78 protein-coding genes, 11 tRNA genes and 3 other RNA genes are annotated in these 96,130 nt (G+C 66.1%); 68 read left to right on the forward strand and 24 right to left on the reverse strand.

Annotation, left to right across the window (positions count from 1 at the left end; all coding sequences use genetic code 11):
- The first annotated feature begins 229 nt into the window (after positions 1 to 229).
- From LL964_RS15510 to LL964_RS15520, 3 genes are all read left to right on the forward strand, one after another.
- Positions 230 to 1,477: a zinc-dependent metalloprotease gene (locus tag LL964_RS15510; RefSeq protein WP_104584576.1), complete on the forward strand. Its 1,248-nt coding sequence runs from the start codon at positions 230 to 232 to the stop codon at positions 1,475 to 1,477.
- Between the two features lie 61 nt (positions 1,478 to 1,538).
- Positions 1,539 to 1,614: non-coding RNA, sX9 sRNA (locus tag LL964_RS15515), on the forward strand.
- Between the two features lie 135 nt (positions 1,615 to 1,749).
- The gene (locus LL964_RS15520) at positions 1,750 to 2,184 is read left to right on the forward strand and encodes a hypothetical protein (protein ID WP_104584573.1); all 435 of its coding nucleotides are present in this window, start codon (positions 1,750 to 1,752) and stop codon (positions 2,182 to 2,184) included.
- A 121-nt stretch (positions 2,185 to 2,305) separates the two neighbouring features.
- On the opposite strand, the gene lpxH is transcribed toward LL964_RS15520, so the two are convergent.
- The 8 genes from lpxH to LL964_RS15560 form a co-directional block, all read right to left on the reverse strand.
- The gene (lpxH, locus tag LL964_RS15525) at positions 2,306 to 3,049 is read right to left on the reverse strand and encodes a UDP-2,3-diacylglucosamine diphosphatase (RefSeq protein ID WP_104584570.1); all 744 of its coding nucleotides are present in this window, start codon (positions 3,047 to 3,049) and stop codon (positions 2,306 to 2,308) included.
- Between the two features lie 204 nt (positions 3,050 to 3,253).
- Positions 3,254 to 3,796, reverse strand: a complete 543-nt coding sequence (locus tag LL964_RS15530) for a phosphatase PAP2 family protein (protein WP_104584567.1) — start codon at positions 3,794 to 3,796, stop codon at positions 3,254 to 3,256.
- Positions 3,777 to 4,913, reverse strand: a complete 1,137-nt coding sequence (locus LL964_RS15535) for a glycosyltransferase family 4 protein (RefSeq protein WP_104584565.1) — start codon at positions 4,911 to 4,913, stop codon at positions 3,777 to 3,779. Before LL964_RS15535 ends, LL964_RS15530 begins: the two co-directional genes overlap by 20 nt.
- Positions 4,914 to 5,151: 238 nt before the next feature.
- Positions 5,152 to 6,672 (reverse strand): exopolyphosphatase, encoded by a 1,521-nt coding sequence (gene ppx, locus LL964_RS15540; RefSeq protein WP_208621374.1) that lies wholly within the window; start codon positions 6,670 to 6,672, stop codon positions 5,152 to 5,154.
- Between the two features lie 63 nt (positions 6,673 to 6,735).
- On the reverse strand, positions 6,736 to 8,838 hold the full coding sequence (ppk1, locus tag LL964_RS15545) for a polyphosphate kinase 1 (protein ID WP_104584562.1): 2,103 nt from the start codon (positions 8,836 to 8,838) through the stop codon (positions 6,736 to 6,738).
- A 120-nt stretch (positions 8,839 to 8,958) separates the two neighbouring features.
- The gene (phoR, locus tag LL964_RS15550) at positions 8,959 to 10,287 is read right to left on the reverse strand and encodes a phosphate regulon sensor histidine kinase PhoR (RefSeq protein ID WP_167395169.1); all 1,329 of its coding nucleotides are present in this window, start codon (positions 10,285 to 10,287) and stop codon (positions 8,959 to 8,961) included.
- A gap of 75 nt (positions 10,288 to 10,362) precedes the next feature.
- On the reverse strand, positions 10,363 to 11,052 hold the full coding sequence (gene phoB, locus LL964_RS15555) for a phosphate regulon transcriptional regulator PhoB (RefSeq protein ID WP_002806631.1): 690 nt from the start codon (positions 11,050 to 11,052) through the stop codon (positions 10,363 to 10,365).
- A 183-nt stretch (positions 11,053 to 11,235) separates the two neighbouring features.
- The gene (locus LL964_RS15560) at positions 11,236 to 12,882 is read right to left on the reverse strand and encodes a M48 family metalloprotease (protein WP_104584559.1); all 1,647 of its coding nucleotides are present in this window, start codon (positions 12,880 to 12,882) and stop codon (positions 11,236 to 11,238) included.
- A gap of 231 nt (positions 12,883 to 13,113) precedes the next feature.
- Here LL964_RS15560 and grxC point away from each other — a divergent pair, with 231 nt between their 5' ends.
- The 3 genes from grxC (at position 13,114) to LL964_RS15575 (ending at position 15,198) form a co-directional block, all read left to right on the forward strand.
- Positions 13,114 to 13,422, forward strand: coding sequence for a glutaredoxin 3 (gene grxC, locus LL964_RS15565; RefSeq protein ID WP_104584557.1), 309 nt, complete (start codon positions 13,114 to 13,116; stop codon positions 13,420 to 13,422).
- On the forward strand, positions 13,419 to 13,814 hold the full coding sequence (locus LL964_RS15570; RefSeq protein ID WP_104584555.1) for a carboxymuconolactone decarboxylase family protein: 396 nt from the start codon (positions 13,419 to 13,421) through the stop codon (positions 13,812 to 13,814). Before grxC ends, LL964_RS15570 begins: the two co-directional genes overlap by 4 nt.
- A gap of 376 nt (positions 13,815 to 14,190) precedes the next feature.
- Positions 14,191 to 15,198 (forward strand): isocitrate dehydrogenase, encoded by a 1,008-nt coding sequence (locus LL964_RS15575; protein ID WP_104584554.1) that lies wholly within the window; start codon positions 14,191 to 14,193, stop codon positions 15,196 to 15,198.
- Positions 15,199 to 15,320: 122 nt separating this feature from the next.
- Here LL964_RS15575 and LL964_RS15580 read toward each other — a convergent pair whose 3' ends face one another.
- A complete protein-coding gene (locus tag LL964_RS15580; RefSeq protein ID WP_104584553.1) occupies positions 15,321 to 16,082 on the reverse strand; it encodes a Bax inhibitor-1/YccA family protein in 762 nt (253 codons plus the stop codon).
- A gap of 165 nt (positions 16,083 to 16,247) precedes the next feature.
- On the opposite strand from LL964_RS15580, the gene LL964_RS15585 reads away from it, so the two are divergent.
- The 14 genes from LL964_RS15585 (at position 16,248) to LL964_RS15650 (ending at position 26,428) form a co-directional block, all read left to right on the forward strand.
- A tRNA-Pro gene (locus LL964_RS15585) sits at positions 16,248 to 16,324 on the forward strand.
- Between the two features lie 43 nt (positions 16,325 to 16,367).
- A tRNA-Arg gene (locus tag LL964_RS15590) sits at positions 16,368 to 16,444 on the forward strand.
- A 32-nt stretch (positions 16,445 to 16,476) separates the two neighbouring features.
- A tRNA-His gene (locus tag LL964_RS15595) sits at positions 16,477 to 16,553 on the forward strand.
- A 92-nt stretch (positions 16,554 to 16,645) separates the two neighbouring features.
- Positions 16,646 to 16,721: transfer RNA gene (locus LL964_RS15600), tRNA-Lys, on the forward strand.
- 267 nt (positions 16,722 to 16,988) lie between these two features.
- Positions 16,989 to 17,073 (forward strand) — tRNA-Leu (locus tag LL964_RS15605).
- Between the two features lie 205 nt (positions 17,074 to 17,278).
- Complete coding sequence (gene tig, locus LL964_RS15610) at positions 17,279 to 18,571, forward strand: trigger factor (RefSeq protein WP_104585541.1); 1,293 nt, start codon at positions 17,279 to 17,281, stop codon at positions 18,569 to 18,571.
- A 93-nt stretch (positions 18,572 to 18,664) separates the two neighbouring features.
- Entirely contained in the window at positions 18,665 to 19,291 is a 627-nt protein-coding gene (gene clpP / locus LL964_RS15615; RefSeq protein ID WP_104584551.1) for an ATP-dependent Clp endopeptidase proteolytic subunit ClpP, read from the forward strand.
- A 125-nt stretch (positions 19,292 to 19,416) separates the two neighbouring features.
- The gene (gene clpX / locus LL964_RS15620; protein WP_104584550.1) at positions 19,417 to 20,703 is read left to right on the forward strand and encodes an ATP-dependent Clp protease ATP-binding subunit ClpX; all 1,287 of its coding nucleotides are present in this window, start codon (positions 19,417 to 19,419) and stop codon (positions 20,701 to 20,703) included.
- Between the two features lie 146 nt (positions 20,704 to 20,849).
- A complete protein-coding gene (lon, locus tag LL964_RS15625) occupies positions 20,850 to 23,321 on the forward strand; it encodes an endopeptidase La (protein WP_104584548.1) in 2,472 nt (823 codons plus the stop codon).
- 214 nt (positions 23,322 to 23,535) lie between these two features.
- Positions 23,536 to 23,808, forward strand: coding sequence for an HU family DNA-binding protein (locus tag LL964_RS15630; protein WP_002806049.1), 273 nt, complete (start codon positions 23,536 to 23,538; stop codon positions 23,806 to 23,808).
- An 11-nt stretch (positions 23,809 to 23,819) separates the two neighbouring features.
- Positions 23,820 to 23,894 (forward strand) — tRNA-Val (locus LL964_RS15635).
- 28 nt (positions 23,895 to 23,922) lie between these two features.
- Positions 23,923 to 23,999, forward strand: a tRNA-Asp gene (locus tag LL964_RS15640).
- Between the two features lie 92 nt (positions 24,000 to 24,091).
- A tRNA-Asp gene (locus LL964_RS15645) sits at positions 24,092 to 24,168 on the forward strand.
- A 289-nt stretch (positions 24,169 to 24,457) separates the two neighbouring features.
- Positions 24,458 to 26,428, forward strand: a complete 1,971-nt coding sequence (locus tag LL964_RS15650) for a peptidyl-prolyl cis-trans isomerase (protein ID WP_104584546.1) — start codon at positions 24,458 to 24,460, stop codon at positions 26,426 to 26,428.
- A gap of 461 nt (positions 26,429 to 26,889) precedes the next feature.
- On the opposite strand, the gene LL964_RS15655 is transcribed toward LL964_RS15650, so the two are convergent.
- On the reverse strand, positions 26,890 to 28,047 hold the full coding sequence (locus LL964_RS15655) for a lytic transglycosylase domain-containing protein (RefSeq protein WP_104584545.1): 1,158 nt from the start codon (positions 28,045 to 28,047) through the stop codon (positions 26,890 to 26,892).
- On the reverse strand, positions 28,044 to 28,811 hold the full coding sequence (gene gloB / locus LL964_RS15660; protein WP_104584543.1) for a hydroxyacylglutathione hydrolase: 768 nt from the start codon (positions 28,809 to 28,811) through the stop codon (positions 28,044 to 28,046). Before gloB ends, LL964_RS15655 begins: the two co-directional genes overlap by 4 nt.
- 12 nt (positions 28,812 to 28,823) lie before the next feature.
- Between gloB and LL964_RS15665 the strand changes: the two genes are divergently transcribed.
- The 4 genes from LL964_RS15665 to dnaQ all read left to right on the forward strand — a co-directional run bounded on the left by LL964_RS15665 (position 28,824) and on the right by dnaQ (position 30,850).
- A complete protein-coding gene (locus LL964_RS15665; RefSeq protein WP_104584542.1) occupies positions 28,824 to 29,480 on the forward strand; it encodes a hypothetical protein in 657 nt (218 codons plus the stop codon).
- 31 nt (positions 29,481 to 29,511) lie between these two features.
- The gene (rnhA, locus tag LL964_RS15670) at positions 29,512 to 29,964 is read left to right on the forward strand and encodes a ribonuclease HI (RefSeq protein ID WP_104584540.1); all 453 of its coding nucleotides are present in this window, start codon (positions 29,512 to 29,514) and stop codon (positions 29,962 to 29,964) included.
- A 59-nt stretch (positions 29,965 to 30,023) separates the two neighbouring features.
- Positions 30,024 to 30,099: non-coding RNA, sX9 sRNA (locus tag LL964_RS15675), on the forward strand.
- 16 nt (positions 30,100 to 30,115) lie between these two features.
- A complete protein-coding gene (gene dnaQ / locus LL964_RS15680) occupies positions 30,116 to 30,850 on the forward strand; it encodes a DNA polymerase III subunit epsilon (RefSeq protein WP_104584538.1) in 735 nt (244 codons plus the stop codon).
- Between the two features lie 136 nt (positions 30,851 to 30,986).
- Here the strand turns inward: dnaQ and LL964_RS15685 are convergent, their stop codons facing one another.
- Positions 30,987 to 31,691, reverse strand: a complete 705-nt coding sequence (locus tag LL964_RS15685; RefSeq protein ID WP_104584537.1) for a PP2C family protein-serine/threonine phosphatase — start codon at positions 31,689 to 31,691, stop codon at positions 30,987 to 30,989.
- 196 nt (positions 31,692 to 31,887) lie between these two features.
- On the opposite strand from LL964_RS15685, the gene LL964_RS15690 reads away from it, so the two are divergent.
- A tRNA-Ser gene (locus LL964_RS15690) sits at positions 31,888 to 31,978 on the forward strand.
- A gap of 418 nt (positions 31,979 to 32,396) precedes the next feature.
- Positions 32,397 to 32,801, forward strand: coding sequence for a DUF6165 family protein (locus LL964_RS15695; protein ID WP_104584535.1), 405 nt, complete (start codon positions 32,397 to 32,399; stop codon positions 32,799 to 32,801).
- A gap of 134 nt (positions 32,802 to 32,935) precedes the next feature.
- On the opposite strand, the gene LL964_RS15700 is transcribed toward LL964_RS15695, so the two are convergent.
- Complete coding sequence (locus tag LL964_RS15700) at positions 32,936 to 33,985, reverse strand: glycosyltransferase family 9 protein (protein WP_104584533.1); 1,050 nt, start codon at positions 33,983 to 33,985, stop codon at positions 32,936 to 32,938.
- Between the two features lie 20 nt (positions 33,986 to 34,005).
- Here LL964_RS15700 and LL964_RS15705 point away from each other — a divergent pair, with 20 nt between their 5' ends.
- From LL964_RS15705 to LL964_RS15730, 6 genes are all read left to right on the forward strand, one after another.
- Positions 34,006 to 34,755 carry a 3-deoxy-D-manno-octulosonic acid kinase gene (locus tag LL964_RS15705; protein WP_104584532.1) on the forward strand — a complete coding sequence of 250 codons (750 nt, stop codon included), beginning with the start codon at positions 34,006 to 34,008 and terminating at the stop codon, positions 34,753 to 34,755.
- Positions 34,755 to 35,504 (forward strand): MBL fold metallo-hydrolase, encoded by a 750-nt coding sequence (locus LL964_RS15710; RefSeq protein ID WP_104584530.1) that lies wholly within the window; start codon positions 34,755 to 34,757, stop codon positions 35,502 to 35,504. The genes LL964_RS15705 and LL964_RS15710 overlap by 1 nt, the downstream gene beginning before the upstream one ends.
- A complete protein-coding gene (moaA, locus tag LL964_RS15715; RefSeq protein WP_104584529.1) occupies positions 35,504 to 36,535 on the forward strand; it encodes a GTP 3',8-cyclase MoaA in 1,032 nt (343 codons plus the stop codon). The genes LL964_RS15710 and moaA overlap by 1 nt, the downstream gene beginning before the upstream one ends.
- 358 nt (positions 36,536 to 36,893) lie before the next feature.
- Positions 36,894 to 37,391: a cyclic pyranopterin monophosphate synthase MoaC gene (moaC, locus tag LL964_RS15720; protein ID WP_104584528.1), complete on the forward strand. Its 498-nt coding sequence runs from the start codon at positions 36,894 to 36,896 to the stop codon at positions 37,389 to 37,391.
- A complete protein-coding gene (locus LL964_RS15725) occupies positions 37,388 to 37,633 on the forward strand; it encodes a MoaD/ThiS family protein (protein WP_104584526.1) in 246 nt (81 codons plus the stop codon). Before moaC ends, LL964_RS15725 begins: the two co-directional genes overlap by 4 nt.
- Before the next feature lie 2 nt (positions 37,634 to 37,635).
- The gene (locus LL964_RS15730; protein WP_104584524.1) at positions 37,636 to 38,073 is read left to right on the forward strand and encodes a molybdenum cofactor biosynthesis protein MoaE; all 438 of its coding nucleotides are present in this window, start codon (positions 37,636 to 37,638) and stop codon (positions 38,071 to 38,073) included.
- Positions 38,074 to 38,275: 202 nt separating this feature from the next.
- On the opposite strand, the gene ffs is transcribed toward LL964_RS15730, so the two are convergent.
- Both ffs and LL964_RS15740 read right to left on the reverse strand, forming a co-directional pair.
- An RNA gene (gene ffs / locus LL964_RS15735) (signal recognition particle sRNA small type) lies at positions 38,276 to 38,372 on the reverse strand.
- A 231-nt stretch (positions 38,373 to 38,603) separates the two neighbouring features.
- A tRNA-Ser gene (locus LL964_RS15740) sits at positions 38,604 to 38,696 on the reverse strand.
- Positions 38,697 to 38,986: 290 nt separating this feature from the next.
- Here LL964_RS15740 and dnaX point away from each other — a divergent pair.
- The 4 genes from dnaX to LL964_RS15760 all read left to right on the forward strand — a co-directional run bounded on the left by dnaX (position 38,987) and on the right by LL964_RS15760 (position 42,461).
- A complete protein-coding gene (dnaX, locus tag LL964_RS15745) occupies positions 38,987 to 40,987 on the forward strand; it encodes a DNA polymerase III subunit gamma/tau (RefSeq protein WP_104584522.1) in 2,001 nt (666 codons plus the stop codon).
- A 6-nt stretch (positions 40,988 to 40,993) separates the two neighbouring features.
- Positions 40,994 to 41,314, forward strand: coding sequence for a YbaB/EbfC family nucleoid-associated protein (locus LL964_RS15750; protein ID WP_022974646.1), 321 nt, complete (start codon positions 40,994 to 40,996; stop codon positions 41,312 to 41,314).
- Positions 41,315 to 41,413: 99 nt separating this feature from the next.
- The gene (gene recR / locus LL964_RS15755) at positions 41,414 to 42,007 is read left to right on the forward strand and encodes a recombination mediator RecR (protein WP_104584520.1); all 594 of its coding nucleotides are present in this window, start codon (positions 41,414 to 41,416) and stop codon (positions 42,005 to 42,007) included.
- 103 nt (positions 42,008 to 42,110) lie between these two features.
- Positions 42,111 to 42,461 carry a histidine triad nucleotide-binding protein gene (locus tag LL964_RS15760; RefSeq protein WP_104584518.1) on the forward strand — a complete coding sequence of 117 codons (351 nt, stop codon included), beginning with the start codon at positions 42,111 to 42,113 and terminating at the stop codon, positions 42,459 to 42,461.
- A gap of 232 nt (positions 42,462 to 42,693) precedes the next feature.
- Here the strand turns inward: LL964_RS15760 and LL964_RS15765 are convergent, their stop codons facing one another.
- Genes LL964_RS15765 through LL964_RS15780 form a run of 4 tightly spaced genes read right to left on the reverse strand, consistent with a single transcriptional unit; the run spans position 42,694 to position 47,084 of the window.
- The gene (locus tag LL964_RS15765; RefSeq protein WP_104584516.1) at positions 42,694 to 43,227 is read right to left on the reverse strand and encodes a Slp family lipoprotein; all 534 of its coding nucleotides are present in this window, start codon (positions 43,225 to 43,227) and stop codon (positions 42,694 to 42,696) included.
- Positions 43,224 to 45,176 carry a transglutaminase TgpA family protein gene (locus tag LL964_RS15770; RefSeq protein WP_104584514.1) on the reverse strand — a complete coding sequence of 651 codons (1,953 nt, stop codon included), beginning with the start codon at positions 45,174 to 45,176 and terminating at the stop codon, positions 43,224 to 43,226. The genes LL964_RS15765 and LL964_RS15770 overlap by 4 nt, the downstream gene beginning before the upstream one ends.
- Complete coding sequence (locus tag LL964_RS15775) at positions 45,169 to 46,125, reverse strand: DUF58 domain-containing protein (RefSeq protein WP_104584512.1); 957 nt, start codon at positions 46,123 to 46,125, stop codon at positions 45,169 to 45,171. Before LL964_RS15775 ends, LL964_RS15770 begins: the two co-directional genes overlap by 8 nt.
- A gap of 5 nt (positions 46,126 to 46,130) precedes the next feature.
- Positions 46,131 to 47,084: an AAA family ATPase gene (locus LL964_RS15780; RefSeq protein WP_104584510.1), complete on the reverse strand. Its 954-nt coding sequence runs from the start codon at positions 47,082 to 47,084 to the stop codon at positions 46,131 to 46,133.
- A gap of 36 nt (positions 47,085 to 47,120) precedes the next feature.
- On the opposite strand from LL964_RS15780, the gene LL964_RS15785 reads away from it, so the two are divergent.
- The 3 genes from LL964_RS15785 to LL964_RS15795 all read left to right on the forward strand — a co-directional run bounded on the left by LL964_RS15785 (position 47,121) and on the right by LL964_RS15795 (position 51,830).
- On the forward strand, positions 47,121 to 48,962 hold the full coding sequence (locus tag LL964_RS15785) for a glycosyltransferase family 39 protein (protein ID WP_146092294.1): 1,842 nt from the start codon (positions 47,121 to 47,123) through the stop codon (positions 48,960 to 48,962).
- A gap of 7 nt (positions 48,963 to 48,969) precedes the next feature.
- Complete coding sequence (locus tag LL964_RS15790; RefSeq protein ID WP_425478125.1) at positions 48,970 to 49,953, forward strand: glycosyltransferase family 2 protein; 984 nt, start codon at positions 48,970 to 48,972, stop codon at positions 49,951 to 49,953.
- Between the two features lie 152 nt (positions 49,954 to 50,105).
- Complete coding sequence (locus tag LL964_RS15795; RefSeq protein ID WP_228329467.1) at positions 50,106 to 51,830, forward strand: hypothetical protein; 1,725 nt, start codon at positions 50,106 to 50,108, stop codon at positions 51,828 to 51,830.
- Here LL964_RS15795 and LL964_RS15800 read toward each other — a convergent pair.
- The gene (locus LL964_RS15800) at positions 51,818 to 52,393 is read right to left on the reverse strand and encodes a Maf family protein (protein WP_104584506.1); all 576 of its coding nucleotides are present in this window, start codon (positions 52,391 to 52,393) and stop codon (positions 51,818 to 51,820) included. The two genes, LL964_RS15795 and LL964_RS15800, sit on opposite strands and share 13 nt — an antisense overlap.
- Positions 52,394 to 52,500: 107 nt before the next feature.
- Here LL964_RS15800 and LL964_RS15805 point away from each other — a divergent pair, with 107 nt between their 5' ends.
- The 14 genes from LL964_RS15805 (at position 52,501) to LL964_RS15870 (ending at position 63,943) form a co-directional block, all read left to right on the forward strand.
- Entirely contained in the window at positions 52,501 to 53,010 is a 510-nt protein-coding gene (locus tag LL964_RS15805) for a YceD family protein (protein ID WP_104584504.1), read from the forward strand.
- A gap of 97 nt (positions 53,011 to 53,107) precedes the next feature.
- Positions 53,108 to 53,299: a 50S ribosomal protein L32 gene (gene rpmF / locus LL964_RS15810; RefSeq protein WP_104584502.1), complete on the forward strand. Its 192-nt coding sequence runs from the start codon at positions 53,108 to 53,110 to the stop codon at positions 53,297 to 53,299.
- A 90-nt stretch (positions 53,300 to 53,389) separates the two neighbouring features.
- Positions 53,390 to 54,367, forward strand: a complete 978-nt coding sequence (locus LL964_RS15815; RefSeq protein ID WP_104584500.1) for a beta-ketoacyl-ACP synthase III — start codon at positions 53,390 to 53,392, stop codon at positions 54,365 to 54,367.
- A gap of 548 nt (positions 54,368 to 54,915) precedes the next feature.
- On the forward strand, positions 54,916 to 55,860 hold the full coding sequence (gene fabD / locus LL964_RS15820; RefSeq protein ID WP_104584498.1) for an ACP S-malonyltransferase: 945 nt from the start codon (positions 54,916 to 54,918) through the stop codon (positions 55,858 to 55,860).
- A gap of 81 nt (positions 55,861 to 55,941) precedes the next feature.
- Positions 55,942 to 56,685, forward strand: coding sequence for a 3-oxoacyl-ACP reductase FabG (fabG, locus tag LL964_RS15825; protein ID WP_104584496.1), 744 nt, complete (start codon positions 55,942 to 55,944; stop codon positions 56,683 to 56,685).
- Positions 56,686 to 56,889: 204 nt separating this feature from the next.
- Positions 56,890 to 57,129 (forward strand): acyl carrier protein, encoded by a 240-nt coding sequence (gene acpP, locus LL964_RS15830; RefSeq protein ID WP_002814322.1) that lies wholly within the window; start codon positions 56,890 to 56,892, stop codon positions 57,127 to 57,129.
- Between the two features lie 141 nt (positions 57,130 to 57,270).
- Positions 57,271 to 58,506, forward strand: coding sequence for a beta-ketoacyl-ACP synthase II (fabF, locus tag LL964_RS15835; protein ID WP_104584494.1), 1,236 nt, complete (start codon positions 57,271 to 57,273; stop codon positions 58,504 to 58,506).
- Positions 58,507 to 58,666: 160 nt separating this feature from the next.
- The gene (locus LL964_RS15840) at positions 58,667 to 60,022 is read left to right on the forward strand and encodes an aminodeoxychorismate synthase component I (protein WP_104584492.1); all 1,356 of its coding nucleotides are present in this window, start codon (positions 58,667 to 58,669) and stop codon (positions 60,020 to 60,022) included.
- 60 nt (positions 60,023 to 60,082) lie between these two features.
- Positions 60,083 to 61,156, forward strand: a complete 1,074-nt coding sequence (mltG, locus tag LL964_RS15845; RefSeq protein WP_104584490.1) for an endolytic transglycosylase MltG — start codon at positions 60,083 to 60,085, stop codon at positions 61,154 to 61,156.
- Complete coding sequence (locus LL964_RS15850; protein WP_104584488.1) at positions 61,153 to 62,112, forward strand: DNA polymerase III subunit delta'; 960 nt, start codon at positions 61,153 to 61,155, stop codon at positions 62,110 to 62,112. Before mltG ends, LL964_RS15850 begins: the two co-directional genes overlap by 4 nt.
- Positions 62,109 to 62,462 carry a PilZ domain-containing protein gene (locus LL964_RS15855; RefSeq protein WP_104584486.1) on the forward strand — a complete coding sequence of 118 codons (354 nt, stop codon included), beginning with the start codon at positions 62,109 to 62,111 and terminating at the stop codon, positions 62,460 to 62,462. Before LL964_RS15850 ends, LL964_RS15855 begins: the two co-directional genes overlap by 4 nt.
- Positions 62,463 to 62,629: 167 nt before the next feature.
- Positions 62,630 to 62,704, forward strand: a tRNA-Val gene (locus LL964_RS15860).
- 244 nt (positions 62,705 to 62,948) lie between these two features.
- A complete protein-coding gene (locus LL964_RS15865; protein ID WP_104584484.1) occupies positions 62,949 to 63,521 on the forward strand; it encodes a Panacea domain-containing protein in 573 nt (190 codons plus the stop codon).
- A 20-nt stretch (positions 63,522 to 63,541) separates the two neighbouring features.
- On the forward strand, positions 63,542 to 63,943 hold the full coding sequence (locus tag LL964_RS15870) for a hypothetical protein (RefSeq protein WP_146092292.1): 402 nt from the start codon (positions 63,542 to 63,544) through the stop codon (positions 63,941 to 63,943).
- Positions 63,944 to 64,608: 665 nt separating this feature from the next.
- On the opposite strand, the gene LL964_RS15875 is transcribed toward LL964_RS15870, so the two are convergent.
- Positions 64,609 to 65,016, reverse strand: coding sequence for a hypothetical protein (locus LL964_RS15875; protein ID WP_146092291.1), 408 nt, complete (start codon positions 65,014 to 65,016; stop codon positions 64,609 to 64,611).
- 56 nt (positions 65,017 to 65,072) lie between these two features.
- Here LL964_RS15875 and LL964_RS15880 point away from each other — a divergent pair, with 56 nt between their 5' ends.
- The 3 genes from LL964_RS15880 to LL964_RS15890 all read left to right on the forward strand — a co-directional run bounded on the left by LL964_RS15880 (position 65,073) and on the right by LL964_RS15890 (position 66,972).
- Positions 65,073 to 65,642, forward strand: coding sequence for a lipoprotein (locus LL964_RS15880; protein ID WP_104584478.1), 570 nt, complete (start codon positions 65,073 to 65,075; stop codon positions 65,640 to 65,642).
- On the forward strand, positions 65,642 to 66,088 hold the full coding sequence (locus LL964_RS15885; protein ID WP_104584476.1) for a hypothetical protein: 447 nt from the start codon (positions 65,642 to 65,644) through the stop codon (positions 66,086 to 66,088). Before LL964_RS15880 ends, LL964_RS15885 begins: the two co-directional genes overlap by 1 nt.
- Before the next feature lie 557 nt (positions 66,089 to 66,645).
- Positions 66,646 to 66,972 carry a hypothetical protein gene (locus LL964_RS15890; RefSeq protein WP_104584474.1) on the forward strand — a complete coding sequence of 109 codons (327 nt, stop codon included), beginning with the start codon at positions 66,646 to 66,648 and terminating at the stop codon, positions 66,970 to 66,972.
- A 227-nt stretch (positions 66,973 to 67,199) separates the two neighbouring features.
- Here the strand turns inward: LL964_RS15890 and prpR are convergent, their stop codons facing one another.
- On the reverse strand, positions 67,200 to 68,792 hold the full coding sequence (gene prpR / locus LL964_RS15895; protein ID WP_104584472.1) for a propionate catabolism operon regulatory protein PrpR: 1,593 nt from the start codon (positions 68,790 to 68,792) through the stop codon (positions 67,200 to 67,202).
- A gap of 145 nt (positions 68,793 to 68,937) precedes the next feature.
- Here prpR and prpB point away from each other — a divergent pair, with 145 nt between their 5' ends.
- The 10 genes from prpB to pbpC all read left to right on the forward strand — a co-directional run bounded on the left by prpB (position 68,938) and on the right by pbpC (position 92,006).
- Positions 68,938 to 69,834 (forward strand): methylisocitrate lyase, encoded by an 897-nt coding sequence (gene prpB / locus LL964_RS15900; RefSeq protein ID WP_104584470.1) that lies wholly within the window; start codon positions 68,938 to 68,940, stop codon positions 69,832 to 69,834.
- Between the two features lie 75 nt (positions 69,835 to 69,909).
- On the forward strand, positions 69,910 to 71,064 hold the full coding sequence (gene prpC, locus LL964_RS15905; protein WP_104584468.1) for a bifunctional 2-methylcitrate synthase/citrate synthase: 1,155 nt from the start codon (positions 69,910 to 69,912) through the stop codon (positions 71,062 to 71,064).
- A gap of 174 nt (positions 71,065 to 71,238) precedes the next feature.
- Positions 71,239 to 73,890: a Fe/S-dependent 2-methylisocitrate dehydratase AcnD gene (acnD, locus tag LL964_RS15910; RefSeq protein WP_104584466.1), complete on the forward strand. Its 2,652-nt coding sequence runs from the start codon at positions 71,239 to 71,241 to the stop codon at positions 73,888 to 73,890.
- Positions 73,891 to 73,950: 60 nt separating this feature from the next.
- Positions 73,951 to 75,150 (forward strand): 2-methylaconitate cis-trans isomerase PrpF, encoded by a 1,200-nt coding sequence (gene prpF / locus LL964_RS15915; protein WP_104584464.1) that lies wholly within the window; start codon positions 73,951 to 73,953, stop codon positions 75,148 to 75,150.
- A gap of 398 nt (positions 75,151 to 75,548) precedes the next feature.
- Positions 75,549 to 77,765 (forward strand): TonB-dependent receptor, encoded by a 2,217-nt coding sequence (locus LL964_RS15920; RefSeq protein WP_104584462.1) that lies wholly within the window; start codon positions 75,549 to 75,551, stop codon positions 77,763 to 77,765.
- Positions 77,766 to 77,841: 76 nt separating this feature from the next.
- On the forward strand, positions 77,842 to 78,834 hold the full coding sequence (locus LL964_RS15925; RefSeq protein ID WP_104584460.1) for a nucleoside hydrolase: 993 nt from the start codon (positions 77,842 to 77,844) through the stop codon (positions 78,832 to 78,834).
- A gap of 414 nt (positions 78,835 to 79,248) precedes the next feature.
- A complete protein-coding gene (locus tag LL964_RS15930; RefSeq protein ID WP_167395168.1) occupies positions 79,249 to 84,165 on the forward strand; it encodes an alpha-2-macroglobulin family protein in 4,917 nt (1,638 codons plus the stop codon).
- A gap of 631 nt (positions 84,166 to 84,796) precedes the next feature.
- Positions 84,797 to 87,763: a TonB-dependent receptor gene (locus LL964_RS15935; protein ID WP_104584456.1), complete on the forward strand. Its 2,967-nt coding sequence runs from the start codon at positions 84,797 to 84,799 to the stop codon at positions 87,761 to 87,763.
- Between the two features lie 152 nt (positions 87,764 to 87,915).
- Positions 87,916 to 88,866 (forward strand): glycerophosphodiester phosphodiesterase family protein, encoded by a 951-nt coding sequence (locus LL964_RS15940; protein WP_146092290.1) that lies wholly within the window; start codon positions 87,916 to 87,918, stop codon positions 88,864 to 88,866.
- Positions 88,867 to 89,594: 728 nt separating this feature from the next.
- Positions 89,595 to 92,006: a penicillin-binding protein 1C gene (gene pbpC / locus LL964_RS15945; protein WP_104585533.1), complete on the forward strand. Its 2,412-nt coding sequence runs from the start codon at positions 89,595 to 89,597 to the stop codon at positions 92,004 to 92,006.
- Positions 92,007 to 92,242: 236 nt separating this feature from the next.
- Here pbpC and LL964_RS15950 read toward each other — a convergent pair whose 3' ends face one another.
- Entirely contained in the window at positions 92,243 to 92,800 is a 558-nt protein-coding gene (locus LL964_RS15950; protein ID WP_104584454.1) for a ferritin-like domain-containing protein, read from the reverse strand.
- 42 nt (positions 92,801 to 92,842) lie between these two features.
- Positions 92,843 to 93,325 carry a peroxiredoxin gene (locus LL964_RS15955; protein WP_104584452.1) on the reverse strand — a complete coding sequence of 161 codons (483 nt, stop codon included), beginning with the start codon at positions 93,323 to 93,325 and terminating at the stop codon, positions 92,843 to 92,845.
- A 162-nt stretch (positions 93,326 to 93,487) separates the two neighbouring features.
- Here LL964_RS15955 and LL964_RS15960 point away from each other — a divergent pair, with 162 nt between their 5' ends.
- Complete coding sequence (locus LL964_RS15960) at positions 93,488 to 93,961, forward strand: Hsp20/alpha crystallin family protein (protein WP_104584450.1); 474 nt, start codon at positions 93,488 to 93,490, stop codon at positions 93,959 to 93,961.
- Between the two features lie 496 nt (positions 93,962 to 94,457).
- Positions 94,458 to 95,354 carry a DnaJ C-terminal domain-containing protein gene (locus LL964_RS15965; protein WP_104584448.1) on the forward strand — a complete coding sequence of 299 codons (897 nt, stop codon included), beginning with the start codon at positions 94,458 to 94,460 and terminating at the stop codon, positions 95,352 to 95,354.
- Positions 95,355 to 96,130 lie beyond the last annotated feature (776 nt).

Consider the following 96,130-nt stretch of genomic DNA (forward strand, 5'->3'; position numbering starts at 1 on the left):
CCAGACGTGGACGCAGTGCCGGCGTTCCAGCGGCCCGGGCCGGAGTGTGCGCTGGTTCCTGCCTTGTCGCCGCCGAAATCGCATCCAGCGCCCGCAAACCATCACAGAAATGTAATTTTCCTTTGTAACTACTTGCAATCGGTGTATTCACCGGCGCCCTAATGACGATCCGGGGACAGGGGCCCGGTGTTTCACATCCGTAACTTCCATGTCTTAGGAGAGAAAGACGATGAAGTCGAAGTCGATGTGCACCACGGTTGGTCTGATCGCGATGTGTCTGGCCGGTTCGGCTGCCGCTGCCGGCAAGCCGCTGTATCAAACCGGCCCGGCGCTCAGCCGCAGCGCCGCCACCACCACCGAGCCCTCGCTGCAACGCCTGCTGAGCGCACCGTCCACCACCACCGCGCAAGTGGTGCAGCTCGATGCCGCGGCGGTGACCGCCGGCGAAAAGCTGCTGGAACTGCAGCTCGATGGCCAGACCGTGACCGCCACCCAGGCCAAGGTGGACGCATTGGAGGGCGGGGACAGCGTGTGGTACGGCAATCTCGGCCCACGTGCCGGCACCCGTGCGCGCACCCTGTCCGGCGTGGACCCGTTGAACTCGGCCATCCTGGTGCGCAGCGGCGACACCGTGACCGGCACCATTCGCCATGCCGGCAAGCTGTATCGCCTGCGTCCGTTGGCCGATGGCCGCCATGTGCTGGTGCAGGTCGACGAGCGGCGCATGCCGCAGGAGCATCCGGCCGAATACAGCCTGTTGCCCAGGTTCGACATGCCCGGCGACGGACGCGTCACCACCGCGGCCGCCTCATCCGGCAGCCCGGCCACCATCCGCGTCCTGGTCGTGGCCACCAACAAGGCGGTGACCGCCTACGGCGGCAACATGCAGTCGCTGGTGCAACTGGCGGTGGCCGAAGCCAATCAGAGCTACATCAACAGCAATGTCGGCATCACCCTGCAGTTGGCACGTTACGAAACCGCCAACTACACCGAGACCGGCAACTTCAGCACCGACCTGCAGCGCTTCCGCGTGACCAACGATGGCTACATGGACAGCATCCACACCAGCCGCAATACCTACGCCGCCGATGTGGGCGTGATCGTGCTGGACAACAGCAGCTACTGCGGCCTGGCATCGGGCATCGGCTCGACCGCGGCAAGCGCGTTCGCCTCGGTGTACTGGGATTGCGCCACCGGCTATTACAGCTTCGCGCATGAAATCGGCCATCTGCAGAGCTCACGCCACGATGCCGCCAGCGACCCGAGCACCTCGCCGTATCCGTACGGCCACGGCTATCGCTATGGCAACAGCTGGCGCACCATCATGGCCTACAACTGCTCGAGTAATTGCCCGCGCTTGAATTACTGGTCCAATCCCAACATCAGCTACAACGGCGTCCCGATGGGCAACGCCAGCACCGCCGATAATCAACGCGTGCTGGTCAACACCAAGGCCACGATCGCCGGCTTCCGCTGAGAGCGGCTAACAAAACGACTGCGTCCCCGCCAGGCGGGCGCGGCCGGTGCTCGGAATCGGCATGTACCGCTCTTACACTCCGGTTCCTCCGCGCCGTCCACACCCACCTGACGACCGCTCGCTACGTTCTGTTTGCTGCTCTAGGTGTCTGCTTGAACCGTTCCGGCCCGGCACCGGCAGGTGTCGGGCCACGCTATCCGCAGCGGCAGCGATCGCGCAGACTAGGCCTGCCGCCGGCAGATGCCGGCCCCGTCCTGTCCAGCGGAGCGTCCATGTCCCTGTTGCTGCGTCATGCGTTGGTCTGTCTGGCGGTATTGGTCATGGTCGGCTGCAGGCAGCAGCCGGCCGAGCCTGCCGTCACGCCCCCCAAGCCTGCCGTCACCGCGCCTGCCGTCACCGCGCCTGCGGCGGGCACTGCCGACGATGCCAGGGCACGTGCGCTGCACGCACTCGAGGCGCGCCTGCAGAGCGACCAGGCGTATCCAGACAATTGCATCAGCATCGTTTCCGAACCAGGCGATGCGCCGGTGTCACAAACCTTCGAATTCGCGGTCCGCGAACGGCATGGCAACGGTTGCCCGGGCGATCCGCAGACCAGCCCGGTGCGCGACCGCTTTCGCGTAGACGCCAACGGCGAGGTGCTGTGGTACGACGTGGTCAACGCGGATTTCGTCGATTACGCAAAGCGCTCGCAAGGCCAGCAGTAGCCGGTGCGGCGAGCCCGCGCGGCTTCGCGCAGGGCGCAGGAGTGGCCTGCGTGCTGCCCGGTGCCGGCTGGCCCCGGCAACCGTGTCGTCGGCGACGCGCCGTGCAGGCGCGCCGGTCGCTTCACAACGCCAGCTGCTCCAGCGATACGCCATCGGCATCCACCCGCAGCACCGAGCCTTGCGTGTACCAGTCGCCCAGCACGATGCGGGTACAGATGCGATCGGCGGCGTGCACGGTGTGGATGGCAGGGCGGTGGGTGTGCCCATGGATCATGCGATCCACGCCATAACGCACGAAGGTGGTGTCCACTTCCGTCGGCGAGACGTCGGTGACGGTTTCCAGCTGCGCCTGGTCGCCCTGCTTGAGTTCGGCGTAACGGGCCTGGCTGGCGGCGCGCGCCTGTTGCGCGAACGCGACCCGCGCAGCCAGCGGCTGGGACAGGAACTGCGCCTGGAACACCGGATCACGCGTTTGCGCGCGGAATGCCTGATAGGCGGTGTCGTCGGTGCAGAGCAGGTCGCCATGCATCAGCAGGGTGGTGTGTCCGTACAGATCGACCACCGTGGGGTCGGGCAGGATACGGAAGCCTGCGCGCTGCGCGTAGTGCTCGCCGAGCAGGAAATCGCGATTGCCCGGCATGAAGAACACCGGCACGCCGGCGTCGGCGACGCCGTGCAATGCCGTGGCGACCGCATCGGCGGCCGTGGACGGGGTGTCGTCACCGATCCAGGCTTCGAACAGATCGCCTAGGATGTACAGCGCATCGCTGCCGGGAACCTGCGTGCGCAGAAAATCCATGAACAGCTCGGTGATCTCCGGTCGGGCCGGATCCAGATGCAGGTCGGAAATGAACAGGGTCGTCATCGCCCCATTGTACGGCGGGAGCGCGGGACGGGACTCGGTGGTTCGGGATTGGGGATTGGGGATTCTGGTTTCGAACCAGCGCTGGAGCGGCACGCTTGGTGTGAGAACGGTTCTTGCGTCTGCGTCGGTGTTCGCGATCGGATGCTCGGGGGCGCACCCTCATCCGCCTTCGCGAAGCACTTTCTTCCGGCAAACCGCCATCGCTTATCCCAACACCGCCGGCAGTCCCCACAGCGACAGGCTGGCCAACAGGGTGCCGATCGCCGTGGCGGCGAGGACATCGCTGGGGTAGTGCAGGCCCAGCACGACGCGCGACAGCGCCACGCCAGCGGAGAACGGCACCAGCAGCGGGGCCAGCCCGGGATAATAGGCCAGCGCCACGATGCTGAAGGACACCGCGTGCAAGGTGTGGCCGGAGGGGAAGCTGAACTCGTCCAGCGGCGCCACCCAGGCACGGATGCGCACATCGGCCGCGTACGGGCGCGGGCGTCGGGTCCAGCGCTTGAGCCCCTTGTAGAGCGTCAATGCCAGCACGCCGGTCGCGGCCATATGCGCGGATGCGCGCACGCCGTCCATGCCGTCGAACAGCACCAGCAATCCCATCAATGCGTACCAGAACACCCCGTCGCCCAGGCGACTGACGGTGGCGAACGCGCGCCGCACCGGGTGCCGGCGGCACCAGTGGTTGGCACGCCGGCACCAGCGCGCTTCGTGGCCGCGCAAGACCTCAAGCCGCGTCGACGACATAGCGCCCCCGTGCAGCGGTGATGCCCAGCAACAAGGCTTCGAGGTCTGACACCACATTGTCCGGGTGCAGCTTCTTCATCGCCTGAGCGGCGGCCGTACCCAGGCGCTGGCGCAGCGCATCGTCCTGGGTGAGCGCGACGGCGGCCTGGACGAAGGCCGTATCGGTGTCCACCGCCGCACCGGTCTGGCCGTTGCGCAGGTACTCGCGCGCGGCGCCGTAATCGAAAGCCACCGTCGCCACGCCGCTGGCCATGGCTTCCAGGGTCACATTGCCGAAGGTTTCGCTGCGGCTGGGAAACAGGAACAGATCGCCGCTGGCGAAGTGGCGCGCCAGGGCGTCGCCGCGCTGAACCCCGCAGAAGATGAAGTCCGGATTTTCATATGCGATCTTTTCGCGCGCCGGGCCATCGCCCACCCAGACGAAGCGCGCTTTCGGGCGAACCTGCTGCAGCTTGCGGAATGCATGCACGGCCAACGGCAGGTTCTTTTCGTTGGCGATTCGCCCGACATGGATCGCGGCGAAGCCCTCGCCTTCGATGCCCCATTGCGCGCGCAATGCCGGGTCGCGATGGGCCGGATCGAACTGCTGGCCATCGACTGCACGTGCCAGCAGCTGCACGCGGTGGAAACCGTCCTCGCGCAGTGTCTGCAGCAGTTCGCGCGTCGGCACCAGGGTCACGTCGGCCTGGTTGTGGAAGCGCCGCATCCAGCGCAGCGCAGTGCCTTGCAGCCAGGCGGCGCCGTAATCGGGCAGGTATTCGTCGAAGCGGGTATGGAAGCCGCTGGCCACCGGAATGCCCAGCCGTCGCGCCGCGCGCATCGCCGACCAGCCCAGCGGGCCTTCGGTGGCGATATAGAGCGCATCCGGCTGCGTGGCTTGCCAATGCCGGATCAGCCGCTGGGTGGCCGGTAGCCCGAACTTCAGCCCGGGATAGCGCGGCACCGCCGCGCCCCGGACCAGCAAGGTGTGTGGGGGATCGGCGTCTGTGTGCTGGCGTGGGCGCACCAGGTCCACCTGGTGCCCGCGTGCGCGCAGCCCGGTTTCCAGACCATGCACGGTCAGCGCAACGCCGTTCACTTCGGGGGGATAGGTTTCGGTGACGATCGCGTAGCGCATGCCCGTTCTCCCGTTTTCGCAAGTGTCCGGAAGGGCGATGGCAGGGATGTTGCGCCGACAAGACGCGGCGGTGACAAGCGCGACGGGATTGGGAATTCGGGATTGGGGATTGGGGATTCGCAAGAGCGGTCTGCTGATAGCAGACGCGTTGCGAGTGCGTAAACCATGTCGGCCACTGCTACTGGCCAATCCCAAATCCCAAATCCCGAATCCCAAATCCCGCCTGAGGCCGCAGGCCTCAGGTCACAAACGGTTTGAACGTGATGCCCAGCCCGGCCATGCCTTCGACTTCGCCGATCAGGTCGGCGCGCAGCAGGGGGCGCGAATCGATCCAGCTCTGCGACAGGATCAACGACAGCCGCGCGTCCTCGGCAGTGAGTTCGAGGGTCGGGATCGGGTCTGCCTCGTGTGCGCGATGCAACAGTACCGCCAGCCGCAGCAGCGCGGCCTTGCGGCGGGTCGGCAGCAGCAGGCGATCGGGCAGGGCATCGAAGGCGGTCTTGGGCACGTTGCGCCGATGCGTGCGCACCAGCGCCGCCAGTACCTGCTGCTCCTGCCGCGAGAAACCGGCGATGTCCGAATGCTCCAGGATGTAGCTGCCGTGGACATGGTATTGGCTGTGGGCGATCATCAGCCCGAGCTCGTGCAGACGCGCGGCCTGGCGCAACACCTGTGCATCGTCGCCATCCAGTTGCCAGGCGTCGCAGACCTGGTCGAACAGGCGGCACGCGGTGGCCTCCACGCGCTGCGCCTGCGCCTCGTCGATGCCGTAGCGTTGCACCAGCGAGGTCACCGAGCTGTCGCGCGGGTCGTTCTGGCCGCCGCGGCCAAGCATGTCGTAGAGGATGCCTTCGCGCATTGCGGCCTTGCTGACCATCAGCTTCTCCAGCCCCAGTGCCTGGAAAGCCGCCTCCAGCACCAGGATTCCGCCGGCGATGATCGGCCGGCGCTCGGCGGCCAAGCCGGGCAGCTGGATGTCTTCGATGCGCTTGGCCTTGAGCAACTCTTCGCGCAACGCCGGCAACGCCTGCGCAGTGATCGCGCCCTTGGTGAGCTTCATCGCGGCGCAGATTTCGCCGATGGCCTTGTGGGTACCGGACGAGCCGATCGCTTCGTGCCAGCCCAGCGCCTTGTACTGGCCAGCGAACTGCTGGAATTCGGCGCCGATCTCGGTCAGCGCGTCCTTCCATTTCTTCTTGGACAGTTTTCCGCCCGGGAAGAACCGCCGGGTACTGGCGATGCAACCGGCCTGCAGGCTCTCGCGCTCCAGGGTCTGGAACCCCTGGCCGATGATGAACTCGGTGGAGCCGCCACCGATGTCGATCACCAGCCGGCGCTGATCGTTCTTGGGCGGTTGGGCATGGGTGACGCCGAGATAGATCAGGCGCGCCTCCTCGCGGCCGCTGACCACTTCGATCGCATGTCCCAGTGCGGTTTCCGCCGGCATCAGGAAGGTCTGCGGCGAACGCAGCTGACGCACCGTATTGGTCGCCAGCGCACGCACACGCAGCGAAGGCACGTCGCGGATGCGCTGCCCGAAACGCGCCAGGCATTCCAGTGCACGTTGCCGCGCCTCGTTGGACAGGCCGCCCTTGCCATCCAGGCCATCGGCCATGCGCACGGTTTCGCGCAGGCGATCGACCACGCGCAACTGTCCCATCAGATAGCGCGCGATGACCATGTGGAAACTGTTGGAGCCTAGATCGATGGCGGCAAGAAAATCGCCATCACGCAGGGGCGGAGTCGTGGGGGAGGGCATTGGCATGGCCGCATGGTAGCCGATGGGCCGGTGGCCACGTGAGAGGCCACGGCCGTGGCGTTCTCAGATCCGATCGAGCAGGATCATCTGCGCCGAATGGGCCGGTTCTCCCGGTGCAGGCGTACGCTTGTGATACACGCCTTCGGCGTCCAGCTCCCAGGCGCTGACATTGTCGTCCAGGTAGTTCTGCAATACTTCCCGATACACACGCCGGGCCAGGTCCGGCTCAAGGATCGGGAAGCAGGTCTCCACCCGGCGCAACAGGTTGCGCTCCAGCCAGTCGGCGCTGGCGCAATACAGCTCGGCGGCACCGTCGTTGCCGAACCAGTACACGCGGCTGTGCTCCAGAAAGCGGCCCACGATCGAGCGCACCCGAATATTGTCGGACACCCCCGGTACGCCCGGGCGCAGCGTGCAGGCACCGCGGATGATCAAATCGATCTGTACGCCGGCCTGCGATGCGGCATACAGGGCACGCACCACCTGCGGTTCGTTGAGGGCATTCATCTTGGCGATGATGCGGCCGGGGCGACCGTTGCGGGCCAGCCGGGTTTCGCGTTCGATGCGTTTGAGTACACCCGCATGCAGGGTGAAGGGCGATTGCAGCAGTTGATCGAGCTTCATGCGTGGGGCCAGCCCGGACAACTGCTGGAACAGCATGTGCACGTCGTTGCCGATCTCCGCATCGGCGGTGATCAGGCTGATGTCGGTATACAGACGCGCGGTGCCGCTGTGGTAGTTGCCGGTGCCCAGGTGCACGTAGCGTTTGAGCTTGCGTCCCTCGCGGCGCACGATCAGCAGCATCTTGGCGTGGGTCTTGTAGCCGACCACGCCGTACACCACCTGCACGCCGGCTTCCTGCAACTTGTCGGCCAGGCCGAGGTTAGCTTCCTCGTCGAAGCGTGCACGCAGCTCCACCACGACGGTGACGTCCTTGCCGTTGCGCGCGGCCAGCACCAGCGCATCGACGATCAATGAGTCCTTGCCGGTGCGGTACAGCGTCTGCTTGATCGCCAGCACGTTCGGGTCGACTGCGGCCTGGCGGATCACGTCCAGCACCGCGGTGAACGCATCGAAGGGGTGGTGCAGCAGCACGTCGCCCTTGCCGACGATCTCGAAGATGCCCTCGCTGTCGCGCAAGGTGCGCGGGTTGAACGAGGGGTACTTCAGTTCGGGGCGCTGCACCATGTCGTAGACCTGGGTGACACGGCTCAGATTGACCGGGCCCACGATGCGATACACCGCGTTCTCGTTCAGGCCGAAGTTTTGCAGCAGGGTGCGCATGATCGGGGCCGGGCAGTCATGCGCGATCTCCAGGCGCACCGCCGGCCGGTAGCCGCGCGTGACCAGCTCGTCGCGCAAGGCGAGGGCAAGGTTCTCCACCTCTTCCTCGTCCACCACCAGCTCCGAGTTGCGGGTGACGCGAAACTGATACGAGCCCTTGACCTGCATGCCGGGGAATAGCTCGTCCACGAACTCGGACAGCACCGAGGACAGGAACACGAAGCTCTGCGCGCCGTCCGGCGACAGGCTGGCCGGCAGCTGGATGATGCGCGGCAGCGAGCGCGGTGCGCGCACGATGGCCAGGTGGCCGGCGCGTCCGAAGGCATCCTGGCCCTCCAGCACCACCACGATGTTCAAGGTCTTGTTGAGGATCTTCGGGAACGGGTGCGCCGGATCCAGCCCCAGCGGCGACAGCACCGGCATGATCTCGTTGCGGAAGTAGGCGCGCAGCCAGCGCTTCTGCCGCGCGGTCCAGGCGGTGCGGCTGAGCACGGCCACCCCGGCCTCTTCCATCGCCGGGCGCAGCACCTCGTTCCAGGCGTGGTACTGCTGTTCCACCAGCTTGGCCGCGCGGTCGTGCACGGCATTGAGGATGGCGGTGGGGCTCAGGCCGTCGGGCGCGGGCGGCAGGCCGAATTCCTGCGCATGCCGCACGGTGGCTGCGCGGATCTCGAAGAACTCGTCCAGGTTGGTGCAGGAAATGCACAGGAAGCGCAGCCGCTCCAGCAGCGGTACCTGCTCGTCCAGCGCCTGCGCCAGCACCCGGAAATTGAAATCCAGCTGCGACAGCTCCCGGTTGATGTACAGCGACGGGTCGCGCAATGGATCGGTGACGATGTCGTCGCCGGGTGGAGCGTCGTGCAGTTCTTTGGCGTGGCCCATGGGTCGGTCGTCAGGACGAAATGGTGAGCGTGATCGCGGCGGGCATGCGGCGGCGCAGGCACCGCCGCACGGGAGGCGCCGGTGCATCGCGCCGCGTCGGCGGCCTGCGCTCCCTACATATCACGCCGAGCGTGACAGCGGCAGGGATGGCTCGCGCTGCACGATGCGTGCAGCCACGAAATGGCACGAAAATTCGCTGCCGCGTCCCACCTCGCTTTCGATCTCCAGCCGCGCCTGATGCAGACCGAGGATGTGCTTGACGATCGACAATCCCAGCCCGGTGCCGCCGCTTTCGCGCGAGCGGCTGCTGGAGACCCGGTAGAAGCGTTCGGTGATGCGCGGCAGATGCGAGGCGGGAATGCCGTAGCCTGTGTCGCGCACCGCCAGGGCCGCACCGTCGCCTTCGCGCAGGAAGCGGATCGTGACCGTGCCGCCGCCGGGCGTATAGCGCACCGCGTTGGTCACCAGGTTGGAGAAGGCGCTGTGCAATTCCTTGTTGGAGCCGAGCAAGTCCACGCCGGCCTCGTCGATCACCTCGATCGTGTGCCGGCCCTGGCTGTGCGCCTCGGCCTCCCGGCGCAGGGTGGACAGCATCGGCGTCATCGCCACGTGCTCTTCGCCGAGCTCCTCCTGCGACTCCAGGCGCGACAGGGTCAGCAGGTCTTCCACCAGTTGCGCCATGCGCTGCGACTGTTTGCGCATCTCTGCCAGCATCGGCCCCGAATCGGGGAAATCCTCGGGATCGAGCATGTCCAGGTAGCCATGCACCACCGTCAACGGCGTGCGCAGCTCGTGCGAGACATTGGCCACGAAGTCGCGGCGCACCTGCTCCAGGCGCAGCAGCTTGCTGACATCGCGCGCCACCAGCAGCCAATACTCATCCGAATACGGGATCAGCCGCAGGTTCAGGCGCAGGTCCGGGTCCACCGGCGAGGCCGCATCCAGCATCGGCTCGGCATTGCGCCCGGCTGCCAGCCAGTGGGCCAACGGCAACGGCTGCAGGCGCTCCACCACGGAGACGCCCATGTCGCCAGGATGATGCAGGCCGAGCAGGCCGCCGGCCGCCTTGTTGAACCACTGCACGCGCTGATTGTTGCGGTCCACCACCACCACCGCATCCGGCAACGCCTGCGCAGCGGCCCGGTAGGTACGCAGCATCTCGATCAGGCGGCGCTTGCGCCCGCGCATTTCGGCCTGGCTGCGATACAACAAACGGTCCAGTTCGTTCCAGGCACCGACACCCGCGGCAGGCTCGGCGCGCTGGCGTGCGGTGAGCCGGCGCAGCACCTGGCGAAGCCGCCAGTAATGCCAGCCCAGCACGGCCAGCGCGGTGAGCGTCAGCGCCATCCATACATGCTCGATCAGCACGCCCACCACGACGGCAGCGCCGAGCAACAGCGCAAGGGTGCCGAGCGTCTTGAGCCAGGCGGAACGGATATGTTGGGGCATGGCAGGCGTGATCATGCAGCGTCAGGTGGACAGGCTGCCCGGCCATGCAGCGGCCGGGCGGCTGGACGGCAACGCTCAGGTCGCCGAAGAAAAACGATAGCCCGAGCCACGCACGGTCTGCACCATGTTTTCCAGGCCGAACGGTTCCAGCGTCTTGCGCAGGCGACGGATATGCACGTCGATGGTGCGCTCTTCCACATACACGCTGCCGCCCCAGACATGATCCAGCAGCTGGGTGCGCGTATACACGCGCTCGGGGTGGGTCATGAAGAAATGCAGCAGGCGGTATTCGGTCGGGCCGATCGGCACCGGCGCATCGCCGGCGAACACCCGGTGCGCGGCGCCGTCGATGCGCAGGCGGCCGACCGCCACGCTGCCGTCCTCGTCGTCCTCGCGGGTGCGCCGCATCACCGCGCGGATGCGTGCCAGCAGTTCGCGCGCCGAGAACGGCTTGACCACGTAATCGTCGACTCCGGCTTCCAGCCCGCCGACGCGGTCGTTTTCCTCGCCGCGTGCGGTGAGCATGATGATCGGAATCTCGCGCGTCAGTTGTTCCTTGCGCCAGCGCCGCGCCAGGTCCAGGCCGCTGGTGCCGGGCAGCATCCAGTCCAGCAGGATCAGGTCGGGCACGCGGTCGGCGATGGCGGTCTGCGCTTCGCGGGCGTCGCCGGCGTGGATGGGCTCGAACTCGCCCTTGCGCAGCGCGAACGCCACCATGTCGCGGATCGCGGGTTCGTCATCGACGATCAGAATGCGTTTCTGCACGCGGGGCTTACCGTCTGGCTTGGGTGGTCGCCAGTAGACTACGGTTTTGTGACTCTCATGTGACATGGCCGGCGGGGCCCGTCGACGGCGCGCGGCTTCAGCAGGCGGACTGAACTGGGGGTGGCGCAAGATCCATCGCTTCGCCCGGCACGCCGTCGTCCGATTCCCGACTCCCGCCAACCGTCACTGCCTCGACAGATCCGGATCGCGGATGCCCTGGCGGCGCAGCTCCAGCACGGTCGGTGTGATCGCGGCGATGCGCGCATCCACGCGCGCCCGTGTCACATAGTCCAGCTCCTTCTTCTTGAGTGCTTCGAGCTGGATCAGGGCCTGTTCCGGGCGGCCATTCAGATAGGCCGACTCGGCGTAGGCCTCGCTGGCGCGCAGATGGTCCCCGGCCAGCTCGCAGGCGCGTGCGTAGGTCTGCTGCAGCAAAGGATCATCGCTACTGCGGTGCAGCAACGGTTCGAGCACCTGGCGCGCGCGCTGGCCAGCGTCCTTGTTCGCCTGCGCGTTGAGCGCCCCCGCATAGGTCAGTGCCACCGCGCGGTTGTTCGGCAAGCGCTTGAGCAGGGCGTCGAAACGCGCATTGGCGACATCGCGCTGGCCGACACGGGCCTGCGCTTCGCTCAGGCCCAGCGCCAGCCACAGATTGTCCGGATGGGTGTCCAGCAGGTCGGTGAGTTCGGCCACCGGCTCGCTCGGGCGCCCGCCGCTGTTGCGCAGGCGGGCCAGTGCCAGTCCATAGCGCTGCGCATCGGTCAGGCCCTGCTTGGCACTGCGGCGCAGGTTCTCGTATTCGCGGATCGCCGCATCCGGCGTGCTTGCGCTGAGCACGCGCAGGCGCTCCTTGGCCCAGTCGAACCCCTGCTGATCGCCGCCACGGCCGAGCGCGTCCACCGGCAATCGCAGCGCGTACGGCAGCAGTGCATTGCCGTTGCGACTCAGTGGCTCCGACAGCGAGGGATCGGCCGGATCCACCCGCTCCTGCCGCGTCCCACCCGGCACCGAGGTGGTCAGCACCACGGTGTTTTTCTTCATCTGCTCGGCGCGCGCCTTGGCCTCGCTGATGCGGGTGGTGGTGACCGGGTGGGTCTGCAGGAAGTCCGGCGCGCTGTAGCCGCCCTCGTTGGCGCGCATCGCCACCGACATGCGTTCGAAGAATCCGGCCATCGCATCCACGTCGTAGCCGCTGCGCTCCAGCGTGCGGATGCCCAGCCGATCGGCCTCGGATTCGTTGGAGCGCGTAAAGTCGATCTGGCGCTGCTGCATCAGCCCCATCGCGCTGGTGATCGTGGCCATCGTGGCATCGCCGCGGGAGTTTCCGCCCGCCTGCTGCGCAGCCACCACCGCTGCCAGCATGCCCAGCAGGATCGGGATCTGGTCGCGTTGTGCGCGTTCGACCCCGCGCAGCACGTGTTGCTGGGTCACGTGGGCGATTTCGTGCGACAGCACCGCGGCCACTTCGTCTTCGCGTTCGGCGGTGAGGACCAGGCCCGCATTGACCGCGATGTAGCCGCCCAGCGTGGCGAACGCATTGATCTGGCGGTCGCGCAGCATGAAGAAGGTGAACGGCTGTTGCGGTTGATCGCTGTTGGCGCCCAGGCGGGTGCCCATGCTCTGCAGCCAGTCGCCGATCAGCGGGTCGTCCAGCACATAGTCGTAGTTGCGCAACTCGGCCAGCATCATCCTGCCGTACTCGGCCTGGCGCGCCGGCGTCAGCAGTTCGCCGGCCGACGAGCCGATGTCGGGCAGGCGGTTTTCCTGCGCAGGTGCCACACCCATGGCGATGGCCAGGGTGAGGGCGGTGGCGAGTGGAAGCAGGCGCAAGTGAAACTCCCAGGTGATGCACCGAGCATGCGGTCGGCACGGCGTAATGGCGTGAATCGGCGGTTAAGGGCGGCGCCCGGCGGCGAAGGTGTCCCCGACGGCAACGCCGGCTTCCGGCCGGCACCCACCGTGCTCGTCGATCGTCCCGTTCCACAGTGTTGCGGTGACGACCTGGAAATTCCAGTCGCCCGTTACCATGTGTCAGACCTCAGACCAACCACGGAGTTTCCCGTGAGCCAAGAACACACCGGGCAGGACGCGGCCGCCGGCCCGCAGATCACCTTGTATTCCACCGCCATCTGCCCGTACTGCGTGGCAGCCAAGAACTTCCTCAAGAGCAAGGGCCAGACCTGGACCGAGGTGCGGATCGACCTGGACCCGGCCGAGCGCGAGAAGATGGTCGCCCTGGCGCGGCGCACCAGCGTGCCGCAGATCTTCGTCGGCGACGTGCATGTAGGTGGCTACGACGACATGATGGCCATGCATCGCGCCGGCAAGCTCGAGCCGCTGCTGGCGGGCAGTACGGGCGGGCAGGCATGAGCGGTTCCGACGACGGCAGCGCCGACCGCCTGCGCGAGTTCACCGAGTTCCGCCAACGCATGAATCAGCGCATCCTGGCCGAGCCCAATCAGGTGGTGCGCCGCTTCTTCGCGCTGGATACCCAGACCTACCAGGCCGGGGCGCTGGACGTGAAGACCAAGGAGCTGCTCGGCCTGGTGGCCTCGATGGTGTTGCGCTGCGACGATTGCATCAGCTACCACGTGGCCCAGTGCAAGGACGCGGGTGTGACCCGGGCCGAATTCTTCGAGACCTTCTCGGTCGGCTTGGTGGTCGGCGGCTCCATCGTGATCCCGCATCTGCGCCGCGCCGTGGATTTCCTCGACCAGCTCGAAGGTGGCGCGCCGGCACCGGCACAACACGCGCACGACTGAGTGCGTCGCTGAGGTGCGGGATTTGGGATTTGGGATTCGTAAAAGCGGGCACGCCGCGTGCTGCCCGCCGAGTCGAGGCGGCGTGTTGCGCCCGGGCGCTTGTGGCCCTTGCAGCGGCTACCAAAACATGGCGAGCAGTGGTTGGGCGGGGGGACGACGGGAGGGAGCCATAGGGCTGTGGGGCGAGGGCATGCCGATGTCGAGCACCGGCTGCGGCGCTCTGGCCACCGCGCCGTCGTTCGATGGTTGCCGTTAGACCAAGGTCGGTTTGGGCGCCTTCACCGGCATCGGGCATAATTGCCGGTGAAACCTCCTTGCGCCGCTGAGCCGGGCTTCCGGCTGGCGCTCCCCCTTTCAAGTTCGGAAACCCAACGTTATGACGCAGACAATCACGGTCATCCGCGGCGACGGCATCGGCCCGGAGATCATGGATGCCACGCTGTTCGTGCTCGACGCGCTGCAGGCTGGCCTGACCTACGAATACGCCGACGCTGGCCTGGTCGCCCTGGAAAAGCATGGCGATCTGCTGCCCGAGGCCACCCTGGCTTCGATCACGAAGAACAAGGTGGCGCTGAAGAGCCCGCTGACCACGCCGGTCGGCGAGGGTTTCAGTTCGATCAACGTGGCCATGCGTCGCAAGTTCGACCTGTACGCCAATGTGCGTCCGGCCAAGTCGTTCCCGAACACCAAGTCGCGCTTTGCCGACGGCGTGGACCTGATCACCGTTCGCGAGAACACTGAAGGCGCCTACCTGAGCGAAGGTCAGACCGTGTCCGAGGATGGCGAGACCGCATTCTCCGGCACCCGGATCACCCGCAAGGGCTCCGAGCGCATCGTGCGCTATGCCTTCGACCTGGCGCGCGCCACCGGCCGCAAGAAGGTCACCGCGGTGCACAAGGCCAACATCATCAAGTCGACCTCCGGGCTGTTCCTGAAGGTCGCCCGCGATGTCGCCGCGCAGTACCCGGACATCGAGTTCCAGGAAATGATCGTCGACAACACCTGCATGCAGCTGGTGATGCGTCCGGAGCAGTTCGACATCATCGTGACCACCAACCTGTTCGGCGACATCATTTCCGACCTGTGCGCCGGTCTGGTCGGCGGCCTGGGTCTGGCCCCGGGCGCCAACATCGGTGTGGATGCGGCGATCTTCGAAGCCGTGCACGGCTCGGCACCGGACATCGCGGGGCAGGGCAAGGCCAACCCGTGCGCGCTGCTGCTGGGCGCGGCGCAAATGCTGGACCATATCGGCCAGCCGCAGAACGCCGAGCGCCTGCGCGAGGCCATCGTGGCCACCCTGGAAGCCAAGGACTCGCTGACCCCTGACCTGGGCGGCACCGGCAACACCATGGGCTTTGCCAAGGCCATCGCCAGCCGCCTCTGAGCCCGCTGGTTGATCGCACAAAAAGAAAGGGCGCCCAGGCGCCCTTTCTTTTGCTCGAAATCCGGGTGATCCAGGGAGCCGCTCTTGCGATTCCCCAATCCCGATTCCCGAATCCCTGCTTCTCAGTTACGCGACTGCAGCTTCGACAGCAGACGCAGAAACTCGATGTACAGCCATACCAGCGTCACCATCAGGCCGAACGCGCCGTACCACTCCATGTGCTTGGGCGCGCCGTGCTCGACACCGCTCTCGATAAAATCGAAATCCAGCACCAGATTCAACGCCGCCACCACCACCACGAACAGGCTGAAGCCGATGCCGATCAGGCCCGAGTCGTGGATGAAGGGGATGCGTACGCCGAACATGCCCAGCACGATGGTCGCCAGATAGACCAGCGCGATACCGCCGGTGGCCGCCACCACGCCCAGCTTGAAGTTTTCGGTGGCCTTGATCATGCCGCTGCGATACGCGAACAGCAGTGCGAACAGGGTGCCGAAGGTCAGCAACACGGCCTGGAACACGATGCCGTTGAAGCGCGCCTCGTAGACCGCCGAGATGGAGCCCAGGAACAGGCCTTCCACCAACGCGTACAGCGGCGCGCTGACCGGCGCCCAGGTCGGCTTGAAGCTGGTCGCCAGCCCCACCACCAGACCGCCGATCGCGCCGACGATCATGTACAGCCGAGCCGCCGGCAACGGATTGCCATCGGCACCGATCGACTGCGACCAGGCGAAGGCCGCGGTGACGACGGCCATCAGCAGCAACAGCCCGGTCTTGTTGACGGTGCCATTGAGCGTCATCGCCTGGCCGTCCCGGGTGACGACCGAGCCGGAGCCGAGGTCGAGGAAGGTGGATTCCCGAAGGGCGGGATTGCCGCTACGCATATGTGTTCTCCATGAAAGTGGATGCGCTCCGAGCCGGAGTGCGGAGGAAGAGGTTGCAGCGCTCAGGATACCGGATGAGCGAATTTACGCAGGGTGATTGACAGCGGCGCTGTTCGTTCCCAAAATAGCCGACCTTTCCAGCCCTTCGGGATTGGAAGGTCCCGCCGGGGTATAGCGCAGTCTGGTAGCGCGCCTGCTTTGGGAGCAGGATGTCGGGGGTTCGAATCCCTCTACCCCGACCATTCCGAAGCTCCTGACGGCGTGGGAATGCGAAGTTCGGTCCGGGCGCCCGTAGCTCAACCGGATAGAGCACCGGCCTTCTAAGCCGGCGGTTACAGGTTCGAGTCCTGTCGGGCGCGCCATCGGCGGTACGGTAGGAAGCAGGTTTTCAGTGGTGGCTGTAGCTCAGCTGGTTAGAGTACTGGATTGTGATTCCAGATGTCGGGGGTTCGAGTCCCCTCAGCCACCCCACTGATGACAGGCAGATGCAGGAAAGTTTGACCCGACGCATCGCGGGTGTTGCAACGAGGCAAAAACGCACATACAATGTGCGACCAGTTTCAGGGCCGTTAGCTCAGTTGGTAGAGCAGTTGACTCTTAATCAATAGGTCCAAGGTTCGAATCCTTGACGGCCCACCAGACAGGCAGCCACTCAGCGCAAGTTGAGTGGCTGTTTTTCTTCGTGTCCAATGCGGATGTCTGGGAATCCGCTGATTGCTTGCCAGGGACGTTCGTCCGAGGCGTGCCGCGCTGCTCTGCTGGCAGGCTGCACGCAGACCGCGCGCCCGGTGACTCGACTGCGATGGTGGGTGGTCACGTAGGCTGCTTGGCGCTTTCTCCCTGGCGCGACGCCCGGCTTTTTCTTTGCGCCCATCCCTGCAACAATGTCCGGGTGGACGCAGCATTGCGAAAGTGGCGGAATTGGTAGACGCACCAGATTTAGGTTCTGACGCCGCAAGGCGTGGGGGTTCGAGTCCCCCCTTTCGCACCAATGCAGCGCGGCCGTGTGTGGTCCGGCTGCTGTCGTCACCATAAGTCCGCGTCGATCCGGCCCGCTGGGCGCCCTAGCGCACGCCCCCCGCTGGCAGCGGCCGCCGTTATCGGCGAAACTACAAGGCTCGGCGGCCTTTCGCCATCCGTCAACCCGCATTTCCATCTCGTGCCGACGCCGTGCGCTGTCGGTGGCAGGAGTCAACATGCAAGCATCGATCGAATCCACCGGCAATCTGGAACGCCGCCTGACCTTCACCCTGCCGCAGGAGCGCCTGGAGACGCACGTCGGTGGCCGCCTGCGCGAACTGGCGCGGACCACCCGCATCAAGGGGTTCCGCCCCGGCAAGGTGCCGCCCAAGGTCATCGAGCAGCGCTTCGGTCAGCAGGTGCGCGCCGAGGCGATGGAAGGCCTGCTGCGTGAAACCTTCGATTCGGCGGTGCGCGAGCACTCGCTGCGCCTGGCGGGCAACCCGCGGATCGACCAGGGCGAGAGCGACTTCGATTTCGTCGCCACCTTCGAGGTCGTGCCGGAGTTCGGCGATATCGACGTGAGCAAGCTGTCGGTGGTGCGCCATACCGCCGAGGTGACCGACGCCGACATCGACCAGATGATCGAGAACCTGCGCCTGCAGCGCCGGACCTGGAAGCCGGTCGAGCGCGGCGCGCAGGTCGGCGACCTGGTGGCGCTGGAGACCTGGTCGCAGGCCGGCGATGAGCGCCTGCCGGCCGAAGGCGTGGAGACCGGCAGCAGCGTGCTGGGCTCGGGCGTGATGTTCGACCAGATCGAAAAGGGCCTGGAAGGCCTGTCCAAGGGCGAAGAAAAGACCTTGAGCGTCGATTTCCCGGCCGAGTGGCGGGTGCCGCAGCTGGCCGGCAAGACCGTGCAGGTGCACGTCAAGGCGGTCGAGGTCTCCGAGCCGGTGCTGCCGGCGGTGGACAAGGAATTCATCAAGAGCTTCGGCGTGAAGAGTGGCGATGCCGAGCAGTTCCGTGCCGACATCCGCACCAACCTGGAGCGCGAGCTCAAGGGCGCGTTGATGAACCGCCTGCGTCGCGAGGTGGGTGAGCAGCTGATCGCTGCCTACGCGCATGTCGAGATGCCGCCGCGCCTGGTCGAGAACGAGGCCCGTTCCATGCTGGCCCAGCAGGTCGAGCAGGTGCGCCGCAGTGGCCGCGATCCGGGGCAGGTGCCGGACGATGCGTATCAGGGTTTCATGGACGCCGCCGCCAAGCGCGTGCTGGTCGGCCTGCTGGTGGGCGAAGTGGCGCGCCGCAACGAGCTGCGCCTGGAATCCAAGCGCGTCAGCGAAACGCTGCGTCTGATCGCCTCGACCTACGAAGAGCCGGAACAGGTCATTGAGATGTACCGCAACGATCCCCAACTGATGGGTGGGCTGCAGAGTCGGGTGATGGAAGAGCAGGTGATCGACTGGATCGCCGAGCGCGCCCAGCACACCGAGCAGCCGCTGTCGTTCCAGGACGCCATCCGGGTCTGAGGCGGTAGCAACAGAACCGCGCCCCTGCCGTCGTCGGGGCGCGGATGTCGAACACGGGTGTCGGCACGGGCCGATGCCACAACAGGAAGACCGATGAGCATTGTGACCAAAGCCCTGAACCTGGTGCCCGTGGTGGTCGAGCAGACCAGCCGTGGCGAGCGTGCGTACGACATCTACTCGCGTCTGCTGAAGGAGCGTCTGATCTTCCTGGTCGGTCCGATCGACGATCATATGGCCAACGTGATCGTTGCCCAGTTGCTGTTCCTCGAAGCCGACAACCCGGAAAAGGACATCAGCATCTACATCAATTCGCCCGGTGGCGTGGTCACTGCCGGCATGGCGATCTACGACACCATGCAGTACATCAAGCCGGACGTCAGCACCATCTGCGTCGGCCAGGCCGCCTCGATGGGCGCGCTGCTGCTGGCCTCCGGCGCTGCCGGCAAGCGCTACGCGCTGCCGAATTCGCGCGTGATGATCCATCAGCCGCTGGGTGGCTTCCAGGGGCAGGCGACCGATATCGACATCCACGCGCGCGAGATCCTGACCCTGCGTTCGCGTCTGAACGAGATCCTGGCCAAGCACACCGGCCAGTCACTGGAGACCATCGCGCGCGACACCGAGCGCGACAACTTCAAGAGTGCCGTCGATGCCCAGGCCTATGGACTGGTGGATCAGGTGCTGGAGCGCCGGCCGGAAGAGTCGATCCAGCCGTCTTGATCGTCAGGTCATTGAAATTGCAGGAAAAATCGGCAGGGTCGGGTAGGGCGAATGTCCTTCCGGCCCTGTGCTATTCTCGAAATCGAACCCCCGTGCATCGGGTGGGGTAACTGGGTAACAGAAGCATGAGCGAAGACCGCCAAGGTCGTTCCGGCGACAGCAACAAGATTCTCTACTGCTCGTTCTGCGGTAAGAGTCAGCATGAGGTCCGCAAGCTGATTGCCGGCCCCAGCGTGTTCATTTGCGATGAGTGCGTGGAGCTGTGCAACGACATCATCCGCGAGGAACTGGAGGAGAAGGCGCAATCGGCCCGCTCCAGCCTGCCTAAGCCGCGCGAGATCCTCGAGGTGCTGGATCAGTACGTGATCGGCCAATTGCGCGCCAAGCGCACGCTGGCGGTGGCCGTGTACAACCACTACAAGCGCATCGAGAGCCGCAGCAAGAACGACGATGTCGAGCTGGCGAAGTCGAACATCCTGCTGGTCGGTCCGACCGGTTCGGGCAAGACGCTGCTGGCCGAAACGTTGGCCCGCCTGCTCAACGTGCCGTTCACGATCGCCGATGCGACCACGCTGACCGAAGCCGGCTATGTCGGCGAGGATGTCGAGAACATCATCCAGAAGCTGCTGCAGAAGTGCGACTACGACGTCGAAAAGGCGCAGCAGGGCATCGTCTACATCGACGAAATCGACAAGATCTCGCGCAAGAGCGAGAACCCGTCGATCACGCGCGATGTATCTGGCGAAGGCGTGCAGCAGGCACTGCTGAAGCTGATCGAGGGCACGGTGGCATCGGTGCCGCCGCAGGGTGGCCGTAAGCATCCGCAGCAGGAATTCCTGCAGGTCGATACCAAGAACATCCTGTTCATCTGTGGCGGCGCATTCGCCGGCCTGGACAAGGTGATCCAGCAGCGTTCCAACGACGCTGGCGGGATCGGCTTCGGTGCCAAGGTCAAGAGTAGCGAGCGCAAGCAGGAAGTGGGCAAGATCCTGGCCGAGGTCGAGCCGGAAGATCTGATCAAGTTCGGCCTGATCCCCGAGTTCGTCGGCCGCCTGCCGGTGGTCGCCACACTGGAGGAGCTGGACGAGCCGGCACTGATCAAGATCCTGACCGAGCCCAAGAACGCCATCACCAAGCAGTTCCGGAAGCTGTTCGACATGGAGGGCGTGGAACTGGAGTTCCGCCCCGACGCGCTGTCGGCGATCGCCAGGAAGGCGCTCAAGCGCAAGACCGGTGCACGCGGCCTGCGCACCATCGTCGAATCGGTGCTGCTGGACACCATGTACGAGCTGCCGTCGCAGGAAAATGTGAGCAAGGTGGTGGTGGACGAATCGGTGATCGAGCACAAGTCCGAGCCGTACCTGATCTACCAGGCACAACCGGCCCCGGCCAAGGCCGCGTCCGGGGACTGAGCCTTCGCCAGCCGGCCGGCCAGGTCTTGCCTCGCTGACGGCTAAAGGGGTTTCAAGCGCTACTTGCAACGTCCAGCCGATGGCCCCATAACCGGGCCATCGGCTTTTTTTACGCCTTAGACACCTCGATTCCTGCGGAGCGCCCCATGGCCAAGTCCCAACCAGAAGTTCTCGATCTGCCGGTGTTGCCGTTGCGCGACGTCGTGGTTTTTCCGCACATGGTGATCCCCTTGTTCGTTGGCCGCGACAAATCGATGCGCGCGCTGGAAAAGGCCATGGAGGCGGACAAGCGCATCCTGCTGGTCGCGCAGAAGTCGGCCGAGACCGATGACCCCGCGGCCGGCGACCTGTATGCCGTCGGCACGCTGGCGCAGGTGCTGCAGTTGCTGAAACTCCCGGATGGCACGATCAAGGTGCTGGTCGAAGGCCTGTCGCGCGTCACTGTCGACAAGGTGGTCGAGCTGGACGGCGCGCTGCAGGGTCAGGGCATCGAGGTGGAAGCCAGCGATGCGCGCGAGCCGCGCGAGCTGGAAGCGATCGCGCGTTCGTTGATGTCGCTGTTCGAGCAGTACGTCAAGACCAATCGCAAGCTGCCGCCCGAGCTGCTGCAGACCCTGGCCGGCATCGACGAGCCCGGCCGCCTGGCCGATACCATTGCCGCGCATATCGGCGTGCGTCTGGCCGACAAGCAACGCCTGCTCGAGATCACCGAAATCGGCGAGCGCCTGGAGCTGCTGGTTGGCCTGGTGGATGGCGAGATCGATGTGCAGCAGCTGGAAAAGCGCATCCGCGGCCGGGTGAAGTCGCAGATGGAGAAAAGCCAGCGCGAGTACTACCTCAACGAGCAGATGAAGGCGATCCAGAAGGAGCTGGGCGACCTGGACGATGCACCGGGCGAACTGGAGGAACTGGCGCGCAAGATCGCCGAGGCCGGCATGCCCAAGCCGGTGGAGACCAAGGCCAAGGCCGAACTCAACAAGCTCAAGCAGATGTCGCCGATGTCCGCCGAGGCGGCGGTGGTGCGCAATTACCTGGACTGGTTGTTGGGCGTGCCGTGGAAGAAGCGCACCAAGGTCCGCAAGGACCTGAAGGTCGCAGAAGACACGCTGGATGCCGATCACTACGGTCTGGACAAGGTCAAGGAGCGCATCCTCGAGTACCTGGCGGTGCAGTCGCGGGTGAAGCAGATGAAGGGGCCGATCCTGTGCCTGGTCGGGCCGCCGGGCGTGGGCAAGACCTCGCTCGGCCAGTCGATCGCCAAGGCGACCAACCGCAAGTTCGTGCGCATGAGCCTGGGCGGCATTCGCGACGAGGCCGAGATCCGTGGCCACCGCCGCACCTACGTCGGTTCCATGCCCGGGCGGCTGGTGCAGAACCTCAACAAGGTGGGCAGCAAGAACCCGTTGTTCCTGCTGGACGAGATCGACAAGATGTCGATGGACTTCCGCGGCGATCCGTCGTCGGCGTTGCTGGAGGTGCTCGATCCCGAGCAGAACAACTCCTTCAACGACCATTATCTGGAAGTGGACCTGGACCTGTCGGAGGTGATGTTCGTCGCCACCTCCAACTCGCTCAACATTCCAGGTCCGCTGCTGGATCGCATGGAAGTGATCCGTATCCCCGGCTACACCGAGGACGAGAAGCTCAACATCGCCATGCGCTACCTGGTGCCCAAGCAGATCAAGGCCAATGGCCTGAAGCCTGAAGAGATCGAGATCGGCACCGATGCGATCCAGGACGTCGTGCGCTATTACACGCGCGAGTCGGGCGTGCGCAACCTCGAACGCGAAATCGCCAAGATCTGCCGCAAGGTGGTCAAGGAAATCGCGCTTGCAGGGCCGCAGCCGGCAGCGAAGAAGGCAGTCGCCAAGAAGGGCAAGCCGAAGGCATTGGTGGCGGTCGGCTCGAAGAACCTCGACAAGTACCTGGGTGTGCGCCGCTTCGACTTCGGCCGCGCCGAGGAGGAAAACGAGATCGGCCTGGTGACCGGCCTGGCCTGGACCGAGGTCGGCGGCGAGCTGCTGCAGATCGAGTCCACGCTGGTGCCGGGCAAGGGCAACCTGATCCTGACCGGTCAGCTCGGCAACGTGATGAAGGAATCGGCGTCGGCGGCGCTGTCGGTGGTGCGTTCGCGCGCCGAGCGACTGGGCATCGATGTGGATTTCCTGCAGAAACACGATGTCCACGTGCACGTGCCCGATGGCGCGACACCGAAGGACGGCCCGAGTGCGGGCATTGCGATGGTGACGTCGCTGGTGTCGATCCTGACCAAGGTGCCCATCCGCGCCGATGTGGCGATGACTGGCGAGATCACCCTGCGTGGTCGCGTTTCGGCCATCGGTGGGTTGAAGGAGAAGTTGCTGGCTGCCCTGCGCGGCGGCATCCGTACCGTGCTGATCCCGGACGAGAACCGCAAGGATCTGGCGGATATTCCGGCCAACGTCACGCGCGATCTTGAGATCGTGCCGGTGAAGTGGATCGACGAGGTGTTGGATCTCGCCCTGGAGCGTCCACTGGCGCCGAAGAAGGCGAGCAAGGAAAAGGCACGCAAGAACGCCTCGCGGGTCGCCGTTCGCGGCAAGTCGCGTACCACGCCGGGGGCGCGCGTCAAGCACTAACGTGCGCTGTCTGGAAGGTCTCGAAACAAGCCAAAACCCGCGTCGTTATTGGGTTTTGGCTTGCGTGCTGTTGGGGGCGCTGGTATAAATGCACGACTCGTGGGCGCGGCAAAATGTGATGCGTCACGCGATACCACTTGTGTCGGGTTCTTCGCTAACGGCAAGAGCGCCGATTGTCGATTCCGCGGCATCTGCCGCAAAGGGAGTTTCAAGAATGAATAAAACCGAATTGATCGATGGCGTTGCCGCTGCCGCTGACATCTCCAAGGCTGAAGCTGGCCGCGCTGTCGATGCGGTTGTGAGCGAAATCACCAAGGCGCTGAAGAAGGGCGACGCCGTCACCCTCGTTGGCTTCGGCACCTTCCAGGTCCGCGAGCGCGCCGAGCGTACGGGCCGCAATCCGAAGACGGGCGACAGCATCAAGATCGCCGCTTCGAAGAATCCTGCATTCAAGGCTGGTAAAGCCCTGAAGGATGCAGTAAACTAATCGACTCGCTAGGGTGCTTAGCTCAGCGGTAGAGCGTCTCCCTTACACGGAGAGGGTCGGGGGTTCGAAACCCTCAGCACCCACCACTAAGCACCAGGCAACAGTTTCAAGCGCGGAGCGGTAGTTCAGCTGGTTAGAATGCTGGCCTGTCACGCCGGAGGTCGCGGGTTCGAGTCCCGTCCGCTCCGCCAGTTACGCCGAAGCCCCTGAGCGATTGGGGGCTTCGTTTTCTCCACGACATTCGTGCTGCGGATGCGGTGGAGTCGAGGTCCAAGTTTAAAGCGGAGCGGTAGTTCAGCTGGTTAGAATGCTGGCCTGTCACGCCGGAGGTCGCGGGTTCGAGTCCCGTCCGCTCCGCCAGTTACACCGAAGCCCCCGGCCTTGCGCCGGGGGCTTTTTTTTGGGGGCATTTCGGCCATGGGACGCGGGTGTACGGTGGCGTGGAGTGGTGGCGAGGCCGTCGGTGATTGCGCTGCTGCGGTCGATTCACCGATGCATACGGTGCTTCGGAGGGCTCTGGGATGTCTGTGCCCGCCGGGTATCGGATCTGTTTGTGCATGTTCCTGGCCAGTGGCGACCGGAGCCGGGCTGGGTGCGTGGCGTCAAGCGCGTTACACTGCGCGGCTCGCCCACAGGCCGTGATTTGCCAATGCTGCAGAAACTTCGCGACAAGACGTCAGGCTGGATCGCTACCGCCATCCTGGGGTTGCTGATGATTCCGTTCCTGTTCGTCATCGACAACAGCTACCTCGGCGGCATTGGCGCCAATAACGTGGCCAAGGTGCAGGCACCGCCAAGCTGGTGGAAGTCGGCGCCTTCGTGGTGGCCGGTGTCGCTGCTGTGGCAGCACCACGAGATCAGTACCCAGGACTTCCGTACGCGTTTCGAGCAGGCGCGCCTGCAGGAACGTCAGCGTCAGGGCGAGGATTTCGATCCACGCCGGTTCGAGTCCCGCGAAAACAAGCTGCAGGTGCTCGATCAATTGGTGGACGAGCAAGTCGTGCGGCTGGGTGCAGAAGATGCCGGGATCGTCATCGGCGATGCGGCAGTGCGCGACTACATCGGCAGCATTCCGGCGTTCCAGGTCGATGGCAAGTTCAGCCCGGATCAGTACCGCGCCGCGCTCGCGCAGGGGAATCCGCCGCGCACGCCGGCGCAGTTCGATGCGCTGGTGCGCGACAGCCTGCAGCAGTCGGTGATTCCCCAGGCCGTGGCCGAATCGGGCTTTGCGACCAAGGGCGAGTTCGAGCGCCTGCTCAAGCTGATGGGCGAAACGCGCGACGTTGAATTGGCGGTGCTGCCGGCGCCGGCTGCCGACACGGCTCCGGTCAGCGACGCGCAGGTCAAGCAGTGGTACGACACGCATACGCAGGATTTCCGTCAGCCTGAGACGGTGGCCATCGAGTACGTGGAGCTCAATGCCGCCACGATGCCGCCGGCCACTGCCGCCGACGAGGCGACGTTGCGCAAGCGTTACGACGAAGAGAAGGCGCGCTTTGTCGAGCCGGATCAGCGCTTGGCCTCGCATATTCTGATTACGGCTGGCAACGACGCTGCCGGGCAGAAAGCGGCAGAGGCGAAGGCTGCCAAGCTTGCCGCCGAGGCCAAGCAACCAGGAGCCGACTTCGCCGCATTGGCCAAGGCCAATTCGCAGGACCCCGGTTCCAAGGACGCCGGCGGCGACCTGGGCTGGGTCGAGAAGGGCACGATGGTCAAGCCGTTCGAAGACGCGCTGTTCTCGATGAGGGCCGGCGATGTGGTCGGGCCGATCAAGAGCGAGTTCGGCTATCACGTGATCCAGCTGCGTGAGGTCAAGGGCGGGCAGGGCAAGTCCTTCGAGCAGGTGCGCGACCAGCTCGCTGCCGAGCAGCTCAAGGCCGATGCCGACAAGGCGTTTGCCGATGTCAGCGGCAAGCTGGTGGATGAGATCTACAAGAACCCGACGGCACTGGAGCCGGCCGCCAAGCAGGTGGGTCTGCCGGTGCAGACGCTGGGTCCGTTCTCGCGCGCCAACGCCAGCGGGATCGCGGCCAATCCGGCGGTGCTGCGTTCGGCCTTCTCCGAGACGCTGGTACAGGACGGCACGGTCAGCGATCCGATCACCATTGCGCCCAACCACAGTGTGGTACTGCGCGTGACCAACCATGTCGCCGAACAGGCGCTGCCGCTGGACAAGGTGCGCGACAAGGTCGTCGCTGCCATCCATGCCGATCGCACCGAGAAGGCGGCGGCTGCAGCGGCCGACGCGTTGCTGGCACGCGTGCAGAAGGGCGAAACGTTGCAGGCGTTGGCCGAGAGCGAGAAGCTGCAGCTGCAGCCGATTCCGGGCCTGCCGCGCACCGCGCCGATTCCGACCCCGGCTGCCAACCGCGTCATTTTCAGTGCGCCACGTCCGGCCGAGGGCAAGCCGTCGGTCGGCAAGGTGGAGCTGGACGGTGGCCGCTTTGCGGTCTTCGTGATCAGCAAGGCCACGCCGGGCGATCTGAAGCAGATGCCGGCCGAGCAGCAGACGATGCTGCGTGAGCAGTTGAGCCAGATCGACGGCAACAACGCCGCGCAGGCCTATGTCAAAGCGATGCGCAAGCAGTACAAGATCCAGATCGAAGAAGCGCAGCTGTAAGGTTCGTCGTTTCACTGATGCGAGAAGAGCCCGGGCAACCGGGCTCTTTTTTTTGCCCAGGGCGCGGCGGTGGAAGACGCGGCCTGCAAGCGCACATGTTGCGCCAGAGGTTTGCCTCGCTTGCCGGCATCGCCTGTGCCCGCCCGCCGGTGCGCCGCAGGGAGTGGTGCAGCCATTCCGACGTTGGTCCACGAGGCGGAGTCAACGCATCTGGCCGCCCGCGAACTGGCAGGCCCGGGCGCCGCTAACGCTTCCTGGCGAGGCGTTGTACTCCGGGCTCTCACGCAGGCCGCAATGGCACCGAACGGCTCGATGTTTGGACGAGGGGGACTAGGGTTCCGCTGCCGATCGACGCGTGGCGTATCGGGCATGCAGGGCGCGGAGGTGCCGGATTCCCAGGCTGGTCAGTGACGCCCGTGCCGACTATGCCGCCCGGCTTCCAGTGCCGGGCGGCGGTTGGCTCAAGGCGTGTCGTTGAACGACAGCACCATGCCCGGCTTCAGCACTGCACGCTTGTCCAGGCCATTGCTGGCGAGCAAGGTGGCGACCGTGATGCCATAGCGGCGTGCGATGGCCCAGGCGGACTCGCCGTTGCGCACCGTATGCGTGCGTGCACGGGACTCGCGTGTCCTGGTGCTCGTCGTATCGGCCGTCGCCGTCACCACATCACTGCCTGGTCCTTTGGCTGGAGCGGTGGAGGCGAGAACGGGGGCGGCGGTGTCGGCCTGCGCGGACGCGGCGACCGGCGCCAGCACCTGCACTGCCTTGGGGGCTGCGCGTGCGCCTGCCAGTGCTGGATTCAGGCGGGCGAGCAGCTTCGGTTCGATGTCGCGTTGCCCGGCCCAGGCGTTTAGGCTGGTGCCGGCAGGGAGTGCGTGTTCGGTCAGCACCGGTACCTGGCGGTCCAGCGAGGTCAGCAGGCTGTCCTGCCGCTGGGCGTGATCAAGGACGCAAGCCAGCGCGTGCAGCTTTTCGACGTATTCGTAGGTGACCTTGGACATGCCGGGCAGCTCGGACGGGCGCGCGTTCTGTGCATTCATCCCGGCGCTGCGCATGGCCTGCAGCACGCGATACTCGCCTGCGTTGTAGGCCATGAGGGCCAGGCGCCAGTCGCCGCCGAACATGCCATACAAGGTCTTGAGGTAGCGCACGGCGGCAGTGGTGGAATCCACCGCCGACAGACGGCCGTCGTACTGCGCTCCGACCGGAACGTGGTGGTTGCGCGCAGTGCTGGCGATGAACTGCCACAGGCCTGCCGGTCCGCTGCCATTGCGGGCGCCGGGGCGGTAGCCGCTCTCGACGAACGGGATCAACGCGAATTCGGTCGGCATGTCGGCGGCGCGCAGCTCATCGACCACATAGCCGAACAGTGGAAGCACGTCCTGGGCATCGTCGGCAAGCCGGGCAGGGGCGCGGGAGAAGTGCTGCTCCCAACGGACGTCGCTCTGCTTGCTGTCGCAGCCCGGGTCGGCGCGACCATCGAGGAAGGCGGCGAAGATCTCCCGCCCGTTGCGCAGCCCGGAAGGGGCGACGGCGTTATCGCCAGGCGTGGACGCTGCTGCAACCGCCGGTGCGATGACCGCGCAGGCGGCCAGCGCTGCCAGAATCAAGCGCCTCATGCGCGAAAGTCGTCTTTCCAGCGCCTAAGTTCGGCGAAAACATCGACATCAGAAGTAAGTGTGACGGCGGCGTGCGATGCTGCTGCGGCGCGCACCTGCGCAGTGTCGGTGCGCAGGAAAGGGTTGGTGGCCAGTTCACTCTCGAGCGAGATCGGCAGGGTAGGACGGGCTGCGTGACGCATGGCCTGGGCTTCCTGTTGACGGCGCTGCAAGGCAGCGTTGGTGGGATCGACATGCAGCGCAAAAGCCGCATTGGCCAGCGTGTATTCGTGGCCGCAGCACACCAGCATCTGGCCTGGCAGGCGGGCCAGTCGCTGCAACGAGTCGAACATCTGCGGTGCGGTACCTTCGAACATGCGCCCACAGCCTAGGCTGAACAGGGTATCACCACTGAACAGGTGCTGGTCGCTCACGAAGGCGATGTGGGTGCGCGTGTGCCCCGGGACCTCCAGGACCTGGAAGTCGGTGCCAAGCAGGCGTACGCGCTCGCCCTGGCCCACTGCGCGAACGTCACCGGCGATGCGCGGGTCGGCCGGACCAACTATCTCCAGTTGCGGCCAGCGTTCCGTCAGCGCCACCACGCCGCCAACATGGTCGGCGTGGTGATGGGTCAGCAGTACCGCACTGGGCGTCCACCCATCGCGCGCCGCAGCCGCGATCACCGGCTCGGCCTGCCCGGGATCGACCACGATGGCCCGGCCATCGGCAGCGATCAGCGCCCAGATGTAGTTGTCGTCGAATGCGGGCAGGGCGGTCAGTCGCATAGAATTGGGACCATGCCCGCCGCGCCGTTCTCCCGTCAAGCTGGTGTCTCAACCTGGTTTGATACAGGTGCGGGGCGCAATTTGCTGCAGCTGGAGCGCCGTGTCGCCGTTTCCGTCATGCAATCGCGCCCCTCGCAGCCCTGGTTGTGGATCACTCCTACTCAGGACCTGCCTGCGCGAGAGGCGGTGCAGGGCCGCGGCCTGCGCCTGTTCCGCAGCGCCGGGCGTTTTGCCGGCGATGCCCGCTGCGGCCTGCCGTTTCCATTGCCGACCGAGAGTCTGCAGGCCATCGTGGTGCAGCATGCGGTGGTCGGCGGTGCGGCGGATTTCCTGGCCGAATGCGAGCGTTTGTTGATGCCGGGCGGCAGGCTATGGTTATTCACGCTCAATCCGTTGAGCCCTTACCGGTTTCATTGGGCGCGCCGTGGGCCGGTGGCGTTGCGGCCGGATCGCTGGCGGTCGCTGGCGCAGCGCGCCGGTCTGCAATGCGTGGAAACGGAGCGCTACCTCGGGCCGATCTGGCGCGCGGGGCGCGGCGCGTCCGATCCCGGGCGTGCCCCATGGCGCGCGGTATATCTGCTCGAAGTGGAAAAGCGTGCCTCCGCCCCGATCGCGCCGACCCCGATTGCGCTGCCTTCGCGCTGGCCGCAGCCGGTGGCCACGATCTGAACTCTTTGCAACGTTGCGATTCTGAAAGCTGATGAAATCAATTGAAGTGCATACCGACGGCTCCTGTCTCGGCAATCCCGGTCCAGGTGGCTGGGCGGCGCTGTTGCGTTACAACGGCCGCGAGAAAGAACTGGCGGGCGGCGAAGCGGTGTCCACCAACAACCGCATGGAACTGATGGCCGCGATCATGGCGCTGGAGGCGCTGACCGAGCCTTGCCAGATCGTGCTGCACACCGATTCGCAATACGTCCGGCAGGGCATCACCGAATGGATGTCCGGCTGGGTGCGGCGCGGCTGGAAAACCGCTGGCGGCGATCCGGTCAAGAATCGCGAGTTGTGGGAGCGGTTGCATGCGGCCACGCAGCGTCACAGCATCGATTGGCGCTGGGTGAAGGGCCACAACGGCGACCCGGACAACGAACGCGTGGACGTGCTCGCCCGCAACCAGGCCCTCGCCCAACGCGCTGGTAGCGCAACTGCCTAAGAGGCTAACAAAACGACTGCGCCGCCGTCAGGCGGGCGCGGCCGGTGCTCGGAATCGGCATGTACCACACGTACACTCCGGTTCCTCCGCGCCGTCCACACCCACCTGACGACCGCTCGCTACGTTCTGTTAGCCGCTCTAAAGAGGATTCATGCGTCAGATCATTCTCGATACAGAAACCACCGGCCTGGAATGGCGCAAGGGCAACCGCGTCGTCGAAATCGGTGCGGTGGAGCTGCTGGAGCGCCGCCCCAGTGGCAATAATTTTCATCGCTATCTGAAGCCCGATTGCGACTTCGAAGCCGGTGCGCAGGAAGTGACCGGGCTGACCCTCGAGTTTCTGGCCGACAAGCCGGTGTTCGCCGACGTGGTGGAGGAATTTCTCGCCTACATCGACGGCGCGGAACTGATCATTCACAACGCCGCGTTCGACCTGGGATTCCTGGACAACGAACTGGCGCTGCTGGGCGATGGCTACGGTCGTGTCGTCGACCGCGCTACGGTGATCGACACCTTGATGATGGCGCGAGAGCGGTATCCAGGGCAGCGCAATTCACTGGATGCGCTGTGCAAGCGGCTGGGCGTGGACAACTCGCATCGCCAGTTGCACGGCGCCTTGCTCGATGCCCAGATCCTGGCCGACGTGTATATCGCGCTCACCTCCGGACAGGAGGAGATCGGCTTTGCCAGTGCCGATGCCGGCCAGCATGCAGACGATGGCGGCAGCATGATCGCCTTCGATCCCGCCTTGCTGCTGCCGCGCCCACGCGTGGCAGTGACCGCTTCGGAATCGCAGGCGCACGAAGCGCGCCTGGCGCAGCTGCGCAAGAAGGCCGGGCGTGCCCTGTGGGATTCGCCGGTCGAAGAGGTCGCGGTTGCCGGCTAGGCGAGCGGCCTGGGTCGGGTGATCCCGTCGGGTGCGCCCGGCCGGTATTCGTTACGCAGGCCGTGCTGGGAGCCGCGGGCTGCGGGCGTTGCGGCACGATGGCTGCGCGACGCGCGCTCGGTAGCGACGTACCAGGTCAGTAGCTGCGTACCAGGATGGCAGTGATGTTGTCCGAGCCGCCGCCATCCAGTGCCGCGGCAACCAGGCACTCGACGCACTCCTGCGCACTGCAGTCGGCCTGCGACAGCGTTGCCGCGATCGTGGCATCGTCCACCTCCTCGGTCAGTCCGTCGCTGCACAGCAGCAGCTGCATGCCGGATTTGAGCTCGCCCTGCATGGTGGCGACATTGAGGTGCGCCGGGTCGGTCACGCCCAGTGCCTGCGTCACCACGTTGCGATGCGGGTGCGCACGCGCCTGCTCGCTGGTCAGCGTGCCCTGGGCAATGAGTTCCTGCACATAGCTATGGTCCTGGCTCAGTTGGGCCAGCCGTCCGTCGCGCCACAGGTAGGCACGGCTGTCGCCGACCCAGGCGACTTCGAAGCGCTGGCCCAGGACGCGTGCAGCCACCACGGTGGTGCCCATCGGCAGGGTGTCGTTGCAGCGGCGTGAGGTCTTGATGATTTCCTCGTCGGCAATACGGATGGCCTGTGCCAACGCAGTGCCGGCGCGTACTTCGCGCACGATGGTCTCGCGTGCGAGTGCGCTGGCGACCTCGCCGCAGGCGTGCCCACCCATGCCATCGGCCACCAGCCACAGCCCCAGTTCGCTGTCGCCGTAGTAGGTGTCCTCATTGAGGTCACGGCGCAGGCCGACATGGGTGAGGTGTCCGAATTCGAGCATGGGGCCGGGTCGCCAGGGAGAGGATGCGCCACCATCATCGCGGCCCGACCGGTCAGCGGCAACACGCGGCCGGCGAAGCGCGTGGTGCCGGTTCACGCCCGCCCGGGAATGGCGCCACCCGACCCCGGCCGGGGCCGCTTGTCGCCAGAGCCGTGTGCCCGTATGATGCACGGCCCCAGGACACTGGGGACCATCTGGAGAGGTGGCAGAGCGGTTGAATGTACCTGACTCGAAATCAGGCAGGCGTTTATAGCGCCTCGGGGGTTCGAATCCCCCCCTCTCCGCCAGATTGAGGCGAATAGGTGTGCCAGTGCCGCGTGAGTTTCGCCGGCGTCATTGGGGGGTGAGAAGCCCCGGGTTCGACAGACAGCGCAGCTGTCTGCACGGCGAAGCCGCCCGCAGGGCGAAGGCACGAAGTGCCGAGTGAATCCCCCCCTCTCCGCCAGATTGAGGCGAATAGGTGTGCCAGTGCCGCGTGAGTTTCGCCGGCGACATTGGGGGGTGAGAAGCCCCGGGTTCGACAGACAGCGCAGCTGTCTGCACGGCGAAGCCGCCCGTAGGGCGAAGGCACGAAGTGCCGAGTGAATCCCCCCCCCCTCTCCGCCAGATTCGCATCAGCCCCCGCAAGGGGGCTTTTGTTTATGTGTGGCAATCGCCGCGTACGGCGACGACTACAATCCGCTCGATTCCCGTTGGAGGTGTGTCATGTCCGAGATCCTGGTGCCCGTGTCCTTTGGTGAGCTGCTCGACAAGATCGCGATCCTGCAGATCAAGTCCGAGCGCATGAGCGATGCGGCCAAGCTGACCAATGTGCGCAACGAGTTGTCCGCGCTGGAAAACAGTTGGATGGCGCATCCGGCCGCCGGCCACGACATCGTGCGGCTGCGCGCCGAGCTGAAGGCCGTCAACGAGCGGCTATGGGTCATCGAAGACGATATCCGGCTCAAGGAGCAGGCGCAGACCTTCGACGACACCTTCGTGCAGCTGGCGCGCAGCGTGTACATCGAAAACGACGAGCGCGCGCGGATCAAGAAGCAGATCAACCTGGCGCTGGGCTCTTCGTACGTGGAAGAGAAGTCCTACCAGGACTATCGCGCCAAGGGCGCCTGAGGCATCGCCAGCTCGATCGCGCTGCCGCTGGCGCGCGATCGGTGGCGCGGGGGTGTGGTGTCATGCCTGGCGCCACCAGGGCCGCAGCGCGCACGCATGGGGGATGGGTGCGGCAGAACAGCGGCCTTCAGCGGTCAGCGTGGATGATCGGCGCGATACCGCTCGAAGGCGGCAATGGCATCTTCCACGCTGATCAGCTGCATCACGTCGTCGAATTCGATCTTGGTCCCCCAATCGAGCTGGTCGGCCGGCTTGTGCAGATATTTGCGGGCCGCAGCGTCGTAGCGGTCCACGCAATAACGCACGTCCGAGTACGGGCCGCTGCGGCGCGGATTGCTGGCCGCGTGCAAGCCCAGCACCTTGGTGCCCATCGCATTGGCGATATGCATCGGCCCCGAATCCGGCGTCACCACCAGATCCGCGCGGGCGAGCAGGGCGGGCAGTTGCTTGAGCGTGTCCTTGCCGACCAGATCCAGTACCGGGATACGCGCGCTGGCGACGATGGCATCGGCAGTGCTGCGCTCCAGATCGCTGCGGCCACCGCACAGCACGATCCGCCATCCCTGCGCGGCGGCGTGATCGGCCAGCGCGGCGTGGCGATCGGGATACCAGTTGCGGCGCGCGTGGCTGGAGCACGGCGAGATCATCAGTACCGGGCGGCCATCGTCGTCCCATTGCGCCCGCGCCCAGGCGTGCGCCTCATCCGGTACCGGCAGATCCCAGCGCACCATGCTCTGGCGCAGTCCCAGCGGCTCGGCGAAGCTGCCGATGGCGTCGAGCACATGGATGCCGGGGCGATCGGCGATGCGTTCGTTGACGAACAGTCCGTGCAGATCCCTGGAGCGGCTGCGGTCGTAGCCGATGCGCCGCTGCGCCGGCACGAACGCCGACAGGACATTCGCGCGCAAGGCCACCTGCATGTGCAGCAGGGCATCGAAACGTCCCAGCGGCGCCAGCTGTCGCCGCAGTGCACGCATGCCGGCCACGCCGCTGCGCTTGTCGTAGGCATGGAAGTGCACGCCGGGCAGGCCGTCTAGCAGCTTCAGGCCGGCCTTGTCGATGATCCAGTGCAGCGCCGCCTGCGGAAACCCCGCCTGCAGCGTGCGCACCAGTGGCACCACGTGGGTGACGTCGCCCAGGGCCGACAGGCGCAGCAGACACAGCGATGCAGGCGTTACAGCCATGGTGTTGTTAGACTCGATGGATGGGTTCTTTCGACGCCACCGAAGCGCTGACGCCGTATCGCGAGGGCCGCGGCTACGGCGCCATTCTGTTCGACCGCGAACGGCTGCGGCAAGCCGATGCGGGATTGTTCTCGCCGCAGCGCTGGGGCGACAGGGCGCGGCCGGTCGATGAGGGGGGGCGCGGCGGGGCATGGTTCGTGGACGCGCCGTTCGGTCGCAGTGTGTTGCGGCAGTACCTGCGTGGTGGCATGGCTGCGCGGGTGAGCCGGGATCGCTATCTGTGGAAGGGCGCCGGGCGCACGCGCAGTTTTGCCGAGTTCCGGTTGATGCGCGAACTGATCAAGCGCAAGTTGCCGGTGCCGCGGCCCTTGGCCGCCTGTTATCTGCGCGAGGGGCTGGGTTATCGCGCCGCGTTGTTGATGGAGCGACTGGAAAACGTGCGTTCGCTGGCTGATCACGCGCAGGTGGCCGGGCGCGGTGCGCCGTGGGAGGCCGCCGGCCAGCTGATTGCGCGCTTCCACCGTGCCGGGCTGGATCATGCCGATCTCAATGCGCACAACATCCTGTTCGATGCCGGCGGACACGGCTGGTTGATCGATTTCGACCGCGGCGTGCTGCGCATCCCGGCCACCCGCTGGCGCGAGCGCAACCTCGAGCGACTGCATCGTTCGCTGCTGAAGCTGCGCGGCAAGCGCAGCCGTGAAGAAGTGGACAAGGATTACCAGCGTCTGCACCGTGCCTACGAACTGGCCTGGGGCCGGGGCTACTGATGGACTGGGCCTTGCGGGTGCAGGGAGTCGGCAATGCGTCGGCGGTGGCGCTCGGTTCTCCGATGGCTACGCTCGAGCGTGCCGGCGAACCGTGGCTGACCATCGATTGCGGTAGCGAGGGGCTGACCGCCTATCAGGCGCACTATGGCCGGCTGCCGCAGGCGATCTTCATCACGCATGTGCATCTGGATCATGTCGGCGGGCTGGAGCGGGTGTTCGTGGACAGCTATTTCTCCGACCGGCGCGGGCGCACCCGCCTGTACGTGCCGGCGCCGGTGGTGCCACTGCTGCAGCGGCGGATCGCCGACTATCCGAACGTGCTGGCCGAAGGCGGAGCCAATTTCTGGGATGCCTTCCAGTTGGTGCCGGTGGGCGATGCGTTCTGGCACGACGGTGTGCGGCTGCAGGTGTTCCCGGTGCGTCATCATTGGCCGGAAACCGCCTATGGGCTACGCCTGCAGGGCGCGCTGGTCTGGACCGGCGATACCCGGCCGATCCCCGAGATGCTGAAGCGTTATGCGGGCGACAACGAGCTGATCGCGCATGACTGCGGCGTTCACGGCAACCCGTCGCATACTGGCGTGGACGATTTGGAGCGGGAGTACCCGCAGGACCTGTTGGACCGCATGCTGCTGTACCACTACGCCAGCGAGGCCGACGGTGACGTGCTGCGCGCGCGTGGCCATCGGGTGGCCGTGCCCGGGCAGTGCCTGATGCTGGCGGAGCCGACCGCCGCCATGGTGCGCTGATGGGCGCCCTGACCCTGCCGACGCTGGCCGGCGCACCCATGCAGGACCGCTACGGCCGCCCCTTGCGTGATCTGCGCCTGTCGGTGATCGAAGCCTGCAACTTCCGCTGCGGCTACTGCATGCCGGCAGACCGCGTTCCGGACGACTACGGGCTGGATGCGCAACAACGCCTGAGTTTCGATCAGCTGGAGACGCTGGTGCGCTCCTTCGTGGCCGTGGGCGTCACCAAGCTGCGCCTGACTGGCGGCGAGCCGCTGCTGCGGCGAGACCTGCCCAGCCTGATTGCGCGTCTGGCGGTGATCGATGGCATCGAAGACCTCGCGTTGACCACCAACGGTGCCCTGCTTGCGCGGCAGGCCCAGGCGCTGCGTGATGCCGGTCTGCGCCGGATCACGGTGAGCATGGATGCGCTGGACCCTGCGTTGTTCAAGCGCATGAGCGGCGGGCGCGGTGAGATCGCGCAGGTATTGGGCAGCATTGCCGCGGCCGAACGGGCCGGGTTCGAGCGGCTGAAGATCAATTGCGTGGTGCAGCGTGGCGTCAACGAAGATCAGGTGTTGCCATTGGTGGAACACTTCCGTGGCAGTGGGCACGTGCTGCGCTTCATCGAATTCATGGATGTGGGTAGCTGCAATGGCTGGACGCCAGGTGCGGTGGTGACCTCCGCGCAACTGCACGAACGCATCAGTGCGCGCTGGCCGCTGCGTGCGCTCGATGCCAACTACATCGGCGAAGTCGCACAGCGCTACGCGTTTGCCGATGGTGCGGGCGAGGTGGGATTTGTCAGCTCGGTGAGCGTGCCGTTCTGTGGCGATTGCCAGCGCGCGCGCGTGTCGGCCGATGGGCATCTGTACACCTGCCTGTTCGCCAGCCAGGGCCATGACCTCAAACCGGCTCTGGCCGACGGCGAAAGTGCGCTGGCCACCCATCTGCGTCAACGCTGGAGTCTGCGCGGCGACCGCTACAGCGAAGTGCGCGCATCCGCGCCGCGCCGCGGCAAGCCGGTGGAGATGTTCCTGATCGGTGGATGAGCGGGCGCAGGCGCCCGCTCCAAGCGGAAGCTGCGTGGCGAAACGCAGGTGCCGGAGCGCGTCTTGGTCCGTGCTTTTCGGAGTGCATTGTGTCCGCAAGCGCGCGGCGCCGGGTGATCGCCGCAGTGCGCGCCGATGCCGCGACTGACGATGGAGGTGCCGCTGCCGCCAGCTGCTGGCCGACGCGGAGTCGCTTCACTGCGGTACCTGCCGACTGCAACTGCGATGGCATCGAACGCACCCGCCTTGCGTCGCTAATGAGGATGCAGGCAGGTCGGGAGGGCGGCTGCTGTTCCCTCAAGCCACTGCGTTCACCGAGAATGCCGCATCCTGAGCGCCTGTCACTGTGTCGTTGCCCATGCCTGCCAAATCCCGTCCCGCACGCCTGACCCACCTGGACGCCGCCGGGCTTCCCACCATGGTGGATGTTTCCGACAAGGCAGTCACCGCACGCAGTGCCACGGCCACCAGCCGTGTGCGCTTTCCGGCAGCCGTCGCGGCGCAGTTGCGCGCCAGCGGCCTGCGCAGCGCCAAGGGCGGCATCGTGGAGACCGCGGTGATCGCGGGTACGATGGCAGTCAAGCGCACCCACGAACTGATCCCGTTCTGCCATCCATTGCCGATCGATGCCTGCCGTTTCGAGATCGACTGGGCCGGTGATCAGGCGCTGGAGATCCAGTGCACCGTGCGCTGCGTGCACCGTACCGGCGTGGAGATGGAAGCGCTCACCGGCGCCAGCGTGGCGGCTCTGACGGTGTACGACATGTGCAAGGCGTTGTCGCACGCGATGACGATCGGGCCGACCAGGCTGGTGGCCAAGCGTGGTGGCAAGCGCGATCTCGGAGCGGCACGATGACGGCCACGGTGACGGTGTTGTATTTCGCCAGCCTGCGCGAAGCCACGGGCATTGCCGATGAGCGCGTGCAGACCGGCGCGCAGGACCTGCGGGGACTGTATGCAGAGCTCGATGCGCGGCACGGCCTGCGCTGGACGCCGGCGCAATTGCGCGTGGCGGTGGATGGCGCGTTCGCCGGTTGGGAGGATGCAGTGCGCGATGGCAGCGAAGTGGTGTTCATTCCACCGGTGTCGGGAGGTTGAGCATGAACGATCGGACGACGGGCCTGTTCGCGCTCTCCGAGGCCGCCTTGCCGGTCGATCGCCTGCGCGAGGGGATGGAGCATCCGCAGGCCGGCGCTTTCGCCAGCTTCGAAGGCTGGGTGCGCAATCACAACGATGGCCGTCGCGTTGCGGGGCTGCGATATGAAGCGTATGCCACGCTCGCGCAAGCCGAAGGTCAGCGTGTGCTAGACGAGGCGATGCAACGGTTTTCCATCGTGCGCGCGCACTGCGTGCACCGCGTAGGCGAACTGCGCATCGGTGACATGGCGGTATGGGTGGGGGTGAGTGCGGCGCACCGCGGCGCTGCCTTCGACGCCTGCCGATACATCATCGACGAGGTCAAGGCGCGTGTGCCGATCTGGAAGCACGAGCATTACCTGGAAGGCGATGCAGGCTGGTTGCATCCGGAATCGCAGTGAGTTCGTCACCAACGCAAGCGTGGCTGGCCCACGACGCCGCGGCGTAGAAAACGCTGACGTCGCGGCAATGCATCGCCGTCGCCATGGCGGGTGCGAATGACCGGTCGGCTTTGCGCGTGTGCGGACAGCACAAAGCGAAATGCTGGCCGCTCGCAGTCCAGGATCTGGGCCGGTTCGATCGGCGTCTATCGAAAGGGTGGTGTCCCCGCCGGTTGACCTCGGCGCCCGCATCAATCGATACCGTTGCTGCCTTCCGGCCCTGGCGGGATTTTCGATCTAGCGTCGCGAGGGACCGACGGGGCCACCATAAGACGTGGGCCATCGGGATGGCCCGGATGTGCGGCGGCGGTGTCGCCGCGCACATCATGAAACTGGCGGAGAGAGGGGGATTCACTCGGCATCTTCGATACCTCGCCCTACGGGCGGCTTCGCCGTGCAGGTGGCTGCGCCACCTGTCGAACCCGGGGTTCTCACCCCCTCCCAGGCGCCGGCGAAACTCACGCGACTGGGCCAGCTCAACACTTTAAATCTGGCGGAGAGAGGGGGATTCGAACCCCCGAAGCGCGGTTTAGACGCTTACACACTTTCCAGGCGTGCTCCTTCAACCACTCGGACACCTCTCCGTGCCTGCACTGCGACCGGGTCGAAGGCAGGAGCGGAATTCTAGCCGCCGGCGGCGCCGTTAACAAGGACACCCCTGCCCAGTGCGCCTGGAGGGCGTTCTGCCGGTGCGTCGGAGGGCAGGGTTCGGTCGGCAGGACACGCCTGGATGGCAGAGGTGACAGGCGCCGCCGCCACCGTGGCCCGAAGCGGCTGGCTGGGTCAGGTGCGTGAACGCCGCGGGTGTCGAGCGCCGGACGATCGGCTTGACGCGGCGTGGCACAATATCGGTTCAGACGAAGCTGGTTGCCCGATGTCCTATCTCGTTCTTGCCCGCAAGTGGCGCCCGAAGCGTTTCGCCGAACTGGTGGGCCAGGAGCATGTGGTCCGCGCGCTCAGCAATGCGCTCGACAGCGGACGCGTGCACCACGCGTTTCTGTTCACCGGCACCCGCGGCGTGGGCAAGACCACCATCGCGCGCATCTTCGCCAAGTCGCTGAATTGCGAGACCGGCACCAGCGCCGACCCGTGCGGAACCTGCCCGGCCTGCCTGGACATCGATGCCGGCCGCTATATCGATCTGCTGGAGATCGACGCCGCGTCCAATACCGGCGTGGACGACGTGCGCGAGGTGATCGAGAACGCGCAGTACATGCCTTCGCGCGGCAAGTTCAAGGTCTACCTGATCGACGAAGTGCACATGCTCTCCAAGGCGGCGTTCAATGCGCTGCTGAAGACGCTGGAAGAGCCGCCCGAGCACGTGAAGTTCCTGCTGGCCACCACCGACCCGCAGAAGCTGCCGGTGACCGTGCTGTCGCGCTGCCTGCAGTTCAATCTCAAGCGGCTGGACGAGGACCAGATCCAGGGCCAGATGACCCGGATCCTGGCCGCCGAACAGATCGAATCGGATCCATCGGCGATCGTGCAGCTGTCCAAGGCCGCCGACGGCTCGCTGCGCGACGGTCTGTCGCTGCTCGATCAGGCCATTGCCTATGCCGGCGGCGCGCTGCGCGAGGACGTGGTGCGCACCATGCTGGGCACGGTGGATCGCACCCAGGTCGGGGCGATGCTGCAGGCGCTGGCCGATGGCGATGGCGCGCGCCTGTTGCAGGTCGTGGCCGCGCTGGCCGAATTTTCGCCGGACTGGAGTGGCGTGCTGGAAGCGCTGGCCGAGGCCCTGCACCGCGTCCAGGTGCAGCAACTGGTGCCGTCGGTGGCATTCGTGGGCGACGGCATCGACCCGACCCCGTTCGCGGCGCAGCTGCGTCCGGAAGTGGTCCAGCTGTGGTACCAGATGGCGCTCAACGGGCGGCGTGACCTGTATCTGGCGCCCAGCCCGCGCGCCGGTTTCGAAATGGCGGTGCTGCGCATGCTCGCCTTCCGTCCCGCCGCTGCGGTGCCGGCCGGCACCACCGGCGACGATGGCCGTGGTGCCACCATCGCCGGCGGCACGCCCGCGTCAGCAGCGGGCATGCAGGCGGCTGCGCCGCTCGCTGCCGCGGCCCCGAAGCGGTCCGAGGCGATGGAAGCGGCGTTTGCGCCGAGCGCCGCAGCGCCTGCGGTCGCGACTGTGGTGCCGGTGGTTGCGCTGGCGGCCTCTGCGAGCGACGCCCCGGCATCGTCTGCGGTCTCTGCGCGCGCCGACGATACGCCGCCCTGGGCAGTGGACGATGCGCCGGTGCGCACCCCGGTCGCATCGTCGACCGCGGCAACGGCCACGCCCGCTCCAGCCTTGCCGCCCACATCGGCGATTGCACCCCCGGCCACGGTGGCGCCGGAAGCGGCTGTCGTGCCTCTTGCGGCAATAAGTACCGCGCCTGCGCCCGAGATGATGGCAGCGCCGGCCGCGGCGACGCCCGCTTCGTTCGCGACCGCGGCTGCGGCGCCGGCTGCCGAGTCGCCGCGCCAGCTCGACGACAACCGCATCGCCGATGCGGAGCAGTGGCTGGAGCTGGTCACCCGGAGCGGCCTGAACGGTCCGTCGCGGCAACTGGCAGCCAATGCCGCCTTCATCGGCCATCGCGATGGCGTGCTGCGGCTGGCGCTGGCCCCGGGTTTCGAATACCTCACCTCCGAGCGCTCCATCGCCAACCTGGCCCAGGCGCTGATGCCGGTACTGGGCCACATGCCGCGCATCGTCATCGAAACCGGCAGTGCCGATGTCGAGACCCTGCACGAGCGCGCCAATCGGCAGAAAGGCGAGCGCCAGAGCGCTGCAGAAGACGCTTTCATGAACGACCCGAATGTGCAGCAGCTGATCCAGCAGCAAGGCGCGCGGGTGGTTCCCGATTCCATCCGCCCTTACGACGAGTGACGACCCATGCGTGGAAACATTGCCCAACTGATGCAGCAGGCGCAGAAGATGCAGGAAAACCTGCAGCGCGCCCAGGAAGAACTGGCCAAGCTGGAAGTCACCGGCAGCGCCGGCGGCGGTATGGTCAGCGTGACGCTGACCGGTGCCAAGGAATGCCGCAAGGTGCGGATCGATCCGAGCATCCTCTCCGACCAGGAAATGGCCGAGGACCTGATCGCTGCCGCCTTCAACGACGCTTCCAACAAGATCGATGCCGAATCCAAGCAACGCATGGGTTCGGCCACTGCCGGCATGCAGCTGCCGCCTGGCATGAAGTTGCCCTTCTGAACGAGGGGATTGGGGAGTCGTGATTGGGGATCGGCCAGAAGCGAGAGTGCTTCTGCATTTGCGAATCCCGAATCTCCAATGCCCAATCCCGGCCATCCAATGTCCTCCTTACTCGAACAACTGATCGAGGCCTTCCGGGTGTTGCCGGGCGTGGGCCAGAAGTCGGCCCAGCGCATGGCCTACCACGTGCTCGAACGCGAGCGCGAGGGCGGGCGGCGTCTGGCCGCAGCGCTGGGCAATGCGGTGGAGAAGGTGGGACATTGCGCGCAGTGCCGCGATTTCACCGAAGCAGAGGTGTGTGCGATCTGCGCCAGCAGCAGCCGCGATCGACAGCAGCTGTGCGTTGTGGAATCGCCGGCCGACCGCCTGGCGATCGAACATGCCACCGGCTACCGCGGCCTGTATTTCATCCTGCAGGGACGCTTGTCGCCGCTGGATGGCATCGGCCCGCGCGAGCTGGGTCTGGATCGGCTCGGCGAGCGCCTGGCCGCCGGTGAGGTCACCGAAATGATCATCGCCACCAATGCCACCGTGGAAGGCGAGGCCACGGCGCATTACCTGGCGCAACTGGCACGTCAGCACGCGGTGCGCCCGAGCAGGCTTGCGCAAGGCATGCCGCTGGGCGGCGAGCTGGAATACGTGGACCGCGGCACGCTGTCGCATGCCTTCGGCACCCGAGCCGAGGTGCCTTGAGGGCGGGGATTGGGGAGTCGGGATTGGGGATTGGCAAGAGCAAGACATCACAGGCGCGGTAAGCTCTTGCGAATCCCGAATCCCGAATCCCGAATCCCGAACCATGACCGACACCATCTTCGGCAAGATCATCCGCCGCGAAATCCCGGCCACCATCGTCTACGAAGACGATCAGGTGCTGGGCTTCGAAGACATCGCGCCGCAGGCGCCGGTGCACGTGCTGTTCATCCCCAAGCAGCACGCGATTCCTACTTTGGACGATGTGCCTCCGGACCAGGCGTTGCTGATCGGCCAGCTGGCGCTCGCTGCCGCCGCGTACGCACGTGAGCAGGGTCTGGCGCAGGACGGCTACCGCATCGTGATGAACTGCCGTGAGCACGCCGGGCAGACGGTGTTCCATATCCATCTGCATCTGCTGGCCGGGGCGCCGCTGGGGCGATTTGGTACGCCCTGACGGATAGCGCCGGCCGTGCCGTCGAGGTGATCGAACAGGCGGTCTGGCACCTGCGGGCAGGCCATGATGGCGCAGGCGCAATCGCCAGATGGATTGCGATGCTGGGGCGCCGCGCAGCATGCTGATGCGCGCGCGTGCTTCGGTGAGCGAGGGGCTGTCAGCTTGCCTCGCATCAACGAAAACGCCGCTCCCGGGGAGCGGCGTTCGTCTGTGAGGGGGACTCAGCGGTGGATCACCACCAACCGCGGCCCCAGCCCCAGCCGCCGCCCCAACGCGGGCCCCATGGATCGCCCCAGGGGCCGTAGGGATAGGCCGGGATCACGTCGACATCGCGCACTTCCGGCCACAGGTAGACCACATCGGCCGCTACCTTGGGCAGCCGGTAGTCGTACTCGCCGATCTTGGTGGTTTCGTAGCCTTCGATCTTGCCGATGAAGGTGACCTCGCGGCCGGGCTCGAACACTGCCGGGTCGTAGAAGCCGGCACGGCACGCCAGGAAGCGCCCGTCGCTGGCGTCCACGGCATTGCGGTCCGGGCGGCCGCTGGCATTGAGCGGGCGTGAGATCAGCTCGAAGCAGGTCTGGCCCTGGCCCGGCTTGGTCTGGATGATCTTGCCGCCCCAGCGCACCGATGTGCCCAGCTGCGCGCTGGCAGCGGAGTCGCTCGGGCTGACCGTGGGGAACTGGCCCTGCAGCGGCTTGGGCGCGGTGGCGCAGGCTGCGAGCCCGAGTACAGCAACAACGGGAATCAGAAAACGGGTACTCATGAGGAATCTCCGGTTCGCGGGCGATGCTGCTGCAGGTCTTTCAGAAGTGTGGCGCTATCCAAACTAGCGCCAGCGTAGCGCGCGGCAGCGAAACGTTGGCTGAGTGCCAGCAGGGGCGTGCCCGGGTGTTCGCGGGCGACGCGCTGCGCCCACACCGTGGCCGGTTCGTGCGGCTCGCGCGCCAGGCCCAGTTTGCGGTAACGGCGGCCCACCCGATGCCAGGCGCGCAGCAGCGGGTCGCGCTCGCGTTCGCCGCGGGCCAGCAGCCAGCCCATCCAGGCCAGGGCGCCACCGGCGAAGATGCCGAAGATCAGGGTCAACTGTGAGGTGTCCAGGCGGTCGATGCCGAACGGTTGCAGCAGCCGCTGCTGGCGCTCCGCGTCGAAGGACAGCACCAGCTCGTTCCAGCCGCGGCGCAGCCAGTCGCTGACCTGGCCAAGGCCCGCCCACGTCCCGAGTTGGGCGAAGTTGTTGCCCCCTCCGGCCTGCAGGCGATCTTCCAGCGTGTCGTAGATCCGTTCCGGTGCGACTGCGGCCGTGGGATCCACGCGCACCCAGCCCCGGCCTGCCAGCCAGACTTCGGCCCAGGCGTGCGCATCCATTCGCCTGACCACCCAATAATTGCCCAGTCCGTTGTAGACGCCGCCGGTATAGCCGGTGACCACGCGTGCGGGGATGCCGGCCCCGCGCATCAGCACCACGAACGAGGAACTGAAGTGTTCGCAGAAGCCGGCTTTCTGCTGGAACAGGAATTCGTCCACGCTGTTGCGGCCGAGCAGCGGCGTGTCCAGGGTGTAGGCGAACTCGCGGGTGATCCATTGCAGCGCGCGCTGCACGACGGCGCCGTCGTCGTTGCCGGCCTCCGCGCGCCACTGCCGTGCCAACGCGAGGGTGCGTGGATTGAAGCCGGGCGGCAGCGCCAGTGCACGTGCGCGCAGCCGGTCGGGCAGGTCGGTGTCGAAGCGTGCCGGCGGTGCCGACTGCAGCTCCCAGCGGGTGAGCGCGGTCAATGGCCGCTGTGCGAACAGTTCGTAATCGGGCGACAGCTCGGCATTGGCGACGTTGCTGGTAGGCAGGTCCAGCGAGACCAGCTGGCGCCGATCGGTGGGCTCGTAATCCAGTCGGTAGCGATAGGTCTGTGGCCCGGGCACGACCGCGGCGGGCTGGCCACGGCCGGTCCAGCGCGCACGCTGCCAGCTGCGGCCATCGAAATCCCACATCACCGGTCCGCGCCAGTAGCGCTGCTGCGGCGGTGGCGCCCGGCCGGCGAATTGCACGCGCAGGGCAGGGTTGTCGTCGGCCATCAGGTCGATCCACTCGCCCGGGGACATGTTGTCCGACAGGCCGGGCCGCGACAGCGCACGTTCGGGTACGCCCCACAACGGCGCACCCAGGCGCGGCAGCAACCAGAACGTGACCAGCGCCAGCGGCACGCCGATGGCCACCAGCTTGCCGATACCCCGCAACTGCAGGCCCAGCGCAGGCGTGCTGGTGCGGTGCTCTTCGTCGGCCAGTCGCTGCATGCTGAGCAGGGCGGTCGCCACCGCCAGCAGCGCCAAGCCCATCGTCGCCGGCCCCTGATCGAGCAGAAAGGCGGCAAACGGTGCGAACAAGGCGAACCCCAGCAGGCTGCGCGCATCGCGCAAGGTGCGCAGTTCGGAGGCCTTGATCGCCAGCATGGCCGCCAGCACGGCGCAGCCGGTGTCGCGACCGAAGCGCATGCCGATCTGCCAGTACACCGCCGCCAGCATCGCCACCACCAGCAGCAAGCGTACCGGTGCCATCAGCGTGCCGCGCCAGCTCAGTACGCCGACCAGCACGGCGGCAACGGCGATGGTGGCGGCGAGCAGGCCGGGCAGCTGCAACAACAACGGTGCCAGCGCTAGCCAACTGGTGGCCAGCACCCAGCCGCGGCTGGCCAGGGCGATCGGGGCGGCGGGCTCAGTCATGTGGCAGCAGCGCCAACGTGCGCAGGCATAGATGATGGTGCGACGGGCCTTGCGCGGGGCCCAGCGGCGGCTGGCCTGGCACGATCAGGCGATAACGCCGGCCGTCGCGCTCGGCCAGATTGATCCAGCGCGCCAGCCGTGCGATGCGGCGTTCGTACGGCAGTGCGTGCAGCGCCCGCCAGTCCAGTGTGACTTCCACACCCAGCGGCTGTTCGTACTCGCGCACCAGCAGGGCGTCGCGCCTTGCCGAGTGCTTCCAGGAAATCGTGCGGGGCGCATCGCCGGCGCGGTATGGGCGCAACTGGTGCAGTTCCTCGCCTTGCGCATGCAGGCGGGTCTGGTTGGGCGAGCCGGCACCGTCCGGCAGCGGCGGGCCCTGCTCCTCGGGTTTGGGATAGGCCAGCAAGGGCGTCTCCGGCCACACCCACGACCACGCCCGTACCAGCCCCAGCGGCTGGATGCTGGACACACGGATGCGCTCGATGTCCTGCCAGCCGCGCCGGGTGGTGGGTACCAGCAGATCGACCTCGCCGTTCTCCTGCGCGATCAACGAGCAGAAGCCGCTGCTGTCCCGGTGATCCAGCCGCAGTCCGCGGCGTGCGCGCGTGTCGCGACGCGCAAGCGAGACCCGCATGCGCAGCGGCTCGCCGGCCACCACCGGTTCGGCCGCGACCGCTTCGATGCGCAGGGCCGACAGCTGCAGATGGGCCATGATGCTGCTGGCGATGCCGGCGGTGGCCAGCAACAGCGCCAGCAGCAAGGCCGGATTGTTGTTGTAGTTCAACGCGCCCAGCAGCATGGCCAGCAGCAGGGCGGTAACGAACAGGCCGAAGCGGGTCGGCAGGACATAGATGCGGCGCCGATCCAGCACGATCGGCAACGCTTCGGCTGCGCGCGGGTGCGCCAGCAGGCTGAGGCGGCGGCCGAGACCGCGCAGCGACGCACGCACCGGTGTCAGTCCACCGGCACGCTGTGCAGCAGCGCCTTGGCCAGCGCCGGCCCGGACGACGATTCGGCCTCCGGCACCAGCCGATGCCCGGCCACGGCCACGAACAATGCCTGCACGTCTTCCGGCAGCGCATGTTCGCGCCCCAACAGCAGGGCGTAGGCCTTGGCGGCGCGCAGCAGTGCGATGCCGGCGCGCGGCGACAGCCCCACCCGCACCCCGGCATGCTGGCGGCTGCGCAGCAGCAGCGCCTGCACATAGGCGATCAACGCATCGCTGGTATGGATCTGGCCCACCACCGTGCGCAGGGCGACCACGTCGGCATCGCTGAGCTGCGGCGCGGCCTGGGCGATCAGCTCGCGGCGGTCGGCGCCGGACAGTAGGGCGCGCTCGGCATCGGCGCTGGGGTAGCCCAGACTCAACCGCAGCAGGAAGCGATCCAGCTGCGAGTCCGGCAGCGGGAACGTGCCCGACAGGTCCACCGGATTCTGCGTGGCGATCACGAAGAACGGCTCGGGCAAGGCATGCGTGACGCCATCCAGCGTGACCTGTTGCTCGGCCATCGCTTCCAGCAGCGCGCTTTGCGTGCGCGGCGGCGCGCGATTGATTTCATCGGCCAGCAGCACGTTGGTGAACACCGGGCCGGGATGGAACTGGAACTGGCGCGAGGCGGCGTCGTACACCGACACGCCCAGCACATCGGCCGGCAACAGGTCGGAGGTGAACTGCACGCGCTGGAAGCCCAGCCCCAGGCTGGAGGCCATCGCGTGGGCGAGGGTGGTCTTGCCCAGACCAGGCAGGTCCTCGATCAGCAGATGGCCGCCGGACAGCAGCGCCACGAAGGCCAGGCGGACTTCCTGGGCCTTGCCCAGCAGCAGCGAATTGACCTGCTCTTGCGCGCGCCGCAGCGATTGACGCAGCGCATCGGTTAGCATTTCCGTGGAACGCGGCGGTATCGACATCACAATTCCGTAGGTGGAAGAAGAGTGCACAGGGCAATGCAGGGAGACCAACGCGCACATCGCACCTTCGTGATCCTGTGGACACTGGCCACCGCCGTCAAGCTGTTGATCGCCGCGCGGCTGCCGCTGTTCGTCGACGAGGCGTTCTACTGGCAGGAAGGCCAGCATCTGGCGGCGGCATATTCGGATCTGCCGGGCATGACCGCGTGGTTGGCGCGGGCTGGGGTCGAGTTCGGTGGCCATCACCTGCTGGCGCTGCGGCTGCCGTTCCTGGTCATCGCCGCGCTGCTGCCGTGGCTGATCGCGCATATCGCCACGCGCTGGTTCGGCTCCACCCTGGGCTGGCAGGCCGGCAGCCTGACCCTGCTGATGCCGCTGTCTGCGACGCTGGGAATCCTGGCGGTGCCGGATGTGCCGATGGCCTTGGCGGCGGTCCTGTGCATGGATGCAGGCGCACGCCTGCTGCGCGAGGTCGATGCCACCAGTGCGCTGGAGCTCGCCGTCGGGCTGGCCATCGGCGCGTTCAGCCATTACCGCTTCGTCGGCGTGATCGGTGTGGGCTGCATCGCGCTGCTGTGCATCCCGCAGGGACGTGCGGTCCTGCGCGACCCGCGCATCTGGATGGCGTTGACGGTGGGCGCAGTGAGCTGGCTGCCGTTGCTGGTCTGGAACACCGATCACGACGAGGCCGGGTTGCGCTTCCAGTTGGTGGACAGGCATCCATGGCGATTCCAGATCAGCGGGCTGTGGTTCCTGTTGATCCAGGCGGTGGCGGTGACGCCGCTGTTGGGCTGGGCAATGGTCAAGGTAGGGTTGGCCGGCACCCGTTCCGGGGGCGGCTCGCGTGCGCAATGGCGTTACTTCGGTCTGCTGGGCGGCATCTCGACCGTGGCGATCTTCGTCCTGGGCTTTTTCAGCGATGCCGAGCGGATCAGCTTTCACTGGCCATTGCCTGGCTATCTCGCATTGCTGGTCGCGGTGCCGGTGATCCTGATGCGGTGGCCGCACCCGCTGCGGCGGGCGGCGTGGTTGATCGCGCTGCTCGGTACGCTGGGTGCCTATGGCTACTACTTGGCAGTGTCGGTGCCGTCCATCCGCGCGCATGCGGCTGGCGAAAAATACTACCCGCGCAATTTCGCCGGCTGGAACGATCTGGCGCGTGCGGTGCGGGCCAGGCTGGCACAGATGCCGCCGGGTACGCGCGTGCTGGCTGGAAACTTCAAGGTAGGCGCAGAACTCGGCTTTCAGTTGCGCGATGCGCGGATCGAGGTGCTGCGTTCCGACTTGAACGACAAGCACGGGCGCAGCGCGCAGTTGCGGCAGTGGGGGCTGCTCAGCGACGGTACGCGCGATGGGCCGCGCTTGTTGGTGCTGTCCCCCAGCGATCAGCGCTATCGCGATCTGCTGCATCGCTACCACGCCGTCTGCGACATGGTCGGGCCCTTGCCGCCGCCCACCGTGGTGTCCACCGATCACGGCTATCAACGTTTCCTGCTGTTCGCGCTGCCGGCGCAACGCACGCCCGGGCCCTGCGTCGCGCCAGCGATGGCCTGGATCGACGCTCCGCTGCCGGATGCGCGCGTGTCCGGTCAGGTGCAGGTGCGCGGCTGGGCGTTCAAGGATGGGGTCGGGCTGGCGAAGGTGGAGCTGTTGCTCGATGGTCGCCCCGTCGTGCAGGCCGATTATGGCAGCGCGCTGGACATCCGCCCGTACTGGAAGATTTCGACCGACCCGCAGCATCCGAACGTCGGCTTCTCCGCCACGCTCGATACGCATGCCGTGCCGCCCGGCACGCACTGGCTGGGACTGCGCCTGCACGGCCGCGACGGCAGTGTCGAGGACTGGTGGGAGCAGCCCTTCACCGTTTCCGCCCCTTGATCACGTATTGACCGACATCCTGCCCGTGACTTATCCAGTGTCATCTCCAGCGTCATCGACCGCGCTGCGCATCGCCGTACTGGTGCCGTGCCACAACGAGGCGGCCACCATCGCCACGGTGGTCGGCGACTTTTCTGCGGCCCTGCCGGATGCGGCGATCCACGTGCTGGACAACAATTCCAGCGATGCCACCGCGGCGATTGCCAGTGCAGCGGGCGCGCGGGTATCCCGCGTCGCGTTGCAAGGCAAGGGCAATGTGGTCAGGCGTGGATTCGCCGATGTGGAGGCCGACATCTACGTGCTGGTCGATGGCGACGCCACCTACGATGCCGCTGCGGCGCCTGGGTTGGTGCGCAAGCTGATCGACGAACGCCTGGACATGGTGGTCGGTGCGCGGCGCGATCAACAGCAGGCCGCCTACCGCCCCGGTCACCGGCTGGGCAACGTCATGCTGACGCGTTGTGCGGGCCTGCTGTTCGGCCGCAGTTTCGACGACATGCTGTCCGGCTACCGGGTGTTCTCGCGACGCTATGTCAAATCCTTCGCCGCGCACGCGCATGGGTTCGAGACCGAGACCGAACTGGCCGTGCATGCCCTGCAGCTGCGCATGCCGGTAGCCGAGGTCGAGACCGCCTATGGGGTGCGCCCGGAGGGCTCGCAGAGCAAGTTGAACACCTGGCGCGACGGATGGCGCATCCTCACCACCATCGTCAAGCTGTTCAAGGCCGAACGGCCGCTACTGTTCTTTTCGGTCGGCTTTCTGCTCAGCGCCGCGTTGTCGATCATGCTGGCGATTCCGTTATTCGAGACCTATTTCGCCACCGGGCTGGTGCCGCGGTTTCCCACCGCGATCCTGTGCGTGGCGCTGATGCTGCTCGGGTTCCTGTTGCTGGCCTGCGGGTTGATCCTGGATACCGTCACCCGCGGGCGGATCGAAGCCAAGCACCTGGCGTATCTTGCCGAGCCGCTGTTTTCCGAGCGTGCGCGATGACCGGCCGGCACGCACGCATCCGTGTCAGGTGCCCCGACGTTCTCTGGGCCCGCGGGGCGCGTTGGCTGGCCTGGCTTGATCGGCGGTTCGCCTTCCACAGCGGAGCCAACGCGATTGCCACAGTCGTCACCGTGGTGGTGCTTGGTGCTGTGATGGGCCTGGGTCTAGGCCAGGACGCCAACTGGGACCTGCGCAACTACCACCTCTACAACGGATATGCGTGGTGGCATGGCCGGCTCCTGCACGATCTGGCGCCCGCGCAATTGCAGAGCTACTTCAATCCGGCGCTCGATATCGTCCAGTACGCATTGATGACGCAATGGCCGGCGCCGTTGACCGGCATGCTGATGGGCGCGCTGCATGCGGCGGTGTTTCTGCCGGCGGCGGCGATCGCTTGGTATGTCCTGGAGGGCAACCGGCAACGTGCGCGCTTGGTTCCGCTGCTGTCGCTGACCGGCCTTTGCAGCGCCGCGTTTTTGTCCGAATTCGCCAACACCATGGCCGATGCGACCACCGCGTTGCCGGTGCTGGGGGCACTGGCCGTGGTGATGCGCGCGCAGCGTTGCCAGGCGGCCGGGGCCGGTCCGGCCACGCGTGACTGGCTGTGGGCGGGGCTGCTGCTCGGGCTCGCGGTGGCGTGCAAGCTGACCAACGCTACCTATGCGCTTGCCATGGCGGCGGCCGCACTCAGTGCGGGCGGCCGACCACGGGCGCGTCTACTGGGTCTGACGGCAATGACGTTGGCGGCGTTGGCGGTGTTCGGACTGATTGCCGGCCCGTGGTATCTGCGGATCTGGGAGCAGTTCGGCAATCCGTTGTTCCCGCAGTTCAATGCCTACTTCCATGCGCCATTGGCGCAGCCGATCTCTGCGGGCGACACCAGGTGGTTGCCGCGCAATGTCGGCGAATGGCTGGCCTGGCCGTTGGTGTTCACCTTCAACCCGTGGCGGGTCAGCGAGATTGCGCTGTTCCAATGCATCTGGGCGCTGTTGTACCTGGCGGTGCTGGCGATCGCGGCGCGTGCGTTGCTACGCAAGTCGCTTCCGGCGCCCGATTGGAGTGCGCAGGCGCGCACGCTGCTGATATTCGTGGGCGCTGGTTATCTGCTATGGCAGGCGGCCTTTTCGATCCACCGCTATCTGCTGGCGCTGGAGGTCGTGGCGCCGCTCGCGTTATGGCTGTGCTGCCAGCGCGTGTTCGCCGCGCCGCAGGCGCCTTGGATGGGCGGTGGGCTGGTCGCCTTCAGCGCATTGATCGCGCTGGGGGGCTGGAACGACTGGGGGCGTGAATCCTGGGCGTGGCGTAGCTTTCGGGTCGAGCAGCCGGGCATCGCGCAGCCGGCGGCGGCGACCGTGTTGCTGGTGGGCGACGAGCCGCAGGCGTGGCGCGTTGCGTTGCTGCCTGCGCAGACGCGGTACGTCGGCGTGGCGACCAATTTGCCGGCATCGGATGCGTACCGCGATCGCGTGCGTGCGCTGCTTGCCGAACGCCCGCAGCACTACGCCATGCTGGGCGCGGTGATGGACAAGCAGGTGCCGCGCATCCAGCGAATGAATCGCTGGGCGCAACGGTTCGGATTGAGCGCGCAGCCAGACTGCACGGGCTTGCGCTGGCTGGTCGGGCACGGCCTGCGCGCCGAACTGGACACCACGCAGCCGGGCCAATGCATGCTGCGCGTGCTGCGGCAGAAGGCCGAGGTGGTGGAGGCGGCCAATCGCCAGCTGCGCGACACTGCGCGGCAGCAGTTGCTGAGCTACGGCGTTTCGCTGGATCCGGCCAACTGCCGCACGCTGTCCTCGCAGATCGGCCAGGGATTCTATCCCTATCAATTCTGCGAGGTAGGCCTCGTCTCATCGGCGCCGGCTCAGGGGAGCTGAAACCCCGCCTGCCGCAACAGCCGTGCCAGGGCGATCAGTGGCAGGCCGACCAGGGCGGTGGGGTCGTTGCTGCGAATGGCGTCGAACAGGCTGATGCCCAGCCCTTCGCATTTGAAGCTTCCGGCGCAGTCCAGCGCCGGCTCGGCGGCCAGGTAGCGTTCGATCTCCACAGCTGTCAGCGGGCGCAGCTGCACTTCGGTCATATCCAGCGCATGCAGGCGGCGGTCCGGGCCGACCAGGCTGACAGCGGTATGGAAACGCACCGTGCGGCCGGACATGGCGCTCAGCTGCGCGCGTGCCTGGTCCAGGGTTCCCGGCTTGCCGAGGGCGCGGCCGTCCAGGTCGGCGACCTGATCGGAGCCGATCACCCAGGCGTCGGGAGCCTGCGTCGCGATCGCGGCGGCCTTCTCTGTGGCCAGGCGGCTGGCCAGGGCGTCGGGCGCTTCGCCTGGCTGCGGCTGCTCATCAACTTCGGGGCGGGCGGTGGCGAAGTCCAGCCGCAGGCGGCCCAGCAGCTCGCGACGGTAGACGGAGGTGGAGGCGAGGATCAGGCGTGGCATCATGGCGCGGCTTCCGGTCGGGCTGGGAAGTCTGCCAGCCCGGGCGGCGCGACAGGCGCGCGCGCGCGGGTTTGACACGGCTGCGGCGGATCTTTAACATTCTGCGGCTTATGTCCGCGAACGTACCCGAAATGTTGGATGCCTGGCGGATGGTCGCGGCGCGCAGGCGCTTCGATGGCCGCATCCCGCTGTCCGCGATGACCCGCCTGCAGGGCAGCCTGGCCGACACCGAGGGCGAATGTGTTTATTCGCTTCAATTCGACCAGGACGACCTGCTCAAGGTCGCTTATGTCGAACTCGGTATCGATGTCGAGCTGCCGCTGACCTGTCAGCGCACCTTGCAGCGGTTTCTGTACCCGGTGCAGATCAGCCAGCGTCTCGGCCTGATCCGCGACGAGGACGAGGAAGCCGCGTTGCCGCCCGATTACGAAGCCTTGCTGATGCCCGAAGACGGCATGCTGCGGGCGCTGGATCTGGTGGAGGACGAGCTGGTGTTGGCGGTGCCGGTCGTGCCGGTGGCACCGGGGAGCGAGGCCGTCGAAGCCGAATGGGTTCCGACCCAGGAAGAGCAGGACAAGGCCAGCCCGTTCGCGGCGCTGGCAGCGTTGAAGAAACAGTAACCGCCGCTGTGAAGGGCGGTAAGACAGGTCGACGCGGGCGTAGAGCGTGCTGTTCGACTCAACAGACAAGTTATCGAACTAAAGTTGGAGCAATCCCATGGCTGTGCAGAAATCCCGTGTCACCCCGTCCCGCCGCGGCCAGCGTCGTTCGCACGATGCCCTGACCGCCAAGCAGCTGTCGACCGACCCGACCAGCGGCGAGACCCACCTGCGCCACCACATCACCGCCGACGGTTACTACCGTGGCAAGAAGGTGATCACCACCAAGTCGGCTGTCCAAGAAGACTGATCCGTGGCGCCCGCCGCGTTGAACGTGGCCGGGTGACCCTCGCTTCTTCCGGAGCCGCCGGTTACTGCGGCTCTTGCAACGGGAAACGGTATGAGCAAGCGGATCTATTCCAGAATCGCGGGCACGGGTAGCTATTTGCCCGAAAAGGTGTTGACCAACGACGACATGTCCAAGATCGTCGACACCAGCGATGAATGGATCTTCTCGCGCACTGGCATCCGTGAACGTCACATCGTCGCCGACGACCAGACCACCAGCGATCTGGCGTACTTCGCCTCGCTCAAGGCGATGGAAGCCGCCGGTGTCAGCGCCGACGAGATCGATCTGATCGTGGTCGGCACCACCACTCCGGACCTGATCTTCCCGTCCACGGCCTGTCTGCTGCAGGCCCGGCTGGGCAATGTCGGTTGCGGCGCGATGGACGTCAATGCCGCCTGTTCCGGTTTCGTCTACGCGCTCAGCGTGGCCGACAAGTTCGTACGCAGCGGCGACGCCAGGACGGTGCTGGTGGTCGGCGCCGAAACCCTGACACGTATCGTCGACTGGACCGATCGCACCACCTGCGTGCTGTTCGGCGATGGTGCCGGTGCGGTGATCCTCAAGGCCGACGAAGACACCGGCATCCTCAGCACCCATCTGCATGCCGACGGCAGCAAGAAGGAATTGCTGTGGGATCCGGTCGGCGTTTCGGTCGGCTTTGGCGAAGGCAAGAATGGCGGCGGCGCGTTGCTGATGAAAGGCAACGACGTGTTCAAGTACGCGGTCAAGGCGCTGGACTCGGTGGTCGACGAGACCCTGGCCGCCAATGGTCTGGACAAGCACGATCTGGACTGGCTGATTCCGCATCAGGCCAACCTGCGGATCATCGAAGCCACCGCCAAGCGGCTGGAACTGCCGATGGACCAGGTGGTCGTCACCGTGGATCGCCACGGCAATACCTCCTCGGCATCGGTGCCGCTGGCGCTGGACGAAGCGGTGCGTTCCGGCCGTGTGCAGCGTGGCCAGTTGCTGCTGCTCGAGGCATTCGGCGGTGGATTCACCTGGGGCTCGGCGCTGCTGCGCTACTGAGGCTGCTGTCCTGCGGCCGTGCCGGCAGGGCCCTGCGACGCATGCCACCGTGCTCCGCGCGGGCGATTGCGGCAGATCGTATGCCCCGATGCCGAATACGTCCCTGGAACGTTCGGTCGAACCCGACGTCTCCACTGTGCTGGCAGGCGGACACGCTTGCGTGGCCGGCGCTGCGCGGGCGTAGCCTATGCCATTGACCGTTGTGTGCAGGTGCCCGCTGCCGCGGCTGCCTGGTTCTTGCGCGCGGCGCGTGCTGCGGTGCTTGGCCTGACCAGGCTGGGCTCTCTCCAGGCTTTGGATGGGCTGCATATCCAGGAAACGCCGCAGCGTGCGTTGCAGTGGCGATTCTCCGTCGCCTTTCGCCGCATGCATGGCATCGAAGACGTCGTAGGGCAGCGCGTGCAGCGACTGCTCGGATGGCGCTTGCCATCAGCGGGCCGCCGGGGGACTCCAGGCGGTATGGCTGGCGCGACTGCATACGCGACAGTACAGACGCCAGAGCGATTTCGCACGTATCATCCCGGCTCGCTTTTTGCTGGTAGCCGCGCGTGACCGAATCCACTCTCGCCTTCGTCTTTCCCGGCCAGGGCTCGCAGTCCCTGGGGATGCTGGCCGAACTGGCCGAACTGCATCCGCAGATCCGCGAGACCTTCGTCGAGGCCTCCGATGGCGCTGGCGTCGACTTGTGGGCGCTGTCGCAGGGCGGCCCGGAAGAGATGCTCAACCGCACCGAGTACACCCAGCCGGCGCTGCTGGCTGCGGGCGTGGCGGTGTGGCGGCTGTGGAACGCGCAGCGCGGCGAACGTCCGGCGCTGCTGGCCGGGCATAGCCTGGGTGAATACACCGCCCTGGTCGCGTCCGGCGCCTTGTCGCTGCACGACGGCGCTCACCTGGTGCGCCTGCGCGGCCAGTTCATGCAGGCGGCCGCCCCGGCCGGTGTCGGAGCAATGGCGGCGGTGCTGGGTGCCGAGGATGCGGTGGTGCAGGAGGTCTGCGTGGAGGCGTCCGGCAGCCAGGTGGTGGTGCCGGCCAACTTCAATTCGCCGGGCCAGATCGTGATCGGTGGCGATGCCGCAGCGGTGGACCGCGCGCTGGCGCTGCTGGCCGAGCGCGGCGTGCGCAAGGCGGTCAAGCTGGCAGTGAGCGTGCCTTCGCATACCCCGCTGATGCGCGATGCGGCCAATCAGCTCGGCGAAGCGATGGCCGGGCTGAGCTGGCAGGCGCCGCAGATCCCGGTGGTGCAGAACGTGGACGCGCGCGTGCACGATGGCAGCGAGGCGATCCGCCAGGCGCTGGTGGAGCAGCTGTACCTGCCGGTGCAATGGACCGGCTGCGTGCAGGCGCTGGCCGCCCGTGGCATCACTCGCGTGGCCGAATGCGGCCCGGGCAAGGTGCTGAGCGGGCTGATCAAGCGCATCGACAAAAGCCTGGACGCGCGCGCGCTGGGAGCACCGGCCGATTACGCCGGTGCGCTCGAGGCCTGGACGCACTGATTCGGCGCACGCATCCGGTATGCAGATCCCCTCGACGTTCGCGGCGATGAGCGCGACGTCCCCTTTCGAGGAACAGTTGTCATGAGCAAGCCACTGCAGGGCGAAATCGCCCTCGTTACCGGCGCCAGCCGCGGTATCGGTGCGGCCATCGCCGACATCCTGGCCGCCCAGGGCGCCACCGTCATCGGTACCGCCACCTCGGCGTCCGGTGCGGCGGCCATCGGCGCGCGCCTGGCTCCCGGCGGCGGTCACGGTCGCGAACTCGACGTCACCGACGCCGCGGCGGTCGATGCCCTGATCGATGCGATCGGCAAGGATTTCGGCGCCATCTCGATCCTGGTCAACAACGCCGGCATCACCCGCGACAATCTGTTGATGCGGATGAAGGACGACGACTGGCAGGCCATCATCGACACCAACCTGACCAGCGTGTTCCGCACCTCCAAGGCGGTGATGCGCGGCATGATGAAGGCGCGCAAGGGCCGCATCATCAATATCGCCTCGGTGGTCGGCGTCACCGGCAATCCAGGCCAGACCAACTACGCTGCAGCCAAGGCCGGCATCATCGCGTTCTCCAAGTCGCTGGCCAAGGAAATCGGCTCGCGCGGGGTGACCGTGAACGTGGTGGCGCCCGGTTTCATCGATACCGACATGACCAAGGCGCTGCCGGAGGAATCGCGGGCGGCGCTGCTGCAGCAGATCGCGCTCGGGCATCTGGGCGCGCCGGAAGACATCGCCAATGCGGTGGCCTTCCTGGCCGGCCCGACCGGTCGCTACATCACTGGCGAGACCCTGCACGTCAACGGTGGCATGTATATGCCGTGAGCGTGCGGTGCCGGCAGGCGCTAAGTGGCTGATCGGACGGGACTTGTGTTGCAATGCAAGGCCCGGGCGCTTCCACTACACTATCCAGCGCGGCCATCGCAGCGGCGATGGCGTTTTGTGAGTCCCTCACAGGAGCACCGCACATCCGTGTGCGGGGATCCTGAAACTCGAACCACCACTACTCCATCTGGAGCGATATCCCCAATGAGCACCATCGAAGAACGCGTCAAGAAAATCGTCGTCGAACAACTCGGCGTCAAGGAAGAGGAAGTCACCACCAGCGCATCGTTCGTCGATGACCTGGGTGCCGACTCGCTGGACACCGTCGAGCTGGTGATGGCGCTGGAAGAAGAGTTCGAGTGCGAGATCCCGGACGAAGAGGCCGAGAAGATCACCTCGGTCCAGCAGGCGATCGACTACGTCAAGGCTCACGTCAAGAGCTGATGCGTTGTTCCTGACCGCGGAAGTGCGCATCACGCCGCTGCTGCGTCAGACATTCCATGGGGCCGCTGATGCGGCCCTGTGTTTTTCAAGCGTCACCCGCAAACCGCAAGCACCGTCCGTTCCGTGGTGAGGAGATCTGCAATGAGTCGTCGTGTTGTCGTTACCGGCATGGGCATGGTGTCCCCGCTGGGCAATGATCTGGCCACCAGCTGGGATGGAATCATCCACGGGCGCTCCGGCATCGGTCCGATCACGCAGATCGATGCCTCGCAGTTCACCACCAAGATCGCCGGTGAGATCAAAAATTTCGATCCCACGCTTTTTGTGTCCGCCAAGGACGTCAAGAAGATGGATTCGTTCATCCACTACGGCGTCGGCGCCTCGTTCATGGCGCTGGACGACTCCGGGCTGGAAATCGACGACAGCAATGCCGAACGCATCGGTGCCATCCTCGGCTCCGGCATCGGCGGGCTGCTCGGCATCGAAGAGCAGACCATCAAATTCAACGAGGGCGGCGCGCGCAAGATTTCGCCGTTCTATGTGCCCAGCACCATCATCAACATGCTGCCGGGCCAGGTGAGCCTGATCAAAGGTCTGAAGGGTCCGACCTTCTCGGCGGTGTCGGCCTGCGCCACCTCCAACCACTCGATCGGCACGGCGATGCGCATGATCCAGTACGGCGACGCCGACGTGATGCTGGCAGGCGGCGCCGAGCGTGGCTCCTCGCCGAGTTCGGTGGGCGGATTCTGCGCAATGAAGGCCATGTCCACCCGCAACGACGATCCCACCGCGGCCTCGCGCCCATGGGACAAGCAGCGCGACGGTTTCGTGCTGGGTGACGGCGCCGGCGTACTGGTGCTGGAGGAGTACGAACACGCCAAGGCGCGCGGTGCGCGCATCTATGCCGAGCTGGTCGGCTTCGGCGCCAGCTCCGACGCGTTCCACATGACCGCTCCCAGCGAGGATGGCGAAGGTGCGGCGCGCAGCATGCTCGCGGCACTGCGCGATGCCAAGCTCAATCCCGAGCAGATCGGCTACCTCAACGCGCATGGCACCTCCACGCCGCTGGGCGATCTGGCCGAAACCCTGGCGATGAAGCGCGCGCTGGGCGACCACGCCTACAAGACCATGGTCAGCTCGACCAAGTCGATGACCGGCCACCTGCTCGGCGCGGCCGGCGGCGTGGAAGCGATCTTCTCGGTGATGGCGCTGCATACCGGCATCATTCCGCCGACCATCAATCTGGAAGAGCCCAGCGAAGGTTGCGACCTGGACTATGTGCCGAACGTGGCGCGTGAGGCCAGGGTGGATGCGGTGATGTCCAACGGTTTCGGCTTCGGCGGCACCAACGGCACGCTGGTGTTCCAGCGCGTCTGAGCCGACGCGCCGGTGAAGGCGCGCGCGCATGCTGCAACGCCGCTGCGCGTGCATCGGTGCGTAAGCTGCGCCGTGTTTCTCCGCTGCCGATCCATCCTTCCATGCGCGCCGCCGCTTCACCAGCGCGGCGCGTTCTCGCATTCCACGCCACGCCCGACCGATGACGCTTACCCGATCACTGCCTGCGGACATCGACTTGCTGGCCTTGCATCGGCTGGCGCCGCATCGGTATCCGGCGCTGCTCGAATCCACCGCCTCCGGTACCGAACACGGGCGTTGGGACGTGCTGTTGCTGGCCGATGGCGGCAGCCTGCGGCTGGATGCCGATGGCCGCACCCGCGATGGCCAGGGCAGGGTGCTGGAAGGCGGTTTCCTGGCTGCGCTGGATGCTGCCTGGCAGGCCGAGCGCGTGCCACACGATGCGCACAGCCCGTGGCCCTTTCGTGGTGGCTGGGCGGTGTTGCTGGATTACGAACTGGCCGGACAGGTCGAGCCGATCCTGCAGTTGCCCGCACGCGCCGATGGCTTGCCTGCAGCACTCGCGCTGCGCGCGCCGGCGGCGGTGTTGCGCGATCGCGTGCGAGGCGAGTGCATCGCCCTGGCTGAGCCGGGCCGTGCCGATCTGCTGGCCCGTATCGTGGACGACTTCGCGGCCTGCGCCGCACTGCCGCCGCTGCCGGCCTGGGTCGGGCCAGTGGCGGTCGACGAGGACGCGCCCGAGCGCTTCACCGCTGCGGTGCGCCGGGTGCTCGATTACCTGCATGCCGGCGATGTCTTTCAGGCCAATATCTCGCGCGCCTGGAATGCGCGGTTTGCCGCGGCGGTGGATCCGGCGGCGCTGCACGCCCGGTTGCGTTCGGCCAACCCGGCCCCGTTCGCCGGAGTGTTCGCCGCGGCCGGGCGCGTGGTGGTGAGTTCCTCGCCCGAGCGGCTGGTGTCGGTGCATGGCGATGTGGTGCAGACCCGCCCGATCGCCGGCACGCGGGCGCGCTTTGCCGGCGACGACGACGCGGCGCGCATCCGCGAGCTGGTCGGCCACCCGAAAGAACGCGCCGAGCACGTCATGCTGATCGACCTGGAGCGCAACGACCTGGGCCGCATCTGCGTACCGGGCTCGGTGGAGGTGGACGAGCTGATGGCAGTGGAAAGCTATGCGCACGTGCACCACATCGTCAGCAACGTGCGCGGCCGCCTGCGTGCCGGCGTCACCCCGGGCGAGGTGATCGCGGCGGTCTTCCCCGGCGGCACCATCACCGGCTGCCCGAAGGTGCGCTGCATGCAGATCATCGCCGAGCTGGAGCAGACCGCGCGTGGCGCCTACACCGGCGCGTTCGGCTGGCTCAATCGCGATGGCGACATGGATCTGAACATCCTGATCCGCACCGCCGAAGTGGCCGGCAACCAGGTGCGGTTCCGTACCGGTGCCGGCATCGTGGTGGATTCGGACCCGCAGCGCGAGCTGGACGAAACCCGCGCCAAGGCGCGCGGTGTGCTGCGCGCGCTGGATCGGGCATGAGCGCTTCAACGGGACATCACCGGTGCGCGGTATCCTGCGCGGCGCTGGGGCAATGACGAGGTGGGTGTGGCGGTGACTGGCAAACGCGGATGTCTGGCCGTGCTGGGTACGGCAGTGCTGCTTGTGGCGCTAGTGGCGATTGCCGCGCTGGTGGCTTGGCGGCACTACCTGCAGTTCGCCGATACGCCGGCCAAGGCCACCGCGCCCAGCGTGGTGGTGGCACCTGGTGATTCACTCAAGGCCACGCTGCGCAAGTTGCGCGACGCCGGCATCACCCAGGGCGTGGATCTGGAATGGCAGCTGCTGGCGCGCCAGGTGGATGCGGCCGGCAAGCTCAAGGTGGGCGAATACGCACTGGCACCGGCGCTGTCGCCGCGCGAGCTGCTGACGCGCATGCGCCAGGGGCGGGTGATCCAGTACCGTTTCACGATCGTGGAAGGCTGGAATTTCCGCCAGCTGCGCGCCGCGCTGGCGACGGCCACGCCATTGCAGCAGTCCATCGGCGGCCTGGACGATGCGACGCTGATGGCACGGCTGGGCGTGGCCAAGCAGCATCCGGAGGGGCGCTTCCTGCCGGAGACCTACCTCTACCAGCGCGGCGACAGCGACCTGGATGTGCTCAAACGCGCGCACGCGGCGATGGACAAGGCACTGGCACAGGCCTGGGCGCAACGCGCGCCCGATCTGCCGCTGGCATCTCCGGAGCAGGCGCTGATCCTGGCCTCCATCATCGAGAAGGAAACCGCGCTGGGCTCCGAGCGCCCGCTGATCGCCGGGGTATTCCTGCGTCGTTTGCAACTGGGTATGAAGCTGCAGACCGACCCGACCGTGATCTACGGCATCGGCAGCAGTTACGACGGCAATATCCGCCGCCGCGACCTCACCACCGACACGCCGTACAACACTTACACACGCACCGGCCTGACACCGACGCCGATCGCCATGCCGGGCCGCGAGGCGCTGCTGGCGGCCGTGCGCCCGGCGCCCGGCGATGCGCTGTACTTCGTGGCCGTGGGCGATGGCACCGGCGCCCACGCCTTCTCGGCCACGCTGGCCGAACATAACGCCGCGGTGGCGCGTTATCTGCAGCGTCGCCGTCTGCCGGACGCGCCACAGCGGGAGCCCACACCATGACGGCCGCGTTTTCGCCCTGGCAGCAGCGCGCCTTCGACCAGACCGTGGCGGCGCTGGATGCCGGCCGGCTGGGGCATGGGCTGCTGATCTGCGGGCCGGAAGGCCTGGGCAAGCGCGAGGTGGCGCTGGCGCTGGCCGAGCACGTGCTGGCCGCATCGCCCGACCCGGCGCTGGCACAGCGCACACGGCAGCTGATCGCTGCCGGCACCCATCCGGATCTGCAGCTGGTCTCCTTCATTCCCAACCGTACTGGCGACAAGCTGCGCACCGAGATCATCATCGAGCAGGTGCGCGAGATTTCGCAGAAGCTGTCGCTGACCCCGCAGTACGGCATCGCCCAGGTAGTGATCGTCGACCCGGCCGATGCGATCAACCGCGCCGCCTGCAACGCCTTGCTCAAGACGCTGGAAGAGCCTTCGCCCGGCCGCTACCTGTGGCTGATCAGCGCGCAGCCGGCGCGCCTGCCGGCGACCATCCGCAGCCGCTGCCAACGCCTGGAATTCAAGCTGCCGCCCGCGCACGAGGCGTTGGCGTGGCTGCTGGCGCAAGGCCTCGACGCGCGCGCAGCGCAGGAAGCGCTGGATGCCGCACGCGGCCATCCCGGGCTGGCCGCGCAGTGGTTGCGCGAGGACGGCCTGGCGGTGCGCCGTGCGGTGGCGCAGGACCTGGAGCAGATCGCCAGCGGCCGTGTCGGTGCAGTGGATGTGGCGCAGCGCTGGACCAGCGACGGTCAGGCCGACCAACGCCTGCGCCACGCCGCCGACCTGGCCCTGGCGCAGGCATCGTCCGGCTTGACCGATGCGTCGCGGTTGCACAAGCTGGCGACCTGGTTCGATGCCGCCAATCGCACCCGCGATTTGCTGCGCACCACCGTCCGTGCCGACCTGGCAGTGACGGAATTGCTGCTGGCCTGGCGCCAGGGAGAGCGCCAGCCACGTTCTAGGGGAACTCGATGAGTGCAATGAATGCGCGCCAAGGCATCCTGTCGCTGGCGTTGAAGGACAAACCGGCGCTTTACAGCGCCTACATGCCCTTCGTGAAGGGCGGCGGCATCTTCGTGCCGACGCCAAAGCGCTACATGCTCGGCGACGAAGTGTTCCTGCTGCTGACCCTGCCCGATTCCAGCGAGCGTCTGCCGGTGGCCGGCAGGGTCATCTGGACCACGCCGGCCGGTGCCCAGGGCAACCGCGCCGCCGGCATCGGCGTGCAGTTCCCGGATGGCCCGGAAGGCGAGGCGGTGCGCAACAAGATCGAAACCCTGCTGGCCGGACTGACCACTTCGGACAAGCCGACCCACACGATGTAGAAGGAGCGGGCTGGCGCGGCGGGATGGTACCTCACGCATAGGGGCAAGCCCTTCGCCGCCGCGGCCGGGTCGAGGCGACAGCGGTGCGATGCGGTCGCGTCACACGGGCAGGGAAACACCTGTTGACGATTGCCGCCGCTGCCCTATAATGTGCGGCTCGCGTCACCGGGCGGTTAGCTCAGCGGTAGAGCATTGCCTTCACACGGCAAGGGTCACAGGTTCGATCCCTGTACCGCCCACCACAATTCAAGCTGTTTTGCGGAAAGCCGGCCTGAGGTCGGCTTTTTCGTAAGTGCTGCGTAAGTGCAAAAGCGATTGAATCTCTAGTCTCAGCTGCCGATATCGGATGCAGCTACTATGCCCTGCATGACTGAATGGTTGTGGATAAGTCTGTGGGAAAGCCGTGGACTAGTCGTTCCGCCATCCGTACAATCGCGAACAGAAGCAGTGTAGGTTGTATCCAGCAGCCGCACATGAGGTTATTCAATGCAAAGCCAATTCAAGGCAGAAAAGGCTATCGCTGCTATCGGCTATTTGGTCAACGAGACCGGGGCCGATCTCTATTCCGTGATGAAGATGCTCTATCTCGCAGATAAGCAGCATCTGCAGCGCTTTGGGCGCACTATCAGCGGTGATCACTACGTGGCGATGCCCAGAGGGCCGGTGCCTGACCGTGCCTACAACCTGTGCAAGTTCGTTCGCGGCAGCAGGGATCACTTCGACCCGTTGCCGACTGCACGTGAGTGGCTGAAGCTTGAGGGCAACGCCTTCCAGCTTTTGCGCGCCCCAGACATTGATGAGCTGAGCCGTTCTGACATCGACGCACTAAACCACGCCGCTGAGATCCATAAGGCCGGCAACTGGAAGGGCGTGTTTGATGCTTCTCACGACGATGCTTGGCGCGCTGCATGGGCATCTGCCGAGGCAAGCAACAATCGGTGTGCTGACATGGAGTTGGACGCCATTGCTGCCACTCTGCCCAATGGCCCTGCGCTGATCGAGTATTTAGCTGACCGCCACCCAGGAGAGGAGTCTGAGACTCCCTCAGTAGCGCACTGACCACCGGGGCTTCAGGGAGGATGCTGAAGATTCAAGTTGGGTCAGTTTTCCATATCTGGTGTTCGTTTTGCAGGCCGCCGAAGTGGAAGTTCTTCGTGGTCGCAACTATGCAACCAGAGCTTCGCTACTTTGTTATCAACTCTAATCCGGCCTCATTTCAGCGAATTGATGATGTGCTGATGGGGCACCAGGTGCAGCTACTTCAGGGCGAGCATTACTTCCTGAGGCGCGATTCGGTATTGGACTGCAGTGAGCTTGTTGGCGGTCCCACCGCGAGCGATCTTGAGGACCGCTATGCGCAAGATGCAAGGGTTCTCCTGGGACGGCTCTCTACGCCAGCGAGGCGCGCAGTGCGAGCCGTCACCAAAGACAGCGTGCTTTTGAGTGGAAAGGAAGTTGTCGCCATTCAAGGCGCTTGGTAAGAAGCCCCGCGAAAGCGGGGCTTTTTCGTTGGACAGAAGCTATCGTCGTGCCGAAGTAGGCGGCACCACCCATCGTGAGAGGAGTTTGCAATGACGCGAGATGATGAACTTGTCCGCACCCTGCTGCTCAACATTGAGCGCGTGCACAACGGAGCGCAGATCTGGGGCTCTGATGTTTCCCCAATCGGTGCAAAGCCAACTATTATTCCAAACACAAGCAACCCGACGAGTCCGCCATGTCTGCGTGACTCAAACCAAGGAGTCTCCGGGAAAAGCGGGGCGGTTCAATCTTCCTTGGCTAGGACGGTATGGGATTCGGAGTTTCCGGAGCCCTTACGAGCAATCCCCGGCGACTCGTGCACGTCCAACGTCTTGGATCGCGGCCTATCTGCGCTATCTGTCCACCGCCCGCCAGCTCGGTGGCCTGGTATGAGCGGTTGGCGGCACGCCGCGCGTGATCCGGTGTTTGCGGAGTGACTGGTCTCCAGGGCGCATCCGGCCAGGGGAGTGGGTAGCGTCTGGACTCATTGATGGCAGCGGCCTGCTGTGCGCCGCCAAGGGGGCAGTATGCCGACACCCTCTCGCACACATCCAGCGGCGCGAATCACCGCAGGCTGGCTCAGCACGTCGGCGCGATGCTACAGGGCCAAGGGGCATCGCGGGTGCTAGCGGGCGGGCGGCTCGACACCATCTAGGCGGTAGATGTGTGATTCAGCGATTGAAGCGCTTGGGCTTGCGGCTGGGCGGGGTGAGTGGGCCGACATCAGCTCGCTCATCCTCATCGAGTCGGCCGAGGGCATCTCGATGAGGATGGCCAGGCACTCGCACATATCCAGGGCCACGAACCACGGCAGGCCGACGGTGTCCTCGACCATCTGCAACGCGAGGTTTAAAAGATGATAGGCGGTGGTCGGCCCATCAGCAGTGGTCTCGCCTCGTCGTGCCAACGAAGCCGGAAGGGTGTCCGCACTATGGACCCCCTTTCCATTTACGGTGACATGGCGGTGCACCAGGCCGAGCGTATATGGGCGCTGTTTCGTGTACAGTCGCGCCGGCCAGGGATTGGCGATCAAGGCCCCCCTGGTGCGCCGGCCGCAATGACCGGGCTATCTAATTCACAGGGGGTTGTATGAAGAAGCTGTTGCTCGCTGCTGTCGCTGTTCTCGCGCTTGCCGGTTGCGCAAGCAATCCGCCGATGAACTTCTCCGTGCCCAACGTGGGCGTGGCGTCGAAGAAGGTCGATGCTGAGCTGAAGTCGCTAACGGTCACGCTGGCCCGGCCGGACGAAAAAACCGGGGAGCTGCCTGCTTGGGCTGAAGGGCAGATTCCCACGCTCTGGCAGTCCGCGCTTGTCGAGGCAGTCAACCGCATGGTGATCTTCCGCGACGACGCCCCGCGCAAGGTCAGTCTGTCGGTGAAGGTGTTGAAGCTCGACGTGCCATCGTTCGGGGCATCCATGACCACCGATTCTGCCGCGCGCTACGAACTGATCGACCGCGAAACAGGTGCGATCATTTACACGCAGGACATCGCGGCGTCCGGCACTGTTCCGGCGGGCTACGCGTTCGCTGGCGTGATCCGTGCGCGCGAATCCGTCAACCGGTCGGTGCAGAACAACATCGCCCAGTTCCTGCAGGCGCTGGAAACCGTTGATGCGTCCAAGCCGATGTTCCCAGCTGCGAAAGGAGCTGGGCAGTGATGAAGCTGCTGGCGCTGTTGCTAGTGTTGCTACTTGCAGCATGTGCGCCCAATGTCCGGCCTGACAGCTACGGCGTCGGCGCGGTGGGTCAGGTCAACCGCACCGTGTCCGGAGTAATCATCAGCGCCAGGCTGGTGAGCATCGACGGCACGCAGGGCGGCGGCGCCCTTGCCGGTGCCGGCATGGGCGGCATCGCCGGCTCATCGCTGGGTGGTAGTGGCCGTGCAAATGCCGCCGGTGCCATCGGCGGCATGGTCGTTGGCGCCATTGCGGGTGCGGCCGCCGAGCGCGGCGTGTCGCGCACGCAGGGCAGGGAGTACGTGGTGCAGACCGAGAACGGCAACCTCATGACCATCGTGCAGGGCGCCGACCCGGCATTGCCGGTCGGTCAGCGCGTGCTGGTGCTGTATGGCTCGCCGGCGCGGGTGATTGTCGACCCGCGGTAGCGCTTAACGCGGGCACGGCTGGGGTGCTCGGCCGTGCCTGCTGTAGACAGGTCCGCAACGGAGCTTGAGGCGCAGCAGCGCCTATCTCTAAAATGTCAACGGAGGGCGCCGCTGGCATCTGGCCCTTCAGCGCCGCATCGTTGGCGGCTTCGGGCTAACGTGGGTTGTTGCCTCCGGTGTGGCGGTGGCGTCCGTTTGGAAATGTTTGCTGTAATTCTTGAAGGCAATACTTCTGCCTGCTCAGATTGAGCAGATCGCGCGCGCCGCGGGCGCCCGCCAGCGACGGCCGTAGATGCGAGGGGCGATCGCCTGCAGTGCTTGCAGGCGCGGGTACGTAGAGACAGTCATCGGGTCGCTCGGTACTAGCGGAGGCAGGCATTACCGCAGATCGGTAGCCAGGATCAATGGTCGGCCGCAGGTCCTGTCGTGCGCAGCGCTAAGGTCTGAATGGTGGCTGCGACACGACGCACTGAAAGTTGCCGAGTTGGTCCCCGGTTGTTGCGAGCTCGACAATGAATTGCCATCCTGCAAGGCCCCCCTTTTGAGATGGAGTGGCGATGAAGACGCTGCTTGGACCTGTTTTGGTGGCGACCCTGGTGCTGGCAGGCTGCGCGCGCGATGTCGGCGAGCAGTACGTGGGCAAGTGGGTCAACGTGAAGTCGCAGAACAACGTCTTGAGCATCGAGCACAACGGCGAGAGCTTCATCATTCGCGATACCACGCCGGAGCTGTCCGGCAGTGGAGTCAAGACGAAGAATCATCCGGCGATCTTGAACAAGGGCGTGCTGCAGGTCTCCAGCGCCGATGGCACCGTCAATTACGCGATCGACCAGGCGACCGGTCATTTGAGTACTGGCGATACCGAGTACACGCGGGTCAAGTGAGCGCTGTACGCGCTTTGATGGCGAGTGCCTGGCAGCGGCGGCGCGATCACATCGCCGGCGCGGCGGCGCGATCACATCGCCGGCGTAGCAGCGCTCCCGTCGGGTGGAGCGCATCGCACGACCGGTTGCCGCTGACCGCAAATCCTGCGTTGCAAAGACGCGCCACCGAGGCTGCGCTTGCAGCCTGGGCAGGCAAGTCCCAAGGCCCGCAGCTGTCCTCAGGCAGATCATGTCGGCGCGTGCGTCTGCATCCAGCGCCACAAGGTGGTGCGCGAGACGCCGAGGGCCTGTGCGGCGAGGGCGCGATTGCCGTTTGCGCGATCCAGCGCTGCGCGGACCGCCGCTGCAGTGAGTTGCATGCGCGAGGTTGCAAGATCGGTAGGGTCCGATGCCGCCCCGCTGCCACTGCGCATATCGAATAACTCAGGCGCCCAGCTTTCCAGTTGATCCAGGCCAAGGCTGTCGCGCGGCTGAGCCTTCCAGTGGATGCACAGGCGTTCGACCAGATTGCGCAGTTCGCGCACGTTACCGGGCCAGGCGTGCGATTGCAGCCGCTGCAAGGCGTCTTCGGACAAGGGCGAGGCACCATTGCCCAATTGCTGGAAGTAATGCGCGAGCAGTAGCGCGATGGCGTCGGGTCGGTTGCGTAGCGGCGGCAGGGCGATGCGCAGTGCCGCCAGGCGATAGAACAGGTCGCGCCGGAAGCGGCCCTGCTCGACCAGGGCATGCAGGTCCTGCAGGCTGGCGGCGACCACGCGCACGTCCACCGCCACTGGCAGGGTGGCGCCGACGCGCAGCACCTCGCGTTCTTCCAGGACGCGCAACAGGCGAGTCTGCAGCGGCGTAGGGAGCTCGCCGATTTCATCGAGGAACAAGGTGCCTTCGTGCGCAGCTTCGATCAGGCCGGTGTGGCCGCCGCGGCGTGCGCCGGTAAAGGCGCCATCGCTGTAGCCGAACAGTTCGGCCTCCAGCAATGATTCGCTGATGGCGCCGCAGTTGATGGCGACGAAGCGGCCGCGCCGCCGGCTGCCGGCATGCAGTTGTCGCGCGACCAGTTCCTTGCCGGTGCCAGTCTCGCCGCTGATCAATACGGTGCCCGAATGTTGGGCGTACAGCTGTACCAGTTCGCGTGCGTGCCGCATGGGCGCGTCTTCGCCCAGCAGGGCGTCAGTGCGGCGGGCTCCGCGCGTGCTGCCACGGGGGGGCATGCGCTGCTGGCCGGTGGCGGCGCTGCCCAGCGCGATGGCCTGTTCGAGTGCTTGCCGCACCGACGCGGCCGAATACAGCAGCACGCCAGGCAGGCCGGCCTGCTCGGCGAAATCGATCGCCATTCCGGTGCCGACGATGACCTGGATGCCGGCAGTGCGCAGGTCGGCGATGCAGTCGCGCGCGTCTTCGGCGGTGACGAAGCGGCGATGCTCGATGTCCAGGCCGAAGCTGGTCTGAAAGGCCTGGAACGAGGGGACGTCGCTGGCATGTGTCACCACGCCGATGCGCGGTGCGATGCGGCGCGCGCGCGCCAGCGCCTCCATCAGGTCGAAGCCGGTGGCCTGGATCGGTGCCAGCGGCAATGCGAGGCGGCTGCGCAGGTACGCGGCATTGGAGCCACCAGCCACCAGTGCGTCGCAACGCTCGCGGCGCAGGCGCTGGCCGATGACGTCAACCGCCTCGGCGAAGCCCAGGTTGATCTGCTCTATGCGCGCGCGCTGATCGAATTCGGGGATGACATCGGCCAGCAGCCCGGTCAACCGCGAGACGCTCACGGTCCAGATAATGGGCGTGGCTGCATCCGGAGGGCTGGCAGGGGAGGGACTAGGCATCGGATGATTGCGTTTCAATAGTGTTTCATGTTGCAACAGGTGTTTCTTGCGTGCAACAGATGGGATGGTGACGTGTTTATTAATCAAGAACTTAAGCTTGGCATGCCGTTTGCGAACTTATCGCTATCTCATCGCAGGAATCGCCATGACCTCTTCTTCCACCGCCACTGCCGGCACGCGCTTCCGCGCAGCGCTGGCCGCCGAGTCGCCGTTGCAGGTCATCGGCGCGATCAACGCCAACCATGCGCTGCTGGCCCAGCGTGCGGGCTACCAGGCCATCTATCTGTCCGGCGGCGGCGTGGCGGCCGGCTCGCTCGGGCTGCCTGACCTGGGCATCAATACGCTGGAAGACGTGCTGATCGACGTGCGCCGCATCACCGACGTCTGCGAACTGCCGCTGCTGGTGGACGTGGACACCGGCTTCGGGCCGAGCGCGTTCAATATCGAGCGCACCATCAAGTCGTTGATCAAGGCGGGCGCGGCCGGGTGCCATATCGAAGACCAGGTGGGCGCCAAGCGCTGCGGGCATCGGCCGGGCAAGGAGATCGTGAGCCAGGGCGAGATGGTGGACCGGGTCAAGGCGGCAGCCGATGCCAAGACCGATCCGGCGTTCTTCCTGATCGCGCGTACCGATGCGATCCAGATGGAAGGCGTGGAGGCGGCCATCGAGCGCGCCATCGCCTGCGTCGAGGCTGGCGCGGACGGCATCTTCGCCGAGGCAGCCTACGATCTGGAGACCTACCAGCGCTTCGTCGATGCGGTGAAGGTGCCGGTGCTGGCCAACATCACCGAGTTCGGCAAGACGCCGCTGTTCACGCGCGAGCAGCTGGCGCAGGCTGGCGTGGCGATCCAGTTGTTTCCGTTGTCGGCGTTCCGTGCCGCCAACAAGGCCGCCGAAGCGGTCTATGCAGCGATCCGGCGCGACGGGCATCAACAAGCCGTGCTGGAGAGCATGCAGACGCGCGAGGAACTGTACGAACGCATCGGCTATCACGATTACGAGCAGCGCCTGGATGCGCTGTTCGCGCGTAAGGGCGCATGATCGCGCATTGCCGCGCACAGGTTCCGTCATTTCGTCAGTGACATCGCACTACGCCACCGTTTGGGAGCTCAACGCATGAACGACACCGCCATTCCCGGTTTCAAGCCGAAAAAATCCGTTGCCCTGTCCGGTACCGCCGCCGGCAATACCGCCCTGTGCACCGTGGGCCGTAGCGGCAACGACCTGCACTACCGCGGTTACGACATTCTCGACCTGGCCACCACCAGCGAGTTCGAGGAAATCGCTTACCTGCTGGTGCACGGCAAGCTGCCCAACAGCGGCGAGCTGCGCGGCTACAAGGCCAAACTGCGCTCGCTGCGCGGCGTGCCGGCGGCAGTGAAGGCGGCGCTGGAACAACTGCCGCCGTCGGCGCATCCGATGGATGTGATGCGCACCGGCGTGTCGGTGCTGGGCTGCCTGCAGCCGGAGAAGGACGACCACAATCATCCGGGCGCGCGCGACATTGCCGACAAGCTGATGGCCTCGCTGGGCTCGATGCTGCTGTACTGGTACCACTACAGCCATAACGGCAAGCGCATCGAGGTGGAGACCGATGACGATTCGATCGGCGGGCATTTCCTGCATTTGCTGCACGGGTTTACGCCAAAGGATTCGTGGGTGCGTGCAATGCACACCAGCCTGATCCTGTATGCCGAGCACGAGTTCAATGCATCCACCTTCGCCTGCCGCGTGATTGCCGGCACCGGCAGCGACATGTACAGCGCCATCGCCGGTGGTATCGGCGCGCTGCGCGGCCCCAAGCATGGCGGCGCCAATGAAGTGGCGTTCGAAGTGCAGAAGCGCTACGACACGCCGGATGAGGCCGAGGCGGATATCAAGGCGCGGGTGGAGCGCAAGGAAGTGGTGATCGGCTTCGGGCATCCGGTGTACACGGTGTCCGATCCGCGCAACAAGGTGATCAAGGACGTGGCGCGCGAGCTGTCCGAGGAGCAGGGCAGCCGCAAGATGTACGACATCGCCGAACGTCTGGAAACGGTGATGTGGGACATCAAGAAGATGTTCCCGAATCTGGATTGGTTCAGTGCGGTGAGCTACCACATGATGGGGGTGCCGACGGCGATGTTCACTCCGTTGTTCGTGCTGGCACGGACGGCCGGGTGGAGCGCGCACATCATCGAGCAGCGGGTGGACGGCAAGATCATCCGTCCCTCGGCGAACTACACCGGCCCGGAGGATCGGGTGTTCGTGCCGCTGGATCAGCGTGACTGACATCGTTGGTGGCAGCTGGCCCTCATCCGCCCTTCGGGCACCTTCTCCCGCACGCGGGAGAAGGAAGAGCGTCAGCGGCCAGTAGCAACACCGAAAATAGCAACACCAAAAACAGCAACAGCAACAGCAACCGCAACCGCAACAGACCCCGCCCGCTTCGTGATGTCGCCAGCCATGAATAGCCAGTACCGCAAGCCCTTGCCGGGCACTTCCTTGGATTACTTCGACGCGCGTGCAGCAGTGGACGCATTGCAGCCCGGCGCGTATGCGGCGCTGCCTTACACCGCGCGCGTGCATGCGGAAAACCTGGTGCGGCGCGCCGAGCCGCAGCAGCTGGAGGCCTACCTTCGCCAGCTGATCGAGCGCAAGCGCGAGCTGGATTTTCCGTGGTTCCCGGCACGGGTGGTCTGCCACGACATCCTGGGACAGACCGCCCTGGTGGACCTGGCCGGTCTGCGCGATGCCATCGCCGAGCAAGGCGGCGATCCGGCCCAGGTCAATCCGGTGGTGCCGGTACAGTTGATCGTGGATCACTCGTTGGCAGTGGAGTACGCGGGATTCGACAAGCAGGCATTCGCCAAGAATCGCGACGTGGAAGACCGCCGTAACGCCGACCGCTTCCACTTCATCGAGTGGACCAAGCGCGCGTTCGAGAACATGGAGGTGATTCCACCGGGCAACGGGATCATGCACCAGATCAATCTGGAGAAGATGTCGCCGGTGATCTACACGCTGGATGGCGTGGCGTTCCCGGATACCTGCGTGGGGACCGACAGCCATACTCCGCATGTGGACGCGTTGGGCGTGATCGCGGTCGGCGTGGGCGGGCTGGAAGCGGAGAACGTGATGCTGGGACGCGCTTCGTGGATGCGCCTGCCGGATATCGTGGGTGTCGAGCTGACCGGGCGGCCGGCGCCGGGCATCACTGCCACCGATATCGTGCTGGCGTTGACCGAGTTCCTGCGTCAGCAACGCGTGGTGGGTGCCTATCTGGAATTTTTCGGCAGCGGTGCCAGCGCGCTGACCATCGGCGACCGCGCCACCATTTCCAATATGACGCCGGAATTCGGTGCGACCGCGGCGATGTTCTACATCGATCAGCAGACCATCGATTACCTGCGCCTGACCGGTCGCGACGATGCGCAGGTGACGTTGGTGGAAACCTACGCACGCCACACCGGGCTGTGGGCAGACGACCTGGCAACAGCGCAGTACGAACGTGTGCTGCGGTTCGATCTGTCCAGCGTGGTGCGCAACATGGCCGGGCCCTCCAACCCGCACAAGCGGGTGGCCACCAGCGAACTGGCAACCCGCGGCATCGCCGGTGCCTGGGACGAAGCGCCGGGGCAGATGCCCGATGGCGCGGTGATCATCGCCGCGATCACCTCATGCACCAATACCTCCAACCCGCGCAACGTCATTGCCGCAGGCCTGCTGGCACGCAATGCGAATGCGCGTGGCCTGACCCGCAAGCCCTGGGTCAAGAGTTCGCTGGCGCCGGGGTCCAAGGCCGTGCAGCTGTATCTGGAAGAGGCCGGGCTGCTGAGCGAATTGGAACAGCTGGGCTTTGGCATCGTGGCGTTCGCCTGCACGACCTGCAATGGCATGAGCGGCGCGCTGGATCCGGCCATCCAGCAGGAGATCATCGATCGCGATCTGTACGCAACCGCGGTGTTGTCCGGGAACCGCAATTTCGACGGGCGCATCCATCCGTATGCCAAACAGGCGTTCCTGGCTTCGCCGCCATTGGTGATCGCCTACGCGATCGCCGGCACGGTGCGCTTCGATATCGAAAAGGACGTGCTCGGTATCGATGCCGCTGGTGTGCCGGTCACGTTGAAGGATCTGTGGCCAAGCGATGCCGAGATCGATGCCGTGGTGGCGCGCAGCGTCAAGCCGGAGCATTTCCGCAGCGTGTACGACCCGATGTTCAAGCGCAGCGTGGGGCAGGGCGCCCGCGTCAGCCCGCTCTATGACTGGCGCCCGCAGAGCACGTACATCCGCCGCCCGCCGTACTGGGAAGGCGCGCTGGCCGGTGTACGCACGCTGCAGGGCATGCGTGCGCTTGCGGTGCTGGGCGACAACATCACCACCGATCACCTGTCGCCCTCCAATGCCATCCTGGCCAGCAGTGCGGCCGGCGAATATCTGGCGCAGATGGGCGTGCCGGAGGAAGACTTCAATTCCTACGCCACCCACCGCGGCGATCACCTCACCGCACAGCGCGCCACCTTCGCCAATCCGAAGTTGATCAATGAAATGGCAGTGGTCGATGGGCAGATCAAGGCCGGTTCGCTGACGCGATTGGAGCCGGACGGGCAGGTGCTGCGCATGTGGGAGGCGATCGAAACCTACATGACACGCAAGCAGCCGCTGATCATCATTGCCGGCGCCGATTACGGGCAGGGCTCCTCGCGCGACTGGGCCGCCAAGGGCGTGCGGCTGGCGGGGGTGGAAGCGATCGTGGCCGAAGGCTTCGAGCGGATTCACCGCACCAACCTGATCGGCATGGGCGTGCTGCCGCTGGAATTCGAACCTGGAACCGACCGCAAGAGCCTTGGTATCGATGGCAGCGAGACCTTCGATGTGGCCGGTGAGCGCACGCCGGGCGCCACGCTGACACTCTCGATCCATCGGCGCAATGGCGAGCAGCTGCAGGTTCCGGTGACGTGCCGGCTGGACACTGCAGAGGAAGTATCGATCTACGAAGCCGGTGGTGTGCTGCAGAGGTTCGCGCAGGATTTCTTAGAGAGCCGGGATTCGGGATTGGCGAGTCGGGATTCGTTAAAGGCGATATCAGCACCGCAAGCGCATCAGCGTCCCTGATTCCTGGTTTCCTGCCGCCACTCAAATCCCCACTCCCGAATCCCCTTTCCCGGCCTTTTCATGACCCATCGTCCCCAACTCCGTATTCCTGCCACCTACATGCGAGGCGGCACCAGCAAAGGAGTGTTCTTCCGTCTGCAGGATCTGCCGGCTGCGGCACAGACGCCCGGGCCGGCCCGTGACGCGCTGCTGATGCGCGTGATTGGATCGCCCGACCCCTATGCCAAGCACACCGACGGCATGGGCGGGGCCACCTCCAGCACCAGCAAATGCGTGATCATCGCAGCCGCTTCGGTACCCGACCACGACGTGGACTACCTGTATGGCCAGGTCGCCATCGACACCGCCTTCGTGGACTGGAGCGGAAACTGCGGCAACCTCAGCACCGCAGTGGGGCCGTTCGCGATCAGCAACGGCTTCGTCGATCCGGCCCGCGTCCCGCGTGATGGCACCTGTACGGTGCGGATCTGGCAGGCCAACATCGGAAAGACCATCCTGGCGCATGTGCCGATCGTGGACGGGCAGGTGCAGGAAACCGGCGACTTCGAACTGGACGGCGTGACGTTTCCCGCGGCCGAAATACAGCTGGAATTCCTCGACCCGGCCGACGATGCCGAAGGCGAGGGCGGGGCGATGTTTCCTACCGGCAATCTCATCGACCAGTTGGACATTCCCGGCCTGGGCCGGCTCGATGCGACGCTGATCAACGCCGGCATTCCAACCATCTTCGTCAATGCGCGCGATCTGGGATACGCCGGCACCGAGTTGCAGGACGCCATCAATGGCGACCCGCGCGCGTTGACCATGTTCGAAACATTGCGCGCGCACGGCGCCGTACGGATGGGCCTGATCGCGACGGTGGAAGACGCAGCGACGCGGCAGCACACGCCCAAGGTCGCGTTCGTGGCGCCACCGGCCGACTACATCGCATCCAGCGGCAAGCCGGTGCGCGCGGACGGGATCGATCTGCTGGTGCGTGCGATGTCGATGGGCAAGCTGCATCACGCGATGATGGGGACCGCCGCCGTTGCCATCGGCACTGCAGCCGCCGTACCGGGGACCTTGGTCAGCCTGGCCGCGGGCGGAGCCGCGCGTTCGGCAGTGCGATTCGGGCACCCCTCCGGGACCTTGCGGGTCGGGGCCGAGGCGAACTGCGTCGACGGGCAATGGCAGGTGACCAGGGCACTGATGAGCCGCAGCGCACGGGTGTTGATGGAAGGCTGGGTGCGGGTGCCGGACGAGGCTGCAAGCACACGCTGAGGCCCGCGCTGGCGGGCGCCGGCATGTTTCTGCCGAAACTTGGTCTGAGACGGACGTTGCAGGTTCAGAGGATGGCGGCCTTGGCTGGTCGGCGCGAGGCCGGTGCCTGCAGGGGGGGATGGGCGAAAGCTGCGCGCGGCCGGTCTCGACGATCCCGCCTGAAACAGCCTCCCCAAACCGGCGCGCGTTGCCTCGCGGGCTTTAGACCGTCTTTGCAGCGCGTGGGGGAGGGGCGGTACACAAATTGCACAGCCGTGTTGCATTAATTCGAACGGCATTTCGAATTAAAGAAACTTTTTCGTACGGGCTCTGCCATATTTGTGTAAATCGTGTTAATTCTGTTGCACCGCGGCATGCAGACGCGGCCGTCCCGTCACCCGAATTCCGGAGTTCTTTCCATGTCAGCCAGCCGGTCGCTCAAGATCAGCGTGCTCGCCGTTGCCGTCGCGTCCCTCCTCCCGCTCCATGCCGCCGCCCAGCAGGCGCCCGGCGACGACGGTGTCGTGCGGCTGGACGCGGTCAAGGTCACGGTCGAGCGCCGCTCCGAAGACTCCAAGGACGTGCCGGTGTCGGCATCGGTGCTGCGCCCCGAATTCCTGGATGCCATCGCCACCAGCGGTTCGGACATCCGCGTGCTGGCCGGCAAGACACCCAGCCTCAACATCGAATCCTCCAATGGCCGCGTGTTCCCGCGCGTGTACATCCGTGGCTATGGCAATACCGACTTCAACACCTACGCCTCGCAGCCGGTGTCGCTGATCTATGACGACGTGGTGCAGGAAAACGCGTTCCTGAAGGGCTTCCCGATCTTCGATCTGGAAGGTCTGGAAGTACTGCGCGGCCCGCAGGGCACCCTGTTCGGCCGCAATACGCCGGCCGGCGTGGTCAAGTTCAATTCGGTCAAGCCGGCGATCGGCGCCAACGATGGCTACGCCAGCCTGTCGTATGGCACCTACGGCACCATGACCCTGGAGAGCGGCCTGAGCATCGCGATGGGCGAGCACTGGGCCGCGCGTCTGTCCACCCTGGGCCAGCGCCGCGACGACTGGGTGGAGAATCGCGACGGACGCGACCTGGAAGGCTATACCGACTCGGCCGTGCGCCTGCAGCTGCTGTATCAGGCCAGCGACGATTTCAGCGCCTTGTTCAATGCGCATGCGCGCCATCTGGACGGCACCGCGCGGCTGTTCCGCGCCAACATCATCCAGCCCGGCACCAATCAGCTGGTGGATGGCTTCGATGCCGAGCGATCCTCCATCGACGGCGCCAACACCCAGGAACTGCAGACCTACGGCGGTAGCGCCACGCTGACCTGGGACCTGGGCGACATCGCCTTGCACTCGATCAGCGCCTACGAAGGCATCGGCAAGTACTACAGCCGCGGCGACATCGACGGCGGCTTCGGCGCAGTGTTCGCACCGCCGTCCGGACCGGGCGTGATTCCGTTCCCGGTGGAGACCGCCGGCGGCATCAAGAACCTGGACCAGTACAGCCAGGAGCTGCGCGCCGAATCGCAGTACGCAGGCCCGCTCAACTGGCAGGCCGGTCTGTACTACTTCCACGATGACGTGGAGGGCGAGAACTACACCTACAACACCTTCAGCGGCGGCAGCCTGGCCAGCTACCAGCTGACCCGCCAGCGCAACACCTCGTGGGCGGCGTTCGGTTCGTTGAACTATGCGGCCACCGATCGCCTGAACCTGCGCGCCGGTATCCGCTACACCTACGACAAGAAGACCTTTGACGTGCTGGCGCTGGACCGCGTCATCCTGCAGAACCCCTCCAGCGGCGAGACCGACAACTCCAAGGTCACCGGCGATCTTGCAGCGACCTTCGCCATCAACGACGACGTCAACGTGTATGCGCGTGCCGCACGCGGTTTCCGCGGCGCCAGCTTCGGCGTGCCATCGGCCACTGCGCCGCTGACCGTGGCCGAGCCGGAGACGGTGGATTCGTTCGAGATCGGCATCAAGTCCGATCTGTTCGACAACCGCGCGCGGCTGAGCTTCGACATCTACGATTTCCGGGTGAAGAATCAGCAGCTCACCGCGGTGGGCGGCGCGTCCAACGACGTGCGCCTGCTCAATGCCGACAAGACCAAGGCGCGTGGTGCCGAGTTCGACTTCGAAGCCTTGATCACCCAGAACCTGCGCGTGACCGCCGGCGGCGCCTATAACTGGACCCGCATCGACGATCCGGGCCTGTCGGTAGGCATTTGCCGCACCTGCACCGTGACCGACCCGATCAACGCGGCCGGCCGCGCCGTGATCGACGGCAACGATCTGCCGCAGGCCGCCAAGTGGATGGCCAATGCCACCTTGCGCTACGGCATCCCGATGGGCGATGACGGCGAGCTGTTCTTCTACACCGACTGGTCCTACCGCAGCGAAGTGAATTTCTTCCTGTACGACTCGCGCGAGTTCACCGGCCAGCCGCTGGTCGAGGGTGGCGCCAAGATCGGCTACAACTGGGGTGCGGGTGCATACGAGTTGTCGGTGTTCTGCCGCAACTGCACCAACCAGATCCGCGTGACCGGCGCGATCGACTTCAACAACCTCACCGGCTTCATCAACGATCCGCGCATCGTCGGTGCGCAGTTCCGCGCCAACTTCTGATCGGCGTCGTGGTGTAGCACTCTCGAACCGCCGGCTATCATGCCGGCGGTTTTTTTATGGCGGCAGGAGTGAGGACATGCAGTGGATCCGGCAACGCGCGTGGATGATGGTGGGGATGTGGTGCGCGTCCACCGCCGCGTGGGCGCAGCGTCCTGCACCGGCCGAACCGCGCGCAGTCGTGCCGCTGGCGGCCGAGAAGGTGGTGGTCTCCACCGACATCGGCGACGACATTGACGATGCCTTCGCGTTGGCCCTGTTGCTGCGCAGCCCGCAGCTGGATGTGCTGGGGATCGCCTCGGCCTGGGGTGACACCCGCCTGCGTGCGCAGTTGTTGCAGCGCTTGTTGCAGCAGGCCGGGCGCGGCGAGATTCCGCTGGCGGTGGGGGCACCCACGACCAGCACGATTCCCTTCAGCCAGGCACGCTGGGCGGCCGGGGGCCGGTTGCCGGACCGATCGCCGGACGCGGCGGCGATGATCCTGCAGCAGGCACGCCAGCACCCGGGTCAGGTGACCTTGCTGATACTGGGGCCGATGACCGATGCGGCGCTGGCGCAACAGCGCGACCCGGCCGGTTTTGCCAAGCTCAAGCGCATCGTGGCGATGGGCGGATCGGTGCGGGTGGGCTATGGCAAGTCCGCGTATCGCCCGGCCAGCGCGCCGGCGCCGGAGTACAACATCCTGGCCGACGTGCCGGCGGCGCAGCGTGTGTTCGCCGCCGGCGTGCCGATCGTGCTGCTGCCGCTGGATGCCTCCCAGGTCACCCTGGAAGAACCCGAGCGCATTGCGCTGTTCGCGCACGGCGACGGGGTGACCGACGCGCTGACCCAGCTCTACTACCAATGGCGCAACACCGACCAGCCTTGGGCCAGCGCCACGCCCACGCTGTTCGACGTGGTGCCGGTGGCCTGGTTGCTGCAGCCGCAGCTGTGCCCGACGACCGCGCTGCATCTGGACGTGGATGCGCAGGGGTATACCCGCGAAGGGCCGGGCAGCCCGAACGTGCAGGCCTGCCTGGGGCTGGACAAGCCTGGGCTGATCGCGCTGTACATGCGGCAGCTGCTGCACTGAGACGCCTGCTGCGGCGTTGTCAGAAGAGGCGTCGGTGCAACGGCGCAAACCGCCCCTCATCCGCCCTTCGGGCACCTTCTCCCGTTGACGGGAGAAGGGGGGACGTGCTTGATGGTGCGGGTGGGACGCCTGTGGGAACCGGGACAGCCGGTAACGGATCAGCGTCGGCGATTCGGTTTTCCGGCCCGTCGACGGTGAGCGACGCCCTGCGTTGCCGGTGACAGTGATTCGCATAATCGTGTCTGCGTCCGACCCCGGCACTCCTTCTCCCGCGTGCGGGAGAAGGTGCCCGAAGGGCGGATGAGGGGGCGTTAAGAAGCCCTGCCAGCCCAGCTGTGCATGCACGGTGAAACGCGTCGTTATACTGGCGTCCTCAATCATGGGATCGCACGAATGGACAGCCGGGAATCAAGGATGAGGGCGTCGGTCACGCGAAGCCTGCTGCTGTGGGTGATGGTGCTGACGGTGGCGCTGGGCATCGTGGCCTGCAAGCGCAACGAAAGCGGCCAACTACCTGCGCCCAGTGGCGAGGCGATCAAGGCCGACAGGCAGGCCATCACCGGTTTTGCACTGGCGCGCGCCTACCCCGACCAGAGCGGCGACGGCGTGTCGCTGGTACTGGAGTTTTCACGCCCGCTGGTCGGTAGCCAGGACTTCGATGCGCTGGTGCGTTTCGAGGAAAAGACCGGGGTCGGCGACAGCAGCTGGTCGCTGTCGGAGGACGGCAAGTCGCTGCGCTACCCGTATGTGGAAGCTGCCAAGGACTACACGGTGTTGGTCGACGCCAACCTGCTGGCCGCCGACGGCAGCCGCCTGGGCAAGCCGCTCAAGCAAAAGGTCCACACCGGCGAACTCAAGCCGGTGGCCGGCTTCGCCTCGCAGGGCAGCGTGCTGCCCGCGCGCGAGAGCCGCGGCCTGCCGGTGGTGTCGGTCAACGTGCCGGAAGTGGATGTGGAATTCCTGCGCGTGCGCGAGAAGTCGCTGCCGGCGTTCTTCAAGCATTTCCAGCGCGGTGGGCGCCGTGGCAGCTGGGAGCTGGAGAGCCAATACGACGATCGCCAGCCGCTGTCCAAGCTGGCCGATCCGGTCTACGTCAATCGTTTCATCCTGGGCGGCAAGCAGAACGAGCGCGTGCTGACCTACCTGCCCACGCAGGACATCAAGGAGCTGCAGAAGCCGGGTCTGTACTTCGCGGTGATGAAGCGCGCCGGCAGTTTCGACAGCGAGTTCGACACCGCGTTCTTCACTGTCAGCGACATCGGCCTGCACACGCGGGCCTACAAGGACAAGCTGTTCGTGCACACCGCTTCGCTGCAGAGCGGTGAGGCGATCAAGAACGTGGAAGTGCGCATCCTGGATGCCAAGGGCGAGCTGTTCCTCAAGGGCGCCACCGATGGCAATGGCAATGCGCTGCTCAACTACACGCTCGACGCTGGCCATGTGCTGGTGGCGCGCAGCAAGACCGATCTGTCGATGCTGCCGTTCAACCAGCCGGCGCTGGATCTGAGCGAGTTTGCGGTCGCCGGGCGGCAGAGTGCGTGGTTCGACGTGTTCGCCTGGGCGGGACGCGATCTGTACCGCCCTGGCGAGACCATGCGGGTGTCGGCGATCCTGCGCGACAACGACGGCAAGCCGACCGCCGGGCCGACGAAAGGCGGGCAGCCGGTGTTCCTGCGGTTGAAACAGCCGGATGGCAAGACCTTCCGCGAGACCCGGCTGCAGCCGGGCGAGCAGGGCTATTTCGAATTCAGCCAACAGATTCCCGCCGATGCGCCCACTGGCCGCTGGCAGGTGGAGTTCCGCACCGACCCGGCCAGCAGGGAAGCGGTGCAGGGCATGACCGTGCGCGTGGAGGAGTTCCTGCCCGAACGCATGAAGCTGGACCTGGACAGCACGCAGAAGACCCTGAGCGCCGGTCAGCCGTTCAAGCTGCAGGCCACGGCCGCATATCTGTATGGCGCGCCGGCCGAGGGCAACCGCTTCACCGCCAAGCTGGCGGTCAGCGTGGAGCAGCATCCGCTCGACGCGTTGCCGGGCTGGTTCTTCGGCGACCCCACGCTGGAGCTGCCGCGCGAAGCCAAGGATGTGATCGACACCGAGTTCGGCAGCGATGGCGTATTGCGCGAAGACATCGCGTTGCCGGCCGAAGCCAGGCCGGTCAGCACGATCGCCGCAGTGGTCTCCGGCAGCGTGTACGAAACCGGCGGGCGCACCGTGACCCGTACCCTCAAGCGCGTGCTGTGGCCGGCCAAGGCCTTGGTCGGCGTGCGCCCGCTGTTCGACGACAAGGACGGCGCCGATGCCAATGCGACTGCCCGTTTCGAGATCACCCGCGTGGATGCCGACGGCAAACTGCAGCCGGCCAAGGGCCTGAAGGCCACGCTGGTGCGTGAGCTGCGCGACTACCACTGGAACTACAGCGACAACCATTGGAATTACGACTTCACCCGGCGCTTCGAGAACAAGGACACGCGCACGCTGGACGTGGGGAGCGGCAATGCCAAGCTGGATGTCCCGGTGGAATGGGGCGAGTACCGCATGGAGGTCTTCGACCCGGCCACCGGGCTGACCACGCGTTACCCGTTCCGTGCCGGCTGGAGCTGGAACGACGAGAACCGCGGGCTGGATGCGCGACCGGACAAGGTCAAGCTGGCGCTGGACAAGACCGGCTACCGGGCCGGCGATACGCTCACCGTCAGCCTGACGCCGCCGCATGCAGGCAAGGGCGTGCTGCTCGTGGAAAGCGACAAGCTGCTGTACGTGCAGGACATCGACGTCAAGCCAGGCAGCACGTTCGACATTCCGGTCACCGATGCCTGGGAGCGCCACGATGTGTACGTCACCGCGCTGGTGTTCCGCGGTGGCAGCGCGCCGAGCAAGATCACGCCCGCACGCGCAGTGGGCGTGGCGTTCGTGCCGATGGAGCGCAAGCACCGCCGCGTGGCGGTGGGTCTGTCCGCGCCCAAGCAGATGCGTCCGGAGCAACCGCTGCCGGTGACGGTGAGCGTGCCCGAGCTGGCCGGCAAGGCCGCGCACGTGACCATCTCCGCGGTGGACGTGGGCATCCTCAACATCACCCGCTTCCCGGTGCCCGATGCCAACGCGCAGTTCTTCGCGCAACGGCGCCTGGGCACCGACGCCTACGACATCTACGGGCGGGTGATCGAAAGCTTCGAGGGCGCCAGCGGCAAGCTCAAGTTCGGCGGCGATATGGCGCTGGAGGCGCTGCCGCAGGCCAAACGCCCGACCGCGCGCGTGCAGACCGTGGATCTGTTCTCCGGCTCGGTCAAACTCGATGCAAAGGGCAACGCGCGCGTGCAGCTGCCGGTGCCGGACTTCAATGGCACGCTGCGGGTGTCGGCGCTGGTGTATTCGGACACGCGCTACGGCAACCGCGACATGGAAACCGTGGTGCGTGCACCGATCCTGGCCGAGGCCAGCATGCCGCGGGTGATGGCGCCAGGCGACCGCAGCATGGTGACGCTGGACGTGCAGAATTTCACCGGTAAACCGGGCGAGTTCAATGTGCGCGTGGACGCCATCGGCCCGCTGGCGATCGGCGAGGCGTCGCGCAGCGTCAAGCTCGGCGTGGATGCCAAGCAGACGCTGAGCTTCCCGCTCACCGCCACCGAAGGCTATCGCGTGGCCAAGGTGCGCGTGCGCGTGGACGGCAATGGTTCCAAGGCCGACCGCAGCTACGAGCTGCCGGTACGCGCAGGCTGGCCGCAGGTGTTGCGCGCGCAGACCCGCGTCCTCGACCCGCTGGCACCCATCACCCTGGACAGCGGCTCGGCCGATGGGCTGATGCCCGGCTCGGTCAACGCACGCATGGTGGTCAGCCCGCTGCCGCCGATTCCTTTCGCCAGCGCCTTGCAGGGTGCCCTGGAATACCCGTACGGCTGCGTCGAGCAGACCACCAGCAAGGGGTATGCGGCGCTATTGCTCGACGATGCCACGGCCAGGGCGCTGGGCACCCAGGGTCTGGATGCGGCCACGCGACGCGAACGGATGGAAGGCGCGTTCGGGCGGCTGGCCTCGATGCAGATCGCCAGTGGGCATTTTTCGATGTGGGGAGACGATGGCGATGTCAGTCCGGCGCTGACGCCATACATCGCCGAGTTTCTGCTCGATGCCAGAGACGCTGGTTTCTCGGTGCCCGACAACGTGCTGCAGAAGGCACTCAATCGCCTGAGTGAAGACCTGCTCTCCGGCGGCAACGAGTTCTACGGGCAGGATCGCCGCGAGAATCTGAAGTTCGCCAACCAGGCCTGGTCGGGCTACGTGCTGGCACGTGTGAACCGTGCCCCGCTGGGGACGCTGCGCGCGCTGTACGACAACCAGCGCGACAAGGCGCTGACCGGCCTGTCGCTGGTGCATCTGGGCGCGGCACTGTCGTTGCAGGGCGACACCAAGCGTGGTGGGGCGGCGATCAAGGCCGGTTTCGCCAAGGACAGTGCCGAACGGCCGCGTTACTTCGGCGACTATGGCAGTGCGATTCGCGACGACGCCTTGATGATGGCCCTGCTGCACGAACGCGGCCTGTCCAAGCCTGAGTACGATACCCGGGTCGTGGCGCTCGGCCGCGCGCTGGATGTACGCCGTGCCGGTGGCCCACTGTGGCTGAGCACGCAGGAACAGGTCGCCTTGGCGCGACTGGGCAAGGCCTTGATGGTCGGGCAGGGCAAGCAGGTATCCGGCACCCTCACCGTCGGCGGCGATGCGCAGCAGATCGCCGCGGCACGTCTGTTCGCGCGCAGCTTCGACGGCGCCGCGCTCGCACGGGGCGTGCAGTTCGCACCGCAGGGCGAGGCGCCGATGTACGCCAGCCTGGAAGTGGCCGGCATCCCGCGCAGCGCGCCTGAGCCGGACACACGCCACCTTAGCGTGGAGCGCAGCTGGTACACCACCGACGGTAAGCCGTGGAGCCCGCGCGCGCTGAAGGAAGGCGAGGCGCTGATCGTGCGTGTCACCATCACTGCCAACGAATCGATGCCCGATGCATTGCTCACCGATCTGCTGCCGGCAGGCCTGGAGATCGAAAACTTCAATCTGAGCGATGCCAAGCAGTGGGCCGACGTGGTGGTGGACGGCATCGGCATCAGCGAACGTTCCCGCGCCGCCGACGTCAAGCACGAAGAGTTCCGCGACGACCGCTATGTGGCCGCTGTGGCGCTGTCGTCGGGCAGCAAGGCGCAGCTCTACTATCTGGTGCGTGCGGTCACCCCGGGCACGTACACCGTGCCGCCATCACTGGTGGAAGACATGTACCGGCCGGAGTTGCGCGGGGTGGGGCGCAGCACGCCAGCGACGATGACGGTGGTGCAGCCGTAGGGGCACGCCATTTCTGACGGACACCGAAACTCTGCCTTCTCCCGCTCGGAAGAAGGTGCCCCGCAGGGGCGGATGAGGGTGTGCCTCGGAGATCTACCATCACCTGTAATGACAAACGTGTCGCCACGCGGCATCAGACCTGAAGCACCGACTGCTTCACTGCCTCGCCTTCGTACCCTCACCCCAACCCCTCTCCCGCCGGGAGAGGGGCTTTGATCGCCCTGCGGCAGCAGTGAAGAGCGGTAAGGTCGCCCACGTAGCGGTGCCATGAGCGAGTCCTTCTCCCGTAGGGAGAAGGTGCCCCGCAGGGGCGGATGAGGGTGCGCCTCGGAGATCTACCATCACCTGTCATGACAAGCGCGTCGCCACGCGCCATCAGACCTGAATCACCGACTGCTTCACTGCCTCGCCTTTGTACTCTCACCCCAATCCCTCTCCGGCCGGGAGAGGGATTCTTGAAGCGCCGCACTGAAGGTCTTTGCGACTCCGGCGACCGTCTTCGTCTCTGGCGACACCGCTACGCATTGTCTTGGCATTGCGATGCAAGCGACACGCAGGGGTCATTTCTACTGGCTACGGTGGCGTGCCTTCTCACAGGCGTGGCGCCCTTGCTGCGCGTTCCCGGGATTCCATGCAGCGCTCCGATTCGTGCCGTTTTCATTTGACTGTTCTCGCCGTCGCCATCGCGGCATGTTCACCAGCGCTGCAGGCGCAGACCAACGCGAGGTCTGCCAGCGCAGAGCGCAGCGTTTCATCGTCGCCTTCATTATCTGTAGATCCCGCAGACGCCAGCGCAGCACCGGACGACGCGGTAGGCACAGAGTCCGTCGCGTCCCCAGGTGACGTATCCAACGCCGATGCACCAGCCGCCGCAACCAAAACCGGCGTGCAGACACTGGACGCCATGCAAGTCACCGGCGTGCGCCGCGCCAACGCAGCCGCAGTGGAAAGCAAGCGCGCGGCGACCAACATCACCGATGTGATCAGTGCCACCGATGTACGCGCACTGCCGGACAGCACGATTGTGGAAGCGCTGCGTCGCGTTCCGGGGTTGTCGGTACTGCCGGCTACCGACAACGAGCATCCGCGCGACGAAGCGGCCACGCCGGTGCTGCGCGGCCTGGGGCCGTCTTACAACAATGTCACCATCGATGGGCTCACCATCGCATCACCCGGTACGCCGAACGGCACGCTCGGGTCGATCACCCGCGGCGTGCGGCTGGATCTGCTGCCGGCCTCGATGGTCAGCGAGTTGCAGGTGGTCAAGACGTTTACGCCGGATCTGGATCCCAATGCCACCGGCGGTGCGATCAACCTCAAGACGCGCAGCGCATTCGAAAACGGCGGCAAGCCATTCTTCAGCGCCGAAGCCGCGCTCGGCCACGCCAACGATGCGGGCAAGCCGCGCGACCAGGACGATCTTGGCTACCGGTTGAATGCCACCGGCAGCCGCACCTTCGGCAGCGAGCAACAGTACGGGCTCACGGTGTCGGCCAACTACCAGACGCTCAGCAGCTACACCGAAACCCACATGACCACCGACACGGTGCATTACGGGTTCTACGACAACAACGGTGTGCTGCAGACCGGTGCCAATCTCGGCAATGGCTGGGCGGTGCCGCAGCAGGACAAATACTGGTACGTGCAGAACCAGCGCGACCGCTATGGGGTTACCGGCAAGTTCGAGATGCGGCCCAGTGCGGCGCTCGAAGCGTATGCCATGGCCGGCTACTATTATTTCAAGGACAACATGGAGCGCAACGAGGTCATCATCGACCCGCGCAACCGCAGTCAGGTGTTCGAGCAGACCGCCACCTCCGGCCGTTACCCAGGGGGCGATGTCGAGGTTGGCTATTCCAACCAGATCGTGACCACGCGCACCAAGGTGGCCCAGCTGGGCACGCTCTGGCGTCCTACCGACCGGCAGCAGTTCTCCGCACGAGCGGCCTGGTCGGATGCGACCTACGACGAACCCATTCGCATGATCAAGTACGCCACCGGCATCACGCGCCCAGCGCCGGTGCCGGTCGGGCAGACCGGCAGTGGCGTGACCATCAACGCCACACCCGACTACGCCTTTGCCTATGACACGTCCGGCTTCGATCAACGTTTCGATGTGTCGCCGCAGGCCTACAACAACCTGGACAATTACAGCCTGTCGTACTGGCGCCCTGACTACAAACGCACTGCCGCCGATCGCATTCTGACCGGTCGGCTCGACTACGGCTTCAATCAGGGCGAAAGCGATCAGGGCACTGGCTTCGCGGCAGGCGTGTCGTACACCACCGACAAGCCGTCGTACGACATCTATCGCGTGGAGTACCAACCCAATACCAGCGCGCCGGCCTTCGGCCTGGCCGACGTGGCGGGCACCGGCAGGGCGCCGCTGCGTTACGCCGGCTTGAACCTGATCACCATCGATCCGGACAAGGCCAACCGCGTGCTGGCGGCATCGCCGTTGAGCGCATTCAACAGTACCGACCAGCAGGCCTTCAGCAACCAGGACAACTTCACCCATACCGAAAAGATCTTCGGCAGCTACGGCCTGGTGAGTTATCGCAGCGATCGGCTCAATGTGCAGGCAGGCCTGCACTACGACAGCACCAGACTCGACACCGTCGGTCGCCTGCGCCAGCTGGATACCGCCAGCAACCGCTATGTGTATGTCGACAACCCGACCAGCGCGGATTACGCCTATCTGTTGCCGTCGGCCGTCATGACCTACCACCTGACCGACACGCTGGACCTGCGCGCCGGCGCCAGCCGTACGCTGGGCCGGCCGCCTTACGACGCATATGCCGCACGCACCTCGATCGGCTTCGTCAACACGGCCGACGCCGGCAACCCGAATGCGCAGGGCGTCACCGTGACCATCGGCAACCCCGACATCAAGCCGCGCGTGTCCAATAACCTGGATCTGTCGCTGGAATGGCGCCTGCCCGGTGATTTCGATGCATTCGCCTCCGCGGCGGTGTTCGACAAGCGCATCCAGGACGAGATCTTCACGCTCTCGCGCACCGACAGCTACACCTTCGACGGCACCACCTATGCCAATGCGCTGATCAGCACGCCGGCCAATGCCGCGAAGGCACGTATCCGCGGTGTGGAGCTCAACGGCATCGTCAACACCCTGGCGCCGCTTGTTCCGTGGCTGAGCGGAGTCGGCTTCAGTGTCAATGTTGCCGTGCTCGATGGCAGCCTCGATGTGCCGTACAGCATAGGTAGCGGCACCACTGTCACCCAGCGCGAGCGCAAGCTCGACAACCTGGTCGGGCAACCGGATTACACCGCCAACGCCACGCTGTTCTACAACACCGGCGGCCTGGAGTTGCGCGCGGCCTACAACCGGCAGGGCAAGGCCTTGCGTTCGATTGTCAGCAATATCGATTGGCAGGATCTGTACTGGTCGCCGCGCTCGCAACTGGATTTCACGGCCACCTATGCCATCAGCAAGCAGCTCAGCCTGGTGGGCCAGGTCAGTAACCTCACCCATAGCCGCATCACCAGCGTAACCGGCCCGGGGCAGAACCTGCTCAAGGACAGTTATTCGGTGCCGACGACCTATTGGGTTGGTCTGCGGTTCACGCCCGCGTTTTGATCCAGGGCAACAGACCGTTGTTCGCTGCGGCGTGCATGGCGCAATCGCGTGGTCCCAGCCTGGACCGGTGGCGCATGTACTGACCGCTCGCGCCCGGCCTGTTGCGCTGGCGAACGTGCAGTGAATTCTTCCCTTCAAGTGGAGTCATTTCGATGTCCTTGCAATCCGTTGCCGTCCTCGCCGCGCTGTTGTGTGCGGCCATGACCACCACTGCAGCCAGTGCAGCGCCGACCGGCGTGACCGCCATCCAGGCACGTCTGCTTGATCCGCAGGGCGGCATCGTGGTGGTTGCCCACCGCGGCTGCCATGCGCCCGCGCCAGCGCATGGCTTCGCCGATCCTGCACCGGAGAACTCGCTGGCCGCGCTGGAGCGCTGCATCGCGATCGGTGCCGACGTGATGGAAACCGATGTGCGCCGCGCCGCCGATGGCACGCTGGTAATGCTGCACGACGCCAGCGTGGACCGCACCACCGATGGCACTGGCAAGCTGTCCGAGCTGACCCTGGCCGACCTGCAGAAGCTGCGCCTGCGCAGCGACGAAGGCGGCGCGCAGGCACCGCTCACCGACCAGCGCGTGGTCACCCTGGAGCAGATGCTGGCCGCATCCAAGGGCCGCATCCTGCTCAACCTCGACGTCAAGGATGCGATCTACGTGCAGGTGGTCGATGCGGTGGCGCGCCTGGGCATGCAGCACCAGGTCATCGTGAAGGCAGAGGCCGGCATCGCCACGCCACCGCTGGCAGCAATGACACCATTCAACAGCGTGTATTTCTTTCCGATCCTGATCAACGCGCATGGCACGGCCGATCTGGCGGCAATTGCCACCGCGCAGACCCGCAACGCACGCCCCATGGCGCTCGAATTGCCCCGGATGAGCGCAGCGCAACTGCCGGCGCTGGCAGCGGTGAGCAGGGCGCACAAGGTGCGCTTGATGGTCAACTCATTGTGGGAAGGCTTCATCGCCGGCTACGGCGGCGATGCCGATGCGGTGCGCGAGCCGGACAAGGTCTGGGGGCGCCTGTACCGCGATGGTGTGAGCATCATCCAGACCGATGCACCGGAAGCATTGCTGCGTTATCGCGCCACGCTGGAAAAACGCTGAGCGAATGAAAGGTGCCAGGAGCGCATCTGCCGACCGGCGCACGATCGCCCGATGCTGCGGTTGCGCGCCGTGGCCACCGTGCACGCATGCTGCCAAGGGACCACCGGTGTGGTGAACACGGCCATCCGCTCAAGCACAGGGACGCGGCTGCGAACGTTCGCCTGCACTGGCGGCGGACGGACCCCGACGCTTGCGCGCAGGGATGTCCGCATGTCTCTCGGGCTGCTGTGGCCGGCGGTGCTGTTCGCGCTGGCTGAAGACACCGTATTCCGTGGCTTCGGCTTCATGTTCGCCTGTCGCGCGCTCGCCTGGCTCCCCGGCATTGGTTGCCCTGGTGCGGGCGGTGGTGTTCGAGGACGTGCATTGGCTGGGGCAGGGGGCGGCAGGGGTGAGGCGCTGCCGTTCAGTAGCGTCGATGCACAGGACGGCGACACGATCTGGCGTGGCTGGGTGCTGCCTGTCTTCGTTCAACGGCGCCTGGATGGTTTGCGGTGTCCGACTCGGCAGCCAACGGCTGGCTGGGGATGGCGCCGCGGCTGGCGACCGCATTCCTGGCAATCGGATTGCCGCGTGCGTTCGTCAGGCCTGCCCCGCTTGCGCGTGGCGCCTTACCGCTACCGGGCCGCATCCCTGGCGCCGTGGCTGACAAGCCAGCCAGAGCGCGCAGTACGACGCATCCGATCGCGCAGCAGTGGCCGAAACGCGTTTTGCCCTGCATGCTTTGCACGATGGACGAACACGCGCAGGTGCAGGCAGGGAGGGAGCGGACGCAGTCGCATGCGCCGGAGTCGGCCCGGGGCGGTCGCCGCTGGCTGCGCTGGCTGCGTTGGAACGCCGCGGCGCTGCTCGCTGCGCTATTGATGCTGGACCTGGCCTTTCCACTGCCGCTGCCCAGGTCGCGCGACACGTCCACGCTGGTGGTCGCACGCAACGGCACGCCGCTGCGTGCGTTCGCCGATCGCAACGGGGTGTGGCGTTACCCGGCCAGTCCCCAGAGCGTGTCGCCCTTGTATCTGCAGGCACTGCTCAACTACGAGGACCGCTGGTTCTGGCGCCACCCCGGTATCAATCCCTGGGGCCTGCTACGCGCCGGCGGGCAGTGGATCGGGCACGGCCGCATCGTTTCCGGCGGCTCCACCTTGACCATGCAGGTGGCGCGCATCCTGGATCCGCATACACGCACGCCCTGGGGCAAGGCCAGGCAGCTGTTGCGCGCCCTGCAGTTGGAAGCGCATCTGAGCAAGCGCGAGATTCTCACGCTGTATCTGGAACGCGCGCCCTACGGCGGCACCATCGAAGGCGTAGAGGCGGCCAGTTGGGCTTACCTGGGCAAACCGGCCAGGGCATTGTCGCAGGCCGAAGCGGCACTGTTGGCCGTATTGCCGCAGGCGCCGAGTCGCTTGCGGCCGGATCGGCACCCCGAGGCGGCGCAGCGTGCACGCGACAAGGTGCTCGACCGCATGGTGGAGCTGGGGGTGTGGTCGCGCGCGGAGGTGGACGATGCGCGCATCGAACCGGTGGTGACCCGTTCGCTCAAGCCGCCGTTGCATGCGGCCTTGCTGGCGCAACGCCTGCACAGTGCGCAGCCGCGCGCCGCGCGCATCGTCACCACGCTGGATGCGGAGCTGCAGCGCACGCTCGAAGAACGCGTGAGTACGTATTTTTCGCAATTGCCCGAACGCACCTCGGCTGCCTTGCTGGTGGTGGACAACGCCACGATGGAGACACGTGCCTACGTGGGCTCGGTCAGCTTCGGCGATCGCAGGCGGCTGGGGCATGTGGACATGGTCCAGGCCTGGCGCTCGCCCGGCTCCACGCTCAAGCCGTTTCTGTACGGCATGGCTCTGGACGATGGTCTGATCCATTCGGAAAGCCTGTTGGTGGACGCGCCGCAGAGCTTTGGCGACTACCGGCCAGGCAATTTCGATGCTGCGTTCAATGGGCCGGTGAGCGCCGCTGCGGCGTTGCGACTGTCGTTGAACGTGCCGGCGGTGGATCTGCTCGACCGTATCGGCCCTGCGCGGTTCGCCGCACGGCTGTCCAACGCCGGGATCGCCTTGCACTTTCCTCGCGGTACGCCGCCCTCGCTGGCCTTGATCCTGGGGGGCACGGGTGCGCAGTTGCAGGAACTGGTCGGCGCCTTCGCCGCGCTCAATCGCGGCGGTATCGCCGGGCGTGTGCGCTACACGCCGGATGCAGCGCGGATCGACCGCCGGCTGATGTCGCCCGGCGCCGCCTGGATCGTGCGCCAGATCCTGCAGAGCAATCCGCGCCCCGGCTATGGCAGCGGCACCTTCGATACCGCGACACGCCCGGGCGTGGCGTGGAAGACCGGTACCAGTTACGGCTATCGCGACGCCTGGGCGCTGGGCGGTACGCGGCGCTATACGGTGGGCGTGTGGGTGGGGCGGCCGGATGGCACGCCACTGCCCGGCCAATACGGTGCGGTGACCGCACTGCCGTTGATGTTCGAGGTCATCGACGCGTTGCCACGCAATGCCGGCGACAGTGTGCCGCCGCCGATGCCCGCCACGGTGCAGGCACTGCAGATCTGCTGGCCGTTGGGTGGGGCCGCGGAACAGACTCCGCCGCCGCTGTGCGCGCGGCGGATGGAGGCCTACGCCCTGGAAGGCGCGGTGCCGCCGACATTCGCCGAACGCGACGCGCGGCTGTGGCAGAGCGGCCAATGGCGTTTCGAAGTGGACGCGCGCAGCGGCCAGCGGCTGTCGCAGGAATGCGAGCAGCCGCATCTGCGCGCGTCGCGTGTGCTGGCGCGCTGGCCCGCGCTGGCGTCGCCCTGGCTGAGCGCGGCAGAGCGCAATGCCACGCAACCGCCGCCGCTGGCGCCGGACTGTCGACCCGATGGGAACATGGTCGGCGCTGGCGTGCTGCGCATCGATGGGCTGAGCGACCGTGCCACGCTGGCGCGTGCCAACGACAGCGCCCGGCCGGTGCGCCTGCAGCTGCGCGCGCTGGGTAGCGAAGCGCGCATCGATTGGTTGCTGGACGGACGCTGGATCGCCCAGACCACCGGGCGCCAGGGATTTCAACGTGATTTTGCCGAGGTCGGCCAGCACACGCTCACCGCAATGGCCAGCGATGGCGCCTGGACACAGCTGCGCTTCCGCGTACTGCGCTGAGCAAGCGCTGACGCCGCATCGGCTTGGGAGCGCACGCGGGCGCGGCGGGGCATGACCAGAAAGTCAGGTCGTGTCCGGGGGTGTGCCTGCGAGGTGGAGCTGCCAGCTCGAGTGGAGAGCGCTGTGCGTGCAGATCGCCACGTCGCGAAAAAGCACAGGGCGCCTGCTGGCGCCCTGTCCTGCCGGATCGTGCAACCGAATGACTGCATCGGCGCAAGCGCGCCGATGCAGTGCACTCACTCGCCGATCCAGCCTTCCAGCATGTCGGCGAATTCGTCGGCGTGTTCTTCTTCCTGCGCGAGGATGCCTTCCAGGATGCGCTTGGTGGTGGTGTCCTTGTCGCCGATGAAGTCGATCATCTCGCGATAGCTGTCGATGGCGATACGCTCGGCGATCAGGTTTTCCTTGACCATGTCGCGCAGGTCGCTGCCTTCCTTGTACTCGGCGTGCGAGCGCTTGGTCAGCGTATCGGGGTTGAGGTCGGGTTCGCCGCCCAGCTGCACGATGCGCTCGGCGAGTTTGTGCGCGTGTTCCTGCTCCTGCTGCGCATGCTCCAGGAACTCGCCCTTCACCGCGTCGGCGAGCATGCCCTTGGCCATGAAGTAATGGCGGTAGTAGCGCAGCGTGCACACGTATTCGGTGGCGAGCGCGGTATTGAGCAGCGCGATCACTTTCTGGCGATCGGCATGGTAGCTCTCGGTGATGGCACCATCTTCGATGCTCTGACGTGCGCGGGCGCGCAGGGTGGCGGTATCGGTGATACCGGTAGTGGTGGTGGCTGGCTGATCAGACATGGCTGGCCGTTTTCCTCTTCAGTGGGCGGGGGACGCAATACGTCAGTGGGGCAGGTGCTGCAGCACGTAGTCGGCTGCAGACACCTTGAACTCTCCGGGTTCTTCGACGAACAAGGCCTTGACGACGCCGTCTTCGGCATACAGTGCATAACGACGCGAGCGCAGACCCATGCCTGAGCCGCTGGCGTCGATTTCCAGACCCAGTGCGCGAGCCAGCTCCGCATTGCCGTCTGGCAGCAGGTGCAGGCCTTCGGGAATCAGCTGGCTGCGGCCCCAGGCCTGCAGCACGAACGGGTCGTTGACGGCAGTGCACAGGACGTCGATACCGCGTTTGCGGAAGGCCTCGAAATGTTCCACGTAGCCCGGCAAGTGCTTGGCCGAACAGGTGGGCGTGAACGCGCCAGGGACCGCGAACAGCAGCACTTTGCGGCCGGCGAACAAGGTATGCGTGTCCACGGTTTCGAGGCCATCGCGCAGGTGCTTGAGGACCACTTCGGGAATGCTGTCACCAACGGCGATGGTCATGCGGGCGGTCTCCTGTGGCTGAACGGAGTCTAGAAAGGCGCAGGGGAAAAGCGCGTCAACGCGCTTGAAATCGGCAAGTGCACGCCTATCTGACGCACATGGCCGGTGCAGCGGCACACGCTACAGCCGCCGGCCCCTCACCCAACCTTTTGGAGGCTTGCAATGAATATCGTTCGCTATCCCCAGTGGCCCACCCACGCGCTGCAAAACGAGATCAAGCACGTGTTCGATCGCTTCTTCGAACAGAACGGCGAGACCGACGAGTCGGCCGTGGTCACCGCACAGTGGGTGCCGCGTGTGGACATCAAGGAAGAGCCCAACCACTTCGTGTTGTATGCCGACCTGCCGGGTATCGACCCGGGCGAGATCGAGGTGCAGATGGACAAGGGCATTCTCTCGATCAAGGGCGAGCGCAAGGGCGAATCCAGCGCCGAGACCGAACGTTTCTCGCGCATCGAGCGCCGCTACGGCAGCTTCCATCGCCGCTTCGCATTGCCCGACAGCGCCGATCCCGATGGCATCACCGCGGCCGGCCACAATGGCGTGCTGGAGATCCGCATTCCCAAGCGTCCGGCGGCAACGCCGCGTCGTATTCAGGTCGGTAACGGACAGGACGGCAACGGCCGGGTGCAGTAATAGCGGCTGGACGCGTGTGCAGCGCCAGGCAGGCGCGGCTGAGGCCCCAAGTGGGAATGCGTCAGACGTACGCTCCGGTTCCGGGCAGGCTCTCCGCACCTGTCGGCAGGGGCTCGCGACGTTCCCTCAGTCGCTCCGAATGCGTGAGCGTGGCGGGTGGTCGAGGCCGGCCGGGGTCGGCTTCGGCTGGAGCTGCGAGATCCGGCACGCGCCTGTCACGCTGCAAGGCAAGACCTGGAACGAAGCCGGCGGTTTTGTTCCCCGGCGACGGCCGCGCCGTAGAATAGGCGCGGTCGCCCGCCCGGCTGCGAATGGATCGGTTGGCATCTTCAGTTGCGTCAGCGCCAGGTGGCGCGGTCGGTTTCCGAATCTGCGGGGCGGTACGTCCCGGCGAAGCTCGCCCGCCGCGCAGCATGGCCGTCGCAACGAAGTGCCGACCCATCGAACCGGCTCGTGGCCCTGGCTGCGGGCCGTTTTTTTTTCCAGAGGTGATTAGATGGAATTCAAGGATTACTACGCAACGCTGGGTGTGGAGCCCAGTGCAGGCGATGCCGAGATCAAGACCGCGTATCGCCGGCTTGCGCGCAAGTATCACCCCGACGTCAGCAAGGAAGCCGGCGCCGAGGACAAGTTCAAGGCGATCAACGAAGCCTACGAGGCGCTGCGCGACCCGGCCAAGCGCAAGGCCTATGATCAGTTGAAGGCGCAGGGCTATCGCCCGGGCGACGAGTTCCAGGCCCCGCCGGGGTATGGCGGTGGCCAGGGCTTCGATTTCGAGGAAGTGTTCGGCAATGGCGGCGCCGGCGGCGGCTTCAGCGATTTCTTCGAAAGCCTGTTCGCCGGCCAGCGCGGCGGCCGTGCGCGCGGGCCGGGTGCGGGTGCGGGTGCAGGTGCCGGGGCGCCGCCGCGCGGCGACACCCGCGCCAAGCTGGCCGTGCCGCTGGAAGCGGTGTATTCCGGCGACAGCGTGCGTATCACCATCAACGGCAAGCAGCTGGACGTACGCGTGCCCAAGGGCGTGCAGCCCGGCCAGGTGATCCGGCTGAGCGGGCAGGGCAATGGTGGCGGCAACCTGCTGCTGGAGATCGAATATGCCGCGCATCCGCACTTCGAGGTGGACGGGCGCAATATTCTCTACACCCTGCAGGTCATGCCGTGGCAGGCGGCGCTGGGCACTACCATCAGCGTGCCGACGCTGGGCGGTTCGGTGGAGCTGAAGGTGCCTGCCGACTCGGACGCCGGCCGCAAGCTGCGCCTGCGGGGCCGCGGCCTGCCGGGTGCCACGCCGGGCGACCAGATCGTGGAGCTCGAGGTGCTGGCTCCGGCGCCGACCGACGATGCGCAGAAGAAGGCCTATCGCAACCTGGCCAAGGCGTTCGGCGAGACGGTGTGAGTTTCCCCGTGAGGGGCATTGGGCCTTGCGCCTGCAAGAGAAGGGTTGGGGTGGGACTGCGGTGAGCCAGCGGCATCGCCCGGCCAACGTCGTGCTTCCCCCGCCTGCGGGGGAAGGTGCCCGAAGGGCGGATGGGGGTGGCAGTCACGTGGTGTTCCCGCAAACACCAACAGCACCCTCATCCGGCGCTGCGCGCCACCTTCTCCCGCACGCGGGAGAAGCTGATCGGCTGTCAGCGCTCGCGCGCGTTGGAGAAGATGATCGGTTGTCAGTGTTCCCCCGCACGCGGGAGACGGTGATCGGTTGTCAGTGCGCGGGGAAGAAGGCGATAGGTTGCCGGCGCTGCAGCATCGTCCGGCCAACGCCATCCTTCCCCCGCCTGCGGGGGAAGGTGCCCGGAGGGCAGATGGGGGCAGCAGTCGCGTGATGTTCCCGCAAACACCAACAGCACCCTCATCCGGCGCTGCGCGCCACCTTCTCCCGCACGCGGGAGAAGATGATTGGTTGTCAGCGCTCGCGCGCGCTGGAGAAGATGATCGGTTGTCAGTGTTCCCCCGCACGCGGGAGACGGTGATCGGTTGTCAGTGCGCGGGGAAGAAGGCGATAGGTTGCCGGCGCTGCAGCATCGTCCGGCCAACGCCATCCTTCCCCCGCCTGCGGGGGAAGGTGCCCGGAGGGCAGATGGGGGCAGCAGTCGCGTGATGTTCCCGCAAACACCAACAGCACCCTCATCCGGCGCTGCGCGCCACCTTCTCCCGCACGCGGGAGAAGATGAT

This window comes from Xanthomonas melonis, from assembly GCF_020783655.1.
GTDB lineage: Bacteria > Pseudomonadota > Gammaproteobacteria > Xanthomonadales > Xanthomonadaceae > Xanthomonas > Xanthomonas melonis.

What these genes read in the sequence shown, in the direction of transcription:
- ppk1 (WP_104584562.1), bottom strand. Translation starts at nt 8,838, where the DNA reads ATGGGCCACGCCAAAGAACTGCACGACGCTCCACCCGGCGACGACATC.
- recR (WP_104584520.1), top strand. Translation starts at nt 41,414, where the DNA reads ATGTCCTCCTTACTCGAACAACTGATCGAGGCCTTCCGGGTGTTGCCG.
- LL964_RS15510 (WP_104584576.1), top strand. Translation starts at nt 230, where the DNA reads ATGAAGTCGAAGTCGATGTGCACCACGGTTGGTCTGATCGCGATGTGT.
- LL964_RS15630 (WP_002806049.1), top strand. Translation starts at nt 23,536, where the DNA reads ATGAATAAAACCGAATTGATCGATGGCGTTGCCGCTGCCGCTGACATC.
- LL964_RS15865 (WP_104584484.1), top strand. Translation starts at nt 62,949, where the DNA reads ATGCAAAGCCAATTCAAGGCAGAAAAGGCTATCGCTGCTATCGGCTAT.
- LL964_RS15665 (WP_104584542.1), top strand. Translation starts at nt 28,824, where the DNA reads ATGCCCGCCGCGCCGTTCTCCCGTCAAGCTGGTGTCTCAACCTGGTTT.
- LL964_RS15765 (WP_104584516.1), bottom strand. Translation starts at nt 43,227, where the DNA reads ATGAGTACCCGTTTTCTGATTCCCGTTGTTGCTGTACTCGGGCTCGCA.
- LL964_RS15785 (WP_146092294.1), top strand. Translation starts at nt 47,121, where the DNA reads ATGCAGGGAGACCAACGCGCACATCGCACCTTCGTGATCCTGTGGACA.
- phoR (WP_167395169.1), bottom strand. Translation starts at nt 10,287, where the DNA reads ATGCCCCAACATATCCGTTCCGCCTGGCTCAAGACGCTCGGCACCCTT.
- LL964_RS15920 (WP_104584462.1), top strand. Translation starts at nt 75,549, where the DNA reads ATGTCAGCCAGCCGGTCGCTCAAGATCAGCGTGCTCGCCGTTGCCGTC.
- LL964_RS15570 (WP_104584555.1), top strand. Translation starts at nt 13,419, where the DNA reads ATGAGCGGTTCCGACGACGGCAGCGCCGACCGCCTGCGCGAGTTCACC.
- LL964_RS15710 (WP_104584530.1), top strand. Translation starts at nt 34,755, where the DNA reads ATGGACTGGGCCTTGCGGGTGCAGGGAGTCGGCAATGCGTCGGCGGTG.
- LL964_RS15695 (WP_104584535.1), top strand. Translation starts at nt 32,397, where the DNA reads ATGTCCGAGATCCTGGTGCCCGTGTCCTTTGGTGAGCTGCTCGACAAG.
- LL964_RS15800 (WP_104584506.1), bottom strand. Translation starts at nt 52,393, where the DNA reads ATGATGCCACGCCTGATCCTCGCCTCCACCTCCGTCTACCGTCGCGAG.
- prpC (WP_104584468.1), top strand. Translation starts at nt 69,910, where the DNA reads ATGAACGACACCGCCATTCCCGGTTTCAAGCCGAAAAAATCCGTTGCC.
- tig (WP_104585541.1), top strand. Translation starts at nt 17,279, where the DNA reads ATGCAAGCATCGATCGAATCCACCGGCAATCTGGAACGCCGCCTGACC.
- moaC (WP_104584528.1), top strand. Translation starts at nt 36,894, where the DNA reads ATGCCTGCCAAATCCCGTCCCGCACGCCTGACCCACCTGGACGCCGCC.
- clpX (WP_104584550.1), top strand. Translation starts at nt 19,417, where the DNA reads ATGAGCGAAGACCGCCAAGGTCGTTCCGGCGACAGCAACAAGATTCTC.
- LL964_RS15770 (WP_104584514.1), bottom strand. Translation starts at nt 45,176, where the DNA reads ATGACTGAGCCCGCCGCCCCGATCGCCCTGGCCAGCCGCGGCTGGGTG.
- LL964_RS15955 (WP_104584452.1), bottom strand. Translation starts at nt 93,325, where the DNA reads ATGACCATCGCCGTTGGTGACAGCATTCCCGAAGTGGTCCTCAAGCAC.
- rnhA (WP_104584540.1), top strand. Translation starts at nt 29,512, where the DNA reads ATGAAATCAATTGAAGTGCATACCGACGGCTCCTGTCTCGGCAATCCC.
- LL964_RS15750 (WP_022974646.1), top strand. Translation starts at nt 40,994, where the DNA reads ATGCGTGGAAACATTGCCCAACTGATGCAGCAGGCGCAGAAGATGCAG.
- LL964_RS15730 (WP_104584524.1), top strand. Translation starts at nt 37,636, where the DNA reads ATGAACGATCGGACGACGGGCCTGTTCGCGCTCTCCGAGGCCGCCTTG.
- rpmF (WP_104584502.1), top strand. Translation starts at nt 53,108, where the DNA reads ATGGCTGTGCAGAAATCCCGTGTCACCCCGTCCCGCCGCGGCCAGCGT.
- prpR (WP_104584472.1), bottom strand. Translation starts at nt 68,792, where the DNA reads ATGCCTAGTCCCTCCCCTGCCAGCCCTCCGGATGCAGCCACGCCCATT.
- clpP (WP_104584551.1), top strand. Translation starts at nt 18,665, where the DNA reads ATGAGCATTGTGACCAAAGCCCTGAACCTGGTGCCCGTGGTGGTCGAG.
- LL964_RS15650 (WP_104584546.1), top strand. Translation starts at nt 24,458, where the DNA reads ATGCTGCAGAAACTTCGCGACAAGACGTCAGGCTGGATCGCTACCGCC.
- LL964_RS15530 (WP_104584567.1), bottom strand. Translation starts at nt 3,796, where the DNA reads ATGTCGTCGACGCGGCTTGAGGTCTTGCGCGGCCACGAAGCGCGCTGG.
- LL964_RS15580 (WP_104584553.1), bottom strand. Translation starts at nt 16,082, where the DNA reads ATGCGTAGCGGCAATCCCGCCCTTCGGGAATCCACCTTCCTCGACCTC.
- acpP (WP_002814322.1), top strand. Translation starts at nt 56,890, where the DNA reads ATGAGCACCATCGAAGAACGCGTCAAGAAAATCGTCGTCGAACAACTC.
- pbpC (WP_104585533.1), top strand. Translation starts at nt 89,595, where the DNA reads ATGGACGAACACGCGCAGGTGCAGGCAGGGAGGGAGCGGACGCAGTCG.
- LL964_RS15940 (WP_146092290.1), top strand. Translation starts at nt 87,916, where the DNA reads ATGTCCTTGCAATCCGTTGCCGTCCTCGCCGCGCTGTTGTGTGCGGCC.
- ppx (WP_208621374.1), bottom strand. Translation starts at nt 6,672, where the DNA reads ATGCCCTCCCCCACGACTCCGCCCCTGCGTGATGGCGATTTTCTTGCC.
- LL964_RS15685 (WP_104584537.1), bottom strand. Translation starts at nt 31,691, where the DNA reads ATGCTCGAATTCGGACACCTCACCCATGTCGGCCTGCGCCGTGACCTC.
- gloB (WP_104584543.1), bottom strand. Translation starts at nt 28,811, where the DNA reads ATGCGACTGACCGCCCTGCCCGCATTCGACGACAACTACATCTGGGCG.
- dnaX (WP_104584522.1), top strand. Translation starts at nt 38,987, where the DNA reads ATGTCCTATCTCGTTCTTGCCCGCAAGTGGCGCCCGAAGCGTTTCGCC.
- prpF (WP_104584464.1), top strand. Translation starts at nt 73,951, where the DNA reads ATGACCCATCGTCCCCAACTCCGTATTCCTGCCACCTACATGCGAGGC.
- moaA (WP_104584529.1), top strand. Translation starts at nt 35,504, where the DNA reads ATGGGCGCCCTGACCCTGCCGACGCTGGCCGGCGCACCCATGCAGGAC.
- LL964_RS15535 (WP_104584565.1), bottom strand. Translation starts at nt 4,913, where the DNA reads ATGCGCTACGCGATCGTCACCGAAACCTATCCCCCCGAAGTGAACGGC.
- LL964_RS15725 (WP_104584526.1), top strand. Translation starts at nt 37,388, where the DNA reads ATGACGGCCACGGTGACGGTGTTGTATTTCGCCAGCCTGCGCGAAGCC.
- LL964_RS15795 (WP_228329467.1), top strand. Translation starts at nt 50,106, where the DNA reads ATGGGCCTGGGTCTAGGCCAGGACGCCAACTGGGACCTGCGCAACTAC.
- LL964_RS15655 (WP_104584545.1), bottom strand. Translation starts at nt 28,047, where the DNA reads ATGAGGCGCTTGATTCTGGCAGCGCTGGCCGCCTGCGCGGTCATCGCA.
- LL964_RS15950 (WP_104584454.1), bottom strand. Translation starts at nt 92,800, where the DNA reads ATGTCTGATCAGCCAGCCACCACCACTACCGGTATCACCGATACCGCC.
- LL964_RS15885 (WP_104584476.1), top strand. Translation starts at nt 65,642, where the DNA reads ATGAAGCTGCTGGCGCTGTTGCTAGTGTTGCTACTTGCAGCATGTGCG.
- LL964_RS15930 (WP_167395168.1), top strand. Translation starts at nt 79,249, where the DNA reads ATGAGGGCGTCGGTCACGCGAAGCCTGCTGCTGTGGGTGATGGTGCTG.
- prpB (WP_104584470.1), top strand. Translation starts at nt 68,938, where the DNA reads ATGACCTCTTCTTCCACCGCCACTGCCGGCACGCGCTTCCGCGCAGCG.
- LL964_RS15965 (WP_104584448.1), top strand. Translation starts at nt 94,458, where the DNA reads ATGGAATTCAAGGATTACTACGCAACGCTGGGTGTGGAGCCCAGTGCA.
- LL964_RS15880 (WP_104584478.1), top strand. Translation starts at nt 65,073, where the DNA reads ATGAAGAAGCTGTTGCTCGCTGCTGTCGCTGTTCTCGCGCTTGCCGGT.
- fabG (WP_104584496.1), top strand. Translation starts at nt 55,942, where the DNA reads ATGAGCAAGCCACTGCAGGGCGAAATCGCCCTCGTTACCGGCGCCAGC.
- lon (WP_104584548.1), top strand. Translation starts at nt 20,850, where the DNA reads ATGGCCAAGTCCCAACCAGAAGTTCTCGATCTGCCGGTGTTGCCGTTG.
- LL964_RS15850 (WP_104584488.1), top strand. Translation starts at nt 61,153, where the DNA reads ATGACGGCCGCGTTTTCGCCCTGGCAGCAGCGCGCCTTCGACCAGACC.
- LL964_RS15705 (WP_104584532.1), top strand. Translation starts at nt 34,006, where the DNA reads ATGGGTTCTTTCGACGCCACCGAAGCGCTGACGCCGTATCGCGAGGGC.
- lpxH (WP_104584570.1), bottom strand. Translation starts at nt 3,049, where the DNA reads ATGACGACCCTGTTCATTTCCGACCTGCATCTGGATCCGGCCCGACCG.
- LL964_RS15760 (WP_104584518.1), top strand. Translation starts at nt 42,111, where the DNA reads ATGACCGACACCATCTTCGGCAAGATCATCCGCCGCGAAATCCCGGCC.
- dnaQ (WP_104584538.1), top strand. Translation starts at nt 30,116, where the DNA reads ATGCGTCAGATCATTCTCGATACAGAAACCACCGGCCTGGAATGGCGC.
- LL964_RS15925 (WP_104584460.1), top strand. Translation starts at nt 77,842, where the DNA reads ATGCAGTGGATCCGGCAACGCGCGTGGATGATGGTGGGGATGTGGTGC.
- LL964_RS15700 (WP_104584533.1), bottom strand. Translation starts at nt 33,985, where the DNA reads ATGGCTGTAACGCCTGCATCGCTGTGTCTGCTGCGCCTGTCGGCCCTG.
- LL964_RS15870 (WP_146092292.1), top strand. Translation starts at nt 63,542, where the DNA reads ATGCTGAAGATTCAAGTTGGGTCAGTTTTCCATATCTGGTGTTCGTTT.
- LL964_RS15855 (WP_104584486.1), top strand. Translation starts at nt 62,109, where the DNA reads ATGAGTGCAATGAATGCGCGCCAAGGCATCCTGTCGCTGGCGTTGAAG.
- fabF (WP_104584494.1), top strand. Translation starts at nt 57,271, where the DNA reads ATGAGTCGTCGTGTTGTCGTTACCGGCATGGGCATGGTGTCCCCGCTG.
- LL964_RS15960 (WP_104584450.1), top strand. Translation starts at nt 93,488, where the DNA reads ATGAATATCGTTCGCTATCCCCAGTGGCCCACCCACGCGCTGCAAAAC.
- LL964_RS15840 (WP_104584492.1), top strand. Translation starts at nt 58,667, where the DNA reads ATGACGCTTACCCGATCACTGCCTGCGGACATCGACTTGCTGGCCTTG.
- LL964_RS15805 (WP_104584504.1), top strand. Translation starts at nt 52,501, where the DNA reads ATGTCCGCGAACGTACCCGAAATGTTGGATGCCTGGCGGATGGTCGCG.
- LL964_RS15520 (WP_104584573.1), top strand. Translation starts at nt 1,750, where the DNA reads ATGTCCCTGTTGCTGCGTCATGCGTTGGTCTGTCTGGCGGTATTGGTC.
- LL964_RS15890 (WP_104584474.1), top strand. Translation starts at nt 66,646, where the DNA reads ATGAAGACGCTGCTTGGACCTGTTTTGGTGGCGACCCTGGTGCTGGCA.
- LL964_RS15935 (WP_104584456.1), top strand. Translation starts at nt 84,797, where the DNA reads ATGCAGCGCTCCGATTCGTGCCGTTTTCATTTGACTGTTCTCGCCGTC.
- acnD (WP_104584466.1), top strand. Translation starts at nt 71,239, where the DNA reads ATGAATAGCCAGTACCGCAAGCCCTTGCCGGGCACTTCCTTGGATTAC.
- LL964_RS15575 (WP_104584554.1), top strand. Translation starts at nt 14,191, where the DNA reads ATGACGCAGACAATCACGGTCATCCGCGGCGACGGCATCGGCCCGGAG.
- LL964_RS15780 (WP_104584510.1), bottom strand. Translation starts at nt 47,084, where the DNA reads ATGTCGATACCGCCGCGTTCCACGGAAATGCTAACCGATGCGCTGCGT.
- LL964_RS15815 (WP_104584500.1), top strand. Translation starts at nt 53,390, where the DNA reads ATGAGCAAGCGGATCTATTCCAGAATCGCGGGCACGGGTAGCTATTTG.